This window comes from Marinobacter sp. tcs-11 (genome assembly GCF_002049515.1).
In the GTDB taxonomy this organism is placed as follows: Bacteria; Pseudomonadota; Gammaproteobacteria; order Pseudomonadales; family Oleiphilaceae; genus Marinobacter; species Marinobacter nauticus.
This window is the reverse complement of sequence record NZ_LLYU01000014.1, coordinates 1-91,625: the sequence shown is the minus strand read 5'-3', so window position 1 is coordinate 91,625 and position 91,625 is coordinate 1. Positions and strand designations below refer to the sequence as shown.

General features: G+C 57.4%; 92 protein-coding genes and 1 pseudogene. 50 read left to right on the top strand and 43 right to left on the bottom strand.

Features of this window, described 5'->3' with window-relative positions; translation table 11 throughout:
* Nucleotides 1-206 precede the first annotated feature (206 nt).
* The 4 genes from ARC85_RS14630 (at nt 207) to ARC85_RS14615 (ending at nt 5,161) form a co-directional block, all read left to right on the top strand.
* Nucleotides 207-1,616: a di-heme oxidoreductase family protein gene (locus ARC85_RS14630; protein ID WP_286715261.1), complete on the top strand. Its 1,410-nt coding sequence runs from the start codon at nt 207-209 to the stop codon at nt 1,614-1,616.
* Between the two features lie 9 nt (nt 1,617-1,625).
* On the top strand, nt 1,626-2,660 hold the full coding sequence (locus ARC85_RS14625) for an imelysin family protein (RefSeq protein ID WP_286715259.1): 1,035 nt from the start codon (nt 1,626-1,628) through the stop codon (nt 2,658-2,660).
* Nucleotides 2,661-2,672: 12 nt separating this feature from the next.
* Nucleotides 2,673-3,767 (top strand): DUF1513 domain-containing protein, encoded by a 1,095-nt coding sequence (locus ARC85_RS14620; RefSeq protein WP_286715258.1) that lies wholly within the window; start codon nt 2,673-2,675, stop codon nt 3,765-3,767.
* An 80-nt stretch (nt 3,768-3,847) separates the two neighbouring features.
* Complete coding sequence (locus tag ARC85_RS14615; RefSeq protein WP_011786281.1) at nt 3,848-5,161, top strand: MFS transporter; 1,314 nt, start codon at nt 3,848-3,850, stop codon at nt 5,159-5,161.
* Nucleotides 5,162-5,176: 15 nt separating this feature from the next.
* Here the strand turns inward: ARC85_RS14615 and ARC85_RS14610 are convergent, their stop codons facing one another.
* The 6 genes from ARC85_RS14610 to ARC85_RS14585 form a co-directional block, all read right to left on the bottom strand.
* The gene (locus tag ARC85_RS14610) at nt 5,177-5,545 is read right to left on the bottom strand and encodes a DUF4870 family protein (RefSeq protein WP_226595593.1); all 369 of its coding nucleotides are present in this window, start codon (nt 5,543-5,545) and stop codon (nt 5,177-5,179) included.
* 61 nt (nt 5,546-5,606) lie between these two features.
* A complete protein-coding gene (locus ARC85_RS14605) occupies nt 5,607-7,247 on the bottom strand; it encodes a methyl-accepting chemotaxis protein (RefSeq protein WP_286715255.1) in 1,641 nt (546 codons plus the stop codon).
* A gap of 241 nt (nt 7,248-7,488) precedes the next feature.
* A complete protein-coding gene (locus ARC85_RS14600) occupies nt 7,489-9,207 on the bottom strand; it encodes an alkaline phosphatase family protein (RefSeq protein ID WP_286715252.1) in 1,719 nt (572 codons plus the stop codon).
* A gap of 11 nt (nt 9,208-9,218) precedes the next feature.
* Nucleotides 9,219-10,802 (bottom strand): alkaline phosphatase family protein, encoded by a 1,584-nt coding sequence (locus ARC85_RS14595; protein ID WP_286715249.1) that lies wholly within the window; start codon nt 10,800-10,802, stop codon nt 9,219-9,221.
* A gap of 229 nt (nt 10,803-11,031) precedes the next feature.
* Nucleotides 11,032-11,313, bottom strand: coding sequence for a hypothetical protein (locus ARC85_RS14590; protein WP_278350300.1), 282 nt, complete (start codon nt 11,311-11,313; stop codon nt 11,032-11,034).
* A gap of 78 nt (nt 11,314-11,391) precedes the next feature.
* Nucleotides 11,392-11,643 carry a hypothetical protein gene (locus tag ARC85_RS14585; RefSeq protein ID WP_058341393.1) on the bottom strand — a complete coding sequence of 84 codons (252 nt, stop codon included), beginning with the start codon at nt 11,641-11,643 and terminating at the stop codon, nt 11,392-11,394.
* A gap of 179 nt (nt 11,644-11,822) precedes the next feature.
* On the opposite strand from ARC85_RS14585, the gene ARC85_RS14580 reads away from it, so the two are divergent.
* On the top strand, nt 11,823-13,094 hold the full coding sequence (locus ARC85_RS14580) for an alkane 1-monooxygenase (protein ID WP_286715246.1): 1,272 nt from the start codon (nt 11,823-11,825) through the stop codon (nt 13,092-13,094).
* 227 nt (nt 13,095-13,321) lie between these two features.
* Here ARC85_RS14580 and ARC85_RS14575 read toward each other — a convergent pair whose 3' ends face one another.
* Both ARC85_RS14575 and ARC85_RS14570 read right to left on the bottom strand, forming a co-directional pair.
* A complete protein-coding gene (locus ARC85_RS14575) occupies nt 13,322-14,101 on the bottom strand; it encodes a crotonase/enoyl-CoA hydratase family protein (protein ID WP_286715244.1) in 780 nt (259 codons plus the stop codon).
* Between the two features lie 422 nt (nt 14,102-14,523).
* Nucleotides 14,524-16,326, bottom strand: a complete 1,803-nt coding sequence (locus tag ARC85_RS14570; RefSeq protein ID WP_286715241.1) for an acyl-CoA dehydrogenase — start codon at nt 16,324-16,326, stop codon at nt 14,524-14,526.
* Nucleotides 16,327-16,619: 293 nt separating this feature from the next.
* On the opposite strand from ARC85_RS14570, the gene ARC85_RS14565 reads away from it, so the two are divergent.
* Together ARC85_RS14565 and ARC85_RS14560 are read left to right on the top strand one after the other, a co-directional pair.
* A complete protein-coding gene (locus tag ARC85_RS14565) occupies nt 16,620-17,612 on the top strand; it encodes a GlxA family transcriptional regulator (protein WP_286715239.1) in 993 nt (330 codons plus the stop codon).
* A gap of 141 nt (nt 17,613-17,753) precedes the next feature.
* Entirely contained in the window at nt 17,754-17,918 is a 165-nt protein-coding gene (locus ARC85_RS14560) for a hypothetical protein (protein WP_011786291.1), read from the top strand.
* A 66-nt stretch (nt 17,919-17,984) separates the two neighbouring features.
* Here ARC85_RS14560 and ARC85_RS14555 read toward each other — a convergent pair whose 3' ends face one another.
* Complete coding sequence (locus tag ARC85_RS14555; protein WP_278350304.1) at nt 17,985-20,039, bottom strand: NADPH-dependent 2,4-dienoyl-CoA reductase; 2,055 nt, start codon at nt 20,037-20,039, stop codon at nt 17,985-17,987.
* Nucleotides 20,040-20,391: 352 nt separating this feature from the next.
* Here ARC85_RS14555 and ARC85_RS14550 point away from each other — a divergent pair, with 352 nt between their 5' ends.
* The 15 genes from ARC85_RS14550 to ARC85_RS14480 all read left to right on the top strand — a co-directional run bounded on the left by ARC85_RS14550 (nt 20,392) and on the right by ARC85_RS14480 (nt 34,139).
* Nucleotides 20,392-23,193 (top strand): monovalent cation/H+ antiporter subunit A, encoded by a 2,802-nt coding sequence (locus ARC85_RS14550; protein WP_278350305.1) that lies wholly within the window; start codon nt 20,392-20,394, stop codon nt 23,191-23,193.
* The gene (locus tag ARC85_RS14545; RefSeq protein WP_011786294.1) at nt 23,193-23,564 is read left to right on the top strand and encodes a Na+/H+ antiporter subunit C; all 372 of its coding nucleotides are present in this window, start codon (nt 23,193-23,195) and stop codon (nt 23,562-23,564) included. Before ARC85_RS14550 ends, ARC85_RS14545 begins: the two co-directional genes overlap by 1 nt.
* Nucleotides 23,561-25,078 (top strand): monovalent cation/H+ antiporter subunit D, encoded by a 1,518-nt coding sequence (locus tag ARC85_RS14540; RefSeq protein WP_011786295.1) that lies wholly within the window; start codon nt 23,561-23,563, stop codon nt 25,076-25,078. Before ARC85_RS14545 ends, ARC85_RS14540 begins: the two co-directional genes overlap by 4 nt.
* On the top strand, nt 25,078-25,566 hold the full coding sequence (locus ARC85_RS14535) for a Na+/H+ antiporter subunit E (RefSeq protein ID WP_023009135.1): 489 nt from the start codon (nt 25,078-25,080) through the stop codon (nt 25,564-25,566). Before ARC85_RS14540 ends, ARC85_RS14535 begins: the two co-directional genes overlap by 1 nt.
* Entirely contained in the window at nt 25,563-25,832 is a 270-nt protein-coding gene (locus ARC85_RS14530) for a K+/H+ antiporter subunit F (RefSeq protein WP_011786297.1), read from the top strand. The genes ARC85_RS14535 and ARC85_RS14530 overlap by 4 nt, the downstream gene beginning before the upstream one ends.
* A 15-nt stretch (nt 25,833-25,847) precedes the next feature.
* Nucleotides 25,848-26,180, top strand: coding sequence for a Na+/H+ antiporter subunit G (locus tag ARC85_RS14525; RefSeq protein WP_121207188.1), 333 nt, complete (start codon nt 25,848-25,850; stop codon nt 26,178-26,180).
* 120 nt (nt 26,181-26,300) lie between these two features.
* Complete coding sequence (locus ARC85_RS14520; protein ID WP_286715237.1) at nt 26,301-28,610, top strand: putative monovalent cation/H+ antiporter subunit A; 2,310 nt, start codon at nt 26,301-26,303, stop codon at nt 28,608-28,610.
* Nucleotides 28,607-29,032, top strand: a complete 426-nt coding sequence (locus ARC85_RS14515; protein ID WP_286715234.1) for a Na+/H+ antiporter subunit B — start codon at nt 28,607-28,609, stop codon at nt 29,030-29,032. The genes ARC85_RS14520 and ARC85_RS14515 overlap by 4 nt, the downstream gene beginning before the upstream one ends.
* 34 nt (nt 29,033-29,066) lie before the next feature.
* Nucleotides 29,067-29,414 carry a Na+/H+ antiporter subunit C gene (locus ARC85_RS14510; RefSeq protein WP_183577713.1) on the top strand — a complete coding sequence of 116 codons (348 nt, stop codon included), beginning with the start codon at nt 29,067-29,069 and terminating at the stop codon, nt 29,412-29,414.
* The gene (locus tag ARC85_RS14505) at nt 29,411-30,925 is read left to right on the top strand and encodes a Na+/H+ antiporter subunit D (RefSeq protein WP_286715231.1); all 1,515 of its coding nucleotides are present in this window, start codon (nt 29,411-29,413) and stop codon (nt 30,923-30,925) included. Before ARC85_RS14510 ends, ARC85_RS14505 begins: the two co-directional genes overlap by 4 nt.
* The gene (locus ARC85_RS14500; RefSeq protein ID WP_286715229.1) at nt 30,922-31,395 is read left to right on the top strand and encodes a Na+/H+ antiporter subunit E; all 474 of its coding nucleotides are present in this window, start codon (nt 30,922-30,924) and stop codon (nt 31,393-31,395) included. The genes ARC85_RS14505 and ARC85_RS14500 overlap by 4 nt, the downstream gene beginning before the upstream one ends.
* A 10-nt stretch (nt 31,396-31,405) precedes the next feature.
* Nucleotides 31,406-31,678, top strand: coding sequence for an MrpF/PhaF family protein (locus tag ARC85_RS14495; RefSeq protein WP_011786304.1), 273 nt, complete (start codon nt 31,406-31,408; stop codon nt 31,676-31,678).
* Entirely contained in the window at nt 31,671-32,081 is a 411-nt protein-coding gene (mnhG, locus tag ARC85_RS14490; RefSeq protein WP_222448906.1) for a monovalent cation/H(+) antiporter subunit G, read from the top strand. The genes ARC85_RS14495 and mnhG overlap by 8 nt, the downstream gene beginning before the upstream one ends.
* Nucleotides 32,082-32,147: 66 nt before the next feature.
* A complete protein-coding gene (ppnP, locus tag ARC85_RS14485; protein ID WP_011786306.1) occupies nt 32,148-32,429 on the top strand; it encodes a pyrimidine/purine nucleoside phosphorylase in 282 nt (93 codons plus the stop codon).
* A gap of 63 nt (nt 32,430-32,492) precedes the next feature.
* Nucleotides 32,493-34,139, top strand: a complete 1,647-nt coding sequence (locus ARC85_RS14480) for a fatty acid--CoA ligase (RefSeq protein WP_011786307.1) — start codon at nt 32,493-32,495, stop codon at nt 34,137-34,139.
* An 82-nt stretch (nt 34,140-34,221) separates the two neighbouring features.
* On the opposite strand, the gene ARC85_RS14475 is transcribed toward ARC85_RS14480, so the two are convergent.
* The 4 genes from ARC85_RS14475 to ARC85_RS14460 all read right to left on the bottom strand — a co-directional run bounded on the left by ARC85_RS14475 (nt 34,222) and on the right by ARC85_RS14460 (nt 37,102).
* On the bottom strand, nt 34,222-35,475 hold the full coding sequence (locus tag ARC85_RS14475) for a D-amino acid dehydrogenase (RefSeq protein ID WP_011786308.1): 1,254 nt from the start codon (nt 35,473-35,475) through the stop codon (nt 34,222-34,224).
* Nucleotides 35,476-35,517: 42 nt separating this feature from the next.
* The gene (locus tag ARC85_RS14470; protein WP_153741001.1) at nt 35,518-35,877 is read right to left on the bottom strand and encodes a translation initiation factor Sui1; all 360 of its coding nucleotides are present in this window, start codon (nt 35,875-35,877) and stop codon (nt 35,518-35,520) included.
* Nucleotides 35,878-35,897: 20 nt separating this feature from the next.
* The gene (locus ARC85_RS14465) at nt 35,898-36,425 is read right to left on the bottom strand and encodes a DUF4136 domain-containing protein (protein ID WP_153741000.1); all 528 of its coding nucleotides are present in this window, start codon (nt 36,423-36,425) and stop codon (nt 35,898-35,900) included.
* 71 nt (nt 36,426-36,496) lie between these two features.
* Nucleotides 36,497-37,102, bottom strand: a complete 606-nt coding sequence (locus ARC85_RS14460; RefSeq protein ID WP_022991475.1) for a YigZ family protein — start codon at nt 37,100-37,102, stop codon at nt 36,497-36,499.
* A 10-nt stretch (nt 37,103-37,112) separates the two neighbouring features.
* Here ARC85_RS14460 and ARC85_RS14455 point away from each other — a divergent pair, with 10 nt between their 5' ends.
* Nucleotides 37,113-37,319 (top strand): hypothetical protein, encoded by a 207-nt coding sequence (locus ARC85_RS14455; protein ID WP_223268788.1) that lies wholly within the window; start codon nt 37,113-37,115, stop codon nt 37,317-37,319.
* Here ARC85_RS14455 and ARC85_RS14450 read toward each other — a convergent pair.
* Entirely contained in the window at nt 37,296-38,615 is a 1,320-nt protein-coding gene (locus ARC85_RS14450) for a sensor histidine kinase (RefSeq protein WP_286715226.1), read from the bottom strand. The two genes, ARC85_RS14455 and ARC85_RS14450, sit on opposite strands and share 24 nt — an antisense overlap.
* Nucleotides 38,612-39,298 carry a response regulator transcription factor gene (locus ARC85_RS14445; protein WP_199452380.1) on the bottom strand — a complete coding sequence of 229 codons (687 nt, stop codon included), beginning with the start codon at nt 39,296-39,298 and terminating at the stop codon, nt 38,612-38,614. Before ARC85_RS14445 ends, ARC85_RS14450 begins: the two co-directional genes overlap by 4 nt.
* Before the next feature lie 166 nt (nt 39,299-39,464).
* Between ARC85_RS14445 and ARC85_RS14440 the strand changes: the two genes are divergently transcribed.
* Genes ARC85_RS14440 through ARC85_RS14430 form a run of 3 tightly spaced genes read left to right on the top strand, consistent with a single transcriptional unit; the run spans nt 39,465 to nt 41,758 of the window.
* A complete protein-coding gene (locus tag ARC85_RS14440) occupies nt 39,465-39,824 on the top strand; it encodes a hypothetical protein (protein WP_014422230.1) in 360 nt (119 codons plus the stop codon).
* Between the two features lie 58 nt (nt 39,825-39,882).
* On the top strand, nt 39,883-41,049 hold the full coding sequence (locus tag ARC85_RS14435; RefSeq protein ID WP_286715224.1) for a GNAT family N-acetyltransferase: 1,167 nt from the start codon (nt 39,883-39,885) through the stop codon (nt 41,047-41,049).
* A 46-nt stretch (nt 41,050-41,095) separates the two neighbouring features.
* On the top strand, nt 41,096-41,758 hold the full coding sequence (locus tag ARC85_RS14430) for a hypothetical protein (RefSeq protein ID WP_014422232.1): 663 nt from the start codon (nt 41,096-41,098) through the stop codon (nt 41,756-41,758).
* A 6-nt stretch (nt 41,759-41,764) separates the two neighbouring features.
* Here ARC85_RS14430 and ARC85_RS14425 read toward each other — a convergent pair whose 3' ends face one another.
* Nucleotides 41,765-41,980, bottom strand: coding sequence for a dodecin (locus ARC85_RS14425; protein WP_014422233.1), 216 nt, complete (start codon nt 41,978-41,980; stop codon nt 41,765-41,767).
* Nucleotides 41,981-42,136: 156 nt separating this feature from the next.
* On the opposite strand from ARC85_RS14425, the gene ARC85_RS14420 reads away from it, so the two are divergent.
* On the top strand, nt 42,137-42,910 hold the full coding sequence (locus ARC85_RS14420; protein ID WP_113879963.1) for a DUF3750 domain-containing protein: 774 nt from the start codon (nt 42,137-42,139) through the stop codon (nt 42,908-42,910).
* Between the two features lie 216 nt (nt 42,911-43,126).
* Here ARC85_RS14420 and ARC85_RS14415 read toward each other — a convergent pair whose 3' ends face one another.
* The 3 genes from ARC85_RS14415 to ARC85_RS14405 all read right to left on the bottom strand — a co-directional run bounded on the left by ARC85_RS14415 (nt 43,127) and on the right by ARC85_RS14405 (nt 45,567).
* Nucleotides 43,127-44,434 (bottom strand): SPM autocatalytic domain-containing protein, encoded by a 1,308-nt coding sequence (locus tag ARC85_RS14415; RefSeq protein WP_199452383.1) that lies wholly within the window; start codon nt 44,432-44,434, stop codon nt 43,127-43,129.
* 85 nt (nt 44,435-44,519) lie between these two features.
* On the bottom strand, nt 44,520-44,831 hold the full coding sequence (locus tag ARC85_RS14410; RefSeq protein WP_014422237.1) for an AzlD family protein: 312 nt from the start codon (nt 44,829-44,831) through the stop codon (nt 44,520-44,522).
* Nucleotides 44,821-45,567 (bottom strand): AzlC family ABC transporter permease, encoded by a 747-nt coding sequence (locus ARC85_RS14405; protein ID WP_153740994.1) that lies wholly within the window; start codon nt 45,565-45,567, stop codon nt 44,821-44,823. The genes ARC85_RS14410 and ARC85_RS14405 overlap by 11 nt, the downstream gene beginning before the upstream one ends.
* A gap of 302 nt (nt 45,568-45,869) precedes the next feature.
* On the opposite strand from ARC85_RS14405, the gene ARC85_RS14400 reads away from it, so the two are divergent.
* Together ARC85_RS14400 and ARC85_RS14395 are read left to right on the top strand one after the other, a co-directional pair.
* Entirely contained in the window at nt 45,870-46,967 is a 1,098-nt protein-coding gene (locus tag ARC85_RS14400) for a Leu/Phe/Val dehydrogenase (protein WP_153740993.1), read from the top strand.
* 90 nt (nt 46,968-47,057) lie between these two features.
* A complete protein-coding gene (locus tag ARC85_RS14395; RefSeq protein ID WP_023011167.1) occupies nt 47,058-48,470 on the top strand; it encodes a sodium-dependent transporter in 1,413 nt (470 codons plus the stop codon).
* A gap of 7 nt (nt 48,471-48,477) precedes the next feature.
* On the opposite strand, the pseudogene ARC85_RS19660 reads toward ARC85_RS14395, so the two are convergent.
* The 3 genes and pseudogenes from ARC85_RS19660 to ARC85_RS14385 all read right to left on the bottom strand — a co-directional run.
* A pseudogene (locus ARC85_RS19660) lies at nt 48,478-48,603 on the bottom strand (NAD-dependent protein deacetylase); the annotation flags it as partial.
* 62 nt (nt 48,604-48,665) lie between these two features.
* Nucleotides 48,666-49,217 carry a DUF1415 domain-containing protein gene (locus ARC85_RS14390; RefSeq protein WP_153740992.1) on the bottom strand — a complete coding sequence of 184 codons (552 nt, stop codon included), beginning with the start codon at nt 49,215-49,217 and terminating at the stop codon, nt 48,666-48,668.
* On the bottom strand, nt 49,214-50,800 hold the full coding sequence (locus ARC85_RS14385) for an ABC-F family ATPase (protein ID WP_121207215.1): 1,587 nt from the start codon (nt 50,798-50,800) through the stop codon (nt 49,214-49,216). The genes ARC85_RS14390 and ARC85_RS14385 overlap by 4 nt, the downstream gene beginning before the upstream one ends.
* A gap of 180 nt (nt 50,801-50,980) precedes the next feature.
* Between ARC85_RS14385 and ARC85_RS14380 the strand changes: the two genes are divergently transcribed.
* A complete protein-coding gene (locus ARC85_RS14380) occupies nt 50,981-51,259 on the top strand; it encodes a peptidylprolyl isomerase (RefSeq protein WP_008939100.1) in 279 nt (92 codons plus the stop codon).
* Nucleotides 51,260-51,316: 57 nt separating this feature from the next.
* On the opposite strand, the gene ARC85_RS14375 is transcribed toward ARC85_RS14380, so the two are convergent.
* Nucleotides 51,317-52,144: a DUF2059 domain-containing protein gene (locus tag ARC85_RS14375; RefSeq protein ID WP_153740991.1), complete on the bottom strand. Its 828-nt coding sequence runs from the start codon at nt 52,142-52,144 to the stop codon at nt 51,317-51,319.
* A gap of 90 nt (nt 52,145-52,234) precedes the next feature.
* Between ARC85_RS14375 and ARC85_RS14370 the strand changes: the two genes are divergently transcribed.
* Nucleotides 52,235-52,963: a transglycosylase SLT domain-containing protein gene (locus tag ARC85_RS14370; protein ID WP_286715222.1), complete on the top strand. Its 729-nt coding sequence runs from the start codon at nt 52,235-52,237 to the stop codon at nt 52,961-52,963.
* Between the two features lies 1 nt (nt 52,964).
* Here the strand turns inward: ARC85_RS14370 and ARC85_RS14365 are convergent, their stop codons facing one another.
* Entirely contained in the window at nt 52,965-53,864 is a 900-nt protein-coding gene (locus ARC85_RS14365) for a LysR family transcriptional regulator (protein ID WP_153740989.1), read from the bottom strand.
* Between the two features lie 127 nt (nt 53,865-53,991).
* Between ARC85_RS14365 and ARC85_RS14360 the strand changes: the two genes are divergently transcribed.
* Nucleotides 53,992-54,186, top strand: a complete 195-nt coding sequence (locus ARC85_RS14360; protein WP_014422246.1) for a hypothetical protein — start codon at nt 53,992-53,994, stop codon at nt 54,184-54,186.
* Between the two features lie 85 nt (nt 54,187-54,271).
* Here the strand turns inward: ARC85_RS14360 and ARC85_RS14355 are convergent, their stop codons facing one another.
* Nucleotides 54,272-55,954 (bottom strand): AMP-binding protein, encoded by a 1,683-nt coding sequence (locus ARC85_RS14355; protein ID WP_153740988.1) that lies wholly within the window; start codon nt 55,952-55,954, stop codon nt 54,272-54,274.
* A gap of 315 nt (nt 55,955-56,269) precedes the next feature.
* On the bottom strand, nt 56,270-56,698 hold the full coding sequence (locus ARC85_RS14350) for an Lrp/AsnC family transcriptional regulator (RefSeq protein ID WP_014422248.1): 429 nt from the start codon (nt 56,696-56,698) through the stop codon (nt 56,270-56,272).
* Between the two features lie 115 nt (nt 56,699-56,813).
* Between ARC85_RS14350 and ARC85_RS14345 the strand changes: the two genes are divergently transcribed.
* Nucleotides 56,814-57,914, top strand: a complete 1,101-nt coding sequence (locus tag ARC85_RS14345) for an arginine N-succinyltransferase (protein ID WP_011786332.1) — start codon at nt 56,814-56,816, stop codon at nt 57,912-57,914.
* Nucleotides 57,904-58,704 carry a DUF1338 domain-containing protein gene (locus tag ARC85_RS14340; RefSeq protein WP_278350310.1) on the top strand — a complete coding sequence of 267 codons (801 nt, stop codon included), beginning with the start codon at nt 57,904-57,906 and terminating at the stop codon, nt 58,702-58,704. The genes ARC85_RS14345 and ARC85_RS14340 overlap by 11 nt, the downstream gene beginning before the upstream one ends.
* A gap of 13 nt (nt 58,705-58,717) precedes the next feature.
* Here ARC85_RS14340 and ARC85_RS14335 read toward each other — a convergent pair whose 3' ends face one another.
* A complete protein-coding gene (locus ARC85_RS14335; RefSeq protein ID WP_278350311.1) occupies nt 58,718-59,377 on the bottom strand; it encodes a protein-L-isoaspartate(D-aspartate) O-methyltransferase in 660 nt (219 codons plus the stop codon).
* Nucleotides 59,378-59,553: 176 nt separating this feature from the next.
* Here ARC85_RS14335 and ARC85_RS14330 point away from each other — a divergent pair, with 176 nt between their 5' ends.
* The 4 genes from ARC85_RS14330 (at nt 59,554) to ARC85_RS14315 (ending at nt 62,801) form a co-directional block, all read left to right on the top strand.
* A complete protein-coding gene (locus ARC85_RS14330; protein ID WP_278350312.1) occupies nt 59,554-60,219 on the top strand; it encodes an AbiTii domain-containing protein in 666 nt (221 codons plus the stop codon).
* A 162-nt stretch (nt 60,220-60,381) separates the two neighbouring features.
* Nucleotides 60,382-62,040, top strand: coding sequence for a L,D-transpeptidase family protein (locus ARC85_RS14325; protein ID WP_278350313.1), 1,659 nt, complete (start codon nt 60,382-60,384; stop codon nt 62,038-62,040).
* The gene (locus ARC85_RS14320; RefSeq protein WP_199452390.1) at nt 62,040-62,495 is read left to right on the top strand and encodes a hypothetical protein; all 456 of its coding nucleotides are present in this window, start codon (nt 62,040-62,042) and stop codon (nt 62,493-62,495) included. Before ARC85_RS14325 ends, ARC85_RS14320 begins: the two co-directional genes overlap by 1 nt.
* Before the next feature lie 129 nt (nt 62,496-62,624).
* Complete coding sequence (locus ARC85_RS14315) at nt 62,625-62,801, top strand: DUF1328 domain-containing protein (protein WP_011786343.1); 177 nt, start codon at nt 62,625-62,627, stop codon at nt 62,799-62,801.
* A gap of 2 nt (nt 62,802-62,803) precedes the next feature.
* Here ARC85_RS14315 and ARC85_RS14310 read toward each other — a convergent pair whose 3' ends face one another.
* Both ARC85_RS14310 and ARC85_RS14305 read right to left on the bottom strand, forming a co-directional pair.
* Complete coding sequence (locus ARC85_RS14310) at nt 62,804-63,700, bottom strand: DMT family transporter (protein WP_011786344.1); 897 nt, start codon at nt 63,698-63,700, stop codon at nt 62,804-62,806.
* 95 nt (nt 63,701-63,795) lie between these two features.
* Complete coding sequence (locus ARC85_RS14305) at nt 63,796-64,035, bottom strand: TIGR02647 family protein (RefSeq protein WP_011786345.1); 240 nt, start codon at nt 64,033-64,035, stop codon at nt 63,796-63,798.
* A 181-nt stretch (nt 64,036-64,216) separates the two neighbouring features.
* Here ARC85_RS14305 and ARC85_RS14300 point away from each other — a divergent pair, with 181 nt between their 5' ends.
* The 5 genes from ARC85_RS14300 (at nt 64,217) to ARC85_RS14280 (ending at nt 69,978) form a co-directional block, all read left to right on the top strand.
* Complete coding sequence (locus ARC85_RS14300) at nt 64,217-65,572, top strand: dicarboxylate/amino acid:cation symporter (RefSeq protein ID WP_114434135.1); 1,356 nt, start codon at nt 64,217-64,219, stop codon at nt 65,570-65,572.
* Between the two features lie 129 nt (nt 65,573-65,701).
* Nucleotides 65,702-66,415, top strand: a complete 714-nt coding sequence (locus ARC85_RS14295) for a lytic transglycosylase domain-containing protein (RefSeq protein ID WP_114434134.1) — start codon at nt 65,702-65,704, stop codon at nt 66,413-66,415.
* Nucleotides 66,415-67,176, top strand: coding sequence for a spermidine synthase (locus ARC85_RS14290; protein WP_286715219.1), 762 nt, complete (start codon nt 66,415-66,417; stop codon nt 67,174-67,176). The genes ARC85_RS14295 and ARC85_RS14290 overlap by 1 nt, the downstream gene beginning before the upstream one ends.
* 137 nt (nt 67,177-67,313) lie before the next feature.
* Nucleotides 67,314-69,227, top strand: coding sequence for a hypothetical protein (locus tag ARC85_RS14285; protein ID WP_286715217.1), 1,914 nt, complete (start codon nt 67,314-67,316; stop codon nt 69,225-69,227).
* A gap of 58 nt (nt 69,228-69,285) precedes the next feature.
* On the top strand, nt 69,286-69,978 hold the full coding sequence (locus ARC85_RS14280; RefSeq protein WP_011786350.1) for a pseudouridine synthase: 693 nt from the start codon (nt 69,286-69,288) through the stop codon (nt 69,976-69,978).
* A 15-nt stretch (nt 69,979-69,993) separates the two neighbouring features.
* Here ARC85_RS14280 and efpL read toward each other — a convergent pair whose 3' ends face one another.
* Together efpL and ARC85_RS14270 are read right to left on the bottom strand one after the other, a co-directional pair.
* On the bottom strand, nt 69,994-70,560 hold the full coding sequence (gene efpL / locus ARC85_RS14275; RefSeq protein WP_011786351.1) for an elongation factor P-like protein EfpL: 567 nt from the start codon (nt 70,558-70,560) through the stop codon (nt 69,994-69,996).
* Between the two features lie 73 nt (nt 70,561-70,633).
* A complete protein-coding gene (locus ARC85_RS14270) occupies nt 70,634-71,131 on the bottom strand; it encodes an acyl-CoA thioesterase (protein WP_011786352.1) in 498 nt (165 codons plus the stop codon).
* 203 nt (nt 71,132-71,334) lie between these two features.
* Here ARC85_RS14270 and ARC85_RS14265 point away from each other — a divergent pair, with 203 nt between their 5' ends.
* The gene (locus tag ARC85_RS14265) at nt 71,335-73,200 is read left to right on the top strand and encodes an alkaline phosphatase D family protein (protein ID WP_199452392.1); all 1,866 of its coding nucleotides are present in this window, start codon (nt 71,335-71,337) and stop codon (nt 73,198-73,200) included.
* 38 nt (nt 73,201-73,238) lie between these two features.
* On the opposite strand, the gene ARC85_RS14260 is transcribed toward ARC85_RS14265, so the two are convergent.
* The 3 genes from ARC85_RS14260 to ARC85_RS14250 form a co-directional block, all read right to left on the bottom strand.
* Nucleotides 73,239-73,937 (bottom strand): crotonase/enoyl-CoA hydratase family protein, encoded by a 699-nt coding sequence (locus ARC85_RS14260; protein ID WP_219193720.1) that lies wholly within the window; start codon nt 73,935-73,937, stop codon nt 73,239-73,241.
* Between the two features lie 96 nt (nt 73,938-74,033).
* Entirely contained in the window at nt 74,034-76,613 is a 2,580-nt protein-coding gene (locus ARC85_RS14255; RefSeq protein ID WP_286715214.1) for a DUF2339 domain-containing protein, read from the bottom strand.
* Between the two features lie 27 nt (nt 76,614-76,640).
* A complete protein-coding gene (locus ARC85_RS14250; RefSeq protein ID WP_153740975.1) occupies nt 76,641-77,015 on the bottom strand; it encodes a hypothetical protein in 375 nt (124 codons plus the stop codon).
* 122 nt (nt 77,016-77,137) lie between these two features.
* On the opposite strand from ARC85_RS14250, the gene ARC85_RS14245 reads away from it, so the two are divergent.
* Nucleotides 77,138-77,881, top strand: coding sequence for a substrate-binding periplasmic protein (locus ARC85_RS14245; RefSeq protein WP_286715212.1), 744 nt, complete (start codon nt 77,138-77,140; stop codon nt 77,879-77,881).
* Between the two features lie 57 nt (nt 77,882-77,938).
* Here the strand turns inward: ARC85_RS14245 and ARC85_RS14240 are convergent, their stop codons facing one another.
* From ARC85_RS14240 to ARC85_RS14230, 3 genes are all read right to left on the bottom strand, one after another.
* A complete protein-coding gene (locus ARC85_RS14240; protein ID WP_153740973.1) occupies nt 77,939-80,080 on the bottom strand; it encodes a methyl-accepting chemotaxis protein in 2,142 nt (713 codons plus the stop codon).
* Nucleotides 80,081-80,301: 221 nt separating this feature from the next.
* On the bottom strand, nt 80,302-81,156 hold the full coding sequence (locus ARC85_RS14235) for a hypothetical protein (protein ID WP_222534482.1): 855 nt from the start codon (nt 81,154-81,156) through the stop codon (nt 80,302-80,304).
* A 63-nt stretch (nt 81,157-81,219) separates the two neighbouring features.
* Nucleotides 81,220-81,897 carry an NAD(P)H-binding protein gene (locus tag ARC85_RS14230; protein ID WP_286715211.1) on the bottom strand — a complete coding sequence of 226 codons (678 nt, stop codon included), beginning with the start codon at nt 81,895-81,897 and terminating at the stop codon, nt 81,220-81,222.
* 97 nt (nt 81,898-81,994) lie between these two features.
* Between ARC85_RS14230 and arfB the strand changes: the two genes are divergently transcribed.
* Entirely contained in the window at nt 81,995-82,408 is a 414-nt protein-coding gene (gene arfB / locus ARC85_RS14225) for an alternative ribosome rescue aminoacyl-tRNA hydrolase ArfB (RefSeq protein WP_022991515.1), read from the top strand.
* On the opposite strand, the gene ARC85_RS14220 is transcribed toward arfB, so the two are convergent.
* Nucleotides 82,405-83,961 (bottom strand): BCCT family transporter, encoded by a 1,557-nt coding sequence (locus ARC85_RS14220; RefSeq protein WP_153740970.1) that lies wholly within the window; start codon nt 83,959-83,961, stop codon nt 82,405-82,407. The genes arfB and ARC85_RS14220 overlap by 4 nt on opposite strands.
* A gap of 321 nt (nt 83,962-84,282) precedes the next feature.
* On the opposite strand from ARC85_RS14220, the gene ARC85_RS14215 reads away from it, so the two are divergent.
* Entirely contained in the window at nt 84,283-84,870 is a 588-nt protein-coding gene (locus ARC85_RS14215) for a sterol desaturase family protein (RefSeq protein WP_153740969.1), read from the top strand.
* Nucleotides 84,871-85,051: 181 nt separating this feature from the next.
* Here the strand turns inward: ARC85_RS14215 and ARC85_RS14210 are convergent, their stop codons facing one another.
* A complete protein-coding gene (locus ARC85_RS14210; protein WP_153740968.1) occupies nt 85,052-85,948 on the bottom strand; it encodes a hypothetical protein in 897 nt (298 codons plus the stop codon).
* Between the two features lie 301 nt (nt 85,949-86,249).
* Between ARC85_RS14210 and ARC85_RS14205 the strand changes: the two genes are divergently transcribed.
* Together ARC85_RS14205 and ARC85_RS14200 are read left to right on the top strand one after the other, a co-directional pair.
* Nucleotides 86,250-86,423 carry a hypothetical protein gene (locus ARC85_RS14205; RefSeq protein ID WP_226538144.1) on the top strand — a complete coding sequence of 58 codons (174 nt, stop codon included), beginning with the start codon at nt 86,250-86,252 and terminating at the stop codon, nt 86,421-86,423.
* 347 nt (nt 86,424-86,770) lie between these two features.
* Complete coding sequence (locus ARC85_RS14200) at nt 86,771-87,553, top strand: type 2 periplasmic-binding domain-containing protein (protein WP_011786681.1); 783 nt, start codon at nt 86,771-86,773, stop codon at nt 87,551-87,553.
* A 198-nt stretch (nt 87,554-87,751) separates the two neighbouring features.
* Here ARC85_RS14200 and ARC85_RS14195 read toward each other — a convergent pair whose 3' ends face one another.
* Genes ARC85_RS14195 through tnpA form a run of 4 tightly spaced genes read right to left on the bottom strand, consistent with a single transcriptional unit; the run spans nt 87,752 to nt 90,323 of the window.
* Nucleotides 87,752-88,021 carry a hypothetical protein gene (locus ARC85_RS14195; RefSeq protein ID WP_286715210.1) on the bottom strand — a complete coding sequence of 90 codons (270 nt, stop codon included), beginning with the start codon at nt 88,019-88,021 and terminating at the stop codon, nt 87,752-87,754.
* A complete protein-coding gene (gene tnpC, locus ARC85_RS14190; protein ID WP_286715208.1) occupies nt 88,011-89,663 on the bottom strand; it encodes an IS66 family transposase in 1,653 nt (550 codons plus the stop codon). Before tnpC ends, ARC85_RS14195 begins: the two co-directional genes overlap by 11 nt.
* A gap of 28 nt (nt 89,664-89,691) precedes the next feature.
* Entirely contained in the window at nt 89,692-90,036 is a 345-nt protein-coding gene (gene tnpB / locus ARC85_RS14185) for an IS66 family insertion sequence element accessory protein TnpB (protein WP_016915087.1), read from the bottom strand.
* Complete coding sequence (gene tnpA / locus ARC85_RS14180) at nt 90,033-90,323, bottom strand: IS66 family insertion sequence element accessory protein TnpA (RefSeq protein ID WP_286715205.1); 291 nt, start codon at nt 90,321-90,323, stop codon at nt 90,033-90,035. Before tnpA ends, tnpB begins: the two co-directional genes overlap by 4 nt.
* Before the next feature lie 486 nt (nt 90,324-90,809).
* Between tnpA and ARC85_RS14175 the strand changes: the two genes are divergently transcribed.
* Nucleotides 90,810-91,277, top strand: a complete 468-nt coding sequence (locus ARC85_RS14175) for a hypothetical protein (protein ID WP_011786679.1) — start codon at nt 90,810-90,812, stop codon at nt 91,275-91,277.
* The last annotated feature ends 348 nt before the right edge of the window (nt 91,278-91,625 follow it).

The window sequence follows — 91,625 nt, the reverse complement described above, 5'->3', positions numbered from 1 at the left end:
CTTCCAGAGTTTTATGATCCAGTTTACGACCGTCAGTATGGCGCATGAGTAGGCAACTCCGATAAGGTCGGTTGAACAATGCCTACATTATAAATGATGTCCGCTTACTTTTGTACTTCTTAGTAACAAGAATAAGCCATGGAAAGCCCTCCTTTACCCGAAGGTTGATTTTCCATGGCTTCTTCCATTCTGAAACGCGAGTAGTTATGAAACGAGCACTCATCTCCTGTCTGCTGCCGCTGGCCTTCAGCACTCAACCCCTGATTGCAGAGACTCACGCTGGTTACCCGATACAAACTACACCGGCCACAGGCGGTGAAGGCACGGTCAATCAGGCCGACACCAACGCCTACTCCCTGCCCCAGGGCAACCTGTCCATGACCAAACGCCTGGATTTCAGCGTTGGCAACAGTTTCTTCCGCAATCCCTGGGTGGAAGCACCGGCCAGCACCGATGCCCGGGACGGCCTGGGCCCCCTGTTCAACACCAACTCGTGCCAGGGTTGTCACATCAAGGATGGCCGCGGACACCCGCCCGGCGTTGATGAACCCCCGGTCTCCCTGTTCCTGCGCCTGGCGGTACCCGCCGATCCAGTCAAGGATGCAGAGCTCCTGCGCAAGCACGGTTTCAAACCCGCACCGGTCTACGGTAGTCAGTTGCAGACTGCGGCCCTGCCGGCCGCAAAACCGGAAGCGGATCTGGTGATTGACTGGGAGCCCGTTCAGGAAACACTTGGGGATGGAACGGTGGTTGAACTGCGCAAACCGGAATATCGCATCGAAAATCCCAACTATGGCCCTATGCCATCGAATTTGCTGGTCTCTCCCCGGGTGGCACCACAAATGATCGGCATGGGACTGCTGGAAGCCATCCCTATTGCCGATCTTGAGGCATTGGCCGATCCGGAAGATACCGACAACAACGGGATTTCCGGCAAGCTTAATCAGGTGTGGGATGTCGCCAGCCAGCAAACGCTGCCGGGCCGGTTTGGCTGGAAAGCCGCGGAACCGGATGTGCACCAGCAAAGCATGGGCGCCTTCGCCGGCGATATGGGCCTGACATCGTCCATCAAACCCACCACCGACTGCACCCCGGAACAACAGTGCGAACGGTTTACTCACGGTGGTGAGCCCGAAGTGAGCGACAAGGTCGCCAACTTTGTCACCTTCTACGCCAAGAGTCTGGCGGTCCCTGCCCGTCGGGATCTGGTCGCTGAATCCGTGCAGAAAGGCGCCAGGCTATTCAATGAAACCGGCTGTGCCGGTTGCCACACCCCGAAACACCAGACCGGAGAAGTGGCCGACCGCCCGGATCTGAGCAACCAGACCATCTGGCCCTACACCGACCTGTTACTGCACGACATGGGCCCGGCCCTGGCAGACGGCCGGGACGAGTTCCTCGCTGACGGCAACGAGTGGCGCACGCCACCGCTTTGGGGCATCGGCCTGGCCCAGGTGGTTAACCCCCAGTCCGGTTTTCTGCATGACGGCCGCGCCCGCACGCTGGAAGAAGCCATTCTCTGGCACGGTGGCGAAGCCCAGCCGGCAGCTGACCGCTATCGTCAGATGGCCGAGCCGGAGCGCAGCGCCCTGATCGATTTTCTGAATTCACTCTGAGGATCTACTATGCAACCGATCACCAGATTGTTCTTCGCCTCCGCCCTGCTCGTCTGCACTACGGCGGCACTCGCGGCCAACGCCGATACCCGGGCCCGCGAACAGTGGCATGGCGCTATTCAAAACGGCTACGAATCGCTGGCAACCAAAACCGAACAACTGGCATCGGCGGCAGTCGGTTACTGCAATACGCCAACGTCCGACAGCCGACCGGCCCTGAACGATGCCTGGCTCGATGCCTTCCTGGCCTGGCAGCGGGTCCGCTTTGTTGACTTCGGCCCGGTGGAGAACAACAACCTGTCCTGGCAGTTCCAGTTCTGGCCGGACCCGAAAAACCTGGTCGCTCGCAAGGCCCGGTATCTGCTTGGCACCGAAGCCCCCGTTAACGCCGAGGTGATCAACCAATCCGGGGTAGCGGTTCAGGGCTTTCCCATGGCCGAATACCTGCTATTCGATGAGCAACTCAACAGTGGAGAAAACGCCCTGCCCGCAGCCAAAAACTGTGAGGTGCTCTCGGCGGTCACCCGGCATATGGCACGTAATGCCCGGGGGCTCGCAGACAGCTGGGCGAGTTTCAAACAACACTATCTGGACACCGGGCCATACCGCGACACCACCATCAAAGCCGGCATGACGGCGCTTGAAATACTGGAAGAGCGACGGCTGGCGCAGCCCATGGGGCTAAGGGGCAATGGCAAACGCAACCCTTACATCACCGATGCCTGGCGCAGTGGCCAGAGCCTGACGGCGGTGGAAGCAACAGTGGCAGGGCTCGAGAAATTCTACCTTCCCGGATTGATCACTTTGCTGAAAACCGACGGTGAGGCCAGACTGGCAGAGCGCATTCAGAGGCAGTTTGAGGAAGTGGCTGACAACTTTCCGGAAGCCCATGCTGCCATGACAACGCTCATGGAGAGTGATGAGCGGTTCCGCATTCTGCAAGGGCTCTTTGTGGATGTCTCCCAGCTTTCAACGCTGATCAATGACGAAGCCGCCGTGGCGCTTGGCGTAGTGCGTGGCTTCAACTCAAGTGACGGCGACTGAACAGGTATACCCATGCACATCCATCGCAGAACCCTGATCAAAGCCACCATCGCCGGAGGTATGGCCGCCACCCTCACCGGCTGCTCGTTGCTCCCCCGCAAAACCGGCCCACAGCCCGAACGCTATGCCGGCGCGGTTGGCCTGCCGGATGGACGCTTTGGCGTGAGTGCCTTTGATCGATCCGGCAACGTTCAGTGGCAGGCGCCGGTAGACACCCGATGCCACAGCGGCTGTAACCGGCCCGGCCGAAAAGATACTCTGTTTTTTGAGCGCCGACCGGGCTGGTCGTTCTATGTTTTCGATGCAGAAACCGGGCAACGCAGACACCGCATTATGGCCCCGGAAGGCGAACACTTTGTCGGCCACGGCGTGTTCTCACCTGATGGCCGGTGGCTCTACGCCACGGCCAGCCGCTACCAGCCCGGCGAAGGCATTGTCGCCGTCTACGATGCCGAGCAGGACTATAAACGGGTGGACACCTTTGAACTGGCCGGCATCGGGCCCCATGAACTTACCCTGCATCCGGACGGCAACACTCTGGTCATCGGCCTGGGCGGCATTCTGACCCACCCTGATTACGACCGCATCAAACTCAATCTGGATACCATGCAGCCGGCCCTGATTCTGATGGACCGCCGGTCCGGCCAGATCGTTGGCCGCTTTGCCCCTGCCCACCACCAGCAGAGCTCCCGCCACGTCAGCGTCAGCACCGAAGGCAAAATCTATGTTGCCTACCAGTACCAGGGCCCGCTCTACGAGCGACCTCCGCTGCTGGCGCGCATAGAAGATGGGCAACTCCGGGAATATCGCTTTGACCCGGAAACCCAGGCCGCCCTCGGCAACTACATCGCCAGCGTGGTGGCCCATCCTGAAAACGACCTGATCGCCGCCGCTTCCCCCGTGGGCGGCACCGTTATTGTCTTCCGCGGCAAGACCGGGGAGCTGGTTGCCAAAGCCCGCATCACTGACTGCGCCGGCATTCAGACTCTGGCAGGAGGCGATTTCCTGGTGTCCTCGGGACAGGGCCGACTGGTGCAACTGAGCGCCGGACAAGCTGCGAAAGACATCGCGCGGCTACCGGTACAGTGGGACCACCACCTGGTCTGACCGGCACCGCTGGTCCTCCCGCTTAAGCACACCCGAGCTAACTGGTATGCTTGGCAAACATTTTTCCGGAGGACGGCCCTTTGCCAGCAACCAAACCCGACACCATCGACCAGCTCTACGGACTGATTGCCAACGAAGAGGACGCACGGGTCTGTAAAGACATCCCGGAGGAAGCCTGTCGGGAAGTACCCCGAAACTTCTTCCTGATTCTGTTCAGCAATGTGCTCACCAAACTCGGAGACTTGCTGATCAGCCCCAAGACCGTGCTGGCCTGGCTGATGAGTGCCGTTGGCGCACCGGCTCTGGTAGCCTGGTTGGTGCCTATCCGGGAATCCGGCTCCATGGTGCCACAAATGGTGATCGCCGCCTGGGTGCGTCGCAAGGCGGTGCGCAAATGGTTCTGGACCCTGGGCAGTTTCGGGCAGGCCGTCAGCGTGGCTGCGATGGCGGCAAGCGTGTGGTTTCTTGAAGGCTATGCGGCCGGTGGCGGCATTGTCGCGGCGCTTATTGTGTTTTCACTGGCCCGGGGATTCTGTTCGGTCTCCATGAAAGACGTTCAGGGCAAATGTATCCCAAAAACCCGCCGGGGTCGGCTGTCTGGGCTGGCAACCACCATTGGTGGCACCGCCACGGTAGTGCTCACAGGACTGTTGTTCTGGGATCGGGGCGACCCCAGCATTGCGTTCTACACCACATTGCTGCTCCTGGCAGCTACGCTGTGGGTGATTGCCGGGGTTCTGTTTGCCAATGTGGAAGAGTACGCCGGGGAAACAGGGGGCGGTGGCAACGCTATCAACGAGGCTTTTAAAAGCCTGTCGCTGCTACGGGACGATGCGCCCTTCAGGCATTTTGTCATCACTCGTGCACTGCTTTTGTGTTCGGCTCTGGCGTCTCCCTATTTCGTGGTGCTCGCCCAACAGGAATCCGATATCGGCTGGATGCTGGGTGTTTTTCTGCTCGCCAGCAGTCTGGCCAGCTCCCTGAGCGCCAGCTTCTGGGGTTGGGCCGCCGACACCTCCAGCCGCCGAGTAATGATTCGGGGTGCCGCCATGGCCAGCTCGGTCTGCCTGGTGGTTGGTGTTCTGGCGCTGGTGCTGGGCCCCGGGTTTGGCGGTGCCTGGTTCTATCCGGTCGCCTTTTTCGTCCTGAGCATTGCCCATGCCGGCGTGCGCCTGGGGCGCAAAACCTATCTGGTGGATATGGCCGGTGGCAACAAACGGACAGACTATACAGCGGTCAGCAATACCGTTATCGGTGTGTTGCTGCTGGTAACCGGGGGCTTCACAGCCGCCATTTCCATGATTTCGGACGTGGCGGTGATTCTGGTGTTGGGCCTGATGGGGCTGGCGGGCATGCTGAGCGCATTACGGCTGGAAGAAGTGACGGAAGACTGAGCTATCATGACCCCGTTACATCGGGGTCTTGCCATCGTTCAGGGCCAGGGCGCCTTTGACAATTCGGTAGATCACCCAGATCGCAATACCCAGCAGAATAAACCAGCCCACGATCAGCATGGTGGTAATCACCCCGATGACTGTCCACAACAAACCAATCCAGAAGGTGCGGATCTGCCAGCGGAAATGGGGCTCTATCCAGGTACCACGGACATCATCCAGCTTGACGTAGTTGATGATCACGCCCACCAGTGCCGTCACGCCTCCCAGGAAGAAAGACAACGCCTGCAGGATGTAAACCACCACCGCCAGATTCCTCGCAGAGCTGGGCTCCTGTGATTGCTGGCCGTCAGGTTTTGCGGGGATGTACTCGGTTTCGGACACAGGCGTTCTCCTTGTTACGTCCCCGGCAGTCTATCACAGCCTTGGCGGGTGCCCAGTGCGGTCAATGCCCCGCCGGACGATACCCAACCCGGAAACCGCCCCAGTGCTTACCGTTCACATAGATGGGCACCGACAGATCGTGCATGATTTCACCGGTGTCCCGGCGATAGGTCTGCAGCAGCATGCTCTCGGTATGACTCCCGCAGCGAATGCCAGTACGGTCATTGAACAAACGCTTGCTGCGGCTTTTCACCAGATCCACTTCCGGATTACCACTCGGCGGGTGGGCAAAATCCTTGTTATGGGTAGGCACGTAACCGTCCGGCGTGCAGGCGATAGCGAACACAATGGCCTCATGAGATTTCTTGATGGGTTCCTGTATTGCCGGAAACATCTGGTCAGTGAACCGATCGAAGCTGCTGGAATATTGCTGGGGCTGGGTGTTGGCAATCGGTGTGCGCTTCTTGTCAAACAGCGCCGTTTCACTCAAACGCCCATCGCGGATCGCCGCCTCAAACAACTGGCCAATCTGCTGCGCCCCTTCCAGTGCCTTCTCATAAAACGGCCGGTGGTAGCTTTCGCTACTGTTCAGCGCAAAGGCTGCATTCGCCTTCTCTGCCAGCTCCATCAACGTGGAAGCCTGGTCCGCCAGCGATGCCACACTGGTATCACTTTCGGATATATGGTCACGGACAGACTCAATAGCCGAAAACACATGGGCCAGACTCTGCTCGTTGTTCTGGTCGATCTCGGCAATACGGGCAACCTGCTGCTGCACCCGGTCGGATTGGTCGCGAATCAGATCCAGCTGCGCGCCAACGCTTTCAACGGATGTCAGCCCCTGCTCCACGGAGCGGGCCAGGTCCTCAATTCGGGCAACGATCAGGGAAGTATCACCCTGGATTTCTTCCAGGGTTTCCGCCACTTCGCTGGTCGCTTGTGCAGTGCGCCCCGCCAGCTGTCGAACCTCATCCGCCACCACGGCAAAGCCCCGGCCCTGATCACCCGCACGGGCGGCCTCAATGGCCGCATTGAGTGCAAGCAGATTGGTTTGCTCGGCAATACCCTGAATGGTGGCGGTCACGCCCTGGATCTTGCTGGACTTCTCGTTCAGCTCCTGGATCAGCCGGAGATTCTCACCGGACTGCTGGTGTACCGCGCGCACACTGTCAATGGCCGAGATCAGCGCTTCGCGCCCCTCGATACTGACCTGCTTGTTCTGGAGAGCCATGGTGGCGGCATCGGTCGCCTGCTCGGAGGACTCCCGGACGGTCTCGGTAATCTGGCCCGCGTAATCGGCCATCTGGGCGGTTTCTTCCACCTGACGGTCCAGCCGGATCTTGAGCTGGTCTGCGGCGAAGGAGACCTGGGCGGCGGAAATAGCGTTCCTGTCCGCGCTTCCGGAGAGGGTTTCCACCAGAGCCCGCCCGGCTTTCGCATCGGAAAGCAACTGCCGACACTGGGCCCGGAGCGGATGATCTTCTGCCAGGGTGCCATCGTTCAGGGCCTTGAGCCCGCGTTCGGTCGGCTCCAGCACCCGGACGATCAGAAAGCCGCCAGCGGCCACAAGGCCAACCACCAGCCCAACCAGTGTTGATGCTGGTTCAAGACCTAGCAAAGGCGCCACCACTGCACTGATGATTGCAAGAACAACGGCAACCGCCACCCCCCATAGTATTGAAGCCCGATCCAGTAACCCCATAGAAACCTCTTCTTTATCGTTGCTTCTGCCAACATTTTGTTATTTAAGGCCATCGTGGAAACTAAAGAATTGATGTGAGTTAATAACTCATACTTTAGTGTATTCAACTGGCTTATCGGCAGGAAAAGGGTTTTCTGAAACAAAAAACCGCAAACCCGACCCACTCTGTTACCAGGTGGGCCGGATTTACGGTGTTTTCAGCGCGGATCTAATGCTCTAAAAAACGTCAACCTTTCCGGGGTTATTGAACCTCCTGATTGGCAGCCCCGCTGATGTCGGCCGCATAATCCATGACATGATAGATCATGTTCTGCTCATTGGTGCCAGTCAGCAGGTTGGCGCCCGGGCCCCGGGCATAAATGCCTACGTCCTCTCCAGCGTGAGTCTCACTACCAAGCGGCACCAATGCCTCCTGATGATAGCCCGGTGTGGTGGTATCCACATTGGTCAGATCCATTCTTCCGGCGTTGACAGGGTCACCATAGGTACGGTCCGCATCAGTCTCACTTCCATAATCGCGCATGCCAAGGCCATTGGCGTAGCCCAGCGTAGTGTATGGCAGGTCATCCGCCGCCAGTGCAGGCTGATCTTCCTCAATACCCACGACCTTGCCCAGAATCGGGTTACCGCGCCTGGGATAACCCGCCATCGTCAATCCGTGGCTGTGATCCGCGGTCACAATGATGAGCGTATCCTCCGCACTGGTCTGATCCACGGCCACCTGAACGGCTTTTGCCAGTTCAATGGTATCGGTCAGTGCGCCATAAGCACTTCCCGCGTGGCTGGCATGATCAATCCGGCCCGCCTCGACGGTCAGGAAGAAACCATCGGTATCATTATCGAGAATGTCGATGGCCTTGGCGGTCATCTCACTCAGTGAAGGCTCACCGGCAACATCATTGCCACGATCCGCCTCGTATTGCATGTGAGACTCGTTGAACAGGCCGAACAGCCGGGAGGTGGTTGCCGGGTTGACGCTGTCAAAACCGGCCTTGTCATACACGTATACGCCTTGGGGATACTGAGCCTGCCACTCGGCGATCAGGTTGCGGCTATCGGTACGGTCACCCTCAACGCTGGACATCGCATCCGGGCTGTTGAATGTGGAATCCCTGGGCAGGAAGTGGCGGCGGCCACCGCCCATGACCACGTCAATCCCATCGATATCCACGCCGGCGTAACGCTGTTCCAGAAGTTGCTCGAAACGGACCAGTTGATCGGCAATGTCCTTGCAGCCGGCCTGAACCGCTTCGGCAGGCATGTCCGAAATGTCTTCCCAGTTGCGTTCCGCCGATTTGGCATAGGTAGCAGCCGGTGTGGCGTGGGTAATGCGCGCGGTGGTGACCACACCGGTGGCTTTGCCGCTAATTTCTGCCAGCTCCAACGTCGTTATCAGCTCATTACCGGCAGCCGAGCTGCAATCACCGCGGATAACGTCTTCATCCACGCCAACCACGCCCACATTGGTTTTTACCCCAGACACCATGGCAGTCATAGTCCCTGCGGAATCGGGCACCTGTGCGTCCACATTGTAGGTTTTGGCTAAACCGGCGAAAGGAAAACGCTCGAAACTCAGTTGATGTTCTTCTCCGAGCTTACCCAGATTCTGACCTTCCAGAATGCGGGCAGCGGTGACTGTGGATACGCCCATGCCGTCACCCACGAAAAGGATCACGTTCTTTGCTTTACCCCGGGCGTCGGCAATGGCTTCCTGAACAGATTCGGATTGAGCAACAGCGTCCCCACTGCCGGTAACCGTGGCCCAGGTCTCTTTGGCTGCCACGATCTCTTGCTGGCCCTGCTGGAACCAGGAATTGGACAGAGATGTCTCGAGTTGCTTCGAGGAAAGACTGGTAACGCTCTCATCGGCTGGCTGCACCGAGCTCTTGTCGTCGTCATTCATGCATCCGGTCAGGCCGATCACTGAAGCCGTCAGTGCGCTGAAAAGGTATTTGTTCATTGCCTAGCTCCTTATTCTTCAATTAAGCCCAGGGCCTGATCGATCAGGTGAAAAACCGTGCTTTGCTCGATGGTGCCCTGTGCAAGGTGAGCGCCGGGGCCTTTCGCATGCAGGCTGACATCCTCACCGGAATGGGTCTCGCTACCAAGCGGAACCAATGCTTCCTGGTGATAACCAGTGGTGGTGGTATCCACGCCAGTGAGATTCTGGCGTCCGGCGTTAGGTGCCTGGCTGTAGGCCGCGTCTGCGTCCGTTTCCATGCCGAGATTGCGGAATCCGAGCCCGTTGGCGTATCCCAGGGTGGTGTAGGGCATGCCATCGGCGGCCAGTGCCGGCTGCGTCTCGCCAACATTAACCACCTTGCCCAGAATCGGGTTGCCCCGCTTCGGATAACCGGCCATCGTGAACACATGGCTGTGATCAGCGGTGACAATAATCAGGGTATCCTCCGGGTTGGTTTGATCCGCGGCCACTTTTACGGCTTCGGCCAGTTCAATGGTATCCGCCAGAGCGCTGGCCGCATTGCCGGCATGGTGGGCGTGGTCAACGCGGCCAGCCTCGACGACCAGCAGATAGCCTTTATCATTGTTATCAAGAATATCAATGGCCTTGGCAGTCATCTCACTCAGTGACGGCTCACCGGCAACATCGTTGCCACGGTCAGCCTCGTACTGCATGTGCGACTCGTTGAACAGGCCGAACAACCTGGACGTGGTTGCGGCGTTGACGCTGTCGAAACCGGCCTTGTCATACACGTATACGCCTTGTGGATACTGAGCCTGCCACTCGGTGACTAGGTTGCGGCCATCGGTGCGGTCGCCTTCGACACTGGATCGCGCATCCGGGCTGTTGAACCTGGCATCATTTGGCAGGAAGTGGCGACGGCCGCCACCCATGACCACGTCAATCCCATCGGTATCCACGCCAGCGTAACGTTGTTCCAGAAGTTGCTCGAAACTGACCAGCTGATCGGCAATGTCCTTGCAACCGGCCTGAACCGCTTCGGCAGGCATATCCGAAATGTCTTCCCAGTTGCGATCTGCCGATTTGGCATAGGTAGCAGCCGGTGTGGCGTGGGTAATGCGCGCGGTGGTGACCACACCGGTGGATAAACCCTTGATTTCCGCAAGTTCCAGGGCCGTTACTACTTCATTGCCTGCGACCGTGCTGCAATCACCCCGCTGGACATCCTCGTCCACGCCCAGAACACCCGCATCGGTTTTCAAACCTGACATCATGGCGGTCATGGTGCCTGCTGAATCCGGAACCTGGGCGTCGGTGTTGTAGGTTTTCACGAGTGCCGAGAAGGGAAAGCTTTCAAAGCTCAGCAGATTTTCCTCGCCGGGACGGCCCTGCCTCTGGCCTTCCAGAATGCGCGCAGCGGTAAGGGTGGACACCCCCATGCCATCGCCCACAAACAGAATGACGTTTTTCGCCTTATCCGAGGACTTCAGGGAGAGCTTCTGCTGAAGCTGTGCCTCGGCGCCACTAAACCAGCCATTGTCCTTTTGTGAGGTCGGTAGTACCCCTGCGAGGACACTGGCGGACAATGCCAGCCCGATTGCCACCGGAACTAACGTTCTTTCCAGATTCATAGCGCACATCCTTTCAACGGTGTTGTTGTCTGCCACTCCGGTACAACCTGTTCATCGAACAGAATTCCGGATCGACTCCGCTAAAAAGATAGGGGTTCATTATGACGTTAATCCTGCATTTGTGTTACTCAGGCATGAAGGTTGCCTGGCAGCTTCAATACGTTCCTCCCCGGGACGCTGGCCAGGACCTGCCGGCGCGGACAGAGACGCGCCGGCGGAAATCCGAGCGTTATTGAGTAGCCTCCTCCATCCTGTCACCCGCTTCTTCGGCGGCATCGCCCATCTCCTCGGCTGCGTTTTCCGCGCCTTCCTGTAACTCGCCCATGGCGCTTTCGTCCTGCCCTGTGGCTTCTTCATAGGATTCCTCTACGGAGTCGGCGGCGTCATCCATCATTTCACCGGCGTTCTCCCCGGCCTGCTCGAAATCGGCACCTTCATCGCTTTCTGAACTGCAGGCAGCCAGGCCGAGTGTCATCAGTAGAGCCAGTGCGCTCCACGTGAGCTTGTTCATACCATATCCCTCTGTTGGTAAGTATTTACGACGCAAACAGCCTAGAGCGGTTCACCTGCACAGGCAATTACCGGGCGATTACCCTTTCGTTAGCCGCTGGCCGTCGATCATGATCACATGCTCAACACCAAGCACCTTGCCGGAGCCAAGTACCAGAAAATCATGGCCGGCCCGGCTCAGAACGTCCCGAATGTTTTCATGAACCAGGCAAACCTGCCCGTTGGTATCCTGGTAGATAATCTCGGCCAGCCGTCGCCCCTGGACATACTCCACAAGCATTTCCCGAACCGGCAAAGACACAGTCTCTGGTGAGGGGGTTGCAGCACTCATGTTCCATCGTCCCTGTTGTTTTTGTTTTGCAGAAGTCTGGACCACAAATCCCGAATCCGCCAACCGGGGCCGAATTGTCATGTCAGGCCACCTTCCGATGACATTCGTCAAAATTGTTGCATTGCCCGATTGTCCGACATAAATTGAGGACAACCAAGAACAAAACGGAGATCCCTGATATGAACGCCAAGGCCAATCAAGCAGTCGGGCAACAACCGGCCAATTCCACTCCCGCCTCCGGTGAAAAAGACTGGAAAGATCCCAAGCGTTACCTGTGGCTGCTGGGCCCTGCCCTGCCTGGTATCGGCCTGGCCGCTTTAACCGGTTATGCGCTGGCGCCCAGGAAGCTGAAGGCACTGGCGTGGACCGGGCCGGCACTGGTGCACGGCATTATCCCGGCGCTGGACCGGGCGATTGGTGAAGACAAGAGCAACCCGCCGGAATCCGCCGTGCGGTCCCTGGAGCAGGACAAATACTACGACCGGATTGTAAAAGCCTTTATTCCTACCCAGTACGCCATGACCTTCATGGGCGCCTGGCTGGCCAGCCGGAAAAACACACCACTCGAGGACAAGATCGGCCTGACCCTGACCGTAGGCGCCATCAACGGGGTAGGCATCAACACCGCCCATGAGCTGGGCCACAAGTCCAATAAACTGAACAAACTGATGGCCATGGCCGCCTTGGCCCCCACCGCCTACACCCACTTTGTGGTGGAACATAATTTTGGTCATCACAAGCGGGTAGCCACACCGGAGGACCCCGCCAGCAGCCGAATGGGCGAGAGTTTCTGGAAGTTCCTGCCCCGAACCGTGTTCGGCGGCATCAAGTCGTCGATCAAGATCGAAAAGGCACGCCTGGAACGCAAGGGTAAGAGCTTCTGGAGTCTTGATAACGAACTGCTACAGGGTTGGGCCATGACGGCCGGGTTCTTTGGCGCCACGACGCTGGTCTGCGGCCCGAGGGCGGTGCCGTTCCTGGCGGCACAGGCGGTTTATGGCGCCAGTCTGTTGGAGAGTGTGAATTACATCGAGCACTATGGTCTGTTGCGGCAGAAGGACAAGAATGGCAAGTATGAGCGCACGAAGCCGGAACACAGCTGGAACAGTAATCACATTGTGACCAACCTGTTCCTGTATCAGTTGCAACGGCATTCTGACCACCACGCCCATCCGACCCGGAGTTTCCAGGCCTTGCGTCATTTTGAAAAGGCGCCCCAGTTGCCGGGAGGGTACGCATCGATGCTGTTGCCGGCCTACCTGCCGCAGTGGTGGTACGAGACGATGGATAAGCGGGTAATTGACCACTACGAAGGGGATCTGTCGAAGATCAACTGGGACCCTGATCGCAAGGAGGAGTTGATGGCCAAGTATGCGGACTATGCTGCGAAAGTGGCAGCGGAGGCTGCGGCTCGGCGGGCTGGCTCTTCTTCTGAGTCTGAGGCTGCCTGATTTCGTGGTTTGATTGCCGGCCCCAGCCTGTTGGTTGGGCGCCGGCTGCGGGTTGGGGCCACCCTTCCGGGAGACGCCATGAACCCATCCATGGGGGCTTGAGCGCAGCATCCCTGCTGCGCACACTCCCGGAAGGGTGGCCCCAACCCGTCGCTTTCGCTTCCGTGGGATAGTCGCTGATTCGACGATTCGCTAAGGACTAAATCTCGATTAACAGGGCAATCCTGCTACTTGCCTTTGAACACCGCCTCTCTTCTCTCCAGGAATGACTGGATTCCTTCTTTGACATCTTCGCTGGCCATGACCGGGCGTAGTTCCGGGAACAGACGTTCCTTGGCCGCTTCCTGGCCTTCGGACACGGCAATCTTGGACGATTTCAGGCTGCCCTGAACGCCTAACGGAGCCGCTCTGGCAATCTTCTCGGCGATTTCCATGGCTTTGTTGAGCTGTTCGCCGGGTTCCACCAGTTCCTGAATCAGGCCCCACTGGTAAGCCTGTTCCGCGGTCCATTCATCACCAGTGAGCAGGTAGCGCTGGGCGTTGCCCCAACCGATTTCCCGCTGCAGGCGAATGGTGGCGCCACCGCAGGCGAAGATGCCGCGTTTCACTTCCAACTGAGCGAAGCGGGTGCCTTTCGCGGCCACGCGGATGTCGGTGTTGAGCATCATCTCGACGCCACAGGTGAAGCAGATGCCCTGGGCGGCGAATACCACGGGTTTGGTGAGGCTATCGCCGGTAATGTCAAAGGGGTCGAGTTCGCCTTCGCCGGGTTCAATGCCTTTACCGTTGGCGAACACGCCGGCCCAGTCATCCAGTTGCAGGCCGCTGGTGAAGTGGTCACCTTCAGCGTACATCACTGCCACGCGCAGCTCCGGATCGTGCTGGAGCTGATAATAGGCGGCCGCAATTTCGTGGTACATGGCCCGGTTCATGGCGTTCATTTTTTCCGGGCGGTTCAGGCCGATCTTCAGGATGTGACCCTGTTTTTCTACGTTTACCAGTGGCATTGGTGTTTTCCTCTGCTTTGGGATCCTAGCCTGGTTGCTTGGGTGGCATGCACGGACAACGGGGAGGGCTTTTCAGGACACGCCCACGAGTACATCCCTGTAGGCTCGTTTCGGGCCGTCCATGGCCCTCAACGGTCCTGAAAAGCCCTCCCCGTCGCCCGCGCGTCACATTTCCGCGATATACCAGGCCACAGTTCCATAAATAGAACTCAGTTTTTGCCAAGCTTCGCTTTACTGTCCTGCGAAATGCACCCCTGCTCGGGCGCGAGCGGCTGGGAGCCCTTTCAGGGACCGTCTGTGGCCATGGATGGCCACAGTCGAGCGCACAGGGAAGTGCTCGTAGCGTGTCCCTGAAAGGGCGCCCAGCCGCTCACACAACCCCCCAAAACGAGCAGGCTACGAACAGAACCAAGACTCCAGAGCTAGAACCAATCGGCCTTCATATTCAGACACGTATCATCCTGATTCCGCAGCAGCACCAGATCCTGAGCCACGGTGGGTAATTCCCAGTGGAAGAAGTACTGGGCGGCCTGCAGTTTGCCCTGGTAGAAGTTGCGTTCGCTGTCGCTGTTGGCAGACCCCAGTGCGTGGGCTGCGGCATTGGCCTGCCGCAGCCACATCCAGGCCACGATAATGTGGCCGAACAGGTGCAGATAGCAGCTGGCGTTAGCCAGGGTTTTGTCGACTTCGCCGCCCATCAGGGATTTGCCCAGGCTCTGGGTGACTTTTACTGCCTGCTGCAGGGTTTCGCTGAGGGACAACGCCCACTGCTGGCAGCGCTCGGTGGTAGCCGCCTGCAGATCTACCTGCATTTCCTGCATCAGCAGCTGCAGGCCGTGGCTCTGGTCCTGCAAGATTTTCCGGCCCAGCAGGTCCAGAGCCTGGATGCCGTTGGTGCCTTCGTGGATGGGGTTCAGGCGGTTGTCGCGCCAGCACTGCTCGACCGGGTATTCGCGAGTGTAACCGGCGCCGCCGTAGACCTGGATTGCCAGATCGTTGGCTTTCGGACCGTATTCCGAGGGCCAGGCTTTGATCACCGGGGTAAGCAAATCCAACAGCTTGCCGGCTTCCATTCGTTTCTGCTCATCCGGGTGGGTGTGCTGATCATCCATCAGGCGGGCGCCGTAGAGGCAGAGCGCCAGGCCGCCTTCGCTGTAGGCTTTCTGGGCCAGCAGCATGCGGCGTACGTCCGCGTGGTCGATGATGGGTACTTGCGGACTTTCCGGATTCTTTTCGCTGGCCTTGCGGCCCTGCAGGCGGTCCTTGGCGTATTCCAGGCTGTGCATGTAGCCCCGATAGCCGATCACAGCGGCGCCAAAACCAACGCCGATGCGGGCTTCGTTCATCATCTGGAACATGTACTTCAGGCCCTGATGGGGTTCACCTACCAGGTAGCCGTGGCAGGGGGCATCATCGCCGAAGCTCAGGGCGGTACTGGTAGTGCCGCGATAGCCGAGTTTGTGGATCAGGCCGGCGAGGCTGACGCCGTTGCGGTCGCCCGGGTTGCCGTTCTCGTCCACATGGAATTTCGGGACGATGAACAGGGAGATGCCTTTTACGCCCGCCGGTGCGCCTTTGATTTTCGCCAGCACCATGTGAACGATATTTTCGGTGATGCTCTGCTCGCCACCAGAGATGTAGATTTTGGCGCCTTTGATCAGGTAGTGGCCGTCGTCGGTGGGCGTGGCGGAGGTGCGGATGTCTGCCAGGCTGGAGCCGGCGTGGGGCTCAGTCAGGGCCATGGTTCCACTGTAGCGGCCGCTGAGCATATTGGGCAGAAATTTGGCCTTCTGTTCGTCGTTGCCGAATACACGAATCAGGTTGGCGGCGGCGGTGGTCAGGAACGGGTAGCCTGCGGTGCCGGGGTTGGCGGCGGTGAAGAAGCCGTTGCAGGCCGCCATGACGGATTCCGGCAATTGCATGCCACCGAGGTCGTAGTCGTATCGGCCAGCGAGGAAGCCGGCTTCGGCGTAGGCGTCGAAGGCCTGTTTGACGTCCGGGAGCATTTCCACCTGGCCGTTGACGAATTTGGGTTCGTCTTTGTCGGCGGCGCTGTTGTGGTTGGCGAATTTTTCTTTCGCCATTTTGTCGGCGGTTTCGATGACGGCGTCAAAGGTTTCTTTGCTGTGTTCGCTGAAGCGCTCGCGCTGGATGAGGGATTCGGTGTCCATCACCTCATAAAGTTGGAAGGCAAGGTCGCGGCGGTCGATCAGGGTGTCGGTCATTCTTGGTCTCCTGTTGATTGGTCATAGCGTCTCATAACGGCTATGGTTGTTGGAATTGTCATTTCTGACTTATTTTTGGTTGAATCCGCCACCAGCTAGTGGTGACTGACGCCCGGCAGGAGGTGTGGGGGAGCTTTTCGGGAGACGCCGTGAACCCATCCATCGGGGCTTGAGCGCAGCTTGCCTGCTGCGCACACTCCCGGAAAAGAATCCCCATGCCAGCGGCCTGATTTAGAGAATGCCGTCATGCCAGTTCATGCAACGCCACAAGCCAGAAAACAGGAATTTTCCCAGTGAAAACCGTCACTATCATCGGCTTTAACGGAGCTCTGGCCAGCGCCATCACCGGTATGATCGACCTGTTTCGCCTGGCCGGGGTGACCTGGGCACGAATCCATGGCGAGCAGCCGACGGCATGGTTCAGAACCCGGCTGCTGACCGAGGATGGCGAGCCCTGCCGATGCATCAACGGCGTGACCTTGCTCGCGGATGGTTCCTGGCAGAATGCCGACGAACTGGGTTCCGATGACCTGCTGATTATTCCGACCATTGGTGGGCCCATTGATGAAGTTCTCCAAACCAACCCCCTCCTGATTCAGTGGCTTTCAAAGTTTCAGACTGCGACGCCCGGCGATGTTCGGGTGGCCAGTAACTGTACCGGCGCGTTTTTATTGGCGGCGGCGGGGTTACTGGACGGTCGGGAGGCCACCACACACTGGGGGTTTGGTGAACAGTTCAGACGGCAGTTTCCGGCTGTAAACCTCCATGCCGAAAAGCTGGTCACGGTTGATGGCCCTGTGGCCTGCGCCGGGGGTGGTATGGCCTGGTGGGATCTGGGGGTGTATCTGGTTGAGCGGCTGGCAGGTGCGCAAGTGGCCCGTGAGTTGGCGAAGGCGTTTGTGATTGACGCCGGGCGCACGAGCCAGGCTCCCTATAGCGTGCTGCAGGCCAAGCGATACCATTCAGACAAGGTGATTCACCAGGTTCAGGATTGGCTGGAGGCGCATTTCAAAGAGCCGGTTTCATTGCCAGAGCTTTCCAGCTTCGCCGGGTTGTCCGAAAGGTCGCTGTTACGTCGGTTCCGGCAGGCGACAGGGGATTCACCGTCCAGCTATCTGCAGCTGCTCCGTGTGGAGGAGGCTCGCCGGCTACTCGAATCCTCAACGGGAGGGCTTGAGTCGGTCACCCGGGCGGTCGGATACGAGGATGTGAGTTCGTTCAGCCGGCTGTTTCGTCGGCATACGAAGCTTTCACCGGGCGCCTATCGGGCGAAATTCGGCCGATAGTATGGTGTTACAGGTCACAATTCAGTCTTTGGTAGTGTTTCTGTGGCGCGGGTTATGCATCAAACTGTCTTGTAGGCGATTTTTTGCCGCTGTACGTAAATAATCTTGACAGTATTAACCCTTCGGGGGGAGGTCGTTTCCATGAACGCACCGTTGAAGCAGAGCCGGGCCGATGTACTTAACCGGCTGTACGATATGAAGCGCAAGCAGCTCGCGCAGGCCAGTCAGCAGGGTAACAGCCTGCGTTGCCAGGTATTGGAAGCCGAAGCAGAGGCGATTTCCAATGCCCTGAAAACCGTTCGATAGCCATTCATCCAGACAACAGCTATCGAACGCCACTTCCGGTCAACTGATGACGTAGCAGGTCACTTTTTAAATGGCTGCCGCGATTTCGGTTCCCTGACGGATGGCCCTTTTGGCATCCAGCTCTTCCGCCACATCAGCACCGCCAATGAGGTGCGCTTTCACGCCTTTATCCGCAAGCTGGTCGAACAGTTCCCGATAGCTTTCCTGTCCCGCGCAGATGATGACGTTGTCCACGGCCAGAACTCTGGTCTCGCCGGTCTTTCCGTCCTTGTCGGTCAGGGTAATATGCAGGCCTTGATCGTCGATTAGGTCGTAACGGCAACCCCGGAGCATTTCGACATCCCGGTGTTTGAGGCTGCTCCGGTGCACCCAGCCTGAGGTCTTGCCCAAGCCACCGCCAACCTTGCCGGTTTTACGCTGCATCAGATAGATCTTGCGGGGCGATGGGGTCTGCGCCCGCTCGGCCAGGCCGCCGGGGCCCTCAAACGCGGGATTCACTCCCCATTCCGCCTGCCATTCAGCCACACTCACCTGTTCACCTTCCGGGTGTTTGCCAAAATCGTGAGTCAGGAATTCACTGACATCAAAACCGATACCACCGGCCCCGATCACGGCAACTGACTTGCCCACCGGTTTGTTGTGGCGCAGTACATCCAGGTACCCAAGCACTTTCGGGTGGTCGATGCCTTCAATCTTCGGTGTTCGTGGTTTGACGCCGGTGGCGATGATCACGTCGTCAAAGCCCTGTTCGATCAGCTCGTCGGCCCCCACACGGGTTCCGAGCCGCAGGTCGATTTCCAGCACATCAATCTGACGCTGAAAATAACGCAGGGTTTCGTAGAACTCTTCCTTGCCCGGAATGCGTTTGGCGTAATTGAACTGGCCGCCAATTTTATCGTCAGCTTCAAACAGGGTCACCTTGTGCCCCCGTTTTGCCGCCGTGGTGGCTGCTGCCAGGCCAGCGGGACCGGCGCCGACCACCGCTACGCGCCTGACGACAGGCGCTACCGTGAGCACCAGTTCGGTCTCGTGGCAGGCCCGGGGGTTTACCAGACAGGAGGCGCGCTTGGCCTGGAACACATGGTCCAGACACGCCTGATTGCAGGCGATACAGGTATTGATCTCGTCGCCGCGCCCCTGTTCCGCCTTGCGGACAAACTCGCTGTCGGCCAGCAGCGGGCGTGCCATGGACACCATGTCAGCCTTACCGGCAGCAAGGATTTCCTCGCCTTTTTCAGGCGTATTGATACGGTTGGTGGTACACACCGGGATGTCCACCTCGCCATAGAACTTGGCTGTCACATCCGCAAAGCCGCCGCGGGGTACCGAGGTCACGATGGTGGGAACGCGGGCCTCGTGCCAGCCAATACCCGTGTTGATAATGGTTGCACCGGCTTTCTCGATGGCCTTGCCCAGAGTGACGATCTGCTCCCAGGTCTGGCCGCCTTCCACCAGATCCAGCATGGACAGGCGGTAAATAATGATGAATTCCGGCCCGACCGCCTCACGCATGCGGCGAACGATCTCCACCGGCAAGCGCATTCGGTTTTCGTAGGGCCCACCCCACTTGTCGGTTCGCTTGTTGGTGCGTTCACACAGGAACTGGTTGATAAAATAACCTTCGGAGCCCATCACCTCAACGCCGTCGTAGCCGGCGAATTTAGCCAGCTTGGCGGCATTCACGAAGTCATTGATCTGCCGTTCCACACCTTTTGTCGAGAGGGCTCTGGCCTTGAACGGACTGATCGGTGCCTTGGTGGCCGAGGCCGACACAATCAGCGGCTGATAACCATAACGACCGGCGTGAAGCAATTGCAGGCAGATTTTTCCGCCCGCTTCATGCACGGCCCCGGTCACATGACGATGCAGCAAAGCAGTCGCACGGTTATTCATCGTAGACGCCAGCGGGGCCAGCTGCCCCACCAGGTTGGGAGAAAAGCCACCGGTTACCATGAGCCCGACGCCACCTTCCGCCCGTTCGGCAAAATACCGGGCGAACTTGTGGATATTCCAGAAACGGTCTTCGAGGCCGGTATGCATCGACCCCATCAGCACCCGGTTCTTGAGCTCAGTGAACCCCAGATCAAGCGGTTTCAGCAGGTTGGGATAGGCGTTGGTCATGGCGCACTCTCATCGAATATTTATCGGGAGTATACACTTGATCAATGGCAAGTTGACTTGACCTGACCGACGGGCCACGTATCATCGCATTTCAAGTTTGACTGACGGAGCAACCATGACAGCAAGGTCCTTCGGCTGCATTAGAATCACCCGCCCACCCGTTACCGCTGACATCGCGCGGCATCGGGGACGCCTTCCGTATTTCCCGGACCCGCCTGTTTCCTGCTGAATCCACCCTGACCCATGCCGACCCGATCCCGATGCTCATCGTGCACGGTGGCTGGTCGGAGACTAGACTCAGGCAAACACGCCTTTGGTACTCATGTAAAAGAACACCGATAACGAGGTTGCGATGTCGCTACCGCTGGTTGTATTTCTGCCATTTCTGGGGGCTATAGCTGCCCCGCTGTTTGCCCTTGGGGGGCGGACAGCGATTGCGATTGCCTCTTCTGTTCCGGCGCTTATTGCCCTGGCTGCCCTGTTCCCGCACTGGGAAACACTGGCCAACGGTGGCACCGTCCTGCAATCCTGGGAGTGGTTACCGGCGATCGGCATTTCCTTCAGCTTCCGCCTCGATGGACTGTCTCTGCTGTTCGCACTGCTGATTCTGGTTATTGGCGTGCTGATCATTCTCTATGCCCGCTATTACCTGAAGCCGGCCGAGAATATCGGGAAATTTTACGCGCTGCTGCTCTGTTTCAAAGGCTCCATGCTGGGCATCGTACTCTCCAGCAATCTCTTGCTGATGATGATTTTCTGGGAACTGACCAGTCTCACCTCGTTCCTGCTCATCAGTTTCTGGAACCACAAACAGGACGCTCGTCGTGGCGCCCGCATGGCGCTGGCGGTGACCGGTGGCGGTGGGCTGGCGTTGCTCGCGGGCATTCTGATCATCGGCAACATTGTCGGCAGCTTTGAACTGGACGATGTGCTGGCGGCCGGCGATGTTATCAAAGCCCACGCCATGTACCCCGTCGCCCTGACGCTGGTACTGCTGGGCGCCTTTACCAAGTCTGCCCAGTTCCCGTTCCATTTCTGGCTACCCCATGCCATGCAGGCGCCAACGCCGGTTTCGGCCTACCTGCACTCCGCCACCATGGTCAAGGCCGGCATTTTCCTGATGGCGCGTTTGTACCCGGCATTGGCTGGTACGGAACAATGGTTCTACATGGTCAGTTTTACCGGCATGGCAACTTTGCTGATTGGCGCCTACGTGGCCATGTTCAAGCACGATCTGAAAGGGCTGCTGGCGCATTCCACCGTCAGCCACCTGGGTCTGATCACCCTGCTGTTCGGAATGGGAACCGAACTGGCCGCAGTGGCCGCGGTGTTCCATGTAATCAACCACGCCACCTTCAAGGCCTCGCTGTTCATGGCGGCCGGCATCATCGACCACGAAACCGGGACCCGGGACATGCGCCGGATTAACGGCCTTTGGCGATACATGCCCCACACTGCCACTCTGGCCATGGTGGCCGCGTCATCCATGGCGGGGGTTCCGCTGCTGAACGGCTTCCTGAGCAAGGAAATGTTCTTTGCCGAGTCCCTGCAACTGAACCTGCCCGGCATCTGGGCCTGGCTGCCACCGATCGTCGCCACGCTGGCCGGTATTTTTGCGGTCGCCTATTCCGCACGTTTTATTCACGACGTGTTCTTTAACGGCAAGCCCGTCAATCTGCCCATCTACCCTCCCCACGAACCGCCCCGGTACATGAAAATCCCGGTGGAGATCCTGGTCTTCGCATGCATCATGGTAGGCATGTTCCCGGCGGTATCGGTCGGGCCTCTGCTATACGCTGCGGCCCACGCCACCCTTGGCGGCGAGGTGCCGGATTATCAACTGGCGGTTATCCATGGCTTTAACCTGCCACTGATCATGAGTTTTGCGGCTTTCTTTGGCGGTTTGATCATGTATAGCCAGCGCCAGAAGTTCTTTGATTTCCACGCACGCTTCAAGGAAATCGACGAGAAGGCCGTATTCGAAGCGATCGTACTGCGGATCGTCGACCTGGCGAACGCCTTTACCGCAAGACTCGAGAATGGCTCTCTGCAAAGATACGCCATGCTGCTTGTGGTCAGCGTTCTGGCGGTTGCCGCCATGCCACTGCTGGATCTGGGCATATTCATTGGTGAGACCGGGCTGAGCCCTGTGGACTGGCCCACGGCCATTGCCGCAGGCGTACTGATCATTTGTGCCCTGTTGACGGCAGCCGTGCACCGGCAGCGATTTTACGCGCTGGTTGTGCTGAGCGTGGTCGGCCTGATCGTTGCACTGGCGTTTGCCCGCTTCTCGGCGCCCGACCTGGCCATGACCCAACTGTCCGTGGAAGTCGTGACCATTGTTCTACTTATGCTGGCGCTTTACTACATGCCGGGCTGGACGCCAGTGGAGACACCGCTGAAACGCCGCTTCCGGGATATCGCCATCGCGGGGATTGCCGGTATTGGTATGACCCTGGTTACCCTGGCCATGCTAACGCACCCGTTCAGTTCGATTTCCGATTTCTTCCTTGAGAACAGCAAACCGGGCGGTGGCGGCACCAACGTGGTCAACGTCATCCTGGTGGACTTCCGGGGCTTTGATACCCTGGGCGAAATCACCGTTCTGGCGATTGCTGCCCTGGGCATTTACGCGCTGCTGAAAAATACGCCGCTGACGCCACCACCCAGTGATGGCGAAGGCCATGCCTGGTCACGGGATGCCTACCCGTTAATGCTGCGCTTGATTGCCCGGCCACTGTTGCCGCTGTCCCTGATGGTGTCGGCATTCATCTTCCTGCGTGGCCACAACCTGCCCGGCGGCGGATTTATCGCGGGTCTGATCACCTCGATAGCCCTGATCCTCCAGTACATTGCCAGTGGCCTGAACTGGACCCAGGACCGGATTCCGTTCAAATATCACAACGTCATTGGCCTGGGCCTGTTGTTCGCAACCATTGCCGGCGCGGCCAGCCTGGCCTTCGGCTATCCGTTCCTGACCTCAACATTCGGCTATATCACCTGGCCGGTAGTCGGCAAGTTCGAGGTAGCCTCAGCACTGGTCTTCGACCTGGGTGTTTATCTCACGGTAATCGGGGCCACCCTGTTGGCGCTGGTGACCATTGGCCGCATATCGCCGCATTCGGCCATCAAGAGTAAGAGGGAGGGCGCGTAATGGAACTTGTCTATGCATTGGTGATTGGTGCCCTGACCGCCTCCGGCGTTTATCTGCTGCTGCGGGCGCGCACGTTCCCCGTGGTGGTTGGCCTGACACTCCTGTCTTACGGGGTAAACCTTTTCCTGTTCTCCACTGGCCGGCTGGCTACCGGCAAGCAACCGATTATCGGCACTGCGGAAAGCTATGCCGACCCACTGCCGCAGGCGCTGGTTTTAACGGCCATCGTGATTGGCTTCGCCATGACAGCCTTTGTGGTGGTGATGTCGCTACGAAACCTTGCGGATAACGAAGATGACCATGTTGATGGCAAGCAACCCTATAAATCGCCAGCACCGGAGCAGGAAGACGAGGAGGTAACCGGTAAATGAACCATTGGCTTACCGCTCCGATTCTGATTCCTCTGCTTGGCGGCATTCTGCAGGCACTGATGGGCTATGCCCCCATCACGCTGCGCCGAACCCTGGCACTGGCAACCACCGTGCTGATCCTGGTCTCGGCCATAGTCCTTCTGGTGCTGGCAAACGACGGCAGTTACCGCATTTATGCTTTTGGCAACTGGCAGCCGCCGTTCGGGATTGTCCTGGTTCTGGACCGGCTGGCCGCGCTGATGCTGGTCATGACCTCTGTTCTGGCCCTGTTCTGTCACCTCTATGCCATCGGCGGCGCCGATGAGGGTAACCGACAGTTCCACGCCCTGTTCCTGTTCCAGTTGATGGGCCTCAACATCGCCTTCCTGACCGGTGACCTGTTCAACCTTTTCGTTGCCTTCGAGGTGCTTCTGATCGCCTCCTACGGCTTGCTGATGCATGGTGGAGGCACCATAAGGACTGTACCTGGCCTCCACTACGTGGTTCTCAACCTGATCGGCTCGGCGATATTCCTGATCAGTGTGGGCATGATCTACAGCGTCACCGGCACCCTGAATATGGCAGACCTTGCGGTCAAGGTTCCCCAGGTAACCGGTGAAAGCCTGAATATCGTCAAGGCCGGCGGCATGATGCTGCTGGTAGTCTTTGGCCTGAAGGCCGCCATTCTGCCGCTGTGTTTCTGGCTGCCCCGTGCCTACTCCAAAGCCACGGCGCCCGTTGCGGCTCTGTTTGCGGTCATGACCAAGGTGGGCATCTACGCCATCCTGCGGGTGTACCCGCTGGTGTTTGGCGACGAAGCCGGTGAGCTCGCCAATCTCGGCATGGACTGGTTGTTCCCGATCGCTCTGGCCACCCTGGCCATGGGCGTCATAGGCGCTCTGGGCTCTGGTAGCCTGAAGACGCTTGTGGCCTGGCAGGTAATCATATCCGTGGGTACCCTGCTGGCTCCCATCTCTCTGGGCTCCGAAGCCGGCCTGTCTGCCGCCCTGTTCTATATGCTCAGCACGACCTGGACCGTCGGCGGCCTGTTCCTTGTATCGGAACTGATAGCCAATCAGCGCGGCAGCGCGAACGATCGCATCATCACCGCGCCCAGGATGCATAACCGCACCTTCCTGAGCGTGCTGTTTCTGATCGGTGCCGTTGCCGCCGCCGGGTTGCCTCCGCTCAGCGGCTTCATTGGCAAGCTGCTGATTCTACAGTCCGTTGAGCCCGGTTTCGAAATGGCCTGGCTCTGGTCAGTGCTGCTGGTTGGCAGCTTCCTCACAATCATTGCCTACAGTCGGGCCGGCAGTATTGTTTTCTGGCGAACCGTCGACGGCCACCTGGAAAAGCCGGACCCATTGAATGGTCGGATTTCTGTAGCAGCAGGCGCGCTCACCGCACTGGCGATCGTCCTGGTCGTGTTTGCCGGTCCAATAACACGCTATACCGATGCAACGGCCGAACAGCTACACAATAACAATGCCTATATCGAAATCCTGCAGATGCCTATGGTCGGGGAGGATGACTGATGCTTGATCGACTGAGGTTTCCCCACCCCTGGCTGAGCCTGACCCTGTTCGTCATGTGGCAGTTTCTGAGTGACGGCATCAGTGGCGGCAGTATTGTTCTTGGGCTGATCCTGGCCTGGATAATCCCCCTGATGACCCAGGGTTTCTGGCCAGATCCACCCACCTTGCTCAAGGCCTGGAAGACACCCGCCTACCTGTTGCGGGTTCTGTGGGACATTGTGGTCGCCAGCGTTGATGTGGCAAGGCTGATACTGAGCCCTCGCGAACCACGCCCGATGTTCATCTGCTACACCCTGGAACTCAAGGATCCGCTGGCTATCAGCATTCTAGCCAGCACCATTTCCCTGACGCCGGGCACCGTTAGCGCGGATGTGAGCGATGACAACACACTGCTGCTGATTCATGCCCTGGACGCCGAGGACGAGCAGGAAGTCATCGACACCATCCGGAACCGGTACGAAAAGCCTTTGCTGGAGATGTTCCAATGATGCTAACCGCGCTCTACATCACCATTGCCATGGTCACGCTGGCCGCCTTGCTGAACGTGTACCGCCTGATCAAGGGCCCGGATGCGCCGGACCGGATACTGGCGCTGGACACCCTCTACATTAACGCCATCGCATTGATCATTCTGTTGGGCATCACGCTAAAAACACGCATGTACCTTGAGTCTGCGCTGCTGATTGCGGTTATGGGATTTGTTGGAACCGTCGCCATGGCCAAATACCTCAAGCGCGGCAGCGTCATTGAATAACCCGGAGGACACCCTATGAGCACCTTCGCTGAATACGCCATTTCCGCCATGCTGATTATCGGTGGCGTTTTTACTCTCATCGGTGCCATTGGTCTGGCTCGACTGCCGGATTTCTACACCCGGCTACACGGCCCTACCAAAGCCACCACGGTTGGCGTTGGCGCTATCGTGATCAGCTCCGTGATCTACTTCAGCACGCTTGGGCGAGGCATCGGGATCGAGGAAATCCTGATCACGGCGTTCCTGTTCATGACGGCGCCCATCAGTGCCAACTTCCTGGCAAAGGCCGCCATGCACCTGGAAGTCAGAACCTCTGAGAAAACTCGCGGTCAGACCTGGGATCAATAAGCCCTTTTCATTCAAGGGCTCAGTGAGCCTTTTGTTCAAAACAATCGTATAAATCAAAAGGCTACCGGCACCGATATATTTCAATACCCGTAAAGTCAGGTCTTTAAGGAGTCCTCTCCCATGATGTTACTGGCTGTGCTATCCGGTTTTATGCTGGCGGTCGCGGTACCGGCGCTATATCGTTTGGCAGGCAGTTACATCGGCTGGGTACTGGCTCTTCTCCCCGCCTCCCTCACCGCCTACTTCGCCAGCCTGATTCCCGCGATCCGTGGTGGTGAAAAGCTCCTGCTTGAAACGCCCTGGATGCCAGGCCTCGGGATTACCCTGGACTTCATGGTTGATGGCCTGTCCCTGGTGTTCGCCCTTCTGATCAGCGGCATCGGCACCTTCATTCTGATCTATGCAGGCTCCTATCTTAAAGGCCACAAAGACCTGGCAAGGTTCTACGTCATCATGTTGTCGTTCATGGCCTCGATGCTCGGGCTGGTACTCTCGGACAACCTCATTACCTTTTTTGTGTTCTGGGAACTGACCAGCATCACCTCCTACATGCTGATCGGCTTCAACCATGAAGATACCGAAGCGCGCAAGTTTGCCCTCCAGGGCCTGTTCGTAACCGCAGGTGGCGGGCTCGTGTTGATGGCGGGCCTGATCCTGCTGATTTTTATCACCGGGGATTCCTCCTTCTCGGGCCTTCTGGCGTCAGAACTGTCCATTCATGAGCACCCGTATTACACCGCGGCAGCAGTCTGCATACTGATTGGCGCCTTTACCAAATCCGCGCAGGCGCCTTTCCACTTCTGGCTACCAAACGCCATGGCTGCGCCCACCCCGGTTTCGGCCTACCTGCATTCTGCGACCATGGTGAAGGCGGGTGTGTATCTGCTGGCCCGCCTGAACCCGTCAATGGACGGAGACATGCTTTGGAGCGGCTCGCTGTTGGTGTTTGGTGCCGTCACTATGCTCACCGGCGCCTATCTTGCCTACAGCAGCACCGGCATCAAAAAGGTTCTGGCCTATTCCACGGTGATGGCGCTGGGCACCCTGACCATGCTGGTGGGCGTGGGGACGGAACTGGCCATCACAGCTTTCATCTGTTTCCTGGTGGCCCACTCGCTGTATAAGGGCGCCTTGTTTATGCTCGCCGGCGCACTGGACCACGAAACCGGCACCAAAGACATTACCAGGATGGGCGGCCTCAGGCATCGCATGCCCAAAACAGCCGTGATCACCGGCCTCACGGCCTTATCGCTGGCGGGCCTGCCGCCGTTGTTCGGTTTCGTGGCGAAGGAGCTGTTGCTGGAGTCGTTGTTGAATGCGCCGGTATGGCAAACCGGGCTGCTGGTGGCAGCCGTTCTCTCGGCCATTCTTGTGGTAGCCGTCGCCGGCCTGGTGATTATCAAGCCTTTTTTCGGCCCGGTTGTCAAAACACCCAAACTGCCCCACGAGGCTCCGTTTGCGATGCTCGTCGGCCCCGGTGTGCTGACACTGCTGGCCCTGATCTTCGGCGTCATGCCATCTTTACCCGCCAGTCTGGTTCTGGATGCGGCTATTTCGGCCATTTCCGGCTACCCGGTGGAAACTGCCCTCGCCCTCTGGCATGGCATTAACATTCCATTGATGCTTTCCGGTCTCAGTCTCCTGGCAGGTTCGTTCCTCGTGGCGGCCTGGCACAGACTTCAGCCAACCCTGTATGCGATGAATACCGCAGCCAGCCGATTCGGCCCGGAAGCCGGTTATTTCCGCTTAATGGAAGGGATCAGTCAGGTTGCTGGCTGGCAGACACGAATCCTGCAGAACGGCGTGCTCGGCACCTATTTACTGGTTCTGGTTCTTGTCACGTTTTCTCTGACGGGCTTCACGCTGCTGACGCGGCACGGTCTGCAGCTGGATTTCGACTTCAGCGACAGTTTTTTCTACGAATGGGGCATCGCGCTGCTGATTGTCGCGGCGACGGTTTTTGCCTGTGTCACCCGATCCCGCCTTAGTTCTGTGGCGTCGCTGGGGGTTGCAGGGTTTGGTGTGGCCCTGACCTTCATTCACTTCAGTGCCCCGGATCTGGGTATCACCCAACTGCTGGTGGAAACGCTCACCGTCATCCTGCTGGTGCTGGTACTGTTTCGGTTGCCACCGTTCGCCAAGCTCTCCTCTTCCTGGGAACGTTACCGGGACCTGTCTGTCGCAGTGTTTGCAGGCGTGGTGATGACACTCATTATGATGGCGGTACTGGATATTCAGTACTTTGACAGTATTTCCAGTTACTACGTTGAAAACAGCTACACCCTGGCGTTTGGCAAGAATATCGTCAATGTCATTCTGGTGGACTTCCGGCAACTGGACACCCTCGGAGAAATCTTTGTACTGGGCCTTTCAGCAATTGGCGTCTACTCCATGATCAAGCTCAGGGCGGAGGATCAGTACAAGTCATGAAACCCAATACCCTGATCCTTCACACCGCGGCACTGGCGATCATGCCGCTGCAACTGATGTTCTCGGTTTTCCTGCTGTTGCGCGGGCACGATGAACCTGGCGGCGGCTTCATCGGCGGCCTGGTCGCCGCAAGCGCGTTTGTCCTCTATGCCTTCTCCTTCGGCGCGCAAGCTACCCGGAAACTCCTCAGGGTGCACCCCAAAGATCTCCTGGCAGCCGGCCTGCTGTTCGGACTGGCCTCAACCATTCCGGCCCTGCTTTCCGGCCAGGCCATGCTGACTGCCCACTGGTGGGAGCTTCCGCTGCCTGGAGACAGCTACCTGAAACTATCAACCGTTCTGGTCTTCGACATTGGTGTGTATCTGGCGGTGCTGGGAACGCTGATGGCATTTTTGATCGGTCTGATGGAGGTTGAGGGATGATTCGAACACAGGCTACGAAATGGAGAAGCTCACTATGGAAAGCGTGATGGCCCTTGTGGTTGGCGCCCTGTTCGCGGCCAGTATCTACATGATGCTCAGGCGCTCCATCGTGAAAATCGTTATTGGCCTGATCATTCTGAGCAATGCGGCAAACCTGCTGATTTTCGTGGTTTCGGGTTTAACCCGAGGCGCTCCGCCACTCATCGCTGACGGCGCAAAGCAGGTAGCGGGAGCAGTAGCGGATCCATTGCCTCAAGCTCTCATCCTTACCGCTATTGTGATCGCGTTCAGCGTTCTGGCCTTCGCTGTGGTTCTGATCCGCAAGGCGTATGAGGTGGTGGGCACCGACGATCTGGACAAGATGAAGGATACCGACACTTGAACCTGGAAGTTGTTCTCCCGATTCTTATCCCCCTGACTGCGGGCGCTCTATCCCTGGCTTTGTGGCGATCGGTTCAGCTGCAACGTCTGGTTAGCGTGGTGGCCACCGCTCTTTTACTGGTCGCCAGCATCTGGCTGATGCGTTCAACCATCGACAAAGGCTTTCTGGTGGTGGAAATGGGCAGTTGGCCGGCGCCGTTCAGCATAGTGCTGGTAGCGGACATCCTCAGCGCCATCATGATTGTGCTGACTGGCATTATCGGGCTCGCCATCGCTATCTATTCTCTGGCTTCAACGCCTCCGGGCCATGAAAGGTTCGGCTACTACCCGCTGATGCACCTGTTGCTTGCCGGGGTCGCTGGCGCCTTTCTGACCGGCGATATATTCAACCTCTTCGTCTGGTTTGAGGTCATGCTGCTGGCATCCTTTGCCCTGCTCACCCTCGGTGGCGAGCGTGCCCAGATGGAAGGCGCTATCAAGTACGTTACCCTGAACCTGTTTTCATCGGCCCTCTTCCTGTCGGCCGTTGGCCTGCTGTACGGCATGGTGGGCACCCTCAACATGGCGGATATCGCCCAGAAGGTAAGTCGGGTTGATGATCCAGGCATGATCACGGTGGTGTCGCTCATGTTCATGGTGTCGTTCGGTATCAAGGCAGCGGCATTCCCATTGTTTTTCTGGCTCCCGGCCTCGTACCACACTCCTCAGGTCGCGGTCTCAGCTCTGTTCGCGGGATTGCTGACCAAAGTCGGGGTGTATGCGCTCTATCGGGTATTCACCCTGATTTTCACCCAGGATGTGGAGTACACCCACACCATCCTGCTCTGGGCGGCCGCTCTGACCATGCTGACCGGTGTGCTCGGCGCTGCCGCGCAGTTCGAGTTCCGGAGGATTCTATCCTTCCACATCGTCAGCCAGATCGGCTATATGCTGCTGGGACTGGCGCTGTTTACGCCCCTGGCACTGATTGGCGGCGTGTTTTACATCATGCACCACATCATCGTTAAAACGAATCTGTTCCTGGTGAGCGGCATCACCTACCGCCTGCTGGGCAGTTATGACCTGAAAGACCTGGGTGGCGTGTATCGGCAGCGACCTTATCTGGCGCTGTTATTCCTGATCCCGGCCTTGTCGCTGGCCGGCATTCCGCCTTTATCCGGTTTTTTCGCCAAGTTCGTTGTTGTCCGTGCCACACTGGAATCCAGTGAATACCTTATCGCAGCGGTGGCCCTGCTGGTGGGCTTGCTGACGCTCTACTCCATGATCAAGATCTGGGCGGAAGTGTTCTGGAAGAAAGTCCCCGAGCACGTTACCGACACCAGACGGCTCAATGGTGACATCAAAGACCAACGCAGTTGGGCCTACTACACCCCGGTGGTGGCGCTTGCGGTGTGCACTCTGATTATCGGCCTCTATGGTCAGCCCATATACATGCTTGCAGAATCCGCCGCCGAACAGCTGATGAACCCGCAGCTTTACATCGCAGCCGTTCTGGGAGGGCAGCCTGAATGATCGGCCTGTTCTGGAATTTACTGCTGGCTCTGGCCTGGGTAACCCTCACGGGCAGCATCACGGCCATGAACTTGCTGGCAGGTTTTATCTTTGGCTACGTCGCCCTCATGGTGCTGCAGAAACAGGTGCCGGTGTTGAAAGGGTATTCCCGCCGGATTCCCCGTCTCGCCGCTTTCCTGGTGTATTTCCTGAAAGAACTGGTGAAGTCGAATCTGCGGGTCGCCTATGACATCGCAACGCCCGTCTGGCATATGAAGCCGGGGGTGATCGCGTTTCCGCTCCGGGCTGAGACCGACATGGAAATTCTGTTTGTCAGCAGTGTCATTTCTCTCACACCCGGAACACTGAGCCTGGATGTCTCTGACGATCGGAAGGTGCTGTTTATCCACGCCATGTTTCTTCACGACGAAGAGCAGCTCAGAAGCGACCTGAGAGAACTCGAACGCCGAATCCTGAAGGTGACGCGCTAGGAGGCCAGTCATGCTGAATGTGGTGATCAATATTGTCTATCTCATGCTGTCACTGGCGTTGCTCTTCGCCTTCATTCGGCTCACCCGGGGGCCATCCCTGCCGGACCGGGTGGTCGCACTGGAGCTGATCGCCTCCATCGTGGTCGGCTATGTGGGAGTGCACGCGATTGACACCGGCGTGGCCAGTTTTCTGGATGTTGCCATTGTTATCGCTCTGACTGCCTTTCTGGCAGCCATCGGCTTCGCCAGATTCGTCGAGCGGGGAGGCGTAAAGAATGATTGAAATACTGGTATCGGTCCTGCTCCTGGTGGGCGCTGCTTTCATGGTACTGGCCGCCATCGGCGTTCTGAGGTTGCCCGACCTTCCCACCCGCATGCACGCCACCACCAAAGCCGGTGCCCTGGGCGCCATGATGACCATGGGTGGCGTGGCGTTCTATTTCGGGGACAGTACCGTGGCCGCGCGGGCGGTTGCCATTGTTATCTTCATTTTTCTGACAGCTCCGATCGCCGCTCATGTCATAGGCCGGGCCGGTTATTTCACCGGCGCCAAACTCTGGGCCGGCACCATCAAGGATGAGCTGCAGGAACGATACGACCCGGTTACCCACAAACTCAATAGCGGGCTCGAGGAGCTCAAGCACGGGCAGCCAACCCGAACTGGAAAAGGTACCTCAAACCAATAGTTTGTGATTGGCAGCACAGGAATTTCCAGTATAGTAGGCTGCAAACCATTTCAAGGAATACCAGACATGCTGACAGTCAATGAATACTTCGATGGCAAGGTAAAATCAGTGGCTTTCCAGTCCAGCACACTGCCTGCCACAATCGGTGTTATCAGTGCCGGGGAATACGAATTCGGCACCTCAGAAAAAGAAACCATGACGGTCGTCAGCGGTGAACTGACCGTGCTGCTGCCAGGCCAGCAAGACTGGCAAACCTTCGGCGCCGGCGAGAGCTTTGAGGTAGCGGGGCAAGCAAGCTTCAAAGCAAAAACGGATGCCGATACTGCTTATCTCTGTACCTACGGATAAGCCCCACTCAGCCCGTCTTTCTTACCGTGACAACAAACATAAGCAGAGAAAGAGGACAACAACATGGCTCAACCCCGAATTCTCAAACCGGCTGACAATGCCCACCAGTACCAGCTCCTGATCAAGCGGTTACTGATGTCCGGCCCCCGCTACAACCCGGACCAGGAAATCGTTTACGCCGATCGCAGCAAGTACACCTACAAGGACCTTGTCGAACGCATCCATCGACTTGCCAATGCCCTGACAGACGCCGGTATCAAACCCGGCGATACCGTGGCTGTGATGGATTGGGATACCCCACGGTACCTTGAGTGTTTCTTTGCGATTCCGATGATTGGCGCCATACTGCACACGGTCAACGTGCGCCTGTCGCCGGAGCAGATCGTTTACACCATGAACCACGCCGAAGACGACGCGGTACTGGTGCACGATGACTTCCTGCCCATCATCGAGGGCGTGAAAGACGAGATCAAAACCGTCAAAACCTGGATTCAGGTAACCGACAGCGACAAGCCGGGCAACGCCTCTTTCGACACCCACGGCGAGTACGAAGCCCTGCTCGCGGGGGCCAGCGACCACTTCGACTTCCCCGATTTCGACGAGAACAGCGTCGCCACCACTTTCTACACCACCGGCACCACCGGTAACCCGAAAGGCGTGTATTTCAGCCACCGCCAGCTGGTACTGCATACGCTTTCCATGGCCGGCAGCATCTCCCATTTCGACGAAATGCCGCTGTTGCGTTCATCCTCGGTGTATATGCCGGTTACGCCCATGTTCCACGTTCACGCCTGGGGCGTGCCTTACGCGGCCACCATGATGGGAATAAAGCAGGTCTATCCCGGTCGCTATGAACCCGAGTTGCTGGTGGATCTGCTCAAGGAGCACAAAGTCAGCTTCTCCCACTGCGTGCCCACCATCATGCAGATGATGATGGCCACCGAGTCCATCAAGACCGCCGACCTGAGCAACTGGCATGTGCTCATCGGTGGCAGCGCCCTGACCAAAGGCCTGTGCGATGCGGGGGCGAAACTGGGCATCAAGATGTTCACCGGCTACGGCATGTCGGAAACCTGCCCGCTGCTGAGCACCACGCACCTCTCCCCGGCGGATCTTGAACTGCCCCTGGAGCAGCAAACCGCAATCCGGGTGAAGACCGGTAAAGCCGTGCCCATGGTGGAACTGGAAATTGTCGATCCTGATGGCAAACCGGTACCCCATGATGGCGAAGCCAAAGGTGAAGTGGTCGCCCGGGCCCCCTGGCTGACCCAGAGCTACTTCAAACAGCCGGACAAAGGCGAGGAACTGTGGGAAGGCGGCTGGTTACACACCGGTGATGTCGCCTCCATGGAGCCGGACAACACGCTGACCATCAAAGACCGCATCAAGGATGTGATCAAGACCGGAGGCGAATGGCTGTCGTCGCTCGACCTGGAGAACATGATCAGCCAGCACCCTGCCGTTGCCGGGGCTGCGGTGGTAGGTGTGCCCGATGAGAAATGGGGGGAACGTCCCTACGCCCTGATCACCCTGAAGCCCGGAGAATCCATCTCTGAGCAGGATATCAAGCAGCACCTGCAACAGTTTGTCGACAGTGGCGACATTAATAAATGGGCGATTCCCGAGCAGATGCGTTTTGTGGAAGACATTCCCAAGACCAGCGTCGGCAAGATCAACAAGAAATTGATTCGAGATCAGTTGAAAGACTAATCTTCCGGGGAAGCAAAAACGCCGGCGTCCTGGCAACAGACGCCGGCGTTTTTATTTGTGCACTGCCGGAATCGTCGGCTGCTCAGAGACCGGAGAAGGTGAAGTCCACCTCGGGACTCTTGCCAGCCACAATATCCGCCAGAGCGGCCGCCGAGCCACAGGAGTGGGTCCAGCCCAGGGTACCGTGCCCGGTATTGAGGTACAGATTGCTGAAGTGGCTTTTACCGATGTAGGGCACATTGGATGGCGTTGCGGGCCGCAAACCGGTCCAGAATTCGGCCTGATCCCAATAGCCAGCCTCGGGCATGACTTCCGCAGCCCGACGGACAATCGCCCGACAACGGGTAAAGTTCAGGTCGCGACGGTAACCGTTCAGTTCTGCCGTGCCAGCGACACGCATTCGGTCGCCCAGGCGCGAGTAAACCAGCTTGTATTCATCGTCGGTCAGGCTGACGTTAAAGGCCGCTTCTTCGTTTTTCACCGGCACGGTAATAGAGTAGCCCTTGGCCGGATAGATATTCAGGAACATCCCGAGCTGGCGGGCAAGTACCGCACTGAAACTGCCCAGGCTCAACACATAGCTGTCCGCCCGAAGGGTGTGGTGTTTGCCGTCCTTGAGCGCCAGCACTCCAAGGATCCGGTCACCCGCGCGATCAAAACCCAGCACTTCGGTGCCGTATTCAAAAGCCACCCCGGCTTCTTTACATTTCTCAGCCAGAGCCTGGGTAAACTTTCGGGCATCGCCGCTTTCGTCATCGGCGGTGTAAGTCGCGCCGGCAATACGATGACGGATCGGTTCAAGGGCCGGCTCCAGCTCAACCGCACGACCAGCATCGATAACCTGACGGTCACAGCCCAGATCACGCATGATGCGGGAAGGTTCCAGAGCCGCATCGAATTCGGCAGGGTTGGTGTAGAAATGCAGAATGCCCTTGGCTAACTGGTCATAATCGAGATTCAGTTCGTCTCGCAGTGACTGCAGGCATGTACGGCTGTAAGTGCCAAGATTGACCATCTGGCGGATATTATGGGCGGCTTTGGCAGAGGTACACTGAGCCAGGAACGACAGCGCCCAGCGCCACTGGTAAAGATCCATCCGCGGCCGGAACAACAGTGGGGCATCCGGCTGGAAAAGCCATTTTGCGACTTTCAGGGGCGCCGAAGGATTGGCCCACGGCTCGGCATGGGACACCGATACCTGCCCGCCATTGGCGTAGCTGGTTTCCAGCCCTGACTGGTTCTGTCGGTCGACCACGGTTACCTGGTGCCCCTGTTTCTGCAGGTACCACGCGGTGGTGATACCAACGACGCCTGCCCCAAGTACCGCTATGTGCATGCCTGCCTCCCCTGATTGATCAACTGTGGTAGTTTCAGAACGTTAGCCGCCCGCGCGCTTGACGGTCCAGCCTTTCTGCTCCAGTAACGGCACCAGAATATCTCGCTGGTCGCCCTGTATCTCCACCACGCCGTCTTTTACTGTACCACCTGTACCGCATTTGGCCTTTAGCTGTTTGGCGTAGGCTTTCAGTTCTTTGTCGTCGAGCGGAATACCGGTCACCAGGGTCACGCCCTTGCCTTTGCGCCCCTTTGTCTCCCGGCTGACGCGCACAATACCGTCTCCGGCCGGCCTCGGCGCTCCCCGGCAGGTGCAGTCATCCACCGGGTTACGGCACTCCGGGCACATCCGCCCCTGGTCCGTGGAGAACACAAGGCCGCCCTTGCGCTTGTTCATACCCATGATTACGCCTTTATCTGCAATCAGTTCAGGCCCGGAGGGTATTTGGAAAACATTTCCGAGACAACCTCGTCAATCAGTTTCCGACGGGTTTCCGGCGACTGGTTTTCATTGAGATAGCGTCGACTCGCGGCTTGCCAGACCACTTCCTCGGTGGTCCGATCAACCATTCTCACCACCAGTTTGCCCTCGGTTACCTCTCGCACTGGTGGCGGCGATGAGAGGCCCCAGCCGAAGTTGCCATGGCCGAACCCGAACCCCAGGCCAACGCCTACCTGCTCAAGCCGTTCCTCGGCCACAATCTGCCAGCTGATCAGAAGATCAGCTTCAGTTTCCGTCACTTTTTTCATGGCCTTCCGGTTCAGCTCGCGCTCTACCGCGTCCCGAACCCGGGCGTCATCCAGCGAGGTGAAACCAGAGTCCTGGGCGTTGCTGGCAAAGGCCCAGCTGCTGTAATTGCCAAAAACGGTGGCTGGATTGTAGTCGGTCACCACATTGCTGGCACAGCCGGTGATGGCCAACGCCAAAGCAGCGATCATGATAATACGCATAGGCTTAACTCCGTTGTTCCCATATGTCTCCAGTATACGCGTGCCCAGGGCTACCGGCCTGCCTCAGTCAGTCAGGTTTCAAAACGGTAATCCATCTTCTGGGACTCGCAAAACGCGCTGAAGTCCTGTTGCTGAGCCACGGGCAAGGAAACGCTGGCTGTCACCCGCGTAGTATAGGAAATCGCGTCGATGCGCCCTTCATGCCCGTCGCACCAGTGCCGCAGCGGTTGCTCATCGGCAAACCCGAACTGCACCGTTGCCTGCACACGTGCCTGCTGCACCACGCGGTCAACGGCGGACAAGACACTTTCAGCGGCGCCGGCATAGGCCCGAACCAGGCCACCGGCTCCAAGCTTGATACCACCAAAATAGCGGATAACGATCACCAGCACGTCTCCCATATCCTTGTGCTGGATCACGCCCAGAATGGGTTTGCCGGCGGTTCCGGAAGGCTCACCATCATCATTCATGGCAGCCTCGGCCGCAGAGCCGGGCCGGCCGATCTGATACCCCCAGCAGACATGACGGGCATCGGGGTAGTCACGGTGGGCCTGGTCAACGTATGTTCGTACGTCGTCCCGGTCACTGACGGGATACACTCGGGCAATAAAACGGCTTTTCTTCACTTCCGTTTCCCGCTCAAGGTATCCTGCAGGAATCGGGTAATCCTTACTCATGGGCGATCCTATGACGACCGAAGACAACGAACAGACCCAACCCGGGACCGCGGCCCCTGCGCGGATACGTAAGGCCGCCTGCGGCATCCGGTTTGATGAGGACGAGCTGCAGGAAGGCATTGATTTTTCTGCCGCCAGCAAGCTGAAACCGGGCAGTGACAACGCACCGGATCAAAGCCCGAACGCCGATTCCTCAGCCTCCGACAAAGACCGGTAGCTCAAGGATCACTTCCAGGCCACCCTCGTCCCGGTTGCGGGCACTGATGTGCCCGTTGTGGGCCTGAATGATATCACGGGCAATAGCGAGCCCCAGCCCCCAACCTTTGCCACCACGGGATTTGTCAGCCCGGAAAAAAGGCTCAAACAAGTGTTGTAGCAGGTCTTCAGGAGCACCCGGTCCCTCATCAGCGACGATCAAACGGATTCTCTCATTGCCCGTGGACAGAGAGAGCTTCACCGATTTGCCCGGCGGCGTGTGATCCAGGGCGTTTTGCAGCACGTTATCAAACGCACGCTGCAATAAACCACCGTCGCCAAGCACAGACACCGCTTTGCTCTCCTCCGAGGCCACCAGTTTGCAGTCCACGCGCTGGTGCTCAGCATAATCGGCGGCATCCTGAAGCACGTGATTGACCAGGACCATCGGCTTGACCGGCTCACGCGCCATATCATCGCCGTTCTCGGACACCCGGTACAGGGTCAGAATCTGGCCGGTCATGGTTTCCAGCCGCTCGTTCTGGCGCAGAATACTGGTCATCAATGCCTCATCGGCGCCGCTGTCCGAAGCCAGTTCAATCGCCACCCGCTGGCGTGCCAGCGGGGTACGAAGATCATGGGAGATATCCCGCAACAGCTGGTTCTGACGGTCCAGCAGCTGGCACAGCCGGTCTGTCATACCGTTGAATGCCGTCGCCAACTGGCCCACTTCATCACGGCGCCGGGCAATGCGACCAGCAACCCGCAGACCAGTATCCCCCCCGGCAATCGCCCGGGCGGTTCCCTCCATGTGTCTCAACGGCCGCGAGACCATTCGCGCAATCCACCAACAGGCCAGGGAGATCAACAGGAACGCCAGCCCCATCTCCACAAACCGGAACATTCTCGGGTCCAGCCAACCATCGCCGCCCATCCGGGGCCAGGCAACTAGCTGATAGCCCTCCTGCAGATCCAGAACGGCTGGTTTGTGGGGGTACCAACCGGACTGTATACGTTCCCGAATCGCCCGGGGCAGTCGATGCTGGCCCTGCTCCTTTTCGATCAGCATCAGGTGCAAATCCAGGCGTTCACCTTCCGAACGCAAAAAGCGCCAGGCATCCCCCCGACCCCGCTGTTCACGAATGACTAGAGCTTCGCGAGCCAGTTCCTGTAAACCCACCTGGCGTTCAATCGCCTGCCGTTCCCGGTCCAACAGATAACGCGAGGCAAGGTGGCTGGCCACCACGGTTACCGCCATGGCCAGCCAGATGGATAGAAAAATCCGCCAGAACAGAGGAAACATGAAACGCTTCATCATGTGGGTATCCGGTAGCTGTATCCCAGTCCTCGCACCGTCTCGATGCGGGGTGGGTCATCATTGCCCAGTTTCTTGCGAAGATTGCTGATGTGCATATCCAGAGTGCGGTCGTAGGCCTCAAGGCGGCGCCCCAGCGCCCACTGCATGAGATCGGTCTTGCGGACCACACTGCCGGCATGGGCCAGCAACACCTGAAGCACTTCATACTCGGTGCCCGTCAGTTCCACGGGCGCGTCATTCTGGTAGATGCGGCGCTGGCCGGGCTCCACCCGCAAGTCGCCATAAGTCCGGCTGGCGTCTACCTCGGTTTTCTGATCCCAGGCGATACGACGAAGCAGGGCCTGAAGCCGCGCCACCAGCTCTCTGGGATTGCAGGGCTTGGGAATGTAATCATCGGCGCCCACTTCAAAGCCGACGACTCGGTCGGTTTCATCGCCACGGGCCGTCAACAGGATCACGGGTAGGTGCGTCTTGCCCCGAAGTTGCCTCAGAACATCCAGACCATTGATATCGGGCAGCATGATATCGAGCACCACAATGTCACAATCCTGGCCCAGAGCGAGAGCCAGTCCATCACGACCATTGGCGGCCTCACGCACACTGAAGCCCTGGCTGGCAAGGTAACGGGCCAGCAGCTCCCGTAACTCGTCGTCATCTTCAATCAACAGTACCCGGTTCTGCATAGTCTTCTCTCTGGGATGTGACGGCCACAGTCTAGCATGGCCCTTCTGTACCGCTGCGGGCGGGCTCCCGGCCTTTACCGAACCTTTACGTAGCCCTGACACCATCTGACGTTGCACCGACGTAGCATGGTCATCATCCATTGTGAACAACGACGAGGAAAGACCCATGAAAGCAAAAACCACCCTGTTAACCGCCGGTGTACTGATGGCAAGTCTGATGGCCGCCAGCACGGCTGTTCTCGCGGAACGGCACGGCAAACACCACCAGAACGGCAAGTGGGACAAACAGGAACTGTGCGAGAACTTCCGTGAAGGCAAAGGCCCCTTTAACCGTGAAGAGCGCCAGGCCGAGAGGGAAACGTACCGGGCAGAAATGGCCGATCGCCTGAAACTGAATGAGGAGCAGCGCCAGATCTGGGCGGAGATCCACCAGGAAAGACAGATCAAACAGGAAAAACGCATGAATCAGTGGCAGGAAAAAATGCAGCAACGCTGTAGCAACAGTGGGAAGCAAGACAAGGAGTGATCAAATGGCGGGTTCTGGCGTATGGTAGAAGGTATTCGTCAACGACCTGAAACCAACCATGTCAGAAAACGCGCCACGCGAGCTCACTCTGGAGACCCGAGCCAGTATTGCCGACATCCCGAAATCGGACTGGCAACGACTGGCGGGGGTCTCCAACCCGTTTCTTCGATACGAATTCTTTCAGGCACTGGAAGAGAGCGGCTGCACCCGCACCGAAACGGGCTGGACCCCCAGCCACCTGGTATTCAAACACGAAGGCCGGATTGTGGGCCTGGCACCCGCCTACCTGAAAACCCACTCCATGGGTGAATATGTGTTCGACTGGTCCTGGGCCGAGGCCTACCAGCGATACGGCCTGCCCTATTATCCAAAGCTGTTGCTCGCCATTCCGTTCACGCCGTCTGCCGGACCACGGCTGCTGCTGGACGCCGAGGTCCGGCGACAGCTGACCCCCGAACGCCTGCACGACTTGCTGGATACCCTGACACACCACCTGGGGGCACACTCCTGGCACCTGCTGTTTCCCAACGCCGAAGACCAGCAACTGCTGGCGCATGACGATGAACTGCATCGCATCGGCTGCCAATTCCACTGGCACAACCACAACTACCACAGCTTCGACGATTTTCTGGCGGCATTGAATTCCCGCAAGCGTAAATCCATTCGCAAGGAACGCCGGCAAGTGGCGGAACAGGGCATCACCTTTGCCCGCTTCCATGGCAAGGATATTTCAGACCAGGTTCTTGCCGCCTTCTATGTGTTCTACCAGGCCACCTATCTGAAGCGGGGCCAGAGACCATACCTGAACAAACAGTTTTTCACGTTACTGAGAGGGCAGCTATCCGAGCATATGCACGTAATCATGGCGATCAAACAGGGCGAAATGATCGCCGGGGCCCTGTTTCTGTCGGGGCAAATCACACTTTACGGCCGATACTGGGGCTGTCTGGACGAGTACAATCACCTGCATTTCGAGACCTGTTACTATCAGGGAATCGAGCTGGCGCTGGCGCTTGGGCTGACACATTTTGATGCCGGCGCCCAGGGCGAACATAAACTGGTTCGGGGGTTTGAACCGGTGATCACCCATTCCTGGCACGGTATACAGCACCCCGGATTCCGGGACGCCATTGCCGACTTCATCCGGGAAGAAGCAGAGCAGGTACAAGGGTATTTTGCAGAGGCGGAAACCTTACTGCCGTTTAAACAACAAACACCGCAATAGTCTGTATACTGATTGACCAGGACGGACTTTAATCAGGTGAACGGCAATGGATACCGGTCTGCCAGGAAGCATACTCACCTCATTTGATCCACCCCTGATGGTGGCATTGGGTGCCTTTGTGCTGGCGCTTCTCAGCCTGATACTGGCATCCCGGTTACGGAACAAAAACCAGAGCCAGCTCAGCGCATTGAGGGAAAGGTCGGACACCCTCTGGCGTGAAATGGATGACATCCGGGTCAGCCAGTTCAACCGCTCAGATCATAGCCCGTCGACCAGCCATTCCTCACTGGACCAAGCCCGTTACCAAACGGAAATGGAAGCCTACCAGAAGACCTGGCCGGCCATCTGGCTTCTGCACGAACGCCTGGGGCAGTTTCTGCGAACTGTCGAAACCGGTGAATCCGCCAACGACTTACGTCTGGAGGCCAGAAACGCTGCGCTGGACGCCCGAAATCACCTGAACCAGCACCGCCCCTTCTGTCACGAAACGGTGGATGAACTGCTCACCCGGCTCATTGACGTGGAAATCAAGGCCCACCTCGCCGCCTGCCAGTACCTGGACCTGGTGAAGGAAGTCCGGCACGGCGCTTCCGATCACGACCGGAGAGTCCTGCACGACAAGTTTCACAGCCTGCATGAGGGCGAGGCTCGGGAGCTTTTGAATCACCTGGTGACCACCATCCGGCACCGCGCCATAAGAAGCGGCTAAGTTTGCTTAGCTATCGGCAATCCGGAAACCGATTTTCAGGCCCACCTGATAATGACCGACCTTTCCGTCGACAATGTGGCCACGGGTTTCCGTTACCTCGAACCACTCCATATTGCGAATACTTTTCCCGCACTCATCCAGCGCGTTCTGAATGGCATCTTCAATGCTCGTCTTTGATGAGCCTACGATTTCCACTTTTTTGTAGACATGGTGATCAGACATGACAGCCTCCTGACTCAAGAATATTTACACCTTGAGCCTAGAAGCCAGCGTGAGCTTGGGCAAACTACCATTCTTTAACCTGCTTCATCCATTGACCGTTAAAAGGCGTATCATCTCGCCTGTAGCATGCTGGAAGTACTCGAACCGGACCTGTAAATGAAACGACTTCTCAAATACGCCGCGGGCCTGCTCGGCGCCCTGCTGTTGCTTCTGGGCGGCCCCCTTCTGTTGGCCGCCAGCAGCAGCCTTGAGGTTGCGGAGAGCTGGCGTACCGCCAGCCGGGAAAGCGCCGGTATAGCGCCTCGACCCGAACAGGTGGAGGAAGCCATTATTCAGGTCTATGGCGCACGCGCCTGGAGCTGGCGAGGCTACTTTGCGGTACATACCTGGATTGCGACCAAAGAACAGGGCGCTGATTATTATCAGGTGCACGAGGTCACCGGCTGGCGCACCTACGTGGTCAATTCCCGCCCCGGCGACCCGGACAGACACTGGTACGGCGCCAGGCCGGAACTGTATGCAGATATTCGGGGAGAGAAAGCCGCGGCCTTGATTCCGCAGATCTACCAGGCAGTGGAAAATTATCCCTACCCCACCCAATACGAAGCCTGGCCGGGGCCAAACAGCAACACCTTCGTAGCGTGGGTGATACGGGAAACGCCGGATTTCGACGTAGCCCTGCCCAGCCACGCCATTGGCAAGGACTACCTGGGTGACCGGCTGATCGCCCCAAGCCCGGGTGGCGCGGGCTATCAGCTATCCCTGGGTGGATATTTCGGTGTCTTGGCCGGGGTTCGAGAGGGTCTGGAAGTGAATATTCTGGGGTTGTCGCTGGGTATCAATCCCATGGCGCTGGGTATCAAATTACCGGGACTCGGCGAGCTGGCCTTGCTTGACACCAACCCGATGCCCGAAGAAACCGCGCGCTAGGGGCTCTGGGTTGGGGGTGGCCTCCCAAAAATGTGGGAGGCCATGGATGGCCGGAGAGAAGCGCACATGGGTAAGGCAAGTGTTTATGAATCGAAGCTTCATACGCAGCCGAACGACAGCAATCTGTGATTGCTGGCTGGACCCGATTGCGGGTGCTTGTAGCGGTTTTTGGGAGGCCACCCCCAACCCAGAGCTGGCTCAGCTTCGGCATCAAGTTCAAAGCTTGGCGAATTCCAGATACCGACTGGCTGCCTGCTTCTTCTCATCCTGGCTGTTCAGCAACTCCAGCCGCAATTTATCAATGATCTTCAGATAACCATCCAGCGGGGACTTTTCTTCGCCCTGCTCTTTTGAAGCCTCAATAAACACCTGCTGCTTCTCACGAATTTCGTTCAGTTTTTCTATGGCATTGCGGATCGCTTCCTCTCGTGCAGAAGCTGCGCCGCTCATCTCGGGTTCAGCGTTACGAACCCCAAGAACGGTTTCCACCGCCGGGGCCGACTCGGTGTTCTGTTCCGCCAGGTCCAGCTCTTCCAGAGTCCGAACTTCACCGTCAGTGGTCAGGTAAATACCAGAGGCCTTGATCTGCCCCAGGGGCACGCCCTGAGGATTGGTCAGAGTGAAGCGGTCGTCCACGCTGTCGACATACAGTGCCTGGACACCAACCTCCGCCAGCGAGCGCAGATCCTGGCCGCCATCAGCCGTCTGTACCCACACCGACAGGGACTGAAAAATCTCATCGTTAGCATCTATCCAGCGATTACCATCGTCATCAAACGCAGCCAGCTCGCTGAAGCCAGATCCACTTTCCGGGCCGAACAATTCGCTGCCATCGTCCACTTTACCGTTACCATTGCGGTCAAAAACCAGATATCCGCTGCCCGCGCCCAGAGAGGCGAACTGCGCAGTCTCGCCGTTGCCCGTCATGTCGAATTCAAACAGGGTGTCGGTCAGTCTTGCGGTAGAAGCACCAAAGTTGATCACCAGCGGATCAGTCAGGGGACGCTCCTGAATCTGGATCAGCTCGGAATATTCATAGCTACGCGACTGGGACTGCCTGAGCGACAGGGTAAAGTCGATGGTTTCACCATTGTCGAGGGTAATACTGCCAGTCGACGCGAAGCTGCGGGTTTCGCTTTCGGAGTAGAACATATAGCGACCGGCAGAAACCGACAGACTCTTCGGCGATTCCGCGGCTGCTTCACCCCCCAGGGCGGCTCGGCTGACCATCAGCGCCTGCTGCCCCATCAGGAACAGCTCTGAAGACTTTTCGACCAGTTCTGAACTGGTGAAGGTGGCCGCTCGGTTGGCCCCGGTCACCTCACTGGTGCTGGAAAAGGCCATCTGCTCCTGGCTGCTGTAGCGATACGCCGCCTGTCGGATCAGCGACACTTCGGTGCCCCGATTGGTCTGCCCCTGCGGCTCCGGGGCGGCAGACTGGCGGATTCTCAGTTGGGAACTGTCAAACGCCGAGACCTGGCGGCTGCTGTCCTGAAACAGCGAAATCTGGCTGGATGCAATCATGGAGTGGTACCTCAGTGACACTTGGTCACTTAACGGCACCATCACCGAAAACTTGAGCAGATTTCAACCACACCCACCGACGACATCAGAGCAAATAACGAACCGTCGCAGCGGCCAGCAAGCCAATAGCGATAGCGGGAAGCGGCTTGTGGAGCACAAGCATGGAAACCGTCGTGGCTACCAGTGCTGCCAGCGCACCCAGATCGCCACCCACCGCCATGGGTACAATGATGGCGATCAGCACCGAGCTGGCCATGGTATTGATAAAACTCTCTACCCTCGGATTGATGCGCACAAACGACATCACGAACACGCCGCCAAAACGGGTAATCAGTGTCACCACGGTCATGATAGTGATCAGCGCCAGCACACCGAGGGTGGTAGTTTCAATGGTCACCAGACACCTCCCGCTGGCTATCCGCCACCTCGGTTTTGTGTTCCAGCCAGAACAAACCGACCAGACCACCAGCGATCGCGCCAACCACCACGTGCATATTGGGCGGTAGCCATTTCCAGGCGGCAAGGGAGGCTGCGCCGGAAACGCACCAGGCGACCAGCACCCGCGGGGATTTATTGCCACCCAGTGCCATGGCCAGCAGGAAGCAACCCAGCACCATATCCAGCCCGAAGGCTTTGGGGTTCTGTAACAAACCGCCGAAGTAGACACCCAGGGCTGTACCAACAATCCAGGCCAGCCACAGCACCAGACCACCCCCGATAATCACTTCGAGGTTGCGCCTGCCATTCTGATAATCCTGGGCCGAGACCGCCCAGTTGGCATCTGTGAGCAACAACAAAAGCGCGTAGCGGTGTCCGGGCGAGACTTCTCTCAGCATCGGGTAAAGCGAGGCGCCCATCAGCAAGTGCCTGGAATTGATGGCAAAAACCACGGCGATCAAAGGCAGAACCGAAACATCGGCCCCCCAGATATCCACCGCCGCAAACTGCGAAGCGCCGGCAAACACGGTCGTGCTCATCAGGATAGACTGCAGCGGCGTCAACCCTTCCTGAATGGCGGCCAGACCAAAGGCAGCACCAAACGCCACCACAAAGAATGAGATGGGGAGCAGGCGGAAGAACTCGGAACGGACTTTCCGCGAATCAAACTGATAAGGATAGGAGGCGACAGACATCTGAAGAAGCTAAGCCGGATAGTGCAAAACGCGTATAGGTAGAAACCACCATTAAGCGTTTTTTTCTTACCAGTGCTCAGGCAGTTAGATGATTAAATCAAACAAGTTCACAATTCCGCCGGCCGCCAAGGTTGACGTTCACGTAAACTTGCATTAGCTTGAATTTCGTCCAGCCCCAAAAGGGCAACCCGACCAATCCTTCGGGAGGACACCTGAAATCGACACCCTGGCCACAAGCCAGACCGACAAAAACAAGACAGAACCTGCCGCCGGGATCCGGCTGTGCGGGAGAGGATTTCAATATGCTGTTCAGCCATCCGGAGTTCGATCACCACGAACACCTGTCGTTTTTCTGCGATGCCGAAACCGGCCTCAAAGCCATCGTCGCTATTCACAACACCTCTCGCGGCCCCGCTTTAGGCGGTTGCCGAATGTTTCCTTACGCCAGTGATGAAGAAGCGCTGCGAGATGTGCTTCGCCTGTCCAGGGGCATGACCTACAAATCGGCCCTGGCCAATCTGGACCTGGGTGGTGGCAAATCCGTGATTATTGGCGATCCGCGCAAGCACAAAACACAAGCCCTGCTGGAGGCTATGGGCAAGCACCTGGAAAGCCTGGGAGGCCATTACATTGCGGCCGAAGACTCCGGCACCAGCGTGCCGGATCTGAAAGTGATGGGGCGCCATACCCGCCATGTGGCCGGCGTTGCCTACCGTACCGGATTCGACGGCACCCCCAGTAACGGGGATCCCTCTCCTGTCACCGCTTACGGCACCTTTGTTGGCCTCAGAGCAGCAGTAAAACACCGGCTCGGCAGCGACGACCTTACCGGCCTGAAAGTAGCCATCCAGGGCATCGGTAATGTCGGGTTCCGTCTGGCCCAACACCTGAAAGACGCTGGCGCTGAACTCTGGGTGAACGATATTCACGCCGACAACATGCAGCGGGCTGTCGACCAGCTCGGCGCACACGCCGCCTCGGCGGAAGACATACTGACTCTGCCCGTAGATGTTATCGCACCCTGCGCCATGGGCGCCGTCCTGAACGACCGCAGTATTCCTGCCATTCGCGCCGGTATCGTCGCAGGCGCGGCCAATAATCTGCTGGATCGCCCGGAACACGACGCGGCACTGAAACAGCGGGGCATTCTGTACGCTCCAGACTTTGCGATTAACGCCGGCGGCATCATTGATGTGTTCTACGAACGCACAGGCGCATCCCCGGAAAAAGTGCGCGCCCATGTGGAAACCATCGGCGATACCCTGACCGAAATTTTTAACCGTTCTGACCGCACCGGGCTCCCTACCGGTGAAATCGCCAATGAACTGGCTGAAGAGCGGTTCACCAAGCATGCCGCGGGTGCTGGGCTGGCGCCCCAGCGGCTGTCTCGCACCGGATAACCTGACACCGGTGCTTCCCCTTGGGAGCCGCAGTCTCTGCGGCTCCATTTTTAACCCCAGTAACAACAACAAGACCTTCGGGAGAAAACCATGTCTGTCTCATCATCCGGTTCTGCTGCCTATTCCGGCAGCCTTGAGGGCTCCAATGCCCAGCGCGGGCTCTGGTCATCACGGCTCGCGTTCATCCTCGCGGCCACCGGTTCCGCTGTGGGCCTCGGAAACATCTGGAAATTCCCCTACGTAACCGGCGAAAACGGCGGTGGCGCTTTTGTGTTGGTGTACCTGCTGTGTATCGCCATCATCGGTATTCCCATCATGATGGCCGAGGTGATGATCGGCCGTCGTGGTGGCCACAGCCCGGTTAACAGCATCAAGGCCATTGCCCAGCGGGACGGACTGAACCCGGCCTGGAAACTGGTTGGCGCCGTGGGCATTCTTGCAGGCTTCCTGATTCTGTCGTTTTACTCGGTAATTGGTGGCTGGGCCATTTCCTACGTTGGCACCACCGCCAGCGGCCAGCTCTCCGGCCAGACCGCAGACGCCGTGGGTGCTATTTTCTCGGGTCTGCTGAGCAATCCCGGCACCCTGTTGCTGTGGCACACCGTGTTCATGGCCCTGGTGATGCTGGTGGTTGCAAAAGGTGTGCGATCCGGCCTGGAACGGGCCGTCAGCATTCTGATGCCGGCACTGTTTGTACTGCTACTGATTGTGGTCGGCTACGCCATGACCACCGGCCACTTTGGCCAGGCGGCAGCCTTCCTGTTCCAGCCGGACTTCTCCAAGCTCACCACCTCCGGCGTACTGGTGGCACTGGGACACGCATTCTTTACTCTGAGCCTGGGTATGGCGGTGATGATGGCCTATGGTTCCTACCTGCCCAAGAAGATTTCCATCGCCAAAACCTCCATTACCGTCTCGGTGATTGATACCGGTGTCGCCCTGCTGGCCGGCCTCGCCATTTTCCCGATTGTCTTTGCCAACGGCCTCGAGCCCGGTGCTGGCCCTGGCCTGATTTTCCAGACCCTGCCCCTGGCCTTCGGTCAGATGCCCATGGGCTCACTGTTCGGCACCCTGTTCTTTGTACTTCTGATTTTCGCCGCCTGGACCTCTGGCATTTCCCTGCTGGAACCGATCGTTGAATGGCTGGAAGAACAAAAGGGCATGAACCGCACCGTCAGTACGCTGGCTGCCGGTGTGGTGTGCTGGGCTCTGGGTATTGCCTCTATTCTGTCGCTGAACCTGTGGGCGGATTTCGCACCACTGGGCTTCATCCCGATGCTGGAAGGCAAAACCATCTTCGACCTGCTGGACTTCTTCACCGCCAACATCCTGCTGCCGCTGGGCGGGCTACTGGTCGCGTTGATGGCGGGCTGGGTGATGTCGAAACCGGCCATGGAGAAGGAGCTGGCCCTGTCACCGGGTACATTCAACCTGTGGTTTGTCACCGTGCGCTTCATCACCCCGATTGCGGTGGGCGTGGTGTTCATCTACAACCTGATGTAAATAACGCTCACAACTGATCGAGGGAGGCCTTCAGGGTCTCCCCGATCCTCGCGTTCAGTTTCAGATCCACTAGATCCTCAGCCCGGGTCCGCCCCAGATTCAGGGTGGCGATCGGCTTATTCCAGTCGTTGGCTGGAACTGAATGGGCGGGTTCGATGCTCAGTCATTTCCGTTACAACTCAGTGGCTCGGAATGTCAGGTTTCGGCGTCGGTGCACCGTTTCAGAATAGTACGCATCTTCTCCACACCGAGCTCATTCATCAACGCAATATTCCGGTCAGGAATACCATCTACCTCCGGATAGTGATCAATAGCCGCTTCCAGGCTTGCTTCCCGCAACAGGTGCAGCATGGGGTACGGCGAGCGATTGGTGTAGTTTTCCGCGGCCCCGGCATCGGTGCCGGCGAACTGATAGTCCGGATGGAAACTGGCAACCTGAAAGACCCCTTCCAGCTCCAGATAGCTCAGCATGGCATCCGCGGCATCGAGAAATTCGTTGTAGGCGAGAAAATCCTGCAACACACCAGGATGGATCAACAACGTGGTTTCGACGTCCGGCTCGTCTTCCAGGCGCTGCAACTCTGACTGCAACGCCTGTAGCAGCTCATCCTCGTTCTCTGCCTTGCTAACGACAAAACGCACGCGGTTCTTGACCAACTCGCGCTTGGCGAAGGGGCAGAGGTTGTAACCAACCACCACTTCTTCAACCCATTGCCGGGTGGCGCTTACAACCTGTGATTCATTCATAGGTAGCCCTGGCTCCGAAGATAATCGTCATAGGAGCCACTGAAGTCAGTCACCCCATCAGCTGTGAGCTCAATAATCCGCGTCGCCAGCGAAGAGACAAACTCACGGTCATGGCTTACGAAAATCAGCGTTCCCGGATAGTTCTCCAACGCCAGGTTCAAAGCCTCGATAGACTCCATATCCAGGTGGTTGGTGGGCTCGTCCATCAGCATCACATTCGGTTTCTGAAGGATCAGTTTGCCGAACAGCATGCGGCCCTGCTCACCCCCCGAGATTACCTTTACAGACTTGCCAATATCATCACCGGAAAACAGCATTCGCCCCAGCGTGCCGCGCACTAATTGTTCGCCGCCGGTGGTCCATTGCGCCATCCAGTCGGTGAGGGTCTCGTCGCGGGCAAAATCCGCGGTGTGGTCCTGGGCGAAATATCCAACCTCGGCACTGTCGGTCCACTTCACCTCGCCGGCATCCGGCTCATAAGCGCCAGCCAGGCATTGCAGGAGTGTGGTTTTACCAATCCCGTTCGGGCCAATAACAGCCACGCGTTCTCCCGCCTCAATCTGCAGATCCAGGTTTTTGAACAAGGGGCCTTCGTCGAAGCCCTTGGTCAGACCTTTCAGAGTCACGGCCTGACGATGCAGCTTCTTGCCCTGCTCGAAGCGGATAAAGGGACTCACGCGGCTTGAGGGCTTCACCTCTTCCAGCTGGATCTTGTCGATCTGACGGGCGCGAGAGGTGGCCTGTTTGGCCTTGGAGGCGTTGGCGGAGAAGCGGCTGACGAACTGCTGCAATTCCGCAATCTGGGCTTTTTTCTTGGCGTTGTCCGCCAGCATGCGCTCTCGTGCCTGGGTGGCGGCGGTCATGTATTCGTCGTAGTTGCCCGGGAACAGGCGCAGCTCACCGTAATCCAGGTCCGCCATGTGGGTACACACACTGTTCAGAAAGTGGCGGTCGTGAGAGATGATGATCATGGTGCTGTTACGGGCCACCAGGATGTTTTCCAGCCAGCGGATGGTGTTGATGTCCAGGTGGTTGGTGGGCTCGTCCAGCAGCAGTACGTCCGGGTCAGAAAACAGCGCCTGTGCCAGCAGCACACGCAGTTTCCAGCCCGGCGCCAGAGCACTCATGGGGCCGTTATGCTGCTCCAGCGGGATATCCAGGCCCAGCAGCAACTCACCGGCTCGGGATTCCGCGGTGTAGCCATCCATTTCGGCAAACTGCACTTCCAGGTCTGCCACGGCCATACCGTCTTCCTCACTCATCTCCGGCAGCGAATAAATGCGGTCCCGCTCTTTTTTCACATTCCAGAGTTCTTCGTGGCCCATAATCACAGTGTCCATCACTGAGCACTGTTCATAGGCAAACTGGTCCTGACGGAGCTTGCCCAGTCGGGTATTCGGTTCCAGCATGACCTGGCCCGCCGATGGCTCCAGATCACCACCCAGAATTTTCATCAGGGTGGATTTACCACAACCATTCGCCCCGATCAGGCCGTAACGGTTGCCGTTGCCAAATTTGGCCGACACATTTTCAAACAGGGGCCTGGCCCCGAACTGCATGGTGAGATTGGCGGTGGAGATCAAGAAACAAACCTGTCGAAGTAGAGGCCGACGAGAGCCGGCGAAAAGAAAGCCGGCATTGTACAGGTTTGCACCAGAGACTGTGAGGCCGCAGAAACACGGACAAAAACCGCTTGCCTCAGAACGCCGCTGAGGGCAGCATTCCGGTCTGTGTTCCATTCACCCAACGACAGGAAATTGATCATGGCACAAGCAACCGCACGCCACATTCTGGTAGACAGTGAAGCCAAGTGTGAGGAACTGAAGAAAGCGATCGAAGGTGGCCAGGATTTCGCCGAAGTCGCCAAGCAGCACTCGTCCTGCCCTTCCGGCCGTAATGGCGGCGATCTGGGCTCTTTCGGCCCGGGCCAGATGGTGCCGGAGTTCGACAAAGCCGTTTTCAACAGCGAGCTCAATACTGTGATCGGCCCCATCAAGACCCAGTTTGGCTACCACCTGCTGGAAGTCACCAGCCGCAGCTGATCCGATGATTGGCCCGGCCGGTGTTCGGAATATCTCCGACGCCGGCCGGAGTGCGTCCTACTCCGATCCTGCCGGCGGTGCCATAAACCTCGATATCTGCCTTCCGATGCTTTCCACCGGCTCCATGATCGCCTGCTGAATACTGCTGGTCACAACCTGAGAAAACTGCTTACCGGCGGGGCTTTCGAGGAAATCCAGGTACAGTGTCAGCTCCTGGGCGCTGACCTTGTCGTAGGTATAAAGATAGCTGTCGTAGACCTGCTGGCCAACCACACCCCGAAGCATTCCTCGCTGGTTTTCGATACGGCGCTCCAATTGCTCATAATGCATTGATTCGCTGCTGAGCGCCGACATGGCAGTGGCCAACCCCAACTGAACAGCTATGGTGGTATCCACCGCGCTTTCGGTTGCCCGGGCGGCCCGGTCGAATCGATCGAACATCTCGGCTTTGGGAGTCCCTTTGTACTTTCGATTCAATTCCGGCGCGCTGGCCTGAATCTGCGGCCAGGCTTCCGGCGCCGAGGCGGCAATCTCTGCGCTCGAAATTTTTCGGGCGACGGGTGTCTGGTACCACTCACTTACCGCCTGAAGCTGTTCGTCCGTCAGCTGTGCTTGCAGATCGGTAATGATCTGCTGCTCAATTTTGTCGGCGCTGAAACTGCTGCTCACGACATAGCCAACGGTATCCGCCACCATGGGCGGCACCTGGCCGCGTTGTTTCAGCCCTTCCCGAATACCCTGGCTTAGCATCGCCGGGTATTGCTCAACAATGTCGTCAATCGGGGAGGCTTCGAGCACACTGGCGGCATCCGGGGCCGCCTGAGCTGAGCCCACGCCAAGCATGGCAACGACTAAAACAGGTTTAACTAGGGCCAATCGCTTCATTTACCTATCATCCTGGCTAATGCAATGACTCTCTTATGCCATGGGCCCAAGGCTGGCAGCAAGCAATCCAGGGGTTCAGGAGATGACAGTTTGGTAGGAATACGCAACAGGTCAGGCCGAAAGAAAAAGGGCCGCCATAAGGCTGAAAAAGCACGCTGGCTTCGCCTGGCCAAATGGTATGGGCCACCGGTGGCCGGCTTACTGATCGGGATCTGGGCCACGCTCCGCTTCAGCCTGCTGGCTCCGGATCCCCCGGCGAGACCGGAAAATCTTTGCGACATTTTCCGGGAGCATCCGGTCTGGTACGACTATGCCAGCGCGTCACAACAACGTTGGGGAACCCCCATTGCCACCCAGATGGCCTTTGTCTATTACGAATCATCGTTTCGAAGCCATGCCAGACCACCGCGTACCCGGCTATGGGGTCTGATTCCGTGGGCAAGACCAACCACAGCCTTCGGATACGCCCAGGCCCTTGATCCAGCCTGGCAGGAATACCTGGCAGCAAACGATGGTGACTGGCTGACGGTGCGCAGCGATATGCAGTATGCCCTGGATTTCGTCGGCTGGTATAACCGCCTGAGCCACCAGCAACTGGGTATCCCCTATACCGCCCCGAGGGAACTGTACCTGGCCTACCATGAAGGCAGAACCGGCTATGCCCGGCGCTCCTTCGACCGCAAGCCGCAGCTTCAGGCCCTGGCCAGCCGGGTCCGGGCCAGGGCTTACCGCTACCACAACCAGTTGCAGCAGTGCGAAGCGGAGTTCCAGTGCTGGCGCTGGTACCAGTTCTGGCCGTTCTGCTCGGCTGAAGACTGAGCTACAGGGCTCCCGAAATCTCGATCACCGACTCCAGACCCTGCAAGCGCTCTACCAGAAACTCCATGACCATTCTGACCCGGGCCATCTGCTGGGTATCCTGGTTTACATGGAGCCAGAGGTCGATGCTTTCGCCCTCCAGAGGATCAGACAGCCGCCGCAGTTCCTTTGTCGCATCGCCCAGATAACAGGGCAGTACCGCCAGGCCCGCCCCGGCCCGGGCAAGGGCATGCATGGATTGCAGGCTATTACAGCGAATCACGGACGTGACGTTTTTCAGCTGTTTACGGTACCAGCGCCCCGTTGCCAGGTGGCTGAAGGATTCGTCCGGCAGTATCCAGGTACAGCCTTCCGGCTGATTCTCGATATCCATGTTCCGGTGCCGGCGACAGTATTTTGCGGCGCCATAGACCGCTGACTCAATAGCCGCAATCCGCTCACCCTCCAGCGTTGCCTGGGGTTTGTTCTCCGGCCGAAGGGTAAGGTCTGCTTCCCGGTGGCTGAGATTGGCCACATCGTTATCGGTGAGAACTTCCAGCTCAATCTCGGGATAGGTGCGCACCATCTCGGCCAGAATCGGGCTGAGCAGCTCATTCATCATCACGTCTTCGGCGGCCACCCTGACCTTGCCTACCGGTGCGGAATCATCCCCCACCAGTTTGCGTTCCAGGTTTTCCATATCGGTAGCCAGCCGTTCAGCCTCCCGAAACGCCATTTCTCCCACGGGGGTGAGCTGCAATCCACTCTGGTTACGCTCAAAAAATTGCACCCCCAGCGACTCTTCCATCTGATCAAGTCGCCGTAAAACAGTCGTTTGGTGAACACCCAGAATTTCACCGGCTTTTGCAAGCGTTCCGCCTATTGCAAGGGCCCTTATATATCGAAGATAATCCCAGTCCATAATCACTGCATATTTGCAACAAGGGTACGGATTTTAACGTATTTAAGCTGCAAAAAAGAATCCTTAAAATTGAACGTAAATTAAAGATAGATCGCTAACAATCCACCAGATGAAGGAGGAAGGCGCTATGACTCAGAACCATATCGCAACCGTTAAACCGCTGCCGTCCAGTATCCTCCACAACAGTACTGAGGTCAGGCGCCAGTATACCCGCGCTGCCGCAAGGCAGGCGATGCAGTTTATCAGCCGCAAGGTGCGAATTTTCAATCGCAAGGCGGTAGCCGTGGCGCAGGATATGCCCCAGGTTCAGGGCGGCCACTAAAACAGACTGCACGCCTTTCGGGGTTGCTGAATAAAAAACGCCGGCATGTTTCCATGCCGGCGTTTTTTTGTTCGCTTATACCCGGTCAGAATTCCCAGATCACTTTGCGTTTCTGCTCAAACCACTCGTCCATCTTACGGTTGTAGAAATCCTCGATGACATTGCGTTTGATCTTCATGGTTGGTGTCAGCATCCCGTTTTCCATGGTCCAAGGTTCACGCACCACGACTACAAAGGCCACCTTTTCGTGAGACTCACACTCCGCATTCACGGAATCCAGTTCATCCGCCAGCTCTTGTTCCAGCTCGCTGCGACTGCCTCCCCGCTCCAGTTCATCGCGGGCTTCCTCGGAAAGCAGTACCATCAGGCACGGCTGGGGCTGGTTGGCACCGGCCACACACACCACTTCCGCCTTGGGGTGATTGAACCGGTTCTCGATAGGCACCGGCACCACGTATTTGCCCTTTGAGGTTTTGAACAGGTCTTTTACCCGCCCAGTGATGCGCAGGCATCCGTCACGGTCAATTTCACCCATGTCACCGGTTTTGAGAAAACCGTCATCCGTCAGGTCTTCCCGGGTTTTTTCCTCATTCTTGTAGTAGCCGAGCATCTGGCCCGGGCTCCTGACCTGAACCTCGCAGCCCTCTCCAATCCGATGCTCAACACCCGGATTGGCCATACCGACTGTGCCCACCTTGGCCTGGCCCGGACGGTTGGCATGGGAATAACCGAAGTTCTCGGACATGCCGTAGACCTCCAACAACTCCAGGCCAAGGCTTCGGTACCAGCCGATGATCTCTGCTGAGAGCGGAGCCGCACCGGTGAGTGCCGCCCGGCAATGATCCAGCCCCAGCTGTTTGAGCACCTTCTTCTTAACCAGCGTGTTCAGAATCGGGATATTGAACAGCAGTTTTTGCTTCTTGGGCGGCAACTTTGCATTCACCCCCAGGTAGAATTTCATCCACAGGCGCGGCACCGAGAAGAACAGGGTTGGTCGGGCCCGCTGCAGATCTTCCTGAAAGGTATCCAGCGAGTTGGCAAAGTACAGATGGAAACCGTAATACAGCGACTGGGTCTCTACCGCCGCCCGTTCGGCCACATGGGCCAGGGGCAGGTAGGACAACATACGTTCGCTGGCCGAGACGGGGAATAGCTGCTGCAGCCCGTCGGCAACCGAGATCATGGTCCGGAAGCTGTGCATCACGCCTTTCGGCCGCCCGGTGCTGCCAGAGGTATAGACGATAGTGGCCAGATCATCGGGATCCGGCATTTTGGGCTTTGCCGGGGACTGTTCGGCAATAATGTCCAGCCATTTGGGCGTGTCGTCCCGGGGCGACAGCGGTAGCGAGATAATCGGCAATTGCTCGGGAATATGGCCCTTGATGTCATGCCAGCCATCGGCCGTGCCATCGAGTTTGCCGAGAAACAGCATCTGAGCTTCACTGTGTTCCAGAATATAGGCTGCGGTCTCGCCATTCAGAGTTGGATAGAGCGGCACGCTGACGTGCCCTGCTGCCCAGATGGCCAGATCGGACAGAATCCAGTGGGCGCTGTTTTTGCCCAGAATCCCGATATTGCTTCGCTGAGGCAACCCCAGCGTGTTCAGGTGAGCGGCCATGCGCGACACCTGGTCGGCGGCTTCACGCCAGGTAATATCTTCAACGCGCCCGTCGGGGTATGGCTGGGTCAAAAAAACGTTGTCGGGAGTATGCTCTGCCCAGTAATAAAGGCAATGCAGCGAAGTCTGCTTGTTCGGATCTACGGCCATTGTGCGTCCTTGTTATTGTTTTCTTCCTCTCCATACTAGCCAACTTTCCGGCCCCCTCAATAGCAATAACAATCCCGGTGATTGGCCGTTTAGCTCGAATCTGAGACCTGTCACTCAAAATACTTCGTGACATCCGTCAAGTCTGGTCTAGATTGAAAGTTGCAGCGTAAAGATTGTCATCACCTCAGGAGGTCGTTATGAAATCGTCAACGCGCTCTGTTCTGATCTTTCCGGCCTGGGCCCTGATTCTGGTCGGTTCCGGTGCCTTTCTCTACAGCGCCTGGGCAGGCATGCTCGGTTCCTGACCGTTAAACGCTAACGTTTGAAGCGGGTTTCCAGCACGACGGCTGAGTTGGTTCGTTCGACGCCTTCGAGATTGCCGATGTCGTCCAGCACCTTACTTAACTCCTCCAGAGTACGGGCCTGGACAATCGCTATAAGGTCATATTCCCCGCTCACGGCAAATAACTGTGCCACCTGACTGATACGCTCCAGTTCCGTGTTGGTTCGTGCGGTCAGCTTCTGCCGGACCTTGATAGACACGTGGGCTTCCACCTGCCCTTCCAGATAATCCCCTCCCAGGATCACCGAATAGCCTCGAATGACACCGCTGGCCTCCAGCCTGGCAATGCGATTCTGAATCGTCGATCGGGACACGTGCAGTGCTTTGGCCAGTTCGGTCACACTCGTACGGGCATTGCGCCGGAGCAGGGCAAGCAGTTTCTGATCGCGACTTTCTGTCATTTTGATCCCTAAACTTATCATTTCAACAAAACAATAGATCATTTCGAACATTCTGACACTGCAAACCGGCGGCTTACGCACTCATACTGATAAAAAACAATTTTGAGGTGCCGCCATGATTATTCGCCCGGTTCGTCATGACGACCTGAACGATCTGTACGAGATAGCCTGCGAGTCCGGCCCGGGATTTACTTCCCTGATGCCGGACAAAGACCGGCTATCCCGAAAAATTGAGGGCTCAATTCGCAGCTTCCGCTCACAGGCCGTCGACCACAGCGAACAACGCTACCTGTTTGTGCTTGAAGAGGAGACTTCCGGGCAGATCATGGGTACAACCGGCATTACCTCTGGAACCGGCCGGTCGCAACCGCTTTACCATTTTCGCCACAGCACCCTCACTCATCACTCCAGAGAGTTGGGGCTCCGGCGCTCCGTGGGCGCGCTCACCCGCTGCGTGCACTATCGGAACTGTACGGAGTTCTGTTCACTGTATCTGCGCCCGGCTTTTCGCCGCGCCAATGCCGGCAAATTACTCTCCAAAGTCCGCTTCGCCTTCATCGCCCAACATCTGGACCGCTTTCCAAACCTGGCCATTGCCCAGATGCGGGGTGTGGCCGATGAACACGGCCAGTCGCCCTTCTGGGACTGGCTGCGGGATCACTTTATTGATCTGGATTTCAGCCAGGTCACGCAACTGGCGGGTGCCGGTTCACTGGACTTCGTCGAGGACCTGATGCCCTCATTACCGCTCTACACTCATTTGATGAGCAACCCGGCCCGGGCTGTCATCGGTCAGGTGCATCCGGACACCAGGCCCGCGCTGGCCATGCTTAAGGCAGAGGGGTTCCGCCATCGTGGAATGGTGGATCTGTTCGACGCCGGCCCCACCGTTGAATGCCGGACAGATAACATCCGTAGTGTCCGGGGAGCTGCACTGATGTCGGCAGAGATCAGCACAACCGGAAACCAACACCTTCCAGACACAGGCCGCCCGGTGCTTGTGACCAATACCGGGCTCGAGGACTTTCGAGCGATGGTTGTGAATACAGACATTCACGCCCTGGCCAGCGGCCGGATCGAGCTTTCAACCAAGCAGGCCGATGCGCTGGGCCTCAGTGTGGGCGCATCGGTACGAACCCTGCCCCTGGGCCAGCAAGCCATTCCGGCGGCCTCAATCCATGTCACAGATTCTGCGGAGGTTCACTATGCACTCTGACGTCGACACCCTGTTTCGCGCGCTCTGGGAAGACTACCGGGCCGTAACACCTTCGGCAGACCGCATTCATGGCCTGCTGGCCGAGCGCGAGAACACCGCCATCGTGAATGATCACATCGCCCTGAGAACCTTCAACCTGGCGCCGGTGGGTCTGGACGCCCTGGCTGCGCATTTTCTGGCTTTAGGTTACCAACCCGGTGGCGAATACCATTTTGAAGCCAAGAAGCTATACGCCCGGCATTACGAGCACCCGGACCCGGAGGTGCCAAAAGTGTTTATCTCCGAACTGCTGGTCGAACAATGCTCAGACCAGCTACAAGCGGTGGTGCAGGGTCTGGTAGACCAGATCGACCCGAAAAGGGTGCAGGCTGATGACTTTCTCTACTCAGGCCGACACTGGAATCTGGATTACTCAACCTATCGACAGTTTCTTGAGGAAAGTGAATACGCCGGCTGGCTGGCAGCCTGGGGCTATCGCGCCAACCACTTTACCGTGAGCATAAACCACCTGGACACGATTCACTCGGTACCAGACATCAACACGCTGCTGAAAGAACAGGGTTTTTCCGTGAATGCCAGTGGTGGAGAAGTGAAAGGTTCACCGCAGGACTGCCTGGAACAGTCGTCCACTATGGCCGACCGTGTTACCGCGCACTTTAGCGACCAGGACGCAGTCATTCCGAGCTGCTTTTACGAATTTGCCAAGCGCTACCCAATGGCCAACGGCAAACTCTATAGCGGTTTTGTTGCCGCCTCCGCCGATCGGATTTTCGAGAGCACCCATAGTTAAACCAGGGAAGGCTTCAGGGCCAGCCTTCCTCACCCAGCAGCGGGACAAAGCGAACATCGCCGTAGCTCGCCTGCTCATACTCGGAATCCGACAGTCGGGTGATGCAGAGCAGTTCCTGAAGGCCGCCCTCTGTGCCCACCGGAATCACCAGCCGCCCGCCGACCGCCAGTTGCTGCTTGAGGGCCGCCGGCACCGCAGGGGCTCCGGCAGCCACGCAGATGCCATCAAATGGCGCCGCCTCTGGCCAGCCTAACGTACCGTCTGCGCATTTCACATGCACCTGGGTGAAGCCTGTTCGGTCCAGATTCTTGCGCGCCTGGGCCGCCAGTTCCGGAATACGCTCAATGGAAAAAACTTCCAGAGCGAGACTGGCCAGGACGGCGGCGGCGTAGCCCGAACCGGTGCCAATATCGAGCACTCGCTCGCGGCCCTTGAGACACAGAGCTTCTGCCATCAGGGCAACGATGTAGGGCTGAGAAATGGTCTGACCCTGGCCAATGGGTACCGGGTGGTCCTCATAAGCCTCGAAGCGCAGATGTTCGGGGACAAACTGCTCTCTGGGCACGCGCTCCATGGCCTCCAGCACCCGTCCATCGGAAATACCCCGAGGCACCAGCTGGCACCGGACCATGGCCCGTCGGATATCACTCAGATCTTGTCCGTCTTTGTTCATAAGGCGTCCCTCCTCATGCTTACCTGTCGTTACAAAGGCATAACTTTTTTACAACAGTGCGAACACCCGGGACTGACTACTTTTTAACCATAGGTTACTCCCGATACCGACACAGGAGAACCAGACAACAACAAAAAGATCAGGGCCCATAAACCGGCCCGAATGGAGCGCAGACCATGTCAACATCCGTGGATCATCTTCAGGAACGTACCCAGGACGCCAGCGACCTGCTAACGGACATCGTACCCTCGGCCATTACTCTCGCCACCATGCTACGCCACCGGAAAATGGCGGCCTGGTTGCGGGAAGAATTTGATGGCTACACCGACAAGGACAAGGCCCCGCCCTACCGACGCGACCTGCCCGGTCACATTGTTGCAAAATCACCCCAGTACGGCTGGATTCCAGCGCCGGTGGATGAGCGCCAGACCGCGGAATACGGTCACCTGAACCTTCCGGAGGGCATCAAGTCCCTGGAGCAGGTGTGCCTGAACTGCAAGAAAGGCAATGGTCATCGGGCGTTGCTGGACAAAGACGACATGGCCCATGTGCAAAAGCAAATCAACCTCAAGGCGGAACTGGCGATCAACCTCAGCCGTGAAGTTTACTGCCGCCTGCTGCGTACCATCCGCTCGGCGATCTACCTCTGGACAGAGTCCCTGGCCGACGCCGGCATGACCGGGGAACACAATCATTACAGCCCGGAAGAACGCAAGACCGTGGAGCACCTGGACACCCCTGAGGTATTCTGGCGCCAGGCCATGGAGCAGGTGGATGAACTGCCTGTGCCCGATGTCAGGGAACTGGGTTTCCTTGAACGTATGTTTGGGCGCGCCGGCTAAGCCCCAGCCATTGCCGCCCGCAGCGTCGGGCGGCAGAAGCCAACCGCGATTTGCCCCTACCGGGATTGAACGATCAGGCTATACTGCCGTCAGATAGACTGCCCAGGCATTACGGACACCACAGGGACAGCCTTTGATCGTACACCGCAATGGAGGCGCAGAATGCAGGAAGCTCGTTACCCACTCACCCTGTACTGGCTTCTCCTGGCTCTGGTGCTTGCGGTTCCGGCCAGGGCCCAGGGCAATGATGGACTGATCAACCGCATTGAAGCCCTGCAGGCTGGTTACCCGGTATCGGTGCTGGAATCCCGGCTATATGCCAAGGAAGCACTGACGCGATTCTACGAAGCCAGAGGGTACACGCTGGCCTGGGAGGACCCGAGCAATCGCAGGGAATTACTCGAAGCCATCCGGGCAGTGGCCGGTGACGGTCTCAGCCCCGGCGACTACCACTACGACACCCTTGCAGCACTCGCCCTGAAAGACCTGAATGACAGTGCCGAGGAATTACAGACCGACCTTGACCTTGTGCTCTCGGATGCCTTCCTGCTACTGGCGTCCCACCTGCACCACGGCAAGGTCAACCCCACAACCATCCATGCGGAATGGACCGCCAACCGCCAGCAAAGGGAGATGCAGTCGGTCTTGTCCGAAGCCCTGGCCAGCGGCACCGTCTACACCACTCTGCAGGATCTCAAACCCCGCTCTGCGGCCTACCATCAACTGGTACAACGACGTAAAGCGCTGGGTGAGCTGATCGGCGCAGACTGGCCGGCTATCGTTTCGGGACCAAGTATCCGACCAGGCGATACCGATAACCGCATACCCGACATTCGTCGTCGCCTGGCAATGCTGGGCGACCTCTCCGGCGACTCGCCAGAAGCCTCGAATCACCAACACTACGACGACGCCCTGGCCACTGCGATCCCCTTATTCCAGGCCCGACACGGCCTGGAACCAGATGGAATCGTCGGCCGGGACACTCTGACAGCGCTGAACCTGTTGCCCCTGGAACGGATATACCGCCTGGACGCCAACCTGGAACGGTGGCGGTGGTTACCGGAATCCCTGGGAGAAACCTATGTCGTCGTTAACATCGCCGGTTTTGAGCTGGTGCTCGTAGAGAGCGGCGAGCAGGTCCATCGCCAACGGGTAATTGTTGGCAGGCCATACCGGCAGACGCCAGTATTCAGCGATCGCATTCGCTACCTGGTTTTCAATCCGACCTGGACGGTACCCCGGAAGCTGATGATCGAAGACCAGCTACCGATCATACGGTCAGATCCGGAGTATCTGGAGCGCCTGGGCTTCAAGGTTTTCAGAGGCTGGGGCGCAAACCAGAGCGAAGTCGATCCAGCAGAAATCGACTGGACGAAACTCTCGAAGAACAACTTTCCCTACCAGCTGATTCAGCAGCCCGGCCCCCAGAATGCGCTGGGCCAGGTCAAATTCATGTTCCCGAACCAGTACGATATCTACCTCCACGATACCCCGGCGCAATCGTTGTTCAGTCGGCTGGAGCGAACCCTGAGCTCCGGCTGCATCCGTCTGGAACGCCCCTTTGAGCTGGCCGAACGATTGCTGGCAAACACCAACGGATGGAACAAAAAGCGAATTGAGCAGACCCTGGCAACCGCCGAACCGGCAACCGTAGTGCTATCGGAACCGGTGCCTGTGTACCTGCAATACTGGACCACCTGGATTGATCCGGCCGGCGTTCTCCAGTTCCGGAACGATGTGTATGATCGTGACCGCCGTTTGCTGCAGGCACTGCGTGCAGATTCTGAGGGTAAAGCGTCACTGACACCAAGGAGCCTCTGATGAGACTGAAGCTTACAATGCTGGCGATCTCGGCCATCGTACTGTCCGGATGCCAGAACCTTCCGAACGCAAAGGAAGGGGCCAACCGTAATGTTGTTTTTCTCAAGGCCACACACTGTCTGGAGGAACCCGTCGGCGACCAGGATCGTATTCATTTTGGCCCCTGCCTGAAGATTACCGACATCAATGGAGAAGCGCCGACCGTGCGCAGCGACGGCTTTATTGAGCTGCCCGTTGCCCGGCCTGTAACCCTCGGTACCAGCTGTGTCTACCGCCATGCCGATGGCACTCCGATTCCTGCAACCGTGGGCACCGCAGAGTTTCAGGTGGACAGCACCACGTTTCCGGAAGGCGGCCAGCGTTGGTACCTGCATGCCCACGAGCAGGCACGAGGTGTCGTTGGCTGTCAGCCAACACTCTCCACGTCGGTGTTTCCGACCCGAAAAACGGACTGAAAAGAACTCTATTGCGGCGATGGCCAAATGACGGGGCCGTTACCATCCCTCCACAAAACCCGCTGAAAATTGCGTACCTGGAAGCCCTGTGCCACGGTTAAAAAGCAACCCTTGAAAGGAGGACACGAAATGCTCTATTGGGCTATTGTTTGTCTCGTAATTGCAGTGATCGCAGGTATTCTGGGTTTTGGCGGTATTGCAGGCACAGCAGCCGGCTTCGCGAAGATACTGTTTTTCGTCTTTCTGGTGCTTCTGGTGGTGTCGCTGGTCGTTAACGCCCTGCGCGGTAAGGGGCCAAAGGTATAGCATCAGCGATTTAACGGTCGTGGCCCTCCAGTAACCACGAGGGCCACCCCGGCTACCGCCACCACTCCCCCGGCAATGGCCAACGGCCCCAACCGCTCATTGAACAGAATAAAGGCTTCCAGAGCCGTTACCGGTGGCACCAGATAAAACAGACTGGCCACCTGCGAAGCCGCACCACGACGAATAAGCCACATCAAAATCAGAATGGCACTTACCGACAGCCCGAACACCAGCCATCCCAGCGCCAGACTGAATTGCACTGTCCATTCGATGTGCCGGGTCTCCAGCGTAAAAGCACCAATCGCGAAGAACGCTGCAGCCGCTGTGTACTGAATCATGGTGCCAGATATCAGGTCCACTCCGGTTCCGAAGCGCTTCTGATAGACCGTACCCAGGGAAATGCCGATCAACGACAAGCCTGCCCACAGAATGGTGACCGGTGAAAAACTACCGCCATTGGCACCGCTGCCCAACTTTTCCGCCAGCACCAACGCCACTCCGGCCAGCCCCATGACCAGCCCCAGCCACTGCCTGCCAGCAACCGACTCCCGCAGAATCAGAACGGCTGCCAGCGCTGTTACCAGCGGTTGCAAGCCAACAATCAGTGAGACCAGGCCCGAGGGCATGCCCTGATCGATGGCATAGAACACCCCGCCCAGATAGGTTCCCTGCACCAACAACCCGGTAATCGCCAGATGCCCGGCCCCACGCCAGCCCGGCCAACGGGATTTCATGGCCACGGCGAGAATAGCCAACGGCACCAGCGTCAGCAGCATACGGATCAGCAGCAGGGTAAAGGGTTCCGCATAAGGCAGACCATACTTGGCGCCAATGAACCCGGTGCTCCACAACCAGACAAACAGGGCGGGCACAAAAAAGGAGTAATAGATCGGTGGCATAAGTCCTGGCAGAGGCTGGAAAAAGAGCCTCGACTATACCCGGCCAATCAGGCCGGGAACAGGTACAGCCTTGCCATTACAGAGCCACAGTCACCCTATGGGGCGGTGAGCATTGTCTGAAGCTTCTGGGTAAACTCCACCGCTTCGCAACCAAGCGGCGTCAGGTAACCACCATCCTTCTGGCTTATCAGCCCCTTGGCAAACAAGGATTCCGCCGCGCGCAGCGTTTCCGGCGCCGCACTGTGAGCGTGCACCTTGATGCCCTCCTGAGTAGAGGCGGACGGAAACTGCAGCAACAGGTTCAGCTCAGCAAGGTGGTTTGGAGAGAACGGCATAAAAGCTCCTTATCGTCAGCGTTCTCTGCAGTTTAGCCCAAACAGTCGTGGACCGAAGCGGAATCACAAAGAAATTGATCCAGATGCATAGTTTGCCTGACTATCCTATGGTTATTGTCTTCAAAGGCCCGATCTCTGCCTGTCACCGACACAGAAAAACGGCAACACGGACACGTTGATCATGGATAACACACCAGCTCAGACCACCGACAATGCACCTCGCTCGCTGCGCCATCTGAGCGTCTACCTGGCCACACTGGTCAAAGGCAGGCTTTGGCTTAAAGTGCTCATTGGCATGGGGCTTGGTCTGGTGGTGGGCACACTGCTTGGTCCTTCGGTCGGCCTGGTCGAACCGGAAACAGGCACCTTGATCGGCAACTGGCTGGCGTTTCCGGGGCAACTCTTCCTCGCCACTATACAGATGATCGTCATACCACTGGTGATTGCCTCGGTGGTGCGAGGACTGGCCGCCAGCGACAACCTGGAACAACTCCGGAAAATGGGGACCCGGGTTACCCTGTTTTTTGTCATTACAACCGCCATTGCGGCCACCATCGGGCTCTGGGTGGGCGGCCTGGTTAACCCGGGGGATCTGATGACCGGGCTGACCACACCGCCAGCCGATGCCGCGCCGGTGGCCGCCGACATCCCCGGCCTGGACGCCCTCCCCCAGACACTGATTGGACTTCTGCCCGGTAACCCCCTGGACGCCATGGTGGAAGGGCAGATGCTGCAGGTGGTGATTTTCTCCATCATCATCGGCGTTGCGCTGGTGAGTATGTCGGGCGACAAAGCCAAACCGATGCTGGACCTGCTCGATTCACTGCAGCAAATCTGCATGACCGTGGTTCGCTGGGCCATGCGCCTTGCGCCCTATGCCGTGTTTGGCCTGATGGCGCAACTCACAACTACCCTGGGTTTTCGTGCCATGATTGGCATGGCCTCCTATGTGGCAACGGTGCTGTTCGGCCTCGCCGTCCTGATGGGGTTTTATCTGGTCATTCTCAAACTGCTGGCAGGTGTACGGCCACTGCAGTTCCTGAGGGATACCCGTGATGTCTTGCTGCTGGCATTCTCAACCTCCAGCTCCGCCGCTGTCATGCCCCTGTCTATCCGTACCGCAGAGGACAAACTGGGAGTGCGCCCCTCGGTTTCCCAGTTTGTAGTCCCCCTGGGCGCCACCATCAACATGAATGGCACTGCGCTTTATCAGGCCGTCGCGACCGTTTTCCTGGCCCAGGTCTACGGCATCGACCTCAGTGTTGGCAGTATGGCCCTGGTGGTCGCCATGGCAGTGGGTGCCTCCATAGGGTCGCCGGCTACCCCGGGGGTTGGCATTGTCATTCTGGCAATGGTACTGCAATCGGTGGGTGTACCAGCCGCAGGTATTGCCTTGATCATGGGCGTGGACCGAATTCTGGATATGTGCCGAACCGCCATCAATGTGACCGGCGACCTGGTTGCCTGCCGGCTGCTGGAGAACTGGTCGGGCAAGCGAATTCCGCCGCCGGCCGGACCGAGTGCTGTCGATGCCTGAAGACAACGGCCAGTTTGTGACCCCATGAACAATCGGTATCATGAAGGCACGAAACTCCTACACTTGAACGGCCATCTACCGCGATAATAGACGTAGTGTGTCATTCAGAAACTATGCTTCGGGTTCTTGATGAATTTCAGCGGTACATCCCTGACGACTAGAGTCACCATTGCCCTTGTCACCGGACTCCTTCTCGCGGCAGCGACGGCCCATGCCGACAGCATCAAACGCATCGTGCATCCGGACGGACGGGTGGAATTCACCAATGTGAAAAGCAAAAGCCAGCCACGAGCCTCCACCAAGAGTGAAACCGTGTATCGTTACACCGACGAGCACGGTGTCGTGGCCTACAGCAGTCAGCGCCCGGGCAACGCCGACTTCGATGTTATCCGCTTCCACTGCTACGCCTGTGACCCGGAATCCAACGTCGACTGGCACAAAACGCCATTGTTCCTGAGCCCCTACCGCAGTGAAATCCAGACCGCGGCAGCTGAATTCAATGTTGACCCGGCCCTGGTGCGAGCCGTTATCCATGCCGAGTCTGCCTTCAACCCCAAGGCCATTTCACCCGTCGGTGCCCAGGGACTGATGCAGCTGATGCCGGGGACGGCACAGGAACTGGGCGTAAAAGACCCGCTGGAGGCCAGCGAAAACATCCGCGGCGGTGTCGACTATCTGGCCAAAATGCTCAAACGCTTTAATGGTGACACTCGCCTGGCGACCGCCGCCTATAACGCCGGCCCCGGCGCCGTTGGCCGCTACAGGGGCATTCCGCCTTACGCGGAAACCAAAGCCTACGTGGAACGTGTAGGTATCCTGCACCAGCGCTACGCCGCCAACTGATGGGCACCATCATCAAACGGCCCGATATCAAGGGCGATATCGTGCATGTCGCCAACGACCGCTACGGCAATATTCTGGTGATTGATGATCGCAAACACCGGATTCTCAGTTTTGATTCCGTGTTTGAGCAAAGCAAAATTTTGCGCCGGGCACCCCATGTTCCCGTCCACGAATACAGCCGTGCCATGCTGCTGCCCATTGCCTTCGCCAGGCCCGACCACATCACTGTGCTTGGTTTGGGCGCAGGCGTCGTCGCCCACGGCATACACCGGCTGTTACCCGACAGTCAGGTTCATGTGGTGGAGTTGCGTCAAAAGGTGTTCGAGACCGCACGGGACTGGTTCTCGTTCCCGCAACATGAGCGCCTTCATGTCACCGTCGCCGATGCCTGGCATACACTGGAAACGCTTCCGGGGGCCAGCACCGCCATGATTGTCACGGATCTGTACAGCGCAGACCGGATGTCGCCCCTTCAAGCCCAACGCCGGTTCATCAAGGCCTGTGCCCGGGCACTCAAACCTGACGGCTGGCTCGTTCTTAACTATCACCGCATGCCGGAGCCGGGCGGTAATCTGCTGCGCGAGCTGAAACGCCAGTTCCCGTGTCTGCTCACCTTCAAAAGCAAAACCAACAACTGGGTTATCTATGGCTGTAATCGGGCGTTTGATCCCTGGCAGATACCCGACTCAGTCCTCAAGGCATTGGAAGAACAACTGCCGGTTGGATGGCCAGCGCTAATGAAAAAAATCCGGGTCTTATAAAATCCGCCCTCTACCGACCACGAAAAATCTTACTCCGTTTTACATTTTTTTATGTAATTGCCGGTAATTGTTCACAGTTTTCAGGCTAAACTCTGCGCCTCTCTACACCCTCTCTTACTCATGTAAAGGAACAAAGCATGGCATTTGAGTACGGAGCTCAAAAACTCAACATCCGGAATCCATTCCGGTTCGAAGGGCTGGTCCGGTCCATTCGTGGTGCAATTCTGCTGGCGATTGGCGTCTATCTCCTGTTTCAGATTCAACCCCTGCTTGGTACCGACAAACCCAGGGCCTGGGTTAACCTGTTGATCGGCGGCCTGTTTGTAATGGGCGGGTTGAAGGCGCTGGGCGGAGGCCTGTTCCAGGTCATGCGTTTCTTCGTGGGCCGCGCCGCACCGGCCTCACTGGCCAAAAACGTTGCCCGTGAAGCCGTGAACGAACGCGAGCCGACCCTGTATAACTCCAAAATGCTCCACAACATGCTCATGAGCAAGAGCAATCCGACCTTTATCGAGCCCACCGGCTGGTTCGCCCGGGCGGTTCACTCGGTCTTTCCCAACCTGATTGTCACCCCCTGGCCAATTCGCAACGTCGCTCAGAATCTGGCCATGAAACTGACCAAGAGCTTCGTGGCCATCGCCGCCTTTCTGGTGGCCAGCCTGGTGGTCACCATGGTGTTCTCGGGCACCGAAGGCGCGGATGTTGGCAGCACGGTTATCTCACTGATCCTGCAAGCGTCATTGCTGGTGTACCTGGGACTGTTGTGGGTCAAACTCGGTAACCCGCTGTCCCGCAGTAACATGACCACTCTGGGCCAGACCACCAGCAAGGGACTGGCGCTGGTGATCATCGGTGCCATCGCGGTGCCCATACTGACTGCCCAGGGCTGGCTTGGCTTCTGGGACAGTCTGCACGTCAGTGCCCGCCAGGATTTGGCAGGCCTGATGCCCCTGCTTGAACCGGTTTTCCGTACCGGGTCCCTGCTGACCCTGACTATCGTCTGTGCTCTGGCGACAGCGGCCATTGCGGTGGTTTTAATCAAAGCACGCATTGGCATGGTGCCCATCGCAACCAGCAGCTCTGAACTTAACAACAGCTGGCGATTCGATCTGCACCCACGCCAGATTTTCACGACGCTGCGCGACCTGGTGTTGATGCAAAAACGTCAGCAAGAGCTGCCGAACCGGGTATATCTGGACAGCAACGACACCGGTGATGCCAACCGGGAGAATGAGCAATTCAACGGCGACCTTCTGGTCGAGATACAACCTGTTGTCGAAGACCGCGAAGAGCCAAAATCCCTGCGTTGGGCCCGGGCAAGCGGAACCATCGCTGGCCAGATACTCCTGTTGGCGGGTGCCCTGCTGCTCTGGCTGGGTGCCGATCGCGTGATGGACCATGTTTACGCTCTGGATCAGCTTCGCGCTACCCGGCTCGATGTCGACCAGGCATTGAACCTGCTGTTCATCCCCGCAGGCGCCACTGCCGCCATCCTGCTTGCCAGCTTGCTATTGCTCGGCTTCGGCCGGACACTGTCCAGAATCTGCCATCTGTTCTGGGCCGAGATCTTCTTCAAGTCCAACCTGTTCGATATGCACTGTGAAGGCACGGTGATGCGGGCAACTCATTACCGCGGCGCCGACCGTCACAGTGCGTCCAGTGAACAGGATGTCTTCAGTTTCGACGCCACTTACTTCGCTCTGGCAACCGAAGCGGTCAGCTCAACGTTTGCGGTCTCTGGCCAGCAAAACCTGGAGCAGCCGAGGTATCTGCTGTCCCTGTCGCCATGCGATGGATTCATCAACAGCGTGGTTGGCGACCTGGAAGACCAGTTCCGTCGCCGCAACGACGAAATAAAGAGCGAAAAGCAGGCCGACCGGGAACAGCGGCTCGACTATATCCGCCAGGAGCAGGAAGCGCGCAGAACCGGGGATATGGCTGCCCAGGGCCTGGTTGCACCAGAGCAACGGGCATCACTGGAATCAGACGTGGTGTCAGATCAGGACCGTGAGAAGATTGCCCGCTGGGAGGGCGACACAGCCGATAGCTGATGGCAAATCAGACAGCACACCAGGAGCTCTTCGGAGCTCCTTTTTTGTCGGGCACAACATGAAGCTCTTACGGATACTCACCAATCAGAACGGTATTAGCCGCCGACAGGCCAAGGCCCTGCTCGCCGCCGGCCGTGTTCATGTTGATGGCGAGCGCTGCCATGATCCGGACCTTGACATCCCGCGGTTTCGTGAAGTGTGCGTTGACCAGCGAATCATCCAGAGCGCGGCCCCTTCGTATTACCTGATGCTGAATAAACCATCGGGCTATCTGAGCGCCACCCGGGATGACCAGCATCCCACCGTTATGGAACTGATTGACCCATTGCTTCGGCCGCATGTGCACATCGCAGGGCGACTGGACAGGGCAAGCACCGGACTATTGATCCTCACCAGTGACGGGGTCTGGAGCCGACGGCTGACCGAACCGGCGGTTAAAATCCCCAAGGTATACCGGGTAACCACGGCTTACGCCATCTCACCGGAGACAGAGGATCGGTTCAGGGAAGGCATCTGGTTCGAGTACGAACAACTCAGAACCTCGCCCGCGTCGCTGGAGCCATTAGGAGAGCGGGAAGTGCGGCTGACGATCTACGAGGGTCGCTATCATCAGGTAAAACGCATGTTTCACGCCGTGGGCAACCGGGTGACCTCATTGCACAGGGAAAGCATGGGCGGGCTGACTGTGGATGGGCTAGAGCCTGGCAGCTACCGCCATCTCAGCGCACAAGAGGTCAGCTCAATCGGCTGACCTCTTGCCATATCATCAGGCGCGGCTGAGGAATTTGCGCTCTTCCACGTTCACGCGAATTCGGTCACCCGTGGAAATGTGCTCAGGAACCTGTACCACCAGGCCTGTGGTCAGGCGGGCGGGTTTGGTTCTGGCGGTTGCCGAGCCACCCTTGATGGACGGGTCGGTTTCCTCAATGGTCAGTTCCACCGTCGGCGGCAGGTCAATGGCCACCGGGTTTTCGCTGACCAGAATCACCATTACCCCTTGGGTGTCCTCAGTAATGAACAGCAACTCATCCTCAATGGCACTGCGGTTGAGCATGTACTGAGTAAAGTCTTCGGTATCCATGAACACATACTCATCACCATCAGCGTAGGAGAAGGTCGCTTCCCGGCGCACCAGGTCGGCCAGATTGAGCATGTCCGAGTCCTTGAAGGTCTCATCCAGTTTCTGGTTGGTGACCACATCGTACATGCGCATCCGGTAAAGGCTGCCTCCGGCACGGCCCTGGGGCACGGAGCGCTCGATATCCTTCACGAAATAGACGCGGCCTTCGTATTCAACCGCCTGATTCTTTTTGATTTCACTTGCTTTAGGCATGACATCCGGTTCCAGAATAGTTAGTCATCACGGGCGCTGGTATACCACGACTGGCGGTAATATGCGATAGCCCTCAGCCACTCGCCTTCGACAATTCATCCCGGGTGCGCAAACGCCCCTCACGGCGTATCTGTGCCTTGGCATAACGGCGCTTCTGGTCCTCGGTTTCCGGGATTACCTGGGGCACATCCACCGGCTTGCCGTGTTCATCCAGTGCCACAAAGGTAAAGAAGGCAGACAGAATATGGCGAGTCTCGCCGGTATAGCTGTTCTCGGCCTCCACTTTCGCACCGATCTCCATGGAGGAGCCCCAACTACGGTTCAACGACAGATTGAACAACAAGGTGTCATTGCCTTTGGCGGGAGCGCGAAAATGAATGGAATCCACCGCCGCCGTCACACAGACATGGGCCGAGTGCCGCTCCGCGACCACCAGTGCCAAGCGGTCACACTTCGCCATGATCATGCCCCCGAACACCGTATTGTGGGAGTTCATGTCGTTGGGGAACACTTTATACACATGCTTTTCAATAGCTGAAGCAGAAACAGCTTTTGCAGGTTTATCGGTCATGAAATGGTCATTCCTTTGTGTGTTTACCCACACTTTCTGTGGATAACTTTGTTAGCAAGGCAAGGACATGCGATCACAGGCGGCATAAACACTGCGTTTGCGATCCCTGCGGTTAATTTGATCAGATATACTGCACGTTTTAATGACAACAACAAAGCGGGCATTACCCCCGAAAGGATTCACATACCGGAAAGGAGTTTCCCATGATCATCTGCGGCCCTATCGTACGCCACTCCAATCGCACCGTGCTCAACCTATGGCTGGTATTAGACCAGCGTCCCGAGAGCATTCAACTGAATACCTATCTGGATGATGCCAGAGCATCACCAGTTACCAGAGACTGCGACGCCGAGTTCATACCAGCAGGCGATAACTGCTATATCTGCATGCTGTCGACGGACCTTCCCCTCGACAACGCCGAGCCTTATCACCAAACCAATGAGCTCTTCTATGAAATAGTACTGGATGGCGAGCCCTTTGGAGACAGCCAGCTGCTGGCGACACTTTGCCCTGGCACGGACAAGCTGCCCAGTGTTTACCTGCCCCGGGAACATCGGCATTTCATTCAGGCCTCCTGCCGGCGCCCTCACTCCCCGGGACAAGACAAAAAGCCGGACCAACTCGCCCGGGGCGCCCGTTTGCTGGCGGAGAATCTTCGCAAGGAGAGCCGGCCAAGCCAGCTGTTTCTGACCGGCGACCAGATCTACGCCGACGATGTGTCACCCTTGCTGCTGGATTATCTGGGCAAGCTGCAGAAACACCTTGGACTGGCCGATGATCTGAAAAACCTGCCGGCGGGCAAAGACCTGCACCGGCTGTCGAAACTGGATGACCGTCACTGGGTAACCCGAAGCCCCTACGGATTCAGCTCCAGCGCCAAAAGCTCCCACCTGCTGACCCGGGCCGAATACCTGAGCATGTACCTGTTTGCCTTCTCAGGCGCCGGACACCAGTTCGGCCTCGACTTCCAGGGCCATGACGAACTCAAGCCACGGCTTGCCAAACAGCCTGCCAATACCCGGGATGGCCGGAACCCGCCGGTGCAATATGTCTACACGGAGAGACAACACGCAGAAGACCACCGTAATCTGTCTGGCTTTGCAAATCTGGCCCGCTCGGAGGTCCGCCAACTGCTCGCCAACACGGTGACCTACATGATCTTTGATGACCATGAAGTCACCGACGACTGGAACATCTCGAAACAGAACGCCCGGCAACTGAGCACCACGCCCATTGGCCGGTACGTGCTGATCAACGCTCTGCAGACTTACTTCCTCTGCCAGCACTGGGGCAATCAGCCCTCTCTGGTGAAGTCCGAAGTGGCAAAACTCAAAACGCTTCTCGAACAGGATACGCCAGCCGACCACAAAGAATGGGACTGGTTGCTTGAGCGGTACTGGGGCTACGAACTGGAACAGACACCGCCGGTGGCGGTGCTGGATACCCGCACGCACCGGGAATTCAGCAAGCGAGGCAAACACTCCCTTGGCCTGATGTCTGATCAGCAGATCCAGCAACTGGGCCAGCGACTCTCCGGGTTTCATCAGTGTCGCACGCTGATTGTGGTCTCACCGACCCCCACCTACGGGTTCAGTCATATCGAATACCTGCAGCTGAATTTTCCCATGTTCAAACGCACTCTGGATCGGGAACCTTGGAGTGCGGACACGGCATCGCTCGAGGCTCTGAAATCATCCTGCTGTCAGTTACCCGGTGTTGAGCATGTGGTGGTTTTCTCTGGCGACGTACACTACGCCTTTGCCCGAAGACGTCAAACCAGCCAGGGGCCCGTTCTCTGGCAGATCTGCAGCAGCGCCTGCAACAACGTACCCATGGGTGAGAATATCGGCTTGAGGGCCATCAACAGGATCGGAGAGTTACTGGGCAAAAACCAGGAAAGCTACCTGCTGCCGGAAGACAGCGACTTCTTCCTGACCAGTGACCGCAATATCGGCACCTTGATGCTTGACGATCAGGGCTGCCCGGTCCAGGCGGGATTGCTGTGTGCGGGAGAAAACGGCAGTTACCAGAAGCGCTACGATCTGGTGAACTACCGGGAAACCAACTGAAGCGACAGGAGCCACCAGACAGGTGGCCCCGGCAGGGATCAGCCCAGTACGTCGAAGTGGGCTGCATCCTGCTCAATGCACCAGTCCAGCTTCTCCAGATAAGCGGCCTTGGTTTTGAGCTTGGTTTGCTTGTGGGCGCGCATGTTCAGTTGCTTCATTTGCGTTGCCACCGCTGTGGCGCGCTCCGCCAACTGTTCCGGCGCCACAATTTCATCCAGGAAGCCGGCCGCAATAGCCGTTTCCGGGTTAAAGATCTCAGCGTTTACCACCGAGCGGTAGAAGTAAGGGGCCGGCATACGATGGCGCGCAATCTCAATGCCCGCATGGTGCATGGTCATACCAATGGCCACTTCATTCAGGCCCAGCTTGAAGCCACCCTCTACCCCGATTCGATAATCCACTGAAAGCAGAACGAACGCGCCCTTGGCGATGGCGTGGCCACTGCAGGCGGCAATAACCGGCAGCGGGAATGCAGCCAGACGACGGGTAAACGTAGAGCCCACCTTAACCAGCGCCATGGCCTCTTTCGGGCCTTTCTGCATTTCCTTGAGATCATAGCCGCCGGAAAACATCCCCGGCTGGCCCGTGAGAATGACAATGGCCTTATCCTGCTCTGCCTGGTCCAGCGCGGCATTCAGCGCGTCAAATACCTCATGGCTCAGAGCATTAGCCTTGCCATTGTTCACGGTAATGGTGGCAATGCCGTCGTTCAGTTCGTAAGTTACGAGTTCTGTCACCTGGATTTCCTCATCTACTGCCAGAATTAAGTGAGTGTTTGTTAACTGTATAGCGAACACCGGTCATGGGCAACGCCAAAATCCCGATCAACGGTCTCAGGATTCTGACGCCTTCCCGGAGCCAGAGGTTCGCCGGTACATCCACGCCAGGCCAAGCAGCGCCAGCCCCAGCCCCATAAAGGCAGCAACCCGCCACAGTCCCTGCAGCCCGGCCATATCCACCAGAAAGATCTTGCCGATGACCAGACCAAGCAGAATCATTCCTGCCTTGTGCAGCAGTTCGCTCTGGTTACGTGTGGACCAAAGGATCGCGGCAATCGAGTAGAGCATACCAATCACCGAGTAGGTATAGAGCTCGCCCTCCCCCATTCCACTGGACAGAGTCATCGCACTGCCCTGCCACAGATGCCGGATTTCGAGCAAAGTGAACACCCCGAAAGCCACTGCAGCCGTACAAAGAGACCAGCGAACGGGCACAAGATCGGAGTATCGAGCGCTGGCCAGAGCCAGAAGGACCGGCGCGCCATACGCCAGCAACAGCAGATTGAATACCGGAGTACTGCCAATAGTGCCGTCGGTCCACCAGGGGTTGTGCACCACGGCAACAACGAGATAACTCAGAACAGCGATCACCGTCAGTGCCCTCGCCAGCAACCGGTAAAGCCACCCCAGCGTTCCCGCGACCCTGGACCGGAAAACGTAGACGATGCTCAAAGCGCCCCAGAGCACGGTATTGATTGACGCCTCGGTGACGCCATATTGCCGCGCAAAAATATCACCATTGTATAGCCAGTAACGAAGCTCCACGCCCAGGAACAGAACCAGCAGATGCAAGGTGACAGCTTCCAGCCAGGGCCGAATGGCCTCCTTTCTGGCCAGCCAGGTAGCAGCGCCAGCAAACAGCGTGGCCCCTCCGTAGGTCCAAAGGGACCAATGCCCACCCGCATCGTAGCTCTGCAACCATGGATTGAAGGTCAGTCTCGCCACCACAATGGCCAGTAAAACCTTGAGAATCAGGAACAGCTCGGGCGCCTGGTATCGGCGTCCAAGCCAGACCAGGCTGACGAACTGAGTGGCCAGCGCCAATGTCATTGACGCTTCCTGCAACCACATGGCAACCGCCATGGAATAGCACGCGTGGGCAGCCAGTATCGCCCAGACCAGGCCAACGCGATAACCTTGCGAGTGCTCCAAGCGCCAGGCAACGACACCATAGACCGCCGCCGCCAGGAGCGCGACCAACGCCCAGTTGCCTGCAGCCTGCCCGCCCTGAACAAGCAACCACCCCAGTAACAGCCAGATAACGGGCGCCAGCATCGCCAGCGACGCCCACCGCCTCAGCTCCAGCTGCGTCCGCCACTGCCAGAGGACGCTCAATACCACCAGCACAGAGGCAAGAATCAGATAGGTGATGAAGGGCTGCTGGAAACTCTGTCCCAACGGCCTGAACAGAACGTCCTGACTCAGATCGGCAGAATAGACAAGCCAGCCGGCAAACGTGGCCAACACCGCGGCCCAGGGCAAAAACCACAGTCGCTGTCGGCTTTGGGGCAACAATACGGCGACCGGTAGCATCCATAGCCACGCCAGAAAAGCGGGATCATCCGTCGATTGCCAGGCAATAGACGCTCCCCAGGCCAACAGTGTTGCCAGCAAGGCGTCTCTTCGACGCTGCAGGGGAAGCAGGCCATCTCCGGGCAAGACCGAAAACAACAGGAAAAGCACGGGAAGATAACAGGACACCGCCAGGCCGTGGCGTCCACTAACGGCAACCAGAAGCCACCAGAGTCCGGCGCCGGCCAGGGTGCCAAACCAAAGCCAGGGACGGTAGACATACTGCATCAACAGCAGGGAGCTGACGGTGATCACAACGCTGTAACTCAGCACAAAGACGGCACTTCCGCCTTCGCCCCCGACCAGCAGCGGCACCAGATAGGCACCCGATAGCCCCATAATGGCCAGTAATGGGCCATGCACAAGCGCCAGAAACATGGTCGCGACGGAAACCAGTGCCAGCGCGAAAAGCGCCGGTACGGGCCCGATCAATCCATAATGATGAACGCCCGCCAACAAGGCTGCATAGAGTGTGACACTGCCACCGCCGGTCAGTGCTGCAAAGACCTGATCCGAACCCATGTGACGCCGACGAAGATATTCCGCGCCTGCATGCAGCCCCAACCCGGTCAGCAACGCCATCAGCAACTGATGCACTGGTCCGATAAGTCCGGCGGAAATCGAATGGCTCACCATAAAGATCCCGGCAAGACTGACACTCAGCGCGCCAATCCAGACCATCCAGTTGGCTTTGAATGCCGCCACGCCACGGGATACCAGAGCATCCGACCGATTCACGGGAACGGCAATTGCTGTGTCTTCCGCGACCGGCTCCCGAGATGTCTCTGCGTCTGTCGTTTCTGCCACCGAACTTGCTGGCTCCCGCACGTACCCGACATCCGCCGGCACATCCGGGGTGGCCGGCGTCACCGGATCCGGCAGAGAAACCCCGGTATCGCGAAGCCTGGAAACCTCTGCCCGGAGGTCGGCGACTTCCAGAGCCAGATCCTCGACCCGGGAGGCGTGACGGTCTCTTTGCCGGAACGCCAGAAAGCCCAGAAGTGAGCCCACAGGCACCAGCAGCACGCCAGCTCCGATAACGAGAAAGAGTAATGCTTCCAATGGACGTTTCCTTGTCTTGTCGTTACTTCAGGGTTGCACCACCCCGGATTGAGGCACCAGGCAATTGATCATGGTAATCGACAGATCCCGGAATACCGCTTCCGACATCACGTTATCCGGAAACTGGCCGACCATCGTTCGCCGGCAGGATGAGGATCGACTGTTTGCTCGCTGCACACAATCGTTGAATGTCTCCCCGCTATCCCGTCCCGTCGCCTCGCTGCAAAAAACGGGAACCCGGCTGACCACAAAATCAAGTACCTCCCCCCGGCTTGCAGGGCTGGTCGCCAGGTTACTGAAACGCTCTGCACTGGCCGGAGCCGGGGTTCCCCTGGTCTGGTCCCACAATACGTAGAGCAATGCGGCAGAAACCAGCGTTACTGTGACAACGGGCATCTTCATTACAAATCCTTAAAACAGAGTGGCGCGCCATTGTAAAGAAGAACAATCCGAGCTGCCTCATTGAACACCGGTTGAATACCATAGTGAACTCCCAAATTCTGAACCGAAAAAGGAGCATCCTCATGAAAGGGAAACTCGGACTTCTTGCTGCCATGCTCGTTCTGGCCGGCTGTGCCACCGCTTCCGAGCAACTGCGCGTTTACACCGAACAATATCCTCCTTATAACATGACCACCAGCGGTCAGCCCTTTGCCCATTCAGAATCCGAAATCACCGGCCTCTGCACCGATGTACTCAAAGCTGTTCTTGAGAATGCCAAGGTCGACTACAGCATCAAACTGCGTGACCTCAGCTATGGCATGAACCGCGCCCAACGGCACGAAGACCACGGTATCTACTGCGTATCCAAGACAGACGAACGGGAGCCCTTCTTTGAATGGGTGGGACCACTCTCCAGCATCAAGTGGACCCTGTTTGCCAAGCCCGGCTCCAGCATCAAACTGGACAATCTTGAGGATGCCCGTGACTACCGTATTGGTGGCTACAAAGGCGATGTGATGACGGGATACCTGGAAGACAAAGGATTCGACGTTTCCGCCATCACCAACAATGGACTGAATGCCAAGCGGCTGGAACAGGATCAGATCGATCTATGGGTGGCCGATGGCCTGGCTGGCCCCTACCTGGCCGCCGATGCCTCCGACGTGACCGGCCTTGAGGCAGTTCTGGTTTTCCGCGAAACCCCGATGTATCTGGCCATTAACAAGGACTCTGATCCCGACTTGATCAAAGCCCTGAATTTAGCTTACCAGGCCATGCAGGAAAGCGGTGAGATAGACACCATTTCGCGTTCTTACGGGCTCTGATCGCCAAGTGGCTTTTGCCGGCCCCGCCAGCTCTCAGGCTAACGCGGGGCCAGCAGCTTACGCATTGCTCACCTGAAACTGACCGGTGAGGTTTTTCAGCTTGTTTGCCGAAACGTGCGTCATTTCCGAACTCGCCGTCAAACCCGCGATCACCGTCGTCATGAAGCTTACGCTGTCAGCAACGCCACTGGTCTGTGAACTCTGAACAGCGTTGGTTTCCGCGATGCCCGAGATCGCCCGGAAGAGCTTGTCGACCATGTGATGCAGCTCTGCGTTGTCATCCGACGCCGCCCGGGCCTGAGCCAGACGGGCCTCCATCTCTGCCATGCCTTCTTCCATTGTGGTTACGGCGCGCTGAGTTTCTTCCCGCACCCGATACAGACGCTCATCAATTTCCGTCGTGGCCTGGGCTGTCCGACTGGCCAGTTGCCGGACCTCATCGGCGACGACTGCAAATCCCCGCCCTGCCTCACCAGCCCGAGCCGCTTCTATGGCTGCATTGAGCGCTAGAAGATTGGTCTGGGCAGCAATGTCGTTAATCATTTCAGCCGCCTTGCCGATCTCGTCCGTGCGTTCACTCGCGGCGCGAATACCCTCGGCCGAACGCACGATAACGTCGCGAATGCTCTCGGTTTCACGGCTGACACGGGCAAACTGATCTTTGGCACGAGCCACCACATCTTCCATGCTAACTCGCATTTCCTGCGCTGTGGTCGAGGCATTTTCGATTTCGTTCTGCTGCAGATCAGCGCCCTTCAGCATCTGCTCTATGTCGTGTACCACCTGCTGAATCTTTTCATCCGCCTGGCGGTTCTGACCCACAAGGTGTTCACTGGCGGAGCGGGATTCACCCGCAAGACTGATGACCTGCCCCACCATGCCGTCGAGGGTATCCAGAAAGCTGTTCATCCAGCGCGCGAGATCCCCGCTCTCATCCCGCTTGGTCTTGCCGACATCGAGACGCTGGCGCAGATTCCCGCCTCCTTCGGCAATGTTCCGTATGACATCCGCGAGTGATGACAGGCTATCTGCCAATGGCTTGGCGGAACTTGCCCGGAAGATGACAAGCCCCAGGAGCGCAACCATCGCGTTCACGGAGGCTTCCAGCCACAGAGGAGCACCGCTTGCCGAAACCGCTACGTTGGCTGCCCAGATAAGCGCCATAAGGACCCCGAGCCGCGCCGTCAGTCGATAGCTGACCGAACGTTTCCGATACACCTCCTCCAGGTCGCCTTCACACATCATGCCCCAACGATCAGGAGACCCGGGTAACTGGAAGGTCACGCCCTTGCCAATCACCGGTATATGGCGATAGTCGGAATAGCCGGGGTACTTAACGTAGAGGTTTTCACCACGGGCCATGGTTTCCCGTACCCCCGGGTGCAACTGCCCCGTAGCCGGGTCGGTAAAACGTATTTCGAATTCGGTGTGTTCCCGAATCCGTACTGTACCGAAGCCCGTACGGATTCCGTCTTTGAGGTTGTCGCCGTGACTGAAGGTAGCGTCTTCAAACCGCGAGCGCGACAGGGCAACTCCCGGTCTGATCGATGGATCAAACTGACTGTCGATCATGAAAATGTAGTTGTCGCCAGACTCTTCAAAAATGTGCCCGGCCTCGCGCTGAATCAGGTCACTCATGACATCGTTCGGAACCCGGGCACAGACTGCCGCTGCCTGATTGCCAGCAAGAGCGACCGGCTGGTAGAACATCAGCGTGACATCGTCATGAAATCTGGAAGTTGTGGCACCAAGCTGCAAGGTGACCGGGTCACTGTAGGGCCCGTGGAGGAACCGCTCTCTCACCCCTCGTTGCACGGCCGCGGGCATGAGGCCTGCGGCTCCGTTTCTGCCGGTCACCGTCGAGGCGACAACAGAGCCATCTTCTTTCACAACGAAAAGCTCGGAAATTTCCCGGAGGCGCGTAACGGCCGAATCCAGTACCTCTGAAATGCTATCGTGTTCGCTACCCTCAAGTCGTGCCGCAAGCCCCTCAAGGAAGGCCCACTTGCCATTTGCCCAGTTAATCAGCGCTTCGCGACGGGTTTTCGCGATGCTCTCGAATATCTCTTCATTCGTTGCATATTGCTGGCGGTTCAAAAAACAGGACCATCCCATCCGCAACTTACCTGTGGCCCCAAACCAGGGCAACCAACCCCGCTCATCGGATGAAAGGTTCATGGAATCACTGCGTAAAGTCATAGCGCGCCTTCCTCAATCGGTACTGCATGCCTGCACTACAACGAGGTGGTGCAAACATACCTGCTTTCAGAAGGAAGCTAAGCAAAGAGCGGGCCTGAACCGGCGGACCGGTCAAAACCTGAAGGGAAGTAGCAACTGCCGGATTCAAACGATGAGAGAGGCGCACCATCGGGGTGCGCCATCAAAAATATGCACTAAAGAAGGGCGAGGCGCCTCTGGGCTCAGCGGGTCTTCAGATTCTCCAGAAACTCAGCCATTTCTGCTTGCATGTCGACAACACGTTGCCGCCATTCCGCCTTGTAGGCCGCAAACTCTTCGCTCAATTCGCCCAATTGCAGCTGGGCTTCGGCGGCGGTCGCGGTGCTCTCCGCAAGCGTCTTCAAGTTGATTTCAGACAACTGCTCCCGCTGGTCTTCAAGCCTGATTACCGTTTCGTTCAAGGTACGTCTGTCCTGCGGCGTTGCAGATGGGGTAGATTTAAGCGCTTCCCGCAGGGATTCAGACAGCGCTTCCAGATGCTGGCTCAGCTGGTCACCGTACTCTTCAGCCAACGCCGACATATCTTCATTCATACTCTGGGCCTGTTGCTGCAACTCCCGCCCCAGCCTCTCAAGCTCTACCGCCATCTCATCGGATTGATTTGCCCAGCGACTCTTGAGATCTTCACCCAGTTTTTCCAGCTGCCCAACAAGACTTCCCCAAACTGGGCCCTGTTTCAGGGCATCGCCGGTGCGATAATAATCCACCAGCCAGTCGTCACCTTTACGTACCAGATAGGTTAAGGACTCCGTGGCTTCGTTCCGGCCCTCCAGACCACTCAGGGTGGTGGTTACCCGGGCCAGATTGTCATCAATGACCACACGCCCCCACTCAATGCTCACGTTCTGCCATTGCTGTTCAAAACCATCGAATGCCGCTTCATCGACCAGGGTTGAATAATCTGCGGCCGCTTCAGCATCCTCTTCAAGTACAGCTTGCCAAAATGCTTCCGATACTTCCTGGGGCGATTCCGGGCGACTGCAACCTGTCGCCATGAGTACGGAAAACACCAGAAAAGGAAAAAGTACATATTTCATTAATCAACCTCATCGATCGCCCGGGAACAGTGACCCGGATTTTACATCAGGTGAAGGACAGCATTAGCGACGATTGCCCATCGTTAAGATATCGTCGTACTCCCACACTCTCACCACTGCACCGCCCGAAGTGATTCCGCTAATGGTCTCGAGCTCGTTGACCATGGCCGACGCTACGGCTTCCGCTTCAATCGCCCGATATTTTCTCAGTGGCCCGATCAACGCCCGATTCGCAACCGGCATGACGGCCACACCAAGAGCCTCGGCCGTTCGAGCCTCCTTGCGCTGCCCCAGCAACAGGCTCGGGTGGTAGATCGCAAGATAAGGAAATTTCAGCGCCCGGACATTGTTCTCAAGCTCTCCTTTGACTCGATTGTAGAAAACCGGGGATTGCGACGATGCTCCGATGGCCGACATCAGAATCAATGCTCGAGCACCGGCGTTACGGGCCATCTGAGCTGCCTTCAATGCATAGTCATGATCGACCTTGCGAAAGGCTTCTCTGGAGCCTGCCTTTTTCAGGGTTGTTCCAAGGCAACAGATCAGGACATCCACCTGGAAAGCGTCAGGCTGAGCCTCCATCGCATCAAAATCCATGAAGCGCTGCTCCAGTTTCGGATTTTCCACGACCATCGGCCGGCGAACCGGAGCGATCACAGTCGATATCTCCGGCTGCTCGAGGAGTTTCTCCACCACCATGCCTCCGGTCAGGCCGGTAGCGCCTAAAACCATCACCTTCATTCGGTGTCTCCCTGTGTTCATCGCTTCTGATTGGTTGCCGGATTGCGTAGGATGATACTCGTAAACACCCGAATCCGAGCTCTCAACACGTGCCACTATGCTGAAATTATCCAATGCCGTCGAACTGGCAGACTGGGAAATCCAGATTACGCAGATACGATCCCAGGGGGCAGGCGGCCAGAATGTGAACAAGGTTGCCTCTGCCGTACACCTACGGTTCGACGTCCTGCATTCCACCCTGCCGCCGTTTTACAAAGAACGTTTGATGGCTTTGTCCGACCAGCGCATCAGTAAAGACGGCGTGATTGTGATCAAAGGGCAGTCTTTCCGCACGTTTGAGCAGAACAAAGAGGACGCGCTGAACCGACTCAAGACTCTCATTCAGGAGGCAGTAAAACCGCAAAAAGCCCGCCGGCCAACGCGGCCGACGAAATCCTCCCAACGGCGGCGTGTGGATAACAAAACCCGCCGTGGAGAGATCAAATCCCTGAGGGGAAAAGTAAAAACCTAAGCCAGCCCCTGCTCTTTCGCCAGGGCTGCTGCGGCCCGGGGACCGGTCCACAGAGAAGGGAGAATAATCAACGACACCGGAATGGCTGTGATCACAATGAACTGTTGCAACACCCCAATCTGACCGGCCCCCATATAGAGAAGAATCGCGGCCATCAGTGCCATGGCGCCACCCCAGAAAACGCGAATCCAGGGTTGCGGCTCGTCATGGCCGGCCCCCACCATCGCAATGGAGTAGCTCATCGAATCTCCGGTTGTCGCCACAAAGATGGTGGTCAGCAACAGGATTGCGGCCGCCATCCAGGTGCCTCCCGGCAGTGCCTGCGCAACCGTCAATGTGGCGACGTCAAACCGGAAATTGTTCAAAGCGTCGGTCAAATCAAACGTGCCGGACAGCTGATGGTATATGCCAGAGCCACCCAGCAACGTGAACCAGATGGTCGTGGCGATGGGTGCCAGTATGGCGACTGCCATGATGGTTTCACGGATGGTTCTACCCCGTGAGATTCTCGATACAAACACTGCCATCAAGGGGGTATAGCCAATAAACCAGGCAAAGAAAAACACCGTCCACCACTTCATCCACCAATCGGGCGCCGTCTGTGCTGTCATGGTCGCCATGGAAAAAAACGAGCCCAGATATTCGCCCATGGATTGCAGGTAGACATCCGTAAGGAATAGCGTGGGGCCAAACACAAAAATAACGCCGGCAATAACCAGCGCCAGGATGACGTTGAAACGACTGAGCAGCTGGATACCCCGATGCAGCCCGGTCATTGCGGATGTCATGTATACCCCTGCCAGCACAGCCAGAACCATGAGCTGAGTACCGTAGCCATCGGAGACACCGAACAGCTCATGCAATCCAAAGCTCATTTGTGTCGCCAGAAAGCCGATCGGGCCCACGGTGCCGGCAACCACTGCGATCACGCAGGCAGCATCCACCACTCCACCCAGGCGCCCGCTGACAACACGCTCGCCTAGCACGGGATAAAGCAGCGTCCGTGGCTGCAGTGGCTGCCCTTGTGAGTAGTGCGCGCGCGAGAGCACGATGGCCGTTAGTGAGCCAAGCACAGCCCAGGCTAGAAACCCCCAGTGCATAAATGACTGGGCAAGCGCAGGTGCAACGGCGGCAGGGGACGCTGCCTCGGTGTCGAACGCCGGCGGGGTGACCACAAAATGATAGACCGGCTCACCTGCTGCGAAGAAGACTCCGCCACCGGCCAGCAACGTACACATGATCATCGATAGCCAGCGGAACCGGCCAATCTCCGGCTCATCCAGCCCTCCAATCCTGGCCCGACCGGCACCGCTTACGCCCGTGGCAACCGCCACAAAAAACGTGAGCAGCAGGAACAGCTGGAAAAAAGAACCAAGATATTTTGCGGTCCACGAAAAACCGTGACCAATCAGGTCAGCCACGTAATCGGCATCGACAACAGAAGCACCAACAAACAGCAGAATAAAGCCAATGGTCAGAACCAGCACAACGGGATCACTGTCGCTCCAGACGCTCTCGCTTGCCTTGGGTTTAGGGATAGTCTCGGCGGTCATTGGGAATGGGTCCTTGGGGCAAAAAGGGCGCGACACTACCGGAACTCTTAAGCGATTGCACCCAACTACGGGGAATTACGAACCTGCACAGCTGCGGATCACTCAGCGGTTTGCCCACAGAATCTGTGGATAACTCTGTGCGAAGTCTCAGGACAGGTTCGCCCGACCCTCGTCATCCCTGGGGCGCCCAATGTTGGAGGCAATTTGATCAGGTTGTCCGATTCCGCCAACGGGGCCTGACAAGCTGACGCAAATGAGCTCAGAAATTCAAGGCGGCTATGGCACGATGAAAACTCAGCCACGCTCTGAAAGAGGTGATTCATGATTGGCTTTCCGGTCGCCCTGATTTTTGCCAACGGCGTTGAATGGTATGCCCATAAATACATCCTCCACGGGACCCCACGGCCGGGAAAACCCAGATACAGCCCGGTACCGAAGTCCATGAAAAGCCACTGGCAGCATCACAAGATCGTGCGCACCACGGATTACCGCGACGAAGGCTATGAAGAAGGGTTTTCCAACTGGCGCACCCGGAACGAAGTCACCTCCCTGCTTGCGCTCACTGCGGTTACCTCTCTGGCGCTACCGGTAGCCCCGTTTTTTACACTGGGCACCTACTACGCGGCTGGCCGGTACTTCTATGTGCACCGGCGCTCTCACCTGGAACCCGAGTGGGGAAAGAAGGCCATTCCCTGGCATTACGATCACCATATGAACACCAATCAGGACGCCAACTGGTGCGTCACCCGTCCCTGGTTCGACTACATCATGGGGACCCGTATCAAAGCAAATCCGGAGCTTGCCGAGTCCAACCCTTTGGGTATCAACCTGCCCTCGATCATCGAGAACCCCATGAACCGGTTTTTGAACAAGTGTTTTCCACAGCTAGGGATGAACCAACAGGGCTGATTGGTTTTGCCCACAGAATCTGTGGATAACGTTGTTGGCAACGACAGGATAGGCAGTGCAAAGCGTGCAGTGGCAGGCCCTGGCGGAAAGCGCAGGTAAAATGATCAATCTGAACAGATGCGCGCTTCGCCAGGTTGGGTGGGTGTTGGCACACCCACCAATAGCTTGTTTTTGGGTCGCTTCAGGCGGGAACAGTGGCTTCGATAGCGTTGCCTGCTTCGGTATCACCTTTGCCCAAAAGAATATCCCGGAACGAAAGATAATACGCGCCCGCGAGAACCGCCCCCCAGACAAATGACACGACAATTGTAATCACCGTCATGCCAATAACCGATGCGGTTGAAGCACCAATTGCGAACGTGGGGAACAGTACCAGTTGAGTAACAACCATCGCGTTTACAGCAAAGAAAAGCAGTACAAACAAGTTCTTGAAGCACGCGCGCAGGCTGTTACGAACAGCCTCTAAAGCCCCCTGTCTGGCAACCACAATCAACGGGATTGCATAGAAGAACAACGCACCGAACAGAACCAGCGCGCCAAGCACTGCAATGAACATGAGCAGAATCGCAGCAATACCTGCTGAGGGCCCGAAGCCATCATCCATGAAACCACCCATGCCATAGCGGCTAACAGATGAAAACGAAAAATCGGCAATACTTGCGATCACGTAGCCAATAACGGACAGTACAATGCCGACGACAATCATCATCACTACCATCAGGAAAGTATGAAGTATCGTGTGCCCGCTGAAGCCGGAAAACACCTGGGTAAACCGGGGAGTCCCCTCGGCTGCGCTGTGGAACAGAGCCACCATACCGGCGTTGAGTAGCAGCGTTACGAAAATGCTGACAATCACCAGCACCACGGTGCCAAAGACACTGCCACCGGAAATCATCTCCATCGCACCATATTGAATCAGCGCCGGAACAAGAAACACCAGCAGATAGGCAGGCAGAATCACGCCCCAGTTACTGCGCAGCAGTCGCACCGCCGCCGAAATCCAGTTCAGTGGTGGGCCGGCCGGAACTTTTCTCGGGATAACAGGGGTGTCGTAAGAAGTATCGGTTGGGGTGCTCACAGCAGGAAGTCCTTAATGTGTTTTCCAGGAATGTCGACCATGTAGATGGCCCGTCCAAGGGGGCGGACGTTAACAAAACCTGCCGTTTAGCAATGCCCAATATTGTCCTGCTTCCTTGTAGGACATTGACCATTGAACCAATAAGCTGGATCACCGTCCCGCAGACCGAAACAGCACATAGTTTGCAATCAAAGCCAACAATGCCCCGAGAATGGCAGGCAAAGTCCAAGAAAAGCCACTGGCAGCATCACAAGATCTTGCGCACCAAGGATTACCGCGACGAAGTCTATGAGGAACCCGAGTGGGAAAGAAGGCCATTCCCTGGCATTACAATCACCATATGAACACCAATTGGGACGCCAACTGGTGCGTCACCCGTCCCTGGTTCGACTACATCATGGGGACCCGCATTAAAGCGAACCCGGACCTCGCGGAATGCAACCCTCTCGGAGTGAAGTTACCCACCTTTGTCTAACAACCGTTGAACCGTCTATTTCATCGTCTTTTTGCGTAGTGCAATCATAAATTGTCCGAACCTAAACAAAAGCGAACATTCGAAACAGGGCTTTCTTCCAGAGTCTCTACGCTAAACACGGCTGACACTTTGTGGACACGTTGGGGCCGGCGATTTGCGGAACGAATCGATAAGAACCGTGACCAGCCAGGTATTCATCAGTGTGGTAAACAAGGCGAGCGCGTCACTGTCACAGAGCTGAAACACTAATGTAGTAATATCGTGATTCTGAAAATGGAATTAGCGGTAACCTTGAGTTTAGGTGCAGGGAAGTAGTTGTAGTTTCTCGATAATCACGTGGCATCTAAATGAAATGGTTACTTCTGGCGTTCGCTATTGGCACTTTGGCCACTCAGGCCAATGCAGCATCAGAGCCAGAGCCACTTCTCGTACTAGCTCCCTACCTCCCGGCAACATCAGAACAGGGGCCGGCTGGGCGCGATATCGAGATATTCGCTGCAGTCATGGATCGATGTGACATAGATGTTCACTTTCATTTCTACCCCTTCAAACGGCACCTCCGGAATTTCACTCATGAGGGGCTGGGCGATGCGGTAATGACCGTGCCTCCCGATATGGACACGCCAGGTTTTGAAAGCACTCCCTACGTGTATTATCAGAATGGCGCCGCCGTTTTGGAGTCCACGAACATCAAGCCTTACCATCTTCGCTATTTAAAAGGGCTGCGTGTTGTTTCCTTTGCCGGTGCGTCCCAATTGCTGGGTATTGAATCTCACATTGAGTCTTTTGCCTCATATTCCGAGTTTGCAGACCAGCGCATCCACTCGCGAATGCTCTTTCTGAATCGCGTGGATGTGGTGCTTGCGGATGGTCTTATCTTTGCGGAGATTAACCACCGTTTGCGCGCGGACCGAACCTATGCGGATAAGGCTGATTTGCACCAGAAAGTGATGTTCATTCCGATTTTTGCCCCGACGCCCTATAGAGCCTCGTTTCGTAAAAAAGAACACCGTGATGCATTCAATGCGTGCTTCAGTGAGCTTGAAGCAGAAGGCGTTGTCCGAGCAATCAACGTACGACACATTGAAAAATATCGGGATACGGTCGGCTACGGTTATCTGGGCTACTAGGCAACCGAATGCAGGCTATTTCAGATCAATTTTTAAGACCAAAATCAACTTGAGACACATCAAAATAGCCGACTAAATTGAGCATAGAATAAACAGCCAGATAAGTGCTGTCCCTTACCCAGTAAAGAGGTGCCCCATGAGTTCCGATTGGATTGAAACCACCTTGTCTGTAAGCGTTCATTCCAAGACGTAGTTGACCTACTTCACGTCACGAAGCGGGCGCAACAACTCTGGCGAGACCTTGTACTGCTTCCCGCCATCCTCACCCAGCACGATCACACTCTTGCGGTTGATTTTGGTGACGATCCCCAACACCGGTCCTTCCCGGCCCTCGAAGGTCACTTTCATTCCCACTCGCAGTTGACTGAGGGCTTGCAGGGTTTCCTTCTCTTGCAGTTCATCAATGCGCTGGCAGATATACTGGTTCAGCTCCAGCAACTGGTCGATGCTCATGTCATCAATGCGCATGAACGGTGGCCTCCGGCTGTTTGCTCTGGCGGTCAGGGTGGCGTGGGTTGATCAGCGCACGTAACGGGTTGTCGGCGAACCGGGTTTTCCAGAGTCGGGGCGTCAGGTCGCTGACTTCACGGGCCGGGTGCTGGCTGATGCGTTGCAATACGTCCACCAGATACATGTACGGGGTAATATCGTGTAGCTTGCAGGTGCTGATCAGGCTCTGGATGATACCCAGGTGTTCAGCACCCAGTTCGGTCCAGCAAAACATCCAGTTTTTCTTGCCCATTGGAATGGGCCGCAGGGCCCGTTCCAGGTGGTTGGTATCGGGTTGTACGTCCGGATCTTCCAGGAACACCGTCAGGCTCGTTTCCCGGCCGAGCACGTAATTCAGGTCTTTGGTTAACGGTTCACTGGGTAACAGGCCGCCTTGCCCCAACTGATCCCGGCACCATTGGAAGAAGCCGCTGACGACCGGCTTCGCATGGTCCAGCCGGTATTGACGCTTCTTCTCGCCGGTGAGCTCCTTTTCCTTAATGGTATCTTCAATCTGGTACAGCTTCGCGATCTGTTGCAGGGCTTCGGTGGCCTTCTCAGGATGATCCTTTTGGGCCTCAACGAAGCAACGGCGACTATGCACCCAGCATTGAGCATGAGTAATGCCTTTCTGGGCCGCGGCATAGCGGGCATATGCGGCATAACCATCGCTGATCAGAGTGCCACTGAATTGGTCGTTCAGAACCTGCTCGATGTGCAGTCGGCCCCGACTGTTCGAGTAGGTAAACACCACTTCGTCGTCATCACCGTATAGGGGCCAGAACCAGCCTGTTTTCATCTTGCCTTTCTGCGGGCCCGCCCGGCCCTGGTGGCCCGCCTTGATGGGCGTTTCATCCATGGCCAGCACCCGGCTGCGCAGCACGTTGTCGGTCTGGGCGTCCACAATGGGCCGAAGCAGGTCGATGGCACGCTTCACCAGGTTGGTCAGGGTGCTGCGGCTGAGGGTAATACCTGCTTGTTGAATGCGCTGGTGCTGGCGATACAGCGGCAGGTGGAACTGGAATTTGTCCACCAGCAACCCGGCCAGCAGGCTGACATCGGCCAGGCTGTTGTCCAGCACGTTGAACGGGGCCGGTGTGGTGATGGGCTTATCACTGCCTTTACGCCGGAACACAGGGCGCTCACACTTGAGCACCACATAGCTGGAGGCGCGCTGGGCCAGGCGATAAGTCGTTTTAGTACCAATGATGTCGTACTGGTCGGCGTCCGGCCCGGTCAGTTCCGGGGGCAATTGCTCAATGACTTCCACCGGCACATCCGCCGTAAAGCGCAGGCCGGTGTCGTTCAGACAATCGTCGTCCCGCTGCTTCTTGCCGGTGCCGCGCTGATAGGCCTTAATGGTGCGCTTCTCTTCCTCGGCAGGCTTCTCCGGCAGCGGTGCTTCACCGGAGGTGAACAGGCTATCCTGTTCTGGGATATCATAAACCTGCTTCTCGGATTTAGGGCCGAACAGCTGCTTCTTGAACCAGTCCAACTGGAGTTTCAACTGCCGAATGGCTTCCGCCTGAGCATCCAACTGCTCGCGCTGCAACGCATTCTCCTCGGCCAGGGCCGAGTAGGAAGGTGCGTTGGACTGGGATGTGGAAGCCATTGAATTCATGGCCGATATTATACCGAAAGTCCGCCCTCTATACCCCTCGAAAACGCTTGAACTGGCGGTATTTCTGCACTTCGATGCCATCGATCAGCAGTTGCAGGTCTGTCAGGGTCAGAGCCCTCTGACCGGAGGCGGATAACGGCACCCGGAACTGTCCCTGCTCCAGGCGCTTGGCCCACAGGCAATACCCGGTGGCGGTAAAGTACAACATCTTCATCTGGGTCTTGCGGCGATTGACGAAGACAAAATACTGGCCGCTGAGCGGATCGTGCTTCAACTGATTCCGGACCAGGGCACTCAGGCCCCGGAACGATTTGCGCATGTCGGTAGGCTCGGTGCACAACCAGATCCTGGCCTGGCTATCGAGCCCGATCATCCGTTCTGGCTCAGCCGCAGTTCGACGCCGTTGCCCAGGCTGAGCACAATGTTCCAGCCAGGGCCGGAGGATGGCGACGCGCCCATCAGTGAGGACAGGTCCAGGAAACCGGCTTCGCCGGAATCCGAAGCCGCACTGGCTGGCTGATTCAACAGGCGCTTGCGCCAGTTGCAGAAACTGGCGTAGCCGATATTCTCCTGCTTACAAAACTGCGGAGCGGACAGGCCACTGTCATGCTGCTGGTCAACCAGGGCTTGCCACTGTTCCGGGGTGCGGTGCTTTCTCATGGGAGTAACCTCTTGTTGGAAAATGTGAGGTTACTGTAGGGACAAATTCACCGGGGTGGCAGAACGTCGTGGAATGAACGCTTACCCTTGTCTCTCAAAAAAGACCAGACACTCTGGGAGGTCGAGCCTGAAGTCGATGAATCGCGCCAGATAGACCCTAGTAAAACGTCCTACGAAATGTGCACAGAGAACGGCGAGGTTGTTGGCTTTATCAAAACCTGGGAAGAATCGGATGGTTATGCTGGCTATGTCCATTTCGACTCTGCGGGGAACGTCATTGACTGGAAGGTCATGAGGGAAAGGCGCAAGGTCTCTTAGGGAACGTAGCCTGAAATTCGTTTGTAACGTTAGAACCCTATAGTGAGGGTTCCTGAAGTACGATAAGTACCAGGTGCTCTCGCATTGCCGGGGGTTCAACCCCGGCGTTTTTTCTCCCCCAAGGTCTGTTCAAAAGGACGTTGACAGTCCCGATCTGAGGTTAATGAAATGAACCCCAGAGAGGACCACTACCGAGCCCTATTGGCGTTTCACAGATCTACGTTCGTAGGCCCATGGATTAGGCCGCACATTGAACTGGAAGATAGCCAGTGTTCCCTGTCCGTCCGTCTCAACGCCTTTTCCTGCTCTCCATTGGGCACAGTGAAAGAGTCCATCATTTTCCAGCTACTCTATGATGCGTCGTTTTTGGCAGCGGGTACTCTTGAGACGACCCTTCTGGTTCAGTGCGACAAGTTTGAATTCTTCCCATTCCAGAACCTGACAGAAAGCCGTGTTACGGCTCAGGCGCGGCTTGTTTATTCATCCCTGAAGCAGTGGACCATTGAATCGGCGTTGAAGGACGAATGGCAAAATGACATTGCCTGGGGTCGAGGCCAGTTCTCAAGATCATCCGTTTTGCTTGAAACCATTGGTCCCTACAACAATGAGCTTCTCAAGCAGAAACAGGATTGGTGAATGAACCCTGTTCTCCTGAAATGAAATTGAAACAGCTGAAGGTTACGATTGTCGGCCAATCAGGATTAGGATCATGATTGTTTGCCGAGTCCCTGTCCCGGGGCTCGGTTTTTTTATCCCCGTCACGCCACCGCAACATCACCTTGCTTTAATTCTGTCATCGCCTAGATGAGGCGGAACGCAATCCGCGTGTACTGCTCAGGATGAGCCCTCTGTTGCTTTGTAAGCGCCGTTAAATCGACCCACTTGCCCTAATCGTATTGAGCCACTTTTTTCAAAGCCGGCAACTCGGCATTCCAGGGCAGCAAGGCTTCAAGCTTCTCCAGTGTATCGGCCCCAGCAATGCGC

Coding starts and splice junctions, on each gene's coding strand:
- ARC85_RS14630 (WP_286715261.1), top strand. CDS start 207: ATGAAACGAGCACTCATCTCCTGTCTGCTGCCGCTGGCCTTCAGCACT.
- ARC85_RS14625 (WP_286715259.1), top strand. CDS start 1,626: ATGCAACCGATCACCAGATTGTTCTTCGCCTCCGCCCTGCTCGTCTGC.
- ARC85_RS14620 (WP_286715258.1), top strand. CDS start 2,673: ATGCACATCCATCGCAGAACCCTGATCAAAGCCACCATCGCCGGAGGT.
- ARC85_RS14605 (WP_286715255.1), bottom strand. CDS start 7,247: ATGGGGTTACTGGATCGGGCTTCAATACTATGGGGGGTGGCGGTTGCC.
- ARC85_RS14600 (WP_286715252.1), bottom strand. CDS start 9,207: ATGAACAAATACCTTTTCAGCGCACTGACGGCTTCAGTGATCGGCCTG.
- ARC85_RS14595 (WP_286715249.1), bottom strand. CDS start 10,802: ATGAATCTGGAAAGAACGTTAGTTCCGGTGGCAATCGGGCTGGCATTG.
- ARC85_RS14590 (WP_278350300.1), bottom strand. CDS start 11,313: ATGAACAAGCTCACGTGGAGCGCACTGGCTCTACTGATGACACTCGGC.
- ARC85_RS14585 (WP_058341393.1), bottom strand. CDS start 11,643: ATGAGTGCTGCAACCCCCTCACCAGAGACTGTGTCTTTGCCGGTTCGG.
- ARC85_RS14580 (WP_286715246.1), top strand. CDS start 11,823: ATGAACGCCAAGGCCAATCAAGCAGTCGGGCAACAACCGGCCAATTCC.
- ARC85_RS14575 (WP_286715244.1), bottom strand. CDS start 14,101: ATGCCACTGGTAAACGTAGAAAAACAGGGTCACATCCTGAAGATCGGC.
- ARC85_RS14570 (WP_286715241.1), bottom strand. CDS start 16,326: ATGACCGACACCCTGATCGACCGCCGCGACCTTGCCTTCCAACTTTAT.
- ARC85_RS14560 (WP_011786291.1), top strand. CDS start 17,754: ATGAACGCACCGTTGAAGCAGAGCCGGGCCGATGTACTTAACCGGCTG.
- ARC85_RS14555 (WP_278350304.1), bottom strand. CDS start 20,039: ATGACCAACGCCTATCCCAACCTGCTGAAACCGCTTGATCTGGGGTTC.
- ARC85_RS14550 (WP_278350305.1), top strand. CDS start 20,392: ATGTCGCTACCGCTGGTTGTATTTCTGCCATTTCTGGGGGCTATAGCT.
- ARC85_RS14545 (WP_011786294.1), top strand. CDS start 23,193: ATGGAACTTGTCTATGCATTGGTGATTGGTGCCCTGACCGCCTCCGGC.
- ARC85_RS14540 (WP_011786295.1), top strand. CDS start 23,561: ATGAACCATTGGCTTACCGCTCCGATTCTGATTCCTCTGCTTGGCGGC.
- ARC85_RS14535 (WP_023009135.1), top strand. CDS start 25,078: ATGCTTGATCGACTGAGGTTTCCCCACCCCTGGCTGAGCCTGACCCTG.
- ARC85_RS14530 (WP_011786297.1), top strand. CDS start 25,563: ATGATGCTAACCGCGCTCTACATCACCATTGCCATGGTCACGCTGGCC.
- ARC85_RS14525 (WP_121207188.1), top strand. CDS start 25,848: ATGAGCACCTTCGCTGAATACGCCATTTCCGCCATGCTGATTATCGGT.
- ARC85_RS14520 (WP_286715237.1), top strand. CDS start 26,301: ATGATGTTACTGGCTGTGCTATCCGGTTTTATGCTGGCGGTCGCGGTA.
- ARC85_RS14515 (WP_286715234.1), top strand. CDS start 28,607: ATGAAACCCAATACCCTGATCCTTCACACCGCGGCACTGGCGATCATG.
- ARC85_RS14510 (WP_183577713.1), top strand. CDS start 29,067: ATGGAAAGCGTGATGGCCCTTGTGGTTGGCGCCCTGTTCGCGGCCAGT.
- ARC85_RS14500 (WP_286715229.1), top strand. CDS start 30,922: ATGATCGGCCTGTTCTGGAATTTACTGCTGGCTCTGGCCTGGGTAACC.
- ARC85_RS14495 (WP_011786304.1), top strand. CDS start 31,406: ATGCTGAATGTGGTGATCAATATTGTCTATCTCATGCTGTCACTGGCG.
- mnhG (WP_222448906.1), top strand. CDS start 31,671: ATGATTGAAATACTGGTATCGGTCCTGCTCCTGGTGGGCGCTGCTTTC.
- ppnP (WP_011786306.1), top strand. CDS start 32,148: ATGCTGACAGTCAATGAATACTTCGATGGCAAGGTAAAATCAGTGGCT.
- ARC85_RS14480 (WP_011786307.1), top strand. CDS start 32,493: ATGGCTCAACCCCGAATTCTCAAACCGGCTGACAATGCCCACCAGTAC.
- ARC85_RS14475 (WP_011786308.1), bottom strand. CDS start 35,475: ATGCACATAGCGGTACTTGGGGCAGGCGTCGTTGGTATCACCACCGCG.
- ARC85_RS14470 (WP_153741001.1), bottom strand. CDS start 35,877: ATGGGTATGAACAAGCGCAAGGGCGGCCTTGTGTTCTCCACGGACCAG.
- ARC85_RS14465 (WP_153741000.1), bottom strand. CDS start 36,425: ATGCGTATTATCATGATCGCTGCTTTGGCGTTGGCCATCACCGGCTGT.
- ARC85_RS14460 (WP_022991475.1), bottom strand. CDS start 37,102: ATGAGTAAGGATTACCCGATTCCTGCAGGATACCTTGAGCGGGAAACG.
- ARC85_RS14455 (WP_223268788.1), top strand. CDS start 37,113: ATGACGACCGAAGACAACGAACAGACCCAACCCGGGACCGCGGCCCCT.
- ARC85_RS14450 (WP_286715226.1), bottom strand. CDS start 38,615: ATGATGAAGCGTTTCATGTTTCCTCTGTTCTGGCGGATTTTTCTATCC.
- ARC85_RS14445 (WP_199452380.1), bottom strand. CDS start 39,298: ATGCAGAACCGGGTACTGTTGATTGAAGATGACGACGAGTTACGGGAG.
- ARC85_RS14440 (WP_014422230.1), top strand. CDS start 39,465: ATGAAAGCAAAAACCACCCTGTTAACCGCCGGTGTACTGATGGCAAGT.
- ARC85_RS14435 (WP_286715224.1), top strand. CDS start 39,883: ATGTCAGAAAACGCGCCACGCGAGCTCACTCTGGAGACCCGAGCCAGT.
- ARC85_RS14430 (WP_014422232.1), top strand. CDS start 41,096: ATGGATACCGGTCTGCCAGGAAGCATACTCACCTCATTTGATCCACCC.
- ARC85_RS14425 (WP_014422233.1), bottom strand. CDS start 41,980: ATGTCTGATCACCATGTCTACAAAAAAGTGGAAATCGTAGGCTCATCA.
- ARC85_RS14420 (WP_113879963.1), top strand. CDS start 42,137: ATGAAACGACTTCTCAAATACGCCGCGGGCCTGCTCGGCGCCCTGCTG.
- ARC85_RS14415 (WP_199452383.1), bottom strand. CDS start 44,434: ATGATTGCATCCAGCCAGATTTCGCTGTTTCAGGACAGCAGCCGCCAG.
- ARC85_RS14405 (WP_153740994.1), bottom strand. CDS start 45,567: ATGTCTGTCGCCTCCTATCCTTATCAGTTTGATTCGCGGAAAGTCCGT.
- ARC85_RS14400 (WP_153740993.1), top strand. CDS start 45,870: ATGCTGTTCAGCCATCCGGAGTTCGATCACCACGAACACCTGTCGTTT.
- ARC85_RS14395 (WP_023011167.1), top strand. CDS start 47,058: ATGTCTGTCTCATCATCCGGTTCTGCTGCCTATTCCGGCAGCCTTGAG.
- ARC85_RS14390 (WP_153740992.1), bottom strand. CDS start 49,217: ATGAATGAATCACAGGTTGTAAGCGCCACCCGGCAATGGGTTGAAGAA.
- ARC85_RS14380 (WP_008939100.1), top strand. CDS start 50,981: ATGGCACAAGCAACCGCACGCCACATTCTGGTAGACAGTGAAGCCAAG.
- ARC85_RS14375 (WP_153740991.1), bottom strand. CDS start 52,144: ATGAAGCGATTGGCCCTAGTTAAACCTGTTTTAGTCGTTGCCATGCTT.
- ARC85_RS14365 (WP_153740989.1), bottom strand. CDS start 53,864: ATGGACTGGGATTATCTTCGATATATAAGGGCCCTTGCAATAGGCGGA.
- ARC85_RS14360 (WP_014422246.1), top strand. CDS start 53,992: ATGACTCAGAACCATATCGCAACCGTTAAACCGCTGCCGTCCAGTATC.
- ARC85_RS14355 (WP_153740988.1), bottom strand. CDS start 55,954: ATGGCCGTAGATCCGAACAAGCAGACTTCGCTGCATTGCCTTTATTAC.
- ARC85_RS14350 (WP_014422248.1), bottom strand. CDS start 56,698: ATGACAGAAAGTCGCGATCAGAAACTGCTTGCCCTGCTCCGGCGCAAT.
- ARC85_RS14345 (WP_011786332.1), top strand. CDS start 56,814: ATGATTATTCGCCCGGTTCGTCATGACGACCTGAACGATCTGTACGAG.
- ARC85_RS14340 (WP_278350310.1), top strand. CDS start 57,904: ATGCACTCTGACGTCGACACCCTGTTTCGCGCGCTCTGGGAAGACTAC.
- ARC85_RS14335 (WP_278350311.1), bottom strand. CDS start 59,377: ATGAACAAAGACGGACAAGATCTGAGTGATATCCGACGGGCCATGGTC.
- ARC85_RS14330 (WP_278350312.1), top strand. CDS start 59,554: ATGTCAACATCCGTGGATCATCTTCAGGAACGTACCCAGGACGCCAGC.
- ARC85_RS14325 (WP_278350313.1), top strand. CDS start 60,382: ATGCAGGAAGCTCGTTACCCACTCACCCTGTACTGGCTTCTCCTGGCT.
- ARC85_RS14320 (WP_199452390.1), top strand. CDS start 62,040: ATGAGACTGAAGCTTACAATGCTGGCGATCTCGGCCATCGTACTGTCC.
- ARC85_RS14315 (WP_011786343.1), top strand. CDS start 62,625: ATGCTCTATTGGGCTATTGTTTGTCTCGTAATTGCAGTGATCGCAGGT.
- ARC85_RS14310 (WP_011786344.1), bottom strand. CDS start 63,700: ATGCCACCGATCTATTACTCCTTTTTTGTGCCCGCCCTGTTTGTCTGG.
- ARC85_RS14305 (WP_011786345.1), bottom strand. CDS start 64,035: ATGCCGTTCTCTCCAAACCACCTTGCTGAGCTGAACCTGTTGCTGCAG.
- ARC85_RS14300 (WP_114434135.1), top strand. CDS start 64,217: ATGGATAACACACCAGCTCAGACCACCGACAATGCACCTCGCTCGCTG.
- ARC85_RS14295 (WP_114434134.1), top strand. CDS start 65,702: ATGAATTTCAGCGGTACATCCCTGACGACTAGAGTCACCATTGCCCTT.
- ARC85_RS14290 (WP_286715219.1), top strand. CDS start 66,415: ATGGGCACCATCATCAAACGGCCCGATATCAAGGGCGATATCGTGCAT.
- ARC85_RS14285 (WP_286715217.1), top strand. CDS start 67,314: ATGGCATTTGAGTACGGAGCTCAAAAACTCAACATCCGGAATCCATTC.
- ARC85_RS14280 (WP_011786350.1), top strand. CDS start 69,286: ATGAAGCTCTTACGGATACTCACCAATCAGAACGGTATTAGCCGCCGA.
- efpL (WP_011786351.1), bottom strand. CDS start 70,560: ATGCCTAAAGCAAGTGAAATCAAAAAGAATCAGGCGGTTGAATACGAA.
- ARC85_RS14270 (WP_011786352.1), bottom strand. CDS start 71,131: ATGACCGATAAACCTGCAAAAGCTGTTTCTGCTTCAGCTATTGAAAAG.
- ARC85_RS14265 (WP_199452392.1), top strand. CDS start 71,335: ATGATCATCTGCGGCCCTATCGTACGCCACTCCAATCGCACCGTGCTC.
- ARC85_RS14250 (WP_153740975.1), bottom strand. CDS start 77,015: ATGAAGATGCCCGTTGTCACAGTAACGCTGGTTTCTGCCGCATTGCTC.
- ARC85_RS14245 (WP_286715212.1), top strand. CDS start 77,138: ATGAAAGGGAAACTCGGACTTCTTGCTGCCATGCTCGTTCTGGCCGGC.
- ARC85_RS14240 (WP_153740973.1), bottom strand. CDS start 80,080: ATGACTTTACGCAGTGATTCCATGAACCTTTCATCCGATGAGCGGGGT.
- ARC85_RS14235 (WP_222534482.1), bottom strand. CDS start 81,156: ATGAAATATGTACTTTTTCCTTTTCTGGTGTTTTCCGTACTCATGGCG.
- ARC85_RS14230 (WP_286715211.1), bottom strand. CDS start 81,897: ATGAAGGTGATGGTTTTAGGCGCTACCGGCCTGACCGGAGGCATGGTG.
- arfB (WP_022991515.1), top strand. CDS start 81,995: ATGCTGAAATTATCCAATGCCGTCGAACTGGCAGACTGGGAAATCCAG.
- ARC85_RS14220 (WP_153740970.1), bottom strand. CDS start 83,961: ATGACCGCCGAGACTATCCCTAAACCCAAGGCAAGCGAGAGCGTCTGG.
- ARC85_RS14215 (WP_153740969.1), top strand. CDS start 84,283: ATGATTGGCTTTCCGGTCGCCCTGATTTTTGCCAACGGCGTTGAATGG.
- ARC85_RS14200 (WP_011786681.1), top strand. CDS start 86,771: ATGAAATGGTTACTTCTGGCGTTCGCTATTGGCACTTTGGCCACTCAG.
- ARC85_RS14195 (WP_286715210.1), bottom strand. CDS start 88,021: ATGCGCATTGATGACATGAGCATCGACCAGTTGCTGGAGCTGAACCAG.
- tnpC (WP_286715208.1), bottom strand. CDS start 89,663: ATGAATTCAATGGCTTCCACATCCCAGTCCAACGCACCTTCCTACTCG.
- tnpB (WP_016915087.1), bottom strand. CDS start 90,036: ATGATCGGGCTCGATAGCCAGGCCAGGATCTGGTTGTGCACCGAGCCT.
- tnpA (WP_286715205.1), bottom strand. CDS start 90,323: ATGAGAAAGCACCGCACCCCGGAACAGTGGCAAGCCCTGGTTGACCAG.
- ARC85_RS14175 (WP_011786679.1), top strand. CDS start 90,810: ATGAACCCCAGAGAGGACCACTACCGAGCCCTATTGGCGTTTCACAGA.